Origin of the sequence: Zavarzinia compransoris, from assembly GCF_003173055.1 — a bacterium.
Classification (GTDB): Bacteria; Pseudomonadota; Alphaproteobacteria; order Zavarziniales; family Zavarziniaceae; genus Zavarzinia; species Zavarzinia compransoris.
Genome location: NZ_QGLF01000008.1, coordinates 1 through 112,282, shown reverse-complemented (window position 1 = coordinate 112,282; position 112,282 = coordinate 1). Strand labels below are relative to the sequence as shown.

Here is a 112,282-nt window from a genome sequence, read left to right as displayed (position 1 = left end):
GTTCACGTCGAACGTGCCGATCAGCGTGTTCAGGCGCTTGGAATAGCGCCCGACATCGCCCGCCGCCCGGTTATAGGCGACCACCGCCGGGATCGCCGCGACCAGGCCGAGGGCGGTGGCGAACAGCGCCTCGGCGATGCCGGGTGCCACCACGGCCAGGCTGGTGTTGTTGGTCGCGGCAATGCCCTGGAACGAGTTCATGATGCCCCAGACCGTGCCGAACAGCCCGACGAACGGCCCGACCGAACCGACGGTGGCAAGCACGGTCAGTCCGCGCTGCAGATGTTCCACCTCGGCGCCGGCGGCCAATTGGCCGATGCGGTGCACCCGTTCCTTCAGGCTGTCCTTGTTGGCATCGCCCTGGTCGAGGCCTTCCTTCCGGCTCTTGTCCCATTCGCCGACCATGGCGTCATAGACCGATCGGAACGGATCGGACGGAAAAACCGCCAGCCGGCGGCCCAGCCCGGCGATCGAGCCGTCGGCCTGGAAGGCGGCGAGAATGCCCCGCGCCCGCCCGTGCAGGCGATTGAGCTTCACCAGCTTGGCGAAGATCAGGCCCCAGCTCCAGACCGACGCCAGCACCAGAAGGATCATGATGGTCTTCACCACCGTATCCGCCTGATAGAACAATTCGAGGGCGGACAGCGCGTGGGCCGGCGCGGCAGCGCCCAGGGCCTCGACCGGGGTTTCGGGATTCATGCGGCAACTCCTGTAAGTTTCAACATCGCCTGGATGCTCAATTCAGCTTGTAGACGATGGCGCCGGTCAGCTTGTAGGACGCGGCGCCGAGTTCGGGCAGTTTCGGATAGGGCCCGGCGTTCTGCAGGGCCTCGGCCGCCGCCTTGTCCAGGGCCTCGATGCCGGAGGGCGTGATCTCGAAGGACAGCAGCCGGCCGTCCGGGGCCAGCGTCAGGGTGTAGCCGACCCGCCCCTCCTGCCCCTTCAACTGGGCGGCGCGGGGGTAGCGGTTCAGGGCATAGCGGCTGATGCGGCCGCGCACGTCCTTCACGTAATCGCTGGGGATCCCCGGGGGCTGGGGGGCCGGCGGGGCGATCACGGCCGCCGGGACCGGATTGGCCACGGCCGGGGCCGGCGACGGCACCGGCGCCGCCACGGCCGGTTTCGGCGGCGCGGGCTTCGGCGGGGCGGGCTTCACCACCTTGGGTTTCGGCGGCGGCGGGGGCGGCGGGGGCGGTGCGGCCACCACTTCTTCCGGCACCTCGGCGATAACGGGCGGGGGCGGCGGCTCGATCGGGGCGGCCTCGACCGGCGGCGGGGGCTCGACGGCTGCCGGCGGGGGCGGTTCCACCGCCTGGGGCGGCGGGATTTCGGCCACGTCCTGCACCGGCGGCAATTGGGGCTCGGGAGCGACCAGGACCATTTCGACCGGCGCCTCTTCCGGCACCGGCGGCGGCTCGACACTGGCATCGAGAATGACCGCGCCGAGGACGAGGTGCAGCGCGACCGAAGCCGCGATCCCCCAGGTTTCGGGCGCCGGCCGGCGACGCACCGCCACCGCCGTCGCCACATCGTCCCAAGCCACCGTCGTCATCTCTCGCCTTCCTTGCGGCACCGCCTGGGCGGGCCATTTACACAGTACAATTTAGGTGAAAAATTATTTTAACATCATTGTTAGAAATTTTCCGCAGTGGTCAATATGAGAAAATGTTAAATCTGGCCGCACTTACAGCGGTGCCCCCAGCGCGGCGAGAATTTCGGCCCTGTGGCGGCTGAAATCGCTGTCGATCCGATGCCTGGGGCGCGCCGCGTCGATCTCGACGATGCGGGCGATGCGGCCCGGCCGGGGCGACATGACCACCACCCGGTCGGCCAGGAACACCGCCTCTTCGACGTCATGGGTGACCAGGATCATGGTGATCCCTTCCTGTTCCCAGATGCGCTGCAACTCGGTTTGCAGGCGCGCCCGGGTCAGGGCGTCGACCGCGCCGAAAGGTTCGTCCAGCAGCAGGATCCCGGGCCGGGCGACGAGGCCGCGGGCGATCGCCGCGCGCTGCGCCATGCCGCCGGACAATTGATGCGGAAAGGCTTTCTCGAAGCCGGCAAGGCCGACGAGGGCGATATGTTCGGCCACCGCCCGGCGCTTTTCCGCCGGCGCGAGATCGGCATTTTCCAGGGCGAGGGCGATGTTCTGCTCGACCGTCGCCCAGGGGAACAGCCGGTGATCCTGGAACACGATGCCGCGCGCGAGGCTGGTGCCCGCGATCCGCACGCCATCGTGCAGCACATCGCCCTCATAGGCGGTGTCGAGGCCGCTGATCAGGCGCAGCAGGGTGGATTTGCCGCAGCCGCTGGCGCCGACCAGCACCAGGAATTCGCCGGGCACGACATCGATGCTGACCCGGTCGAGCGCGGTCAGCGCCGCCCCGCCCGGGCCGAAGCGCTTGGTAACGTCACGAATGGCAAGGGTCATGGCCCGGTCCTTTCAGCGGGCGGCGCGCGGGCGCCAGCGCAGCACCCGGGCTTCGAGCGCGCCGGCAAGGCGCAGGAACAGCAGGCCGACGCCGCCGATCACCAGCATGTCGAAAACCAGGATATCCATGCGGAACTGGTCGCGGGCGTTCAGCATCTGGCTGCCGAGGCCGGGTGCCGCCTCGAAGAAATAGTCGGCGCCGATGACCGCCAGCCAGGCATAGATCAGGCCGACCTGCACGCCGCCGACCAGCGCCGGCATCGCTCCCGGCAGCACCAGCCGGCGCAGGCGCTGCCACCGGGTCAGGCGGAAGGCCCGCGCCACCTCGACGAAGCGGGGATCGATCGCCCGCACCCCTTCGGCCGCGCTGATCATCAGGGGAAAGAACACCGCCAGGGCGACGAAGGCGACCTTGGCCGTCTCGCCGGTGCCGAGCCAGATCGACATCAGGGGAATCCAGGTGAAGATCGCCACCTGCTTGGTCGCGTTCAGCACCGGCCCGAACAAGCGCTCGAAGACGCGCGACGCGCCGAGGGCGAAACCGACCCCGGTCCCGGCCAGGGCGCCGAGCACGAAGCCGAGCGCGTGGCGGAACAGGCTGTGACCCAGCCCGATCCAGGTCTCGGCGGCAAAGGCCTGGCCGACGCCGCCGGCCAGCACCACGCCCGGCGCGGCCCAGACCTGGCCGTCCAGCCAGCCGAGGCGCGAACTCAGGTCCCAGAAGGCGACCAGCAGGACCGGCAGGGCCAGCCCCTCGACCAGGGCGACGCCGCGGGGCGGACGGGCGGCGGCCATCATGCCACCCGCCCGCCGAAACGGCGCTGCAAGCCGGCCTCGGCCGTCACCAGCACCCGGTCCATGACATAGCCGATGATGCCGATCACCGCCATCATGGCCAGCATCAGGTCAAGCTGGAACAATTGCCGTCCCCAGACCATCAGGTAGCCGATGCCCTCGGTCGAGGCCAGCATCTCGACCACGACCAGCGTAACCCAGGCGGTGGTCAGGCCGTTGCGCAGGCCGGTGAAGACCGGCAGCAGGGCCGCAGGCAGCACGATCCGGCGCAGCACCTGCCGGCGGCTCAGGCGATAGACCCGGCCGACCTCGAAATAGGCTTCGGGCACCTGCCGGAAACCGTTCATCGTGGCCAGCACCACCGGCGTGAACGCGGCCTTGGCGATGATGGTGATCTTCAACGCCTCGCCGATGCCGAGCAGCAGCATGAGCAGGGGTAGCCAGCCGACCACGGGAATGATCGCGATCAGGATCAAGGTCGGGCGGAACACCCTCTCCACCCGCGGCGAAAGCCCCATGACGGCGCCGAGCGCAAGGCCGATCGCCGCGCCGATGACGAACCCCAGGGCGACCCGGAACAGGGAGATCGAGAGATTGTCCGACAATTCGCCGCTGCCCGCGACCTCCAGCAGTGTCTGCCAGACCAGGGCCGGCGCCGGCAGCACCTGTTCGGCGACGAGGCCGTAGGCATGCGCCGCCTGCCACGCCCCGAGCAGGAGCAGCGGCACGGCAAGCCCCGCCGCCGCCCGCCCCAGCCCGCGCCAGCGGGCCCGCCGGGCCGGGGCGCCCGGCAGCGCGGGCAAGGTCACGTCGACGGCGGCCACGGTCCCCCGCCCTATTCCGCCGCGGCCGGCCGGCGGAGGAGGTCGCCGTTGACCCGGGTCACGCTGGGCCGCCCGTCCAGGCTGACCGGCGCCGAGCCGGCCAGCGTCGCCCGGCGGACGATGCGGTCCTGGCTGCCGTAATCGTCGATGGCGTAATGCTGGGTCTGGCGGTTGTCCCAGATGGCGATGTCGCCCACCGTCCAGCGCCAGCGCACCGTATTCTCCAGGCGCGTGACATAGGCTTGCAGGATCTGGAACAGGCTTTGCGAATGGGCGTCGGAAAAGCCCTTGAAACGCTTGACGAAATGGCCGAGCAGCAGGTTCCGCTCGCCGGTCTCGGGATGGACGTGGACCACCGGGTGTTCCGTCTCGTAGACGGTCGAGGCGAACACCGCCTGGAACGCGCGCCGGGCATCCTCGCCGAGGTCGGGGCGCGCGGCGGCGTAATCGTAGAGATTGGTGTGCACGGCCCACAGCCGGTCGGCCAGTTCCCGCAGTTCGGGCGGCAGGTCGAGATAGGCGGAGGCGGTATTGGCCCAGACCGTGTCGCCGCCCGCCGGCGGGATCACCACCGCGCGCAGGATCGACGCTTCCGGATAGGCATCGACGAAAGTAACGTCCGTGTGCCAGGAATTGGCGCGGGCGCCGTGTTTCGAATCGAGTTCCAGCAGGGTCGCCGTCCCCGCCACCGCGGGCACGGTCGGATGGGCGACGGGCGTGCCCAGGCGCTGGGCGAAGCGTTCCTGTTCCTGGTCGGTCAGGTGGCCCTGGCCGCGGAAGAAGATCACCTTGTGGCGGAGCAAGGCCTGGCGCACGGCCGCCAACGTGGCGGCCTCGATCTCGCCCGAGAGGGCGACGCCGCGAATTTCCGCGCCGATACGCCCGGCGACGGGATGAATGTCGAGAACGGGCAGGGTCTCTGTCACAGGGCTCATCGGTCGTCTCCTCATGCTCCAGCCCCCCTCAGCGGCGGGGCTGCCCTTCCTTGTCATAGGCGGTCCAGGTGTCCTGAAGGCCGAGCGCGGCAACGGCGCGGTCGAGCGGGCCGCGGTCGAGCCAGCCGGCGACATCGACCTCGCGCCGCACCAGCCGATAGGCCAGGGCATCGGTGGCCGCCGCCTCGAAGCGGCCGACGGCGAAATCGTCGAGCAGGGGACTGTTGAAGTCCCGCGCCGCGACGCCGTCGAATTCCTCGTTGTAATTGGCCAGGGGCAAGCCGCTGCCTGCCCACAGCCCGAAGACGGCCTGGCGGTTGGCCTCGTCCGAGGCCCAGGCGGCCTCAGCGACCACCGCCCGCACCACGCGGTCGACGAGCGCCGGGTATTTCGCCGCGAACTCGTCGGTCACCAGAAAGCCGCCGAGGACGGTCAGGGTCGGCGAGCGGCCCCGCGTCGTATAGACGATATTGGCCGAGCCGAGATCGCGGATCGCCAGCATGTAGAAGGCGCCGAAGGCGGCATCGACCTGTTTCGATGCGAGCGCCGCGAAGGCGGCCGAGGGATCGAGGTTGACCACCTTCAGGTCACGCTCGCTCAAGCCTTCGCTGGCCAGGATCCGGTTCGCCGCCAGATGGGTGTTGGTGCCCTTGAAATTGGCCACCGTCCGCCCCTTCAGGTCCGGGATCGAGGTCACGGGCGGCTTGCCCTCGCCCGCCCGGGCGGCCCCGGGCAGCGGCACCGCGACATAGGTATTGGTGCGCGCCATCTGGGTCAGCAGCAGCCGGGTCTTCAACCCGCCGGCCCGCCCCATCACGGCCGGCAGGTCGCCGATGACGGCGAAATCGAGCTGGCCGTTGGCCAGCCCCTCGTTCACCGCCGGCCCGGCCCCCTTCAGGAACTGCCATTCGACCTTGATCCCCTCGGCCGCCAGTTCCTTCTCGATGGCGCCGTGGAGATGGGCGACGGCGACGGTGCCGAGACCGTAGACCGGCTTGCCACTGAGGCCGGCGCCGGGAAAGCCGATCCGGATCACCTCCGGCTCGGCGGCTTCGGCGATGCCGCCGATCAGGACGACGGCAAAGGCGAAGAGACGGAGCAATCGCATCGCCGGCCTCAGAAATTCACGCGGAGCGTGGTGCCGACGGTGCGCGGATCGCCCACCTGCGGCGCGAAGATCAGGGCCGACTGACCGGGGATGGAACCGAGCAGGACCGGATACTTTTCGTCGAAGAGATTCCGCGACCAGATCGAAAGATCCCAGCTGCGGTCGCTGGCGCGAATGCCGGCCCGGAGATCGACGATGCTGCGCTCCGGCACCTTCAGATATTGGGAATTGACGCCGCTGTAATAGGAGCCGGTATAGGCCAGATTGCCGCCGACATAGCCGGTCAGCGCGGTGGCCGCCCATTCGCCCAGCTCGTGGGCATAGTCGGCACCGAAGAAGGCCTGCCAGCGGGGCGCACCGGACAGGGCCTTGCCGGTGAGATCCGTCGGGACGCCGGGGGTTTCGGGCCGGGGCGTGCCGCCAGTGAAATTCAGATAGGTCGCGTCGTTGTAGGAGCCCGAGGCGGTGAGGCGCAGGCCCGGCAGCGGCGCCGCCTGGATTTCCAGCTCGACGCCGCGCGCCCGGACATCACCGACATTGGAGATGAAATTCACCGTCGGCGGGCCGGCGCTGTAGCGCTGCTGCTGGACATCCTCGACCTCGGTCCAATAGCCGCCGATATTGACCTGGAGCCGGCGGTTGAGCCATTCGCTCTTCAGGCCGATTTCAAAGTCGTCCACCGTCTCGGGATCGACCACCGGGCCGACCCCGGCCGGGCGGGTGGAACTGCGGTTGAAGTTGATCCCGCTCGACTTGAAGCCGCGCGAGTAGAAGGCATAGACGAGCACATTCTCGTCGGCCTTGTAGCTGAGGTTCAGCGTGCCGGACAGGCCGCCGTCGCTGGTGCTGCTGGAGAAACTCTCCGGCGCCCCGAGAACGAGCGCGCGGACGCCGGCGACCGTCGGCTGCAGGAAGGCCGGGAAGGCGCCGAGGGGCGTGCCCTGGTCGATGGCGTGGCTGAAGTCCCCGGTCTTTTCCTCGTAGGTATAGCGCAGGCCCGCCGTGAGATCGATGCGTTCCGTAACATGCCAGGTGGCCTGTCCGAAGCCGGCATAGCTGTCCGTCTTCGCCGCCGAATGTTCGTAGATCGCGGTGCCGTTGAGCACCGCCGCCGGCAGGGCCGGGGCGCCGGTCAGCCAGGTCGTGGCGGCGGCGCCATGGGTCTGCGTATAGTCGCTGACCAGCGACTGATAGAAATAATAGAGGCCGACGACATATTCGACATTGTCGTCCTTCGGCGAGGCCAGGCGGATTTCCTGGCTGAACTGTTCCTGGTCGGAATCATAGCCGAGTTGGGTGAGGACCGGGATCGGCAGGTTGTCGCTGTCGTTGTTCGGGCGGAAATTCCAGTTGCGGAAGGCCGAGATCGAGGTAAGCGTGAACCCACCCGCGAGTTCGAGATTGGCCTCGGCGGAAATGCCGCGCTGCTGGATATCGAGATGCTGATAGGCGTCGATATTGGCGTCGCGGCTGTCCCGGTCGATGGCCAGACCGCCGGGGAACAAGGCGCCGATAGCGGCATTGAGCGAGGCGTTCGGCGCCCTGCCCCAGATGACGCCGGTGGAACCGTCGAGTTCCTGGCTGCCGTAATCGGCGATCACCCGCAGGCTGAAATTCTCGCTCGGCACCCAGAGGCCCTGCGCCCGCAGGGATACATTGTTGTAGTCGTTCAGCGTGTCGTCGTTGATGCCGTTCGGATTGACGTTGTCGAAAAAGCCGTCGCGGTCCGAGACCGAGGCCGACAGGCTGAGCGCCAGATCTTCGCTGACCGGCCCGGTCACCCGGGTACGGAACTGGCGATAGTCGTAATTGCCGAAGGAGGCTTCGGCGGAAAGGCTGGGGGTGAAGCTCGGCTTCGCCGTGGTGATCGACAGGGCGCCGGCGGCGGTATTCTTGCCGAACAGCGTCCCCTGCGGCCCGCGCAGCAATTCCACCCGCTCGAGTTCCAGGAAATCGAAGGTCCAGGACGAAGGCCGGGCGTAATAGACGCCGTCGACGAAGAAGCCGACCGCATTCTCGAGCCCGTCGTTGGCGATGCCCGAGCCGAGCCCGCGAATGGCAAAGCTCGTGTTGCGCGGGTTGAGCACCGAGAAGGAGATATTCGGCAATTGCTGGGTCAGGTCGCGGATATTGGTCACCCGCTCCTCCTCCAGCTTCTTGCCCGAGATCACGGTGAGCGGCAGAGGCACGTCCTGCGCCTGTTCCTCGCGCTTCCGCGCCGTCACCACCACGTCGTCGACGGTGGCGGCGAGGCCGGTCTCGTCCGCTGCCGCGGCGCCATCCTGCTGCTGCTGCGCGGCGGCGATGCCCGTCAGCGCTGTCGTCCCCAGCACGGCGACCAGCGCCGCCCGGATGGTAACCGCCCTATTCCCCTTCGGCTTGGACACGGCAAGGCCGTCCGCCGAAGCCCCTTGGCTCGCACGCATGAACTCAACTCCCGATATCGAAACCGCGCCGCGGCGGCAAATGCTTCAGTCCGGAGGGACGCCCCTCGCCCTCAACGGCAACAGGAATAGGCACCGCAAGGGGTGCGGGCCAGGCCCGGGGCCCGCGCCGCAGGCTTTGGATCAGGGCGCCGTGCGCCACCGCTATCGTTCATACGCCACCCACCGCGATCAGCTTTGTTGTAGAAATTCAAATCATCCCCGCAGCACTTGAGTCAATAAATTAATTTTAACGCATTATGAATGGTATTAAAGGTGCGACACTGCGGTGGATGGCTGCAATTCACCGATATTCAAGCCTCTCTCTCCGATGGCAATCAGCGGGGCCGGCGATCCCACGGGGTGGATCGCCTGGCACCGAACTCGGCACTGGCGCCGAATCATATTTAATGCAGTATAATTAATATATTCACATCTATTTCTTGATTTAATGGAGCCCCATGATGTCCAGCACGACCCCGCCGGCCCGCAAGCGGCCCAATTTCCTCGTCATCGTCGCCGATGACCTGGGCTTTTCCGATCTCGGCGCCTTCGGGGCCGAGATCGCGACGCCGAACCTCGACGCCCTGGCCGAGGCCGGGCTGCGGCTGACCGATTTCCATTCGGCCCCCGCCTGCTCCCCCACCCGTTCCATGCTGCTGACCGGGACCGATCACCATATCGCCGGCATTGGCACCATGGCGGAAGCCATGCTGCCCCAGCTTCAGGGCCTGCCGGGTTACGAGGGGCACCTGAACGACCGGGTGGTGACGGTGCAGGAACTGCTGCGCGATGCCGGTTACACCACCTTGCTGTCGGGCAAATGGCATCTGGGGCTGACCCTCGAAACCTCGCCCCATGCCCGCGGCTTCGACCGCTCCTTCGCCCTGCTGCCCGGGGCCGCCAATCATTACCGCTTCGATCCCGAGCGCGAGGTCAGCCTCGGCATCGGCCGGACGCTCTATACCGAGGACGACCGTTTCGTCGAAAAACTGCCGGACGATTTCTATTCGTCCGATTATTTCGCCACCCGGCTGATCGAATTCCTGGACGGGCGGGCGGACAAGGACCAGCCCTTCTTCGCCTATCTGGCCTTTTCCGCCCCGCATTGGCCGCTGCAGGCCCCGGACGAGGTGATCGCCAAATACAAGGGCCTCTATGACGACGGGCCGGAAGCCCTGCGCCAGCGCCGGCTGAAGCGGGTGAAGGACCTGGGCCTCGTGCCCGAGGATGCGGTGCCCCACCCGGTCGTCGCCGGCGACCGGGCGTGGGAAGACCTGACCCCGGAGGAACGCACCCGTTCCGCCCGCAAGATGGAAGTCTATGCCGCCATGGTCGACCGCTTGGACGAGAACGTGGGCCGGGTGGTCGAACACCTGCGCGCCGCCGGGGAACTGGAGGACACGGTGGTGATCTTCCTCTCGGACAATGGCGCGGAGGGGGCCCTGCTCGAAGCCATTCCGGTCTTCGGCACCGCCCTCGTCTCCCTGATCGAACAGAATTACGACAATAGTCTCGACAATATCGGCCGGGGCAATTCCTTCGTCTGGTACGGGCCGCGCTGGGCCCAGGCGGCGACGGCACCTTCTCGCCTCTACAAGACTTTCACCACCGAGGGCGGGATCCGGGTGGTTTCCTTCATCACCTGGTCGCGCCTCGCCCGCCAGCAGACCATCGGCCATGCCTTCGCCACCGCCATGGACATTACGCCGACCATCCTGGAACTGGCCGGCGTGCCCCACCCCGGCACGGCCTACAAGGGCCGTGCGGTCGAAGCGCCGCGCGGGAAATCCCTCGTCCCCTACCTCCAGGCGGTGGAGGACGAGGTGCACGGGCCCGACCATGCCGTCGGCTGGGAATTGTTCGGCCGGCGCGGCATCCGCCGGGGCGACTGGAAGGCGGTGCATCTGCCCGCGCCGGAAGGGCCGGGCCGCTGGCAGCTTTACGATCTCGCCACCGATCCGGGCGAAACCGCCGACCTCGCCGCCAGCCACCCGGCGAAACTGGCGGAACTGCTGGGCGATTGGGATGCCTATGCGGCGGAAACCGGCACCGTGGTGGTGCCCCTGACCGAGGCGCTGGAAGCGCTGGCCGCCGGCGGCCTGAAACTGGACGCCTGACGGCCCGGGGCGGGGGGACCTCCCCCGCCCCTTCGCCTTACCAGCTGTAGCGCACCGTGGCGCCATAGGTCCGCGGGTCCCCGGGCACCACGATGATGGCGCCCAGGTTCTGCGGCACGCCGGCCGCGCCGACGATGTAATTCTCGTCGAACAGATTCTTGGCCCAGACCGAGACCGACCATTTCCGGTCCGCCGAGCGGAGCCCGAGGCGAAGGTTGGTCAGGCCATAGGCCGGCACAATGGTGAGCGACGAGGACGGCGACGTATTGTAGGACGAGCGATAGGCATATTCGCCGCCGATGAAACCGACCACGTCCTGCCCCCGAACCTCGCCGAGTAGATGGGAATATTCGGCGCCGATATAGGCGCTCCACAGCGGGGCTGCCCCCGCCCGCTTGCCCGACAGGTCGACATGGCATTCCTCGCCGCTGGCGACGATCTGCTCGGGCGGGCAAGGGGCATTCGCATAGGACAGAATCTTGGCATCGTTATAGGACACCGACCCGGTCACCGCGAGGCCCGGCAGCGGAAAAACGATCCCCTCCACCTCGATGCCGCGCACGCGCAATTCGCCGACATTGGAGAGATAGGTGGTGAAGGTCTGGCTGTCGATCAACGTCGCTTGGTAGCCTTCGACATTGGTCCAGTAGAGCGCCGTATTCAGTTGCAGGTGGTTCTGGAACCAGGATGTCTTCAGGCCCAGCTCGTAACCGGTCGCAACCTCGGGATCGATATCGCGCGAGACGCCGGGCGAGACCGAGGAGAAATTGATCCCGCCCGATTTGTACCCGCGGGCGACCAGGGCATAGGCCAGGATATTCTCGCGGATCTTGTAGCCGAGGTTGACGAGGCCTGAGAGATTGCTTTCGTCGCGCGAGGCGCTGAAGGCTTCCGGCGTCGCCACCTGCTGCTTGATCTGATCGTCGATCGGCGCGCTGAGGGCGCCCGCGCCGAGCGTATCCAGCAGCCCGTTCACCACCCCGGCCAGGGCCTCGGGCAGGAGCGAGCCGGTAAGGCCGCCGGTGACCGTGCCGCCACCCTCGTACCAGGCGGTGAAATCGCCCTGTTTCTTTTCGATCGTATAGCGAAGGCCGGCGGTCAGCGCCCATTGATCCGTCAGGTTCCAGGTCGCCTGGCCAAAGGCGGCGTAGCTTTCGGTTTCCGGGGTCGCGTGCTGATAGGAATGCAGGCCGTTCAGCACAGTGTTGATCACCGGATAGATCAGGCCGTCGATCGCCTCGACCCCGGTCAGGTTCAGGAGGATCGCGCCCGCGTCCTCGCCCAGTTCCAGATCCTGGGTGCTGTCGATCTTCTGCTTGAAGTAGTAAAGGCCGGCGACGTAATCGAGGGTTTCCCCGCCGGGTGAGGCCAGGCGGATTTCCTGCGTGAACTGGCTCTGGTGCGAGAGCACGCCGACCTGGGGCAGCACCGACATGGCGGTGAAATCGCTGTCGTTATGGGGATCGAAATCCCATTCGCGATAGGCCGTGATCGAGGTCAGGGTGTGATCGCCGAAGACCTGCCAGTCCGCCGCCGCCGACAGGCCCCATTGCTTCATCTTGATGTATTGGGGATCGTTGATGTCGGTCTGCCGCGCCGAGGGATCGAAGGGCAGCGGGGTATAGCCGACGCGCTGCGCCCGCGTCGGATAATTGTTGGTATAGGGGCTGCCGTCCGGCTGGGTTTCGATCGCCTGGCCGATCAGCTGCACGCAGCAATCCTGGTCCTGGCGGCCGTAGTCGGCGATCACCCGCAGGGTGAAATCGTCGCTCGGCACCCATAGCGCCTGGCCGCGGACGCTGAGATTGTTGTAATCGTTCAGATCGCGGGCGGCCTTCGATTCCGGATTGACGTTGGTGACGAAGCCGTCCCGGTCGGAATAGGAGGTGGTGAGGCGCAGGGCCAGGGTCTCGCTCACCGGTCCGGAGACGGTCGACTGGAATTGCTTGTAGTTGTAGTTGCCGATCGAGAGTTCGGTGCTGGCTTCGGGCGTGAAGCTCGGCTTTTTCGTCTCGATCGAGAGGGCGCCGGCGGTGGTATTCTTGCCGTAGAGCGTGCCCTGCGGCCCGCGCAGCAATTCCACCCGCTCGATATCGTAGAGATCGAAGGTCGAGGCGCCGGGCCTTGCGTAATAGACCCCGTCGATGAAGACGCCGACCGCGCTTTCCAGCCCGTCGTTGGCGATCGACGAGCCGAGGCCGCGGATCGAGATGCTGGCATTCCGGGCATTGGGCACGAAGAACTGCACATTCGGCAATTGCTGCTGCAACTGGCGGATATTGGTGGTGCCCGTCTCCTCCAGCCGGGCGCCGGTGACGACGGTCAGCGCCGCCGGCACTTCCTGCGCCTTTTCCTCGCGCCGGCGGGCGGTGACCACCACATCCTCGACCGCGGCTTCGAGGCCGGTCTCGTCGGCCCCGGCATCAACGGCCAGCGCCGCACCGGCTTCAAGGGCCTGAGCGACGACGATCGGCACCTCGGCATCGGGCCCCGCGAAGGCAGTCAGGGCTGAAAAGGCGGTACCGCCCAGCAGGGCGGCCAGCGCCAGCGACCGGCGCGGAGAGACGAGGGACGGCAATATCGAAAACGGCATGGGCAAGATTCCGGCAGGCGGGCAAGGGCCCCTTGGATCGATCAGCGGCGGGGCGGGCAGTCCCGTCCGGGTCGACATCGGCCGGTCATGGCGGAGAAGCATATCGGCACGCGACACCTATTCACAAACATACAATGTTGTAATTATTATTGAACACCATAACCCGGAGTCTCAATTTTTAATGCAACCATTTTAGGTCTAAAATGGCGCCCGGTGTATTATAATATATTGATTATAAATGATATTTTTCCAATTTCCGGACACCACGACGGATAATTGACTCAATCGGATTCGTTCTTCAATTTTGAAGACATGATCATTATGTCCATAATCTTATTATACAGATTTTTATCTGTTCATAGGAGACGGCACCTCGTCCCGGCGGCGGAGGTCCCGCCGGGACCGCGTTCGCCCGCGCCCCGCCCCTTCCCGCTTTCGCCCCTCGACCAAGGAACATGACCATGAACGCCATCACCGGCGCGCTTGCCGCCGCGCCAGGACCCCAGGACGACCTCGATCCCGCGGGGCTGGTCGTCACCCGCCTCGGCCCGGTGCTGGGCGCCGAGATCGCCGGCATCGACCTGCGGCAGGCGCCGTCGCCCGAACAGGCGCGGGCGCTGCGCGCCCTTTGGGTCCGGCACAAGGTGCTCGTCTTCCGCGACCAGGACCTCAGCCACGCGCAGCATATCGCCTTCGCCCGCCTGTTCGGCGAGTTGGAGGGCCATCCGGTAACCCAGCATGTGCCGGGCCATCCGGAAGTGCTGATCATCTCCAGCGACGAGATCCGCAAATTCGTGCCGACGCCGGACGTTCTCAGCTTCTACAAGACGCTGAACAAATGGCACGCCGACGTCACCTTCCGGGAAAAGCCGTCGCTGGGCGCGGCGCTGCGCTCGCGCATCATCCCGGACCTCGGCGGCGACACGATCTTCGCCGATGCGGTCGCGGTCTATGACGCGCTGCCGGCGGACGTGAAGGCGCGCATCGAAGACCTGGAAGCGGAGCACGACATCCTGAAGAGCTTCGGCTTCCGGGTGTCGGACGAGAAGCGGGCCGCGCTGGCGCTGGAATATCCGCCGCGCCTGCACCCGGTGGTGCCCCGCCACCCGGAGACCGGCGAGAAACTGCTGTTCGTCAATTCCGCCTTTACCAACCGCATCGTCGGCCTGCCGGAACAGGAAGCGGAAGACCTGCTGCACTATCTGCTGGAACAATTCAAGGTGCCGGAACACCAGGTGCGCATCCGCTGGGGCGTGAACTCCATCGTGCTGTGGGACAATCGCGCCACCCAGCATTACGCGGTCGGCGACTATTGGCCCGAGGATCGCATCCTCGAACGGGTCACGCTCGCGGGCGACAGCGTGCCCGGGCGCTGACGCCATGGCCAGCCCGGTCGCCATCACGCCCCGCAACCTGCGCTTCGCCTTCCCGGCGGCGCAGGGCCGCCCCTGGTGCGGGGGCGATCCCATCCGCACCGCCTTCTTCGACGGCATGTCGCTGATGTTTCCGGACGGCGAGCGCATGTTCATCGAAAGCGTGCGCGACACGGCGGACGGGATCACCGATCCCGCCCTGCTGGCGGAGATCCGCAATTTCACCATCCAGGAGGGCCTGCACAGCCGCGAGCACAGCCGCTTCAACGAACAGGTGGCGGCCAGCGCCCCGGCGCTGGTCGCGCGGCTGCAAGCCGGCGTCGCGCGGCGGGTTGCCCTGGTCGGCAAATACCTGAAGCCCGAACAGCGGCTGGCCGCCACCGTCGCGGCCGAGCATTTCACCGCCGTGCTGGCGGATTACATCCTGCGCCGGCCCGGCCTGCTGGCGGATGCCGATCCCGAATTCACCGGGCTGTGGCTCTGGCATGCGATCGAGGAGACGGAGCACAAGGGGGTCGCCTTCGATGTCCTGGCCACGCGGCGCAAGGGGTTCGGCGGCTGGTGGCTGCGGGCCCGCACCATGCTGCTGCTCACCCTCAGCTTCAGCTTCTTCCTGTCGCTGCATGTCATCCTGCTGGCCCGGGTGCATGGCGGCGGGCGCCTGGGCTGGCGCCGGGCGGCACGGCTGATCGCCTTCTTCTGGGCGCCGGGCGGGGTCATCCCCGGCACCCTGGGGGCCTGGGCCGCCTTCTTCCGCCCCGGCTTCCACCCCTGGGACCACGACAATCGCGGCCTGATCGAGGATCGCCGCCGGGAATTGCAGCGCGCCTGATTTCCCGTTCCGCCGCCCCGGGGCCGCCGGCACTGCCGTGCGGCCCCTTTTTTTTCGTTCCGGCGGCACGGCAGGAATTCTTATTCCACCTTAATCCATTGTTTTATAAAAATTTTTCTCCATCGTTGCCCGTTAAATTATTTGACCACCATTTTATTCCCGGACAACCTGAGCCCGCCAGTACCAACGACCGGCTCGTCCGGCAGAGAGAGGACCCTGTCATGTCTGGAGCGCCATGCCTGCGCACGGGCGTCGACGATCGCCGCCGGGCGGCGGTGACCTGCCGCTGTCGCTGACCCGTACCGTTTTTCCACCCTTTCGCCCGCTTTCCCCCGTCATGAGGACGACATGAACATCCGACAGTCTCTTGTCCGGATCGTCAGCGCTGCGACGCTGATGATCACCACCGCCGTCGCCGCCCAGGCCGCCGACGGCCCCCTGGTCAGCACCGACTGGCTGACCCAGAACCTGAAGGACCCGAAGGTCCGCGTGCTCGAAGTCAGCGTCGTGCCCGGCGTCTACGAGAAGGGCCATATCCCCGGCGCCGTGAACATCGTCTGGCACACCGATCTCGTGGACAAGGTCCAGCGCGACATCGTCTCGAAGGACGGTTTCGAGGCGCTGACCGCCCGGGCCGGCATCAATGACGACACGACCATCGTGCTCTATGGCGACAACAACAATTGGTTCGCCGCCTGGGGTGCCTGGATCCTGTCCTATTACGGCGTCGACGACGTGAAGATCCTGGACGGCGGCCGCAAGAAGTGGGAGGCCGAGGGCCGCCCGCTGGACACCGCCACCCCGACCCCCGCCGCCGGCACCTTCAAGGTGAAGGACACCAACCCGGCACTGCGCGCCCGCCTGACCGACGTCCTCGCCGTGGTCGAGAAGCAGAAGGACGCCCAGATCCTGGACATCCGCTCGCCGGACGAATATTCGGGCAAGATCTTCGCCCCGCCGAACAGCCAGGAACTGGCGGTGCGCGCCGGCCATGTCCCGGGTGCGGTGAACGTGCCCTGGTCGAAGGCGGTGAACGAGGACGGCACCTTCAAGTCGAAGGATGAACTGAAGGCGCTCTATGCCTCGGTCGGCGTCGACGGCTCGAAGCCGGTCATCGTCTATTGCCGCATCGGCGAGCGTTCGGCCCATACCTGGTTCGCGCTCTCGAAGATTCTCGGCTATGAGGTGAAGCAATACGACGGTTCCTGGACCGAATACGGCAATGCCGTGGGCGTGCCGATCGTCAATGTCGCGGGCACGGTCTGGGGCGGCAAGTAACCCCAAGCCTTCCTTGACGAAACGGACGGGTGGCGTTGCCGGCGCCACCCGTTGCCTTTTCCGAGACACGAGATGACCCGCAGCCTGACGCCCGCCGCCCTGACCGCCGCCCTGCTTCTTCTCGCCGCCGTGGTGGCGGGCGCCGCCGTCCTGGGCGAGACGCCGGACCGGGGCAGCCCCTCGGCCTATGCCCTGCTGATCGGCGCCGGCCTCGGCTATGTCTTCCAGCGCAGCCGCTTCTGCTTCTACTGCAATATCCGCGATGCCTTCGAGGGGCGGGGCACCGGCCCGGTGCTCGGCATCGTCGCGGCGCTTGCCGTGGGCGGCACCGGTTACGCGGTACTGATGTCGACCTGGCTGCCCAATCCCCGCCTCGGCCTGCTGCCGCCCGAGGCCCATATCGGCCCGGTGTCGCCCGTGCTCGTCGCCGCCGGGCTTGCCTTCGGCTTCGGCATGGTGCTGTCGGGCAGCTGCATTTCCGGCCACCTGTACCGGCTGGCCGAAGGCTCCACCAGGGCGCCTTTCGCCCTGGCGGGCACGGTGATCGGCTTCGTGCTCGGCTTCCAGTCCTGGGACCTCGTCTATCTCGACCTGATCAGCGAGGCGCCGGTGCCCTGGCTGCCCGCCAGCCTCGGCTATGGCGGCAGTCTCGGCCTGCTGCTCGCGGTCTTGGCAGCGCTGGCCCTCGTGCTGCTGCCCGGGGTGAAGCGGGATAGCGCGGCGCCGGCCGCCGCCGCCTCGCCCTACCGGGCCCTGGCGGAGGCGGTGCTGGTGCGGCGCTGGCCGCCGGTTGCCGGCGGTGCCATCGTCGGGGTGCTGGCGGTCCTGTCCTATTTCAAGGTCCAGCCCCTGGGGGTGACGGCGGAGATCGGCTCCCTGGCCCGGACGGCGGCGGCCGATCTCGGCTGGCTGAACGGCCGGCTGATCGGGCTCGATACATTCGCCGGCTGCGCTACCCAGGTGATCCATGCGATTTCGGACAATGGCTTGCTGGTCGGCGGCCTTGTCCTCGGCGCTTTTGCCGGCGCGCTGCCCGCCGGCCAGTTCCAGCCCCGGCGCCAGCCCTGGCCGTCCTACGGCACGGCGCTGGCGGGGGGCGTGCTGCTCGGCTTCGGGGCCATGCTGGCGCTCGGCTGCACGGTGGGCGTGCTGCTGTCGGGGATCATGGCCTTCGCCCTCTCGGGCTGGGTCTTCGCGCTTGCCATGCTGGCGGCGATCCGGATCGGCCTGATTTTTACCCGAAAGTTTTAGCCCAAGGGGTGAGGCGCGCCTCCAGGCGCCGCATCGCCAATTCCATCAGAAGGGCGATGCCGGCGATCACCAGGATGCCGCCGATCACGACATCGGTGACCAGGAAATCGGCGCCGGACTTGATCATGAAGCCGAGCCCCCGGGTGGCGGCGACCAGTTCGGCCGCCACCAGCGTGGTCCAGCCGGCGCCGAGCCCGATGCGGATGCCGGTCAATATGCCCGGCAGGCTGGACGGCAGCACCACCAGCCCGATCACCTGGGCCCGGCTGGCGCCCAGCGCCAGGGCCGCCTCCACCCGGTCGGCGGCGACGCCGCGCACGCCGGCCGCGGCGGACAGGGCGATGGGCGGGATCATGGCAAGGGCGATCACCGTCACCTTGGAGACCTCGCCGATGCCGAGCCAGATCACGATCAGCGGCAGATAGGCCAGCGGCGGGATCGGCCGCAGCAATTCGATGATCGGATCGAGCACGCCCCGGCCGACGCGGCTGAGGCCGATGGCGAAACCGGCCGGCACCGCAACCGCGATCGAGGCCGCCAGCGCCGCCGCCACCCGCCCGAGACTGGCCAGGCCATGCTGCAACAGGGTGCCGTCGACATAGCCCTCGGTGGCGATGCCGTAGAGACGGCGGGCGACCGCAAGCGGCGACGGCAGGAACACCGGCGAGACCACCTTCAGCACCGCCGCCAGCCACCACAGGCCGACCAGGGCGGCCACGGTCGCCAGCGGCAGCCAGCGGAAATACTCCGCCTTCGATCCCGTGCTCATGCGGCAGTCCTTTCGGTGACGGCGGCCAGCAGGCGTTCCCGCGCCTCCTCGAAGGCGGGATCGCGGCGGATGGCGCGCGGGCTTTCGCCGCCGGCGATGCGCCGGGAAAAGCCAAGCTCGACCGTATCGACGATCCGCGCCGGGCGGGGCGACAGCACCACGGCCCGGGTCGCCATCAGCAGGGCTTCGTCCACACTATGGGTGATCATCAGGAAGCCGGCGCCGGCCTTGGCCCAGAGGTCGATCAGCAGGGTCTGCATCGCCTCGCGGGTCAGGGCGTCGAGGGCGCCGAGCGGTTCGTCCAGCAAGAGAAAGCGGGGGTCCGCCAGCAGGGCCCGGGCCAGCCCCACGCGCTGGCGCATGCCGCCGGACAGGGCCGTGACCGGGCGCCGCTCCGCCCCGGCAAGGCCGACCCGGGCCAGCATGGCCGCCGCCGCCGCATGGCGTTCGCGCCGGGACACCCCGCGCAGGCGCAGGGCAAGGGCGACATTGTCCCGCACGTCGGCCCAGGGGAACAGGGCGTCGTCCTGGAACACCATGGCGCGGTCGGCCCCCGGCCCGGTGACCGGCGCGCCGTCCACCGTCACCGCCCCCTCGTCCGGGCGGGCGAAGCCGGCGGCCAGCCGCAGCAGGGTGGACTTGCCGCAGCCGGACGGGCCGAGCACGACGACGAAATCGCCGCTGGCCACCGCCAGCGAAAGACGATCGACCACCGGCCCCGTTTCGGGAAAGCCGATGGCCACGCGATCCAACAGAAGTTCAGCCATGATCAGGGCGCGAAGGCCGGCATCCCCCCGGATGCCGGCCCCCGCCAGCCTCCTTATTTCGCCGCCTGGGCCTCGGTGACGAAACGGGAGGTGACATAGGCGCCGTAATCCGACAGCACGGCCGGGATCTTGCCCTGTTCCTTCAGGAAGGCCGAGGCATCGGCGATCGCCTTGGCGATGCCGCCGCCCAGGAGGTCGTTGCCCGCCTGTTCGGCCAGGGTCGGGAACACATAGCCGGTCAGAAGCCCAGGCACTTCTTCCGGCTTCGCGCCGGTCAGGCGGGCGATCTTCTCGGCTTCCGGCGAGGTGGCGGTCCATTTGGCGCCGTCCGCGCGGAAGGCGGCATAGGCATCGCCCGTGACCTTCACGAACTTGCGCACGATCTCCGGGTGCTTTTCGGCGAATTCGCTGCGCACGATCCAGGCATCGAAGGTCGGCGCGCCCCATTTGCCGACGTCCTCCGAAGTGACCAGCACCGCGCCGCTGCCCTTGATCTGGCCCAGCGCCGGATCCCAGACATAGGCGGCATCGATGTCGCCGCGGGCCCAGGCGGCGGCGATCTCCGGCGGCCGCAGGTTCAGGATCGACACCGTCTTCGGATCGATCTGCCAATGCTTGAGGGCGGCCAGCAGGCTGTAGTGGGTGGTGGAGACGAAGGGCACCGCCACCTTCTTGCCGGCGAGATCGGCCGGCTTCCCGATGCCGGCGCCGTTCCGCGTCACCAGCGCCTCGGACGAGCCGATGATGCCGACGACGAAGATCGTCTTGATCGGCAGTTCGCGGCTGGCCGCCGCCGCCAGCGGGCTGGAGCCGACATAGCCGATGTCGATGTCGCCGGAGGCGACGGCGGTGATCACCTCGGCCCCGGAATCGAACTTCCGCCAGTCGATCTTCCAGCCGGTGGCCTTTTCATAGGCACCGTCGGCCTGGGGCACTTTCGACGGTTCGACCGTGGTCTGATAGGCGATGGTGAAACTCTGCTCGTCCGCGCGGGCGGGGCCGCCGGCAAGCAAGGCGGTGCCGAGCAGCGCGGCGCCGATCATGGCGCCACGACGGGAAATCCTGGTCATGGTTCTGGTCCCCTTGTCCTGCGTCCCGGGGTCTTCTGCCCCGGCAGGATGACTGACGATCGATCGGCCGCGACGGCCGGGCGTGAAAAGCCGCTTAACGCCGGCGACGACAACAGCGGCCGGCCGGAAGGCGGGCGGCGGCGGCGGTCTGGTGAAGAGGAAGAGCCTGGGCCATGTCACGCATTCTCAAGGCGCCCCCTTGCTGGGGACGCCTTGATACTCTTGTCCCGGATCGTGAATGTCAATGATTCACATCTGTAATCTAATTTCAAATTTTTACAACACATTATTATTGTTTATTTGCCACGCTTGTCGAAGCGCCGGGCCAGGAAATCGCCCAGGCTTTGCACGCCCTGCACCAGCAGGATCAGGATGACCACGACGGTCGCCATCACGTCGGGCATGAAGCGCTGATAGCCGAAGCGGATGCCGAGGTCGCCCAGCCCCCCGCCCCCGACCGCCCCGACCATGGCCGAATAGCCGATCAGGCTGACCGCGGTCAGGGTCAGGGCCAGGGTGATCGCGGGCAGGGCTTCGGGCAGCAGCACCTTGCGCACGATCTGCAAGGGACTGGCGCCCATGGCGCGGGCGGCCTCGATCAAGCCCTGGTCGACGCCGCGGATCGCCGCCTCGATCACCCGGGCGATGAAGGGCGTGGCGGCCAGGGTCATGGGCACCACCGCGGCGCCCGTGCCGATCGACGTGCCGGCGACCAGCCGGGTGAAGGGAATGATCGCCACCACCAGGATGATGAAGGGCGTGGAGCGGGCGGCATTCACCACAAGGCCGATGATCCGGTTGGCCCAGGGCGCGGCGAACAATTCCCCGGCCCGGCTGGTCGCCAGAAAGACCCCGAGGGGCAGGCCCAGGGCCGTGCCGATCACCCCGGACAGGCCGACGATGAACAAAGTGTCCAGCGTCGCCTCGATCAGGAGGTCGACGATGGCGGGCGACAGGAACTCACCGAACATGGCCGAGCACCTCGACATGAAGCTGAAGGGCGGCGATTTCGGCCGCGACGGCGGCCAGGACGGCGGGATCCCCCGGCACGGTGGCCAGGATCACGCCGAAGGGCCGGCCCGCGATCTCATCGACCTGGGCCTGCACGATGTTGACATCGATGCCGAGGCGCCGGGCCAGCCGGGAAATCACCGGGTCCGTCGCATGGGCGCCGGTGAAGACGATGCGCAGCAGGGCCTCGCCGCCCGGCAGCGGCGCCGCCTGGAGCCGGCCGGCGAGCAGGGCCGGGATCGCCCCGGCGGTCAGCCTTGAGAGGAAACTCCGCGTCGTCCCATGGATCGGGCGGGCGAAAATGTCGAAGGTCGCCCCCTGTTCCACGATGCGGCCGCCGTCGATCACCGCGACCCGGTCGGCCACCGCCTTGATCACCGCCATCTCATGGGTGATCAGCAGCACGGTGACCTTCAGCGCCGCATTCACCCGGCGCAGCAGGTGCAGGATCTGTTCCGTCGTCTCCGGGTCGAGGGCGGAGGTCGCCTCGTCCGACAGCAGCACGCGCGGCTCGGTCGCCAGGGCCCGGGCGATGCCGACCCGCTGCTTCTGCCCGCCGGACAATTCGGCCGGGTAGCGGTCGCGCTTGTCGGCAAGGCCGACGAGATCGAGCAGCGGCTCCACCCGCCGGCGGATCTCCGCCTTGGCCACACCGGCAATCTCCAGCGGCAAGGCGACATTCTCGAAAGCCGTGCGGCGGGCCAGCAGGTTGAAATGCTGGAAGATCATGCCGATGGAGCGGCGCGCCCGCCGCAGGCCCGCCTCGGCCAGGGCGCTGATCTCGACGCCGTCGACCACCACCCGCCCGGCGCTGGGCCTTTCGAGCCCGTTGACCAGCCGGATCAGGGTCGATTTCCCCGCCCCGGAACGGCCGATGACGCCGAGGATCGCCCCTTCCGGCACCGCGAGGTCGATGCCGTCGAGGGCCGCCACCGCGCCCTGGCCGCCGCGCCCCGGATAGTGCTTGGCAACCTGTTCGAAGCGGATGACATCCGCCGTCATGATGCGCGGAGCGCCGGGCGGCGGTAGGAAAGGGCGAAAGCCGAACGCATGGCAGCCTCCAGAACGTCGGGTCGGATCGGGTCGCCAGTTGAAAATTATGCGGGCACATTATGCAATAAATAAATTAATACATTAACTATGTGATATTTATTTTTTGCATACGCATGTTCAATGTGAATCATTGACCGGGCCCGCGCCCTGGCCTTCAATAACCGCATCCAAGCCGACCCCGGAGACAGACTCTTGGCTGAAGTGACGATCACCGCCCCGCGCCGGCCCCGGGGCTTCCCGCCCCTCGGCTGCTGTTGTCGCCGCCCCTGATCTCACGCCTGCCTTGCCGGGGCCTGCCCGGCTGTTCAGTCCTCCGCCTCCGGGTGATGCCATGTCCGATACGCAGATGATCTATTTCGCCGGCAAGCCGGCTGGCCTTGCGGTTTCCATGCCGCGCGGCTGGCTGTTCTACGCCTCGACCGCGACCCTCGACCGGATCGACCGGCGCACCTTCGAGACCCTGCCGGACCTGCGCGCCGCCATCCGCCATGCCTGGCGGCCGGCGCGGCGCCTCGCCTGATCCCTTGCTTTTCCGTATCCGTTGCGGCGGCGCCTTGCCGCCCTGTTTGTGGAGTCTTGCCATGTTTCGACGTCAGTTCATCAGGATCGCCGGCCTTGCGGTCGCCGCCGGCCTTGCCCTGTCGGGCCCCGCCTTCGGCGCCGACAAGGTGAAGGTCGGCATCACCGGCGGCGAGGACGAGCAGATCTGGGAAAAGGTCCGCGAGCTGGCCAAGGCCGACGGCCTTGACATCGAGCTGGTGGTGTTCAGCGACTACCTGCTGCCGAACGAAGCCCTGAATGCGGGCGACCTCGATCTCAACGCCTTCCAGCACGTCCCCTATCTGGACAACCAGATCAAGGCCAAGGGCTATGACATCACCCCGATCGCGACCACGATCGTCACCCCGATCGGGCTTTATTCGGCCAAGGTGAAGGCGTTCAAGGACCTGCCGGACGGGGCGGCGATCGGCATTCCGAACGATCCCTCGAACGGCGGCCGCGGCCTCTTGCTGCTGCAGGCGGAAGGCGCGATCAAGCTGCGCGCGGGCACGGGCATCACGCCCTCGGTGGCCGACATCGTGGAGAACCCGCGGAAGCTCAGGATCAAGGAATTGGATGCCGCGCAGATCTCGCGCAGCCTGCCCGATCTCGATGCCGCGGTGATCAACACCAATTACGCCCTTCAGGCCGGGCTGAAGCCGCGCACCGACGCCATCGCCATCGAGGCGCGGGAGAACAATCCTTACGCCAATGTGATTGCGGCCCGCACCAAGGACAAGGACAAGCCGCTCTACGCCCGGGTGGTGAAGGTCTATCACCAGCAGGCGGTGCGCGATTTCATCGAGAAGACCTTCGACGGCAATATCCTGCCCGCGTGGTAAGCCCCTCCCGCCCCCGCCGTGCTTGACAGCGTGCGGCGGGGGTGTTCGTTTGGCGCGCAACCCTGTCGCGCAGCCGATGACCAGAGCATGTCGAGCACCGCCCTTCGCCCCCGCTATCGCCCGCCGGCCGCCGGCGACCTCAACCCCGAAGGCGGGGCCGCCAAGGCGGAACGGACAAGGCGGCGCCTGATCCTGGCGGCGGAGCGCCTGCTCGGCCAGCGCGGCATCGCCAATGTCAGCCAGCGCATGATCCAGCAGGCCGCCGGCCAGCGGAATGCCGCCGCCGTCACCTATTACTTCGGCTCGTTCGAGCAATTGGTGATCGAGGTGTTCCGCATGCGGATGACCGCGATCAATGCCCGCCGCATGGCCATGCTGGGCGACAGCAGCCCGTCGGTCATGGCCCTGGCCAGCGCCTTCATCGTGCCGCTGGCGGAAGAGTTGATGCCCCGGCCCGAGGGCAATCATTACCTGCGCTTCCTGCTGCAATATCGCACCGACCAGAATTTCCTGCGCCTGACCCTGCCGCCCTCGCTGATCGAGGGCATGCTGGTGGCGGCGCAGCGCTTCGTCGCCATGCGCCCTGACCTCTCCGCCGAGGATTGCGAGGATCGCTGCAACCTGTGCATCGACATGGTGGTCCATGCCCTGGCGGTGACCGAGATGAAGCTGGAAATCGAACGCCCGCCGACCGCCGACTGGCGCCGCCGGGTCGAAGCCCGCATCCGCAGCCTCGAAGACGCCGTCACCGCCATCCTCGAACGCTGACGCCGCGCCCCCTCCCCCCGCCGGACTCCCCCCGATCGGGGGGAGCTTGACCGCCCCGCCCCGACAAGAATGACCTCAACGAAACGAGGGAACGTCAGGTCGAGCATCTTCGAGGGCCGGAGTCGCCGCCTGCACAGGGCGGCGCCGCGGCGACGGGAGAAGCGTGCCTGAGCCAAGGCCGAGGGCCCGGCGTCCCCTCATCAGAGGCGGGAACGGGGCATGGGTCTTCTGATCAATATCGACAACGGCGGCACGCTGACCGACATCTGCGTCATCGACGGCGCCAAGGTGCACCACACCAAGACGATCACCACGCCCTACGACTTGTCGAAATGCTTCTTCGAAGGGTTGAAGAAGGCGTCGCTTGCCCTCTACGGCGAGGAACGGCTGGTCGATCTCCTGCTCGCCACCGATCACATCCGCTATTCGACGACCCAGGGCACCAATGCCATCGTCGAGAAGAAGGGGCCGCGCCTCGGCCTCATCCTGTCGGGCGCGGGCGATACCGCGGCCCTGACCCGCAGCGCCGCCACCGCCGACATGTTCGCGGTCCTGGTCGGCGACCGGGTGACGGCGATCGATACCGGCCTCTCGGGCGAGGCTTTCGACGGTGCCCTGGTCACCGCCGTGAACCGCCTGACCAATGCCGGCGCCAACCGCATCGTCATCAGCCTCGACGGCGCCGGCTACCGCGCGGACGAACAGCGGCTGAAGCGCGCGATCCTGCGGAAATTCCCGCGCCATCTGCTGGGCGTCGTGCCCGTGCTCTGCGCCTCCGATCTGGTCGACGACGTCGAGGCGGAACGGCGCTGCTGGTCGGCGCTGATCAATGCCTTCCTGCACCCGGCGATGGAAAACTTCCTCTACAACGCGGAAGCGATCCTGCGCGACTACAAGCACCAGAACCCGCTGCTGATCTTCCGCAACGACGGCGACAGTTCCCGCGTCGCCCGCACCATCGCGGTGAAGACCTATGGCTCCGGCCCCCAGGGCGGCATGGAGGGCGCCCGCGCGCTGGCCCGGCACTATGGCTTCAAGCGCCTGCTGACCATGGATATCGGCGGCACCACCACCGACATCGGCCTGGTCGAAGGCGGCGTGCCCCGCGCCCGGCGCCGGGGCGAGGTCGAGAATATCGAGATCTCCTTCCCCCTGGCGGAGATCGTCAGCGTCGGCGTCGGCGGTTCCTCCATCCTCGAAGTGAGGGACGGCGCCATCGCGGTGGGGCCGGAATCGGTCGGCGGCGCGCCGGGGCCGGCCTGCTTCGGCCTCGGCGGGACCCAGGCGACGATCACCGACGTCTTCCTGCTGACCGGGCTGATCGATCCGGCGACCTATTTCGGCGGCACCATGAAGCTGGACCGCGCCCGGGCCGAGGCGGCGGTGCAGGCCGCCATCGCCGCCCCCCTCGGCCTCGACCTTCCGGCGGCGCTGGCGGCGGCTGAGCACGCCTGGGTCGCCCGGATCGCCGACAGCCTGATCCAGTTCACCGCCATCGACGACGACACCGTGCTGGCGGCCTTCGGCGGCGCCGGCCCCTTCGTGGTTTCCGCCATCGCCGAAGCCGCCGGCATCCGCCGGGTGATCATCCCCGGCCTTGCCGCCGTCTTCTCCGCCTTCGGCATCGGCTTCTCCGATATCGCCCAGGGCTACAGCCGCGTGATCGGCAGCGCCGACCCGGCCGCCCTGGACGAGGCCGCGGCGGACCTGCGCCGGCAGGCCGCGCGCGACATGTTCGCCGAAGGCTTCGACATCGCCGACTGCCGGCTCGACTGGTCGCTGTCCCCCGACCCCGGCGACGGGCAAGGCCCCCACGCCTGGAACCCCGGACAGGGCCTGCCGGCCGCGCTTGCCGGCGCCGGCGCCATCGTCCTGGAACTGCGGGCGGTGCGCGCCATCAACCACGCGCGGCTGCTCAACGGGGCGGCCCCGCCGGCCAGCCCGGCCGGGGTCGCCGCCGCCCGCCGCCTGGCCCTGCCCGGCCTCGGCGCGGCCGAACTGCCCGTCCACAAGCTGGAGGACCAGATCCCGGGGGCCGAGGCGGCCGGCCCCTGCATTCTCGAAGAAGCCTTCTTCACGGCGCGCATCGGCCGGGGATGGCGGTTCAGCGTCAATGCCAATCGCGACACGCTGCTCGCCCGCGACAATTGAGGAGACAGACCGTGAAGGTGCTGGTTACGGAATATCTGCGCATCGATCTCGCCGGCGAGCGATGGGAATGCCGCCGCTGCGACCATGACATCGGCGACGCCCGCCGCAGCTACAAGGAGGGCCTGCTGGTCTACGACCGCGAGCCGGCCGATATCCACAAGCCCCTGCTCGATACCGGCAAATATGCCTTCACCTTCACCCCCGACCCGCGCTGGTGCCGCATCCTCGAATATTACTGCCCGAGCTGCGGCACGATGGTCGAGACCGAATACACCGTGCCGGGCCACCCGCCGGTGCATGACATCGAATTCGACCTCGACGCCCTGAAGGCGCAATGGGCGCAGCGCAGGCCGGTGACGGAACGGACCCCGGCAAAGGACCTGCCGCGTCCCGAAGGTCACCATCACCACCATCACCACCACCGTCACGGCCATCCCGAGGACTGACCCGATGAAACGCGTCTCTGTCGATATCGGCGGCACCTTCACCGATTGCTTCGTCATCTGGGGCGACCGCTACGTCCAGTCCAAGGCCCTGACCACCAAGCATAATCTGGCGCTCGGCTTCAACGAGGCGCTGGATTTCGCCTGCCGCGAGGTGGGCACCACGCGCGAGGACATGCTGGCGGAAGTGGATTCGGTCCGCTATGCCACCACCCTCGGCACCAATGCCCTGATCGAACGGCGCGGCCCCCGCATCGGCCTGCTCACCACCGCCGGCTTCAAGTCGACCGTACCGCTGTCGCGCGGGCGCGGTTATGGCGAAGGTCTGTCGATCACGGTGCAGCAGGACATCCCGAACGCCGAGCGCCCCCATCCCCTGGTGCCGATCGAGATGATCCGCACCGTCCGGGAACGGGTCGATTACAAGGGCGAGGTGCTGATCGCGCTGGACGAGGACGACCTGCGCCGCCAGATCCGCGACCTGATCGATGCCGGCGCCGAAGCCCTGGTGGTGGTACTGGCCAATTCGGTGAGCAACCCGGCGCATGAGCTGCGCGTCCAGGAAATCTTCGTCGAGGATTATCCGGAACACATGCTGGGCGCCGTGCCTCTGCTGCTGTCCCATCAGGTGGCGGGCCGCAAGGGCGAATACGTCCGCTCCATGTCGACGATCATGGACGCCTTCCTGCACAAGGCGATGTATTTCGGCCTCTCGTCGCTCGAACGCAACCTGCGCGCCTCGGGTTACGCCAAGCCCATGCTGGTGGTGCATAATTCGGGCGGCATGGCGCAGCTGAATTCGACCGACGCGCTCCAGACCGTGCATTCGGGGCCGGTCTCCGGCATCGCGGCGGCGGAACACCTGGCGAAGCGCGCCGGCCTCGGCAATGTCGTCGCCACCGACATGGGCGGAACGTCCTACGACATCGGCCTCGTCGTCGACGGCGGCGTGAAGTTCTATGATTTCCAGCCGACCATCGAACGCTGGCTGGTCTCCGTGCCCATGGTGCATCTGGCGACGCTCGGCTCGGGCGGGGGCTCGATCGCCCAGCACAACCGCATGTACGACACCGTCCAATGCGGGCCGAAAAGCGCCGGCTCCGACCCCGGCCCCGCCTGCTACGACCGCGGCGGCATGAACCCGACGGTGACCGACGCCGACCTCCTGCTCGGCTATCTCGATCCGGATAATTATGCCAACGGTTATATCAAGCTGAACCCGCGCCGGGCCCGCCAGGCGATCGAGGACGAGTTGTGCGATCCCCTCGATCTCGACCTGATCGCGGCGGCGAAGCTGATCAAGCGCACCGTCGATCTCGACATGGCCAACGGCGTCGCCACCGAACTGCGCACTTTCGGGTATGAGCCGAGCGAATTCACCCTGCTGACCTACGGCGGCAACGGGCCGCTGCATGCCTGCGGCATCGCCCGCGGGCTCGGCATCGGGCGCATCCTGGCGCCGCCCTTCGCCTCCGTCTTCTCGGCCTGCGGCGCCGGTAACCTGTCGCAGCTCCACATCCACGAAATGTCGACCTTCACCGTGCTGTTCGACGCCAACCGCAAGCAGCTCTTCACCGATTTCGACAAGCTCAACCGCATGGTCGAGGAACTGGAGCGCCGGGGCCGCGAAGACCTGCTGCGCCAGGGCATGCCGGCCGAGGCGATCCGCTATCGCACCGAACTCGACATGCGCTACGGCAACCAGCGGGTCCAGACCACGGTGGTGACCGATCTGCACCGCCTGGCATCGCTGGCCGACGTGGTGAAGCTGATCGACCAGTTCCACCGGTCCTACGGCGAGCGCTTCGGCGAGGGCAGCCAGGCAGCGGAGGCCGGGGTGCGCATCAACACCATCCGGGTCTGTTCCTATGTCGAACTCGACGCCGTCGATTTCCGGGACATCCACCCCGGCGCCCGGCGCGTGCCGGCGCCCGCCCCGGTGGCCACGCGCCCCTGCCATTTCGTCGATCACGACGCGGCGATCGAGACGGCGATCTATGACGCCGCCGCGCTCGAACACGGGGTCGTCATCGACGGTCCGGCGGTGATCACCACCAGTCACACCACCTATCTGGTCGAACCCGGCTGGCGCTACGAGGCCGCGGCCCAGGGCGCCGTCTGGTTCACCCGCATCGACGCCTGAGACCGAGGAGAACAGCCATGAACGTGATGCCCGGCCTTGCCACCCTCAGTGTCGGCGAACGCAAGCTGCTGCAGGATTTCGTCGACGAGCACCAGCTCTTCTACGGCCCCGACCCGGCGATCATGCGCAACCACAAGCTGGAACCGCGCACGGCCGCGGAGGACCGGGCGCTGGACACCCAGGGCGATCCCCATCTCCTGAACCAGGTGCGCGGCCGCGTCGTCTCGGCGCTGGCCGAGAGTTTCCGCATGGTCGAGCAGATGGGCGCCGCCCCCGGCGCCAAATGGGGCGACCTCGTCACCGCGATCTTCACGGCCAGCGGCGATCTTTCGGAAATCTCGCCCGCCGGCATCGTCACCTTCGCCGGGGTCTGCCAATATCCGATCAAGTTCGTCAACAAATACTGGACCCATGACCCTTCCGTCGGGGTGCGCCACGGCGATGGTTTCATCCACAATGATTCGCGTTACGGCGGCATCCACAACACCGACCAGAGCATGATGATGCCGGTCTTCCACGACGGCGAACTGGTGTGCTGGGTGTCCTCGACCATCCACGAGGGCGAGAACGGCGCGATCGAGCCGGGCGGCATGCCGGCCAAGGCGGAATCCCGCTTCGACGAGGGGCTGAAGATGAGCCCCTTCCGCATCGTCGAGGATTTCCAGGTCAAGCGCGACATCCTGACCTTCCTGCAGAATTCGGTGCGCGATCCGAAGCTGCAATACGAAGACCTGAAGGTGAAGCTGCATGCCTGCATGCGCCTGATGGACCGGGTGCGCGCCGTGATCGCCGAATTCGGCAAAGACGCGCTGATCGCCTATCTCCGCCGTAACCTCGAAGATACCGAGGCGGAAGTGCACCGCCGCATCGCCGAACTGCCGGACGGCGTGGTCCGCTTCAACACCTGGATCGATTCGACCCTGCGCGAACCCGCCCTGCTCAAGGTCGCCTGCGCCGCCCGGGTCAAGGGCGACCGCATGACCATCGATCTCCGCGGCTCGTCGCCCCAATTGTCCAACCGTTCGGTGAATGCGGTGCTGGGCTCGACCAAGGTCTGCTTCCTGACCGGCGTCCTACAGAACATCTGGCCGGACCTGCCGCATAACCTCGGGGTTCTCGCCGCCTTCGACTTCGAGACCGACCGCAATTCCCTGATCGACGCCAACAACGACGCCCCCTGCGCCATGAGCCTGCTGCCCATGTTCAGGACGATCACGGTGGCGACCGTCGCCTTTCCGAAATTCATCTACAGCCTGCCGGACGATGCCAAGGCGCGGGCGACCGTGGTCCTTGCCGGCCAGTACAACCAGCCCGCCACATTCGTCTACGGCGGCCTGACCCAGCACATGGAAGTGACGGGCAACTTCTGCGCCGACATCAACGGCAACGGCCAGGGCGCGCGCGAGAACCGGGACGGCGAACACAGCGTCTCGCCCCTGTTCGGCTTCATGTGCGATACCGGCGAATACGAACTGGCGGAAGAAGAACTGCCGATGGTGCGCCTGATCGCGCAGCATCTGGCCCGGGACCGCGTGGGCTGGGGCAAGTATCGCGGCGGGCTCGGCTACGAACAGATGGTGACCGCGCGCGGCACCTCCATGTGGGGCTTCATGACCGGGCAGTCGGGCTCGCGCTTCTGCTCGGCCCCCGGCCTGTTCGGCGGCTACAGTTGCCCGGCCTACCCGATCGCCAAGGTGAAGGACGTCAACGTCTTCGACTGGTTCAACGAGCACGGCAATGCCGCCCTGTTCCCCTATGACATCGTCCAGCTGATGAACGAGCGCCCGATCGGCCAGGCGCGCTATGTCACCGCCGATGCCGGCATGACCTTCGAGATGGTCGAGGAAGGCGAGATCTACATGATCTGCCAGGGTGCCGGCGGCGGTTACGGCGACATCCTGGAACGCGACCCGGAAGCGGTGATGCAGGACCTGCGCGAAGACCTGATCAGCCATGACAGCGCGCGGGAGATTTATCGCGTCGTCTATGATCCGCGCACCCTGATCGTGGACGCGACGGCGACCGCCGCCGCGCGCGACGAGGAACGCGCGGCGCGCAAGCGCCGGGGCAAGCCCTTCGCCGAATTCACCGCCGGCTGGGTGACCGATGGCCCGGCGCCGGACCTGCCCTATTACGGCTCCTGGGGCGATCCCGGCACGATCGTCGCCGGCTGGGACAAGAGCCGGCGGACCATGGAGGCCGGCGCGATCGAGCCGATCTTCATGCCAGATCCAAGGGAACTCCGCATCGCGGAACTGGAGGCGCGCCTCGCGGCGCAGGGCTGAGGCATGGGGCTGTTCCGCGATCTCCTGGCCCGCGAGGGGCGCCGCCCGCGCTGGCTGGACCATACGGATTACTGCGGCCGGCTGCTGGCGGCGGGCGCCATCCCCTGGGATGACGTCAGCCGTTTCATCGACTGGCACCGCAAGGCGCAAGGGCTGCTGCGGCCCGATGTGGCGGCCCTGCCCCTCGCCCCCCTGATCGCGGCGGCGGCCCGCCGGCCCGACCTGACCGAAGCCATGGCAGCCCGGCGCCGCCCGCTCTACCCGGTCAAGGCGCTGCTGGCGGACGAACCCCTGCGGGACCGGGTGCGCGGCCTGCTGGCGGCCCTGCGCGCCACCTATCCCACCCTGCCGCTGGCCCTGACGCTGCCGGCGCCCCGCGCCCTGGTCGCCTTCGCGGCCGGCCTTGCCGGACTGGCGATCGAGCCGCCGACGGCCGAGGATGCGGATGGCGCCGCCCTGTATCTGGCCGATTTCCTGCGCAGTTTCGGCGACAGCGGCATCGACGCCCTGCTGCTGGAAGAGATGCCAGGGGTGGCGATGACGGCGCCGCTGCTCGCCGCCTGCCGGCCGGTGATCAATATCGCCGGCCATTACCGCTGGGATGTCGGGCTGCGCCATGCCGGCACGGCACCGGTCGGGCCCGGCTTCGATTTCCTCATCGCCCCGGGCTCGGAGGCCGGGGTGCCGTCCGGCCTCGTCCTCCCCCCCGGCTATTGGGCCGGGCAGGACGAAGCCCCCGAGGGCGGCGCATTCATCTTCGCAGCGATCCCCGCGGATGCGGCGCCGGAGGCCGTGCTCGGCCGCCTGGCCGCGCTCGGGTAGCAACAGGTTCGGGAGCTGGATCATGGTCAAGGAAGGCGATCTTCTCTGGACGCCGTCGCCGGCATTCGCCGAGGCGTCCAACGTCACGCATTTCCTGCGCTGGCTGCGGGACCGCCGGGGTCTCGACTTCGCCGACTACGACGCCCTGTGGCGCTGGTCGGTGACCGAGATCGAGGCATTCTGGGCAGCGCTCTGGACCTATTTCGAGGTCCAGTCCGGGACCCCGTACCAGCGCGTCCTCAGCAGCCGGGACATGGCCCCCGGGGTGCGCTGGTTCGAGGGGTCGACGGTCAATTACGCCGAACACATGCTGCGCTTTTCCGGCAACGGCGAGGATCCCGCCTTCTTCCACCTGTCGGAGACCCGGCCGCTCGGCCGGACCAGCCGGCGCAGCCTCGGCGCTCAGGTGCGGATCGTGGCGACGCGCCTGCGCAGCCTGGGCGTGAAGCCCGGGGACCGGGTCGTCTCCTATATGCCGAACGTCCCGGAAACCGCCATCGCCATGCTGGCGACGGTGGCGATCGGCGCCGTCTGGTCCAGCGCCGCGCCGGAATTCGGCGTGAAGACGGTAATCGAGCGCTTCTCGCAGATCGAACCCAAGGTCTTCTTCGCCGCCGACGGTTATCGCTTCGCCGGCAAGGATTTCCCGCGCTTCGACGAGGTGCAGGCGATCGCCGCCGCCCTGCCCAGCCTGGACCATGTGATCTGGCTGCCCTATCTGAACGAGGGCGCGGAACTGCCGCCGGTCGCCGACGCCATCCTCTGGCGCGAGTTGATGGATCATTCCGAGGTGCCGCCCCATCTCTTCGTCTACGAGCGGGTGGCCCACGACCATCCCTTATGGATCGTCTTCTCGTCCGGCACCACCGGCCTGCCCAAGGCGATCGCCCACAGCCATGTCGGCGCCCTGATGGAACACCTCAAGCTCTGCCATTTCCACCTGAACCTGAAGCCCGGCAGCGTGATGTTCTTCTATACGACCACGGGCTGGGTGATGTGGAACATCGTCCTGGCCGGCCTTCTGGTCGGCGCCGCCGTGGTGCTCTACGACGGCAGCCCGGTGCATCCGGAACCGGACGTCCTGTGGCGGATGGCGGCCGAGACCGGCACCACCTGCTTCGGCGCCAGCCCCACCTACGTCCAGATCCTGGAGCGCAAGGGCCTGGAACCCGGCAAGACCCACGACCTGTCGCGCCTCGAAGCGATCCTGCTGGGCGGGTCGCCGGCGACGCCGGAAAGTTTCGCCTGGTTCTATCGGGCGGTGAAATCGGACCTGTGGCTGACCTCGCAGAGCGGGGGGACCGAGATCGCCTCCGGCTTCGTCGGCGCCTCCCCCACCCTGCCGGTCCATGCCGGCGAGATCCAGACCCGGATGCTCGGCATGGATGTGCATGCCTGGGACGACGCCGGCGGCGACGTAACCGATGCGGTGGGCGAGCTGGTCGTAACCTCCCCCTTCCCGTCGATGCCGGTCTATTTCTGGAACGACCGGAACGGCAGGCGCTATCACTCGTCCTATTTCGACGTCTTCCCCGGGGCCTGGCGCCACGGCGACTTCATCAAGATCAACCGGCGCGGCGGCTGCTATATCTACGGCCGCTCGGATTCGACGCTGAACCGCTATGGCGTGCGCATCGGCACCGCCGAGATCTATCGCGCGGTCGAACAGGTCGACGGCGTGCTCGACAGCCTGATCGTCTGCTGCGAACTGCCGGGCGGCAATTTCTACATGCCACTGTTCGTGAAGCTGCGGCCGGGAACCCAACTGGACGATGCGCTGCGCCAGCGGATCAACGCCAGGCTGCGCCAGGATTGCAGCCCGCGCCATGTGCCCGATGAAATTCACCAGGTTGCCGACGTGCCCTATACGCTGACGGCCAAGAAAATGGAGATCCCGGTGCGCAAGATCCTGATGGGCTGGGCCCCGGACAAGGCCGCCAGCCGCGACGCCATGGCCAATCCGCCGGCCCTCGACGCGTTCATCGCCCTGGCCGAAGACCGAAGACGCATCGCTGTCGCCTGAATGGGGACAAGTTTCCTCGAAAGGGAGAAAACGCAGGAGCATACTGGACGCAGCAGCGGGGAGGAATGCCGGAACAACCGGCAAGGGCGGCCCGGAAGGACCGCCGACGCTGCGGGCCAAATAACGATAACCGAAACAAATCGGATTGGTGCCGCCATGCTGGTCAGAACCAAATTTCTGCCGCCGAGCCTGTTGACCAACCTCGTGCGCCGGAAAAACCTCGAAGATTACTTCGAGAACCTGCCCGCCCATACGGTGACCCTGGTGCGGGCACCGGCCGGCTTCGGCAAGACGACGCTGATGGCCGACTGGCGCAAGCGCCTGCTGTTCGACGGCAGCCGGGTCGCCTGGCTCAGCCTCGACCAGCACGACAACGAACCCTCGCAACTGCTCACCTACCTGCTCGGGGCGCTGGACCAGGCGTTCGAGAACGACCGCCAGGGCTCGACCTCCTTCATCGCCGCCTCGGGCAATCTCGCGCCCAATCAAGTCGCGGGCTTCATCGTCAACGAGGTGCAGCAGATCAGCGACGACATCTTCATCTTCCTCGACGATGTTCACGAACTGAGCACGGCCCCCGCCCTCTCCATCCTCTACGACCTCATCCATTACGCGCCGCCCAACCTGCATTTCGTGCTGGCGGGCCGGCCGGCCATGTGGCTCGGCCTGTCGCGCCTGAAGGTGCAGGGCCGGGTCCAGGAGACCGGCATCGCCGAGATGCGCTTCGACATCGCCGAGGCGATCGAATTCTTCCGCCTGCGCGGCCACGATCTCCTGCGTCTCACCGATATCGATACCCTGAACCAGGCGACCGAGGGCTGGGTCGCCGGCCTCTGCCTTGCCAGCCAGTCGCTGGCGCGGAAGCGCAACGTCTCCGAATTCGTCGAGACCTTCTGCGGTGAAACCAAGGAGATCACGGACTATATCCGCGAGACCGTGTTCCGGCAGATCGGCGAAGAGGACCGCCATTGGCTGGTCCGCGCCTCCCTGCTCTCGCGCTTCTGTCCCGGCCTTTGCGACGAAGTGCTCGACTGCGCGGATTCAGGCACGCGCATCGCCCGCCTGATCGAGGAAGTGCCCTTCATCATCCCCCTCGAAGGGACCGAGGGCTGGGCGCGGCTGCACCCGCTGCTGCGCGAATTCCTGGCCGGGGAGGTGAAGCTCCTCCCGCGCGAGGAACTGGTCGGCCTGCACAAGCGCGCCGCCCTGTGGTTCTCCTCCCGCGGGGAGATTTCAGAGGCCATCCACCACGCCATCGAGGAGGGCAACGCCCCCTGGGCCATCGAACTGATCGCCCGGCAATCGCGCCATCTGGTCGAGACGGCGCAGATCCTTCTGCTTATGAGCTGGTACGAGCGCCTGCCGAAGCGGCTTTTCGTCGAACGGCTGGATCTTTCCGTCGATGTCGGCTGGGCGCTGACCCTGTCCATGCGCATGGACGAGGCGGGCGAGACCATCGCCGCCGTGGAAACCGCGCTGGCGGCGCGGCCGGACGAGGCGGTCCGCTATGAACTGCAAGCCCTGAAGGCAGCCTTCTTCACCCTGAACGACCGCACCTTCGAGGGCGCGCAGCTGGCCGAGCAATGGCTGGCCGGCGGGCCGCGCAACGACCAGTTCAAGATCGGCGCGCTGGCCAATGTGCTGACCTACAATTGCACCATCGCCGGCGATTTCGAAAGCGCCCTCGAGGCGCAGGTGATGGGCGAATCCTGGGCGACGGCGGAACGCAGCCGGTTCACCATGGTCTATGCCGGCTGCGTGATCGGCAGCGTGCACGAGCAGCGGGGCGATTTCGAGGCGGCCCGCACCGTCTACGAAGAAACGCTGCGCCTGGGCGAGGTCGCCGGCGGCCGCCGGTCCGTACCGGCCAGCCTGCCCGCCTCGTGCCTGTCGGGCCTGCTTTACGATCTCGACGATCCCGCCGGGGCGCAGCGCGTGCTGGCCGGGCGCTTCGACATCGCCTGCTCGCGCACGCCGCCCTCGATCGGCCTGCGCGGGCCGCTGGCCCTGGTCCGCATCCATGCCGCCGAGGGGGACATGAAGCGTGCCCTCGAACGCCTGGACCGGCAGGAGGCGATCGCCAACCGCCTGAATTTCACCCGCATCGTCGCCGCCTGCCTGGTGCAGCGCCTGCATTTCGCCCTTGCGGCCAACGACTGGCGCCAGGTCCGCCACCTGCTGAACCGGCTCGACGCCCTGCTCCGCCCCGAAGACCCGAGCCGCGGCCGCACCGCCGTCACCGTAACCAACGAGATCATCCACCTGGGCCAGGCCCGGGCCGATTGCCTGCTGGGCGAGGCGAAGCGGGCGCTGCCCTTCCTCGCCCGCTATGTCGCCGAGGCCGAGGCCATGGGGCGTTTCGGCGATCTCGTCGCCGGGCGGTTGCTGCTGGCGGCCTCGCTCTGGGCGACGGGGGAACGGGACGAGGCGGTGGCGGTGTTCCGCCTCGCCCTGGCGGCGTCGCTCCGGCGCGGCTATCTCCGGGTGTTCCGGGATCACCGGCTCTACCTGCTGCCGCTGATGAAGGCGCTGGCCAGCGGTTCGCTGGGCGAGGCCCTGCCGCAGGACAAGATGGGGTTCATCCTGGAACTGGTCGCGGGCGCCGGGCCCGGCGCGGCGCCCCAGAAATCGGAAGTGGTCAGTTTCGCCGATGCCAGCCGCACGGTCCGGCCGGCACCGGAACGGATCGTCGCCAGCCGCCCCGAGCCGGCGCCGGAACAGCCCCTGTACCAGCAATTGACCGGGCGCGAGCGGGAAGTCCTCGGTTGCATGGCGGAAGGGCTGACCAACAAGGAAATCGCCGTCGCCCTGGCCATCACGCCGGAAACGGTGAAATGGTACGTGAAGCAGATCTTCGTGAAGCTGGGCGCCAACACCCGGACGCAGGCGGTGCGCCAGGCGCGGCGGGCCCGGGTCCTGTAACCCCGCCCGCCCCCCGGCGCCGACCTCAGCCGGCGGCGAAACCGCCGTCCACCGAAAGCTCGGCCCCGGTCACCCAGCCCGAGGCGTCGCCGGCGAGAAAGAGCACCGCCTCGGCGATATCCTCCGGCCGGCCGAGGCCGAGGGGCTGGCGCGCGTCGAAGGCCTGGCTCACCACCCGTTCGTCCTCGGCAAGGCCGGCGGCGACGATATTGCGCAGTGCCGCCTTGCCCATGTCGGTCATGATCAGGCCGGGGTGGATCGAATTCACCCGGATGCCATAGCCGAGGGCGGCGAATTCGAGCGCCGTCGCCTTGGTCATCAGCCGGACCGCGCCCTTCGAGGCGCAATAGGCGGTCAGCCCCGGCACCCCGCGCAGGCCCGCGATCGAGGACAGGTTGACGATCGAGCCGCCCCGCCCGGCCCGGCCGCCCGGGCGCATGGCCACCGAAGCCTCGCGCAGGCCGAGGAAAACGCCGGTGGCATTCACCCGCATCACCCGCTCGAAAGTCTCGAGCGTCGTGTCGGCCGCGGCATGCACCGCTTCGATCCCGGCGTTGTTGACCAGGATGTCGAAGCCGCCGGTGGCGTCGATGGTCGCGTTCACCACGCGCCGCCAGTCGTCCTCGGCGGTAACGTCATGGGTCATGAAGCGGGCGGCACCGCCGATGGCGGCGGCGGTGGCTTCACCGGCCTCGGTCAGGACGTCGGTCAGGACGACGGCGGCCCCGGCCGCGGCGAGGCGGCGCGCCGTTTCGGCCCCGAGGCCGCGGGCGGCGCCGGTGACGAGGGCGGTCTTGCCGTCGAGAGGCAGGGTGGCGAGGGGCAGGGTGGCGGTCTGGGTCATCGGTCTCTCCCTGGGATTCGCCGTGTCGGTCCGGCGCCGACAGCATCCGCCGGAAATCCCGCGTCCTCCCTCCCCCAGGACGGGGGGCCCCGGCCTCTCAGGGCTCGGCGCCGATCCGCACCATCAGCTTGCCCTTGTTGCCGCCGTCATACATCGAGCGCAGCGCCGCCACCGCATTGTCCAGCCCGTCGGCGATATCGAGGCGGAATTTCAGGCGTCCTTCGCGCAGCCAGGGGATCAGCTCGGCCCAGGCCGCCGGATAGCGGTCCATATGGTCGAGGATGACGAAGCCCTCGATCCTGAGGCGCTTCATGATGACGTTGTGGAACATGCGCGGTCCCGAACCGCGCAGGTCGCCGTTATAGGTCGAGATCAGCCCGCAGCAGACGACGGTGCCGCCCAGCGCCATATTCGCCAGGCTGGCATCCAGGATGTCGCCGCCGACATTTTCATAGAGCAGGTCGATGCCCGCGGGCGCCAGCCGGCGCAGCGCCGCCGCCACGTCTTCGGCCTTGTAGTCGATGACGGCGTCGAGCCCCGCCTCCTCGCGCAGCCAGGCGCATTTCTCGACACCGCCGGCGATGCCGATCACCCGGCAGCCCTTCAGCCGGGCGATCTGGGCCGCGCAGGCGCCGGCAGCCCCGGCCGCCGCCGAGACGACGACCGTGGCGCCCGGCCTGGGCCGCCCGATGTCGAGCAGCCCGACCCAGGCGGTCGGCCCGGCGATGGCGAGAACCCCGAAAGCCAAGGCCAGGGGAATGCCGTCCGGCCGGTCGAGGATGGTCCAGCCGGCGCCGTCGGTCACCACATAGTCGGCCCAATGGCCCAGCCCCATGGCCAGTTGCCCCGGCCGGAAGCCGGGGTTGCGGCTTTCCGCCACTTCCGCCAGCACGAAGCCCAGCATGGGCGTGCCGAGGGCGACGGGGGGCATGTAGAGTTCCTCGATATCCTCCATCCACAGGCGGTTGGTGGCATCGAGGGACAGATAGACCGAGCGCATCAGCACCTGACCCTCCGCGAGCGGCGCCACCGCCGCGCTTTGGAGGCTGAGATCGTCGTTTTCGATCGCGGTCCGCGGCCGCTTGTCCAGGCGCCAGAAGCGGGAGACCGGGCGATCGCCGGCATTGAGGCTGCGAGCCGCTTCCATGATGCGTTCCCCTTTTTGGTTTTGGTTTCAGACGGCGGCGTAAAGCGTGACGACGCAGGCCCCGCCGAGGCCAAGATTGTGCTGCAGCGCCAGCTTCGCCCCCTCGACCTGGCGCGGGCCGGCGCTGCCGCGCAATTGCCAGACCAGTTCCGCGCATTGGGCAAGGCCGGTGGCGCCGAGCGGGTGCCCCTTGGACAGGAGGCCGCCCGACGGATTGGTCACGCAAGTGCCGCCGTATGTGTTCTGGCCGTCCAGGATGAAGCGCTCCGCCGTCCCTTCCGGGGTCAGGCCCAGGCCCTCGTAGGTGATCAATTCGTTGGCGGTGAAACAATCGTGCAGTTCGGCCACGGGAATGTCTTCCGGGCCGATGCCCGCGATCTCATAGACCTGGGCGGCGGCGGCCCGGGTCATGTCGTAGCCGACGACCTTGCGCATGTCGTGGTCGGCAAAGGTGGACGGGCGATCGGTGGTCATCGCCTGGGCCGCGATCCGCACCCGGGGCGACAGGCCGTGGCGGCGGGCGAAGTCGCCGGAACAGACGATGGCGGCCGCGCCGCCGCAGGTGGGCGGGCAGCATTGCAGCCGGGTCAGGGGCGCGAAGATCATCTTGGCCGCCATGACCTCTTCCAGGGTGATCGGGGCCCGGAACAGGGCATAGGGATTATGGGCGGCATGGCGCCGGGCCTTGACGGAGATGGCGGCGAAGGTCTCCGCCCGGGTCCCGAACAGGTGTTGATGGGCGCGGCCGGCACCGCCGAAATGCTGGGCGGCGAAAGGCGTGTCGCCGTCGAAGCCCTGGATGCCGCGCATTGCATCGTTGAAACGGGCCAGCGGTGACGGCCGGTCCTCGAACACGGTGCCGAGGGCGCCGGGCTCCATCTGCTCGAAACCGAGGGCGAGGACGCAGTCCGCGGCCCCCGTCTCCACCGCCTGCCGCGCCAGGAACAGCGCGGTCGAGCCGGTGGAGCAATTGTTGTTCACATTGACGATCGGAATGCCGCTGAGGCCGACGCCATAGACTGCCGCCTGCCCCGCGGTCGAATCGCCGTAGACATAGCCGACATAGGCCTGCTGGACGGCATCGTAGCCGATGCCGGCGTCATCGAGCGCCGCCCCGGCCGCCCGGGCGCCCATGACCGCATAGGGCTCGCTTTGCCCCGGCTTGGTGAAGGGGATCATGCCGACCCCGGCGACAAAGACTTCCCGTGCCATATTCCTGCCCGCCTCCGCTTTTCTTCATCATCGGTCCGCGGCCGGGCGCCGGCGCCCCCCCAATCGGGCGGGCCCCGCTCAGCCGTCGCGGCCGATGCGGGGTTTCAGGCTGCCTTCCAGCAGGCCGATCTCGGCCCCGAGGTGAGAACCGCGGTAGACGACGGAGGTTTCGTGGCGGGCATAGTCGCCGCTACGGAGCGCACTCAGCCAGTTGAACGAGCCGACGGCAAGCAGGGCCCCGTCCGCCCAGACCAGCTTGCTGTGCAATTGCCTGACGGCATGGAGCGGCACGCCGAGCTTGGCCAGCGCCGCCTGCGCCTCGGCGAACTTATCCTGCCCCGGCTTGTTGCGGTCGCGGATCAGCACCGGATCGGCGAAAATCTCGACCTCGACGCCGCGCGCCCGCGCCTGCGCGATGGCCGGGGTGGTACCGGCCCTGGCCATGGTGTCGACATTGACCCAGGGCGAGACGATGCAGAATTTCCGCCGCGCCGCCGCCAGTTCCTGCAACAGAAAGGCGTCGTGTTCCGCCGCATCGCGCAGCATCTCGACTGTGCGCTGGCCCTGCGACAGGTCGGGGCGCGGCGGGACCTGGAACGCCAGCCCGTTCGCCTCCTCGGCGAAGAGGAAGCGGGCGAGAACGGCACGCGGGCTGCCCGGCGGGGCCGCCGCCAGCGTATCCATGTCGCCGAAGACGAGAAATGCGTCCTTGGCGCGCGAAACCGCGACATTCAGCATGCTGGGGGACTGGTCGATGAAGCCGCCGTCGGCATGTTTCGAATAGACCGGCGAGAAGATCACCACCGGCCGCTCCGCCCCCTGGAGGGCGTGGACCGTGCCGATGGTCATGCCCTGGCGGCCGACATCGATGCCGGCCTCGGCGCAGGCCTTGGCGATTTCGCGGACCTGCCGGCCGAAGGGGGTGACGATGCCGACGATATCCTCCAGCCGCCGGCCGTAGCGCTGCTTCAGCCCCTCGCCCTCGGCCGCCAGCCAGGCCGCGATGGTGTGCGCCTCGAGGGCATTGAAGCGACTGCCCCCGGCGGCCGCGGCCATGCCGTCGACATGGAGATAGCCCATGGGCGGCAGCATCGTCCCCACCGCCGCGCCCCGCCTCGGCAGCAGCGTGCCCTTGTAGCAAAGGTCGTTGCAGAAGCCGATGATCTCGTCATAGCAGCGCCGGTGCTCGAACAGGTAGAGGCCGCGGTCGAGCCGGGGATAGGGCTGGAAGCGGCAGGCCGACTGCGCGAGGCGCATGGTGCTGCCGCTGCGCGAGGTCAGGCCCAAGGCTTCCACGCGTTCGAGCGCCGCCCTGTCCCCGGCATGGGACAGCAGCCCGGCCTCGGTCAGGTTGCCGATATCGACCGCCAGCGGCAGGGAAGAGATCGGCTCGATCTGCTGCGTATCGCCGATGACCAGGGCCCGCTTGGCCAGGGCGAAGGACGGCGCCGCCACTTCCGGCAGTACCTGCCCCGCCTCGTCCACGATCAGCAGGTCGATATGGTTGAAGAGATACTCCGTGCGGAAGCTGCCCGAACGATCATCGCGGCAGGTCATCTTGCCCGGCAGGGTCGCGAAGGTGGAGACGGCGCAGGGGGTCAGCATCATCCGCCGCCGCCACTGGGGTTCGACCATGGCGCGATCATTGGCGCCCCGCCCGGTCTGCTGCTGGCGTTGCAGCGCGGGCAGCGCCTCTTCCATCGCCAGCAGCCAGCGGCCCTCCCAATAATGGGTGGCGAGCAGGAACAGCCGGAATCGCAGCCGGCAATCCGCCAGGCGGTCGAGGGCGACGACGCCCGGGACATCGCCGCTTTCCCCCGCAAGGCGTTGCGCCAGCGCCCGCCACGCGGCGGACCGGGCGTCGCGCGCCGCCAGCGCGTTCATGGCCCGCTGGTGGCGCTCCGCCGCTTCCCTCTGTTTCTCCGCTCGATCCCGGAGCTGATTCTTCAGGCGGGCCTCCATGGCATCGGCGCGCGTCTCGGCGAGGACGGCCTCGTCCGCCCCGGCTTCGCGCAGGAAGAGCCGGGCGCGCAGCCCGCGCTTCCGCGCCACCGGCGGCAGGAAGGCGAAGAGGGATTGCAACAGGGGCTCGGACGCGAGCCAGCCCTCCCATTTGTGCAGCAGGGCGGCGGCGGCGGCGCCCTCGGCCTCGGCCTGGGTGCGGGCGGCCTGCCGTTCGGCGAGTGCGGCCTCGGGCGCCTCGCCCAGGTCCTGGCGGATCGCGGCCTCGATCTGCACCATGGCCCCGTGGGTGGCGTCCGCCTCGGCCAGCGTCCGCTGTTCCTCCCGCATCAGCCCGTGCAGGGCGTCGATCGCCGCCGGCACATCCAAGGGTTCAAGACCGGGAAAGGCGGCCCGGGCCGCGCGCAGATAGGCGGCGCGGGCGCGGGCCAGATAATCCGCCGTCTCCAGCTTGTCGAAGAAACGCTCGGTCTGGTATTTCGCCGCGGCCTCCCCCTCCCGGCTTTTCGAGGCCAGGAACAGGCCGAAGCTCTGGATCTCCGGCAGCCAGCGGCCGGCAAAGGGCCCCTCGCCCCGGCCGAAATCCTTGCCGAAGGCGTCGATGATATTGGTGACCGCCTGATTGTTGGTCGAGGCGGCGACGATCAGCGGCGGCTCGCCCCCTTCGAGGGCCGCGCGCACCCATTCCCCGGCGATGGCGGACAGCAGCATGGTGGTCTTGCCGGTGCCGGGCGGGCCGTTCACCGCCAGGATCTCGCCGTCGCCGGCCCGGGCCAGATGCGCCAGCACTTCGCGCTGGTGATCGGCCAGCGGGAAATCGCCGTTGGCATGGCCAAGCCGTTCGGCCAGGGGAAACGGCCCCGCGAGCGCCGGTTCGAGCGGGCGTGGGGTGCTGCGGGCGAAATTCGCCAGCAGCGGCGCCGCCGGCTGCTCCCGGATCAGGACGTCGCTGAGGGCGAGGATCTGCTTCACGGTCTGCGCATTGTCCGCAGCGGGGCGGATCAAGCCCCATCCCACGGCCTGATAGTCGTCGTCCGCTTCCGGCCAATTGCCGCCGGCCTCGGCCATCAATTGGCGCCAATAGGCTTGGTGGCGCGGCCACAGGTCGTCGCGCCCCTCGCCGGCCGGGAAGGGCCGGGCGGTCAGGAAACGGTCGAGATCGGCGACGCTGCCGATGGAAAAGGCCCCGCGCGGCAGCGGATCGAGAATATCGCGCGCGATCACGCTGCGCATCGGGATGATCAGGCCCGCGCGCGTCACCGCCGCCTCGGTGACGACCGGGGCGACCTCGAGCGGCAGCCCGTCGCCGCGCGACCGGGCATGGCTGACCCGGCGGCGGACATGAAGAGGGCGATAGGAGACGGCGACGCGCGACTGATTCTTCGGCACGCCGGCGAACAGCACCTCGATGGTGTCGCGGCTCAGACGGCCGCTTTCCGCCTCCGCGCGCGACAGCGCCTGGAATTCGCCCAGGGCCTTGGGCGTCAGGCACGCCTCCCCGGCGGCACTGTCCGCGACGGCCGCGCGCCAATAGCGCAGCACCGACAGATCAGCCTTGACCATGACAAACCTCTCACCCGACCACCGCCGGCCTGCCCCTTCCGGGGCCGGCCGGGTGCAACCATAACCACTCTCTCGTAGCAGAGTATCCTGGTTTTACAACCGGGCGCGGCAAACCGCCCCGCGGCGGGGTCAAAGCGGGGCGGCGCGTTCCGGCAGGATGAGGCGGCACAGGGCATCCAGCCCTTCCGTCAGCGCCGCGGGGCCGGGCTGGAGGATGACCGGCGCCTTGATCTCGTGCAGCCGGCCGTCGCGGACCGCGGGAATGCGCTCGAAGCCGGGCCGGGCCGCCAGTTTCTCCGGCCGGAACTTCTTGCCGCACCAGGAGGCGACGATGATCTCGGGCGCGGCCGCGACCACCTGTTCCGCGGTGACGATCCGGTCGCGGGCGGCGCCTTGGCCGGCCAGATGGGGGAAGACGTCGACACCGCCCGCGGCCTCGATCAATTCCGAGATCCAGGCGATGCCGCTGATCATCGGCTCGTCCCATTCCTCGAAATAGACCCGGGGACGATGGTCGAGCCGGGCCGCCGCCGCCCTCGCCGCATCGATGCGGCGGGCGAAGCCGTCGGCCAGGGCCAGGGCCCGCGGCCCTGCCCCGACCATGGCGCCGAGCAGGCGGATCATGTCCAGAATCCCGGCGATGCTGCGCTGGTTGAAGGCGTGAACGGCGATGCCGGCGCGCACCAGATCGGCCACGATCGCCGCCTGGAGATCGGAGAAGGTGAGCACCAGATCCGGCTTCAGGGCCAGGATCTTCGGCATGTCGGCAGAAGTGAAGGCCGAGACCCGGGGCTTGTCGCGCCGGGCCGCCGGCGGGCGGACGCAATAGCCGGAGATGCCGACGATGCGGTCCTCCGCGCCGAGGAGATAGAGGGTTTCCACCGTCTCCTCGGTCAGGCAGACAATCCTTTCCGGCGGAAAGGCCATCAGGCGAAGGCCGGCACTGGCCGGGCGACGAGGCCGAGCGAGATCGCCGCCTGATGGACGACGGCAAGGATCGCCAGCGCCAGCACGTTCATCTGCAGGACATAGCCGACGATGGCGGCGCTGAACGCCCCCTCGCCGTTGCCGATGGCCAGGGCCGAGGCATAGAGCGCAAGCTGCCAGACGACGAATGCGGCAACGAAGCCGGCAAGCCCGCGCACCAGCGCATGGCGGCGCGCCAGCAGGCCCGCCGCCGCGACGGCACCGGCCAGCGACAGCAGCGCGCTGATGCCGATGGCGCCGCCCCAGGCATAGGTCGAGGCGTCATGGGGATAGGACAGCAGGCCGAAGCCGATGGCCTGATTGACCGCCCAGGCCAGGACGACCGCCAACACCGCATCGCGGCGCGACAGATTGAGCGCGGCAATGGCGGCAAGGGCCGCGAAGGGCGTCGCGCAGGCCAGCACCAGCGAGAAGGCCGCACCGGCCAGGGTGATGAAGCCGAGCCACAGCAGGCTGCGGCTGCGGGCGGACAGGCCGGCCAGGGCGCCACCGGACGGAAGGGACGAAACACTCATGAGATCACCTCTTTCCCCACGCATGGGCGATATAGCGGGCGGGGAAAGCGGGCGACGGCGCACGGCCGGGATGAGGCCGGCGGCGACGCCACCGCCGGGACACCCCGCCCGACGACTGGTCTTCACGGCAGGTCTCCTGGCTTGCGGATCGCCGCCCTGGCCGGCCTTCCCGGACCCGGGCGGATCCAGTGGCATGTTCGGTTCGGGCTAGCCGCTTACAGTTGCGGGGGCAGCGCCGGATTTGCACCGGCTTCCCTCTTCGCCCGCCGAGCGGGCACCGGGAAGGCGATCATCTGGCGGCCAAAGCGCCGCCGCTGTCAAGATCGCCGCGCCATGCCGCCGGGGTGGCCCGCTTCAGGGGCAGGCACCGGCAAAGCCGGCGAAGGCGCGGTCGAATTCGTCCGGCTGCTCCAGGAAAGCCGCGTGGCCGGCATCGAAAAGCTGGACCCGGCGGTTCGGCGCCTTGAGCGCCGCAGCCTTCGACCACGACCAGCGCAGCGTCCGGTCCTTGCGGCCCCAGGCATAGAATACCGGCATGGCCAGCGCCGGCACGAGGTGCCGCAGGTCCGCCTGCGGCCTTGCGAAACTTTCCCAGGCCTGGGCCAGGATGCCGGCGACGGCCGGGCCGCCGGCGACGATCTCGTCGCGGCGCCAATCGGCGGCCGGCGCGGGCAGAATCGTCCGGTAATAACGGGCGAACCAGTCGGGAAAGCGGCGGTCGCCGGCGGCGGCACGCGCAAAGCGGCGAGCCATGTGGCGGCAATAGAGACGGGCGACGAGATTGACCGGCGCCAGCCCCCCGGAATCGCACAGCACCAGGCCCCGGACGCGGTCGGGGTGAGCGGCGGCATAGCTGATCGCGGCCGCCCCGCCGATGGAATTGCCGATGACGATGACGCGCGACAGCCCCAAGGCAGCCACCGCCCCGGCGAGAATCCCGGCATAGCGGGCGGCGCTGGCCGGCGCCGCTTCCGCCGGGCTGTCGCCATGGCCCGGCCAGTCCAGGGCCAGAACGGTGAAACGGTCACCCATCCGTTCGGCGAAACGGTCGTAGTCTCGCGCCCCCTGGCCGGTGGCGTGAAGGCAGAGGATCGCCGGTCCCGCCCCTTGCGTCCTGACGGCGATGGTCGCGCCCGCGGCTTGGATATGGTCGAGTGGCATCGGATTCTTCTCCTCGGCGCCGGCCCGTGCCCGCCTTATCATGTGATATATATATCACTTAATGGAGCCCACCGACAAGTGACCAACGCCCTTGAGCCCCCGAAGAGCCCGGCCAAGCCCCGGCGGCCCGAAGAGACCCGCGCAGCCCTGCTCGACGCGGCCGCGCGGGAATTCGAAGAGACCGGCTTCGAGCAGACGAACACGAACCGGATCGCCCGGCGCGCAGGCTATGCGCCGCAGACCTTCTATCGGCATTTTCCCGACAAGCTCGCCATCTTCCTCGCGGTCTACGAACGCTGGGTCGGGGCGGAAGCGGCGGCCTTCGCCGCGACCGACCGGGCGATCGATGCGGCCGACGTCCTGATCCGGCATCACCGCGGCTCGCTGATGTTCCGGCGCACCCTGCGCGCCCTCACCCTGACCGATCCGCGCGTCCGCGCGGCCCGGGCCGCGAGCCGGCTGGCCCAGGTCGAACGCCTGCGGCAGCGGTTTCCGCAGCTGGCGCAGACCGGCGGGACGGAACTCGCGTTCAGCCTGCTGACGATCGAGCGGCTGGCCGATGCCCATGTCGAGGGCGAGTTGAGGGACATGGGGCTCGCCGAAGCCGACAGCCGCCAGGAACTGGCCCGCCGGCTGGCGCAGGCCTTCGCCATCCCGCACTGACCCCGCCGCCCCGGGGTGACCGGGGCGGGGCCGCGCTATCGCTTGGGTCGGAAAGCGGCCGCCCCCGCGGGGAGGGCGGCGCAGGCAGGCGTCACGCCAGCGCGGGCACCGGCGATTCGAAGCCGGGCGTGCCGATATTGACCGGCAGGCCGAGGAGATAATTGCGCATGCGGTCGCGGCAGAGATCGGTCGGCGCGATCAGGGTGCGGCGGCGGTCCGAGGGATCGGGCCGCTTTTGCAGCCACCCGGTCGAGACCAGTTCGTCGATCTTGCGCATGGCGGTGGTCGAGGGCAGCGTCGTCGCATGGCAGGCGCTGGTGACCGAAACCACCCGGTGCAACAGGGATTGCTCGATCAGATAGAGCAGGATTTCCCAATTGGCGTCGCCGTCGACGCAGGACGGCAGCAGCTTGTCCCGGAACCGGCGCGCGGCCTGCAGCGCCTTGATCCGGTGCAGCATTTCGCTTTCTTCGGGGGCCTGGCTCGGCAGCGTGCGGGGCGGGTTGATCACCAGCCGGTGCACCGGCTGCGGCGCCGGCACCTGGGGCATGGCGGCAGGCGCCAGCCGCGGCATCGCGGTCACCGGCGTGGGCGACACCGCTTCGCGCGAGAGGCGGACCGCCGCATTCTCGATCGTCGAGGTCAGTTCCTTGGCCTTGGCCAGGGTTTCGGCCAGTTGCGCGGAAAGATCGCGGTCGTTGGTCTTCACTTCGCGGCGCTGATCCAGCGCCTCGGCCGCGCGATAGATCGCGGCGACCAGCTGGTCGAGATCGACCGGCTTCACCAGGAAGTCCAGCACGCCGAGCTTCAGGGCGTTGATCGCCCGGTCGAGATCGGCGAAGGCGGAGAACAGGATGGTTTCGAAGACCCGCGGAGCGCCACCGAAATGGCGCAGTTCACGCACCAGATCGAGCCCGCTTAGCCCCGGCATCTGCATGTCGGTGACCACCAGAAAGGGTTCCGCCTCCACCAGCATGCGTTCCAACGCTTCCGCCGGCACCGAGAAAGCATGGACCACGAAACCCTTGAGCTTCAGGAAATCGCCCACTTCCTCGACGATCGAGGCATCGTCGTCGATCACATAGACAGGGGTTGCGATTGTGTGCGAACGATTCAGTCCCGGCGTCATCGGTGAACCCACCTCCCCCATTTGGGCGGACATGAAACCTTTATGCCCGTTCGGCCGCAGAATGGAAGCGAATTCATCCGAAGGGCGCCGACGCCGGCGCTCATCGCCTCGTCGTGGGGCAGACTATGCCCAAGCATTGTAAACAAATGGCAAACGGCCCCAAATCCGACTGATTCGCTACGCCGCTGTGTCGCTACATTGTAATTTTCGACGGCGCCGAAACAGGAGATATTTACGCCCCATTCACCATCCGCCCTTATGCTGGCGCCTGCATGAGGGACAGGGGACTGGACTGTGAAGATTCGCGCAGTGACGTTCGAAGCACGAATGACGGTCGACAAAGCGGCTTTCGGCACGCGCGCCCGCCGTTGGGAGGCCTGAGGATGGCGGATGTAGCCGATGCCCGGGCATATCCCCCGGACCTGCTCAGCCTTGCCGCCGATTTCACCTGGCGCAGCGGCCCCGATCTCCGGGTCGAGGAGGCGTCGCCCCTCGACGTCGCCTGCGATCCCTCCGTCATCCAGCTGCTGCGCGGCGCCCGGCTCGACCGGCTGGCGCAGCGAACCCTCTATCCGGCGCAGGGCGAAGCGCTCGGGGCCTTGCTCGGCCGGATCGCGCCCCTGCGCGATATCGCCCTCAGCTTCGTGCAGCGCGACGGCTCGGTGGTCAATTTCACCCTGACCGGCAGCCCGGTCGACGACGGCGGCTATGTCGGCGTCGGCAAGGTATGGAGCGGCCGGCCCTTCGACGAACAGCACCGCGGCGAACTGGTCGAACTGCTGGAACGGGCGGAAGCCAATCGCAACCGGGAAATGCGCCTGCGCGAGGAGGCGGACGTCCTGCTCGCCTCGCTGCGCACTCTGATCCGGCCGGCCCCCCTCGCCGACAAATGCTCGGACCTGTTCAACCTGTTCTCCCGCCTGCTGCGCTTCGAGCAGGCGCTGGTCGTGCGCCGCCGCACCCGCGACGAGCTTCTGTCCGTCGTCGCCACCGACCCGGCGCTGACCGGCCTGAAATGGCCGGCGGGCGACGTCATCAATGCCGCCCTGATGGGCGAGGCCCTGGTGGTCCAGGATCTGTCCGCCCTCAAGGAATGGAGGGATCTGCCGGAGGCGATCCGCGGCCGCTTCCGCAATGCGCTGGTCGCGCCGCTCACCATCGGCAACGAGGCGGCCATGCTGGTCGCCCTGCACGGCCAGCCCGGCTTCTTCGAACCCTACCAGCTCGCCCTGATGCAGCGCCTCAGCCTGATCGCGACCCAGGCCTTCGAGGTCGACGAGCAGAAGAACGTCCTCATCAATACGGCCAAGCTCGCCACCCTCGGCGAATTGATGACCGTGATCGCCCATGAGATCAGCCAGCCGCTGTCGGTCATCGCCATGGCGGTGAAGAATGCGAAACTGGCGATCGAGGCGATGAACGAGCGCGAGAACACGGTCGGCAGCGCCGAACAGACCATCGTCGTCGCCAAGTTGGACCGCATCCACGACCAGGCGCTGCGCGCCGGCGAGATCGTCAGCGCGATCCGCACCCTCGCCCATCCCGACCGCCGCACCCTCGGCCTGCGCCCGGTCGCGGTGACCGAGATCATGGACAATATCCGCAACCTGACCGAAGGCTCGCTGCGCAACCGGGGCATCCAGCTGATCTGCAACGCCCCGCCCTATTGCCGGGCGCTGAAGGCCAACCCGGTCTCGCTGCAGCAGGTTTTCCTCAACCTCGTGGTGAACGCCCGCGATGCCATCGCGGAATATTCGAAGCGCCGGGGCGAGGCGACCAGGGGCGAGATCCGCATCGACGTCTATGACGACGGCGTTTCCGACCGGCTGGTGGTCGAAGTGCAGGACAGCGGCGGCGGCATCCCGCCCGACGTGATGAATCGTATCTTCGACGCCTTCTTTACGCTAAAGGAAGTCGGTCACGGCAGCGGCCTCGGGCTCGCCATCTGCCGGACATTGATGACCGATATGGGCGGCAGCATCAGCGCCTACAACAGGGATAAGGGCGCCGTGTTCCGGCTGGAAATTCCAACCTACGTCGAGGATCCGGCAGGCTGAAAACATGACGGCGGGAAGGGACAAACCGCAACGCCGCTCGCCGACTCTGCTCGTGGTCGACGACGACGATGATCTGCGCACGGAACTGGCCGAATTGTTCGGCCGGGTGGGCTATGACGTCCTTCAGGCTTCGAACGGCATCGAAGCCGTCGAGATCGCCCGCGAGAAACGCCCCGATGTCGTCCTGATGGATGTCGGCATGCCGCAGCTCGGCGGTGTGCGGGCCGCGGAAATCATGACCCTGCTGCGTCACACCGAGCAGGTCGTGCTGATGAGCGGCAATCCCGAAATGGTGGCCGAGGCCGCCTCGCACCGGGGCCTCGCGCCCATCGTGCTGCACAAGCCCCTCAGCTTCGACGTCTGCCGCCGGGTGATCGACAGCCTGGCGAAACCCGGCACCTGATTATCGCCCCCGGCGGGGAGCGGGACGGCAGGCGTCCCGCCCGGCCAGCCGCGCTCAGTTCCCCCGCGCTCAGTTCCCCGACGAGGACGAGGAGGTGCCGCCGGCGCTGAGCTTCACCGCCGAAGCGCCGGCGCCGCCCTTGCCGACCGAGCCGAGATAATTCTCATAGACCTTGCCCGCCTCGGCGCCGCTGGTGACCGTGCGGCCGCCGGGGGCCGCATGCTGGGCCTGAAGCACGGACCGGGTCCGGGCGAAGGGCGGCAGGGCGGGCAGGGTCGGGCTCGCCCCGGTGCCGAGTTCGGTCGGCCCGCTCTGGGCCTGCGACGGCAGGGGGGCCAGCGCCACCGGGAGGATCCCCCCGGCAAGAGCGAGGGCCAGGGCCAGGGGCCGGGCGACGGCGATCTTCTTCATGATGGTTTCCAGCTCCGGACGAAGGAAAGGATATTGGGACGTTCCGCCGCGGCGACCGGGGCCAGGATCTGGTCCAGTTCGGCTTCGCGGCCGGTCTTGAGGGCGGCGATGGCGAAATTGGTTCTGATCTGCTGGTTCTGCGGGCTGAGCTGCGCGGCACGGGCAAGGACGCTGTAGGCCTTGGCGTAATCCTCGGTGTTCAGCAGGGCGAAACCGTAATTGTTCAGGACCCGGGGATCGGTCGGGGCCGCCTCGGCCGCGCGGGCGAACTGGGGGGCGGCGCCCTTCCAGTCGCCGACCTTGGCCCGCACCTGGCCGAGACCGAAGGCCGCGACCGGCTGCACGCGCCGGCGGTCCAGTTCGATATAGACCTTGTCAGCGGCATCGATCTGCTCGGTGCGCAGCAAGGCCTCGCCCTTCAGGGTCAGGGCTTCGACATCGCCGGGACGGCGCTTCAGGTAGTCGTCGAGGAAGGCCAGCGCGGCCTGCGACTGGTCGCGCTCGATCATGCCCCGGATCAGGGCGATATAGAGCACGTCCTCCTCGGCCGAGGGGCGCGGCGTCTGCTCGCCGGAAACGGTCCGCGCCGGCGCGGTGCCGGCCGACTTGCAGCCGGCGAGCCCGAGCGCCGCGGCCAGGGCGGCAAGCGCCAGGGCGCGCGGCACGGCCCGCGGGGAAAACCCTGCCGACATCAGCTGCCCACCCGCGCGAAGCCGTCGATGAGCCGCGAGACCGCGGGACCGGCGATGACGATCAGGAGCGGCGGCATCATGAACAGCATCATGATCACGGTCATCTGGGTCATGCGCTTGCCGATGGTCGTGCGGGCATTGTTCATGCGCCGCTCGATCAGCGTGTCGGAGAAGACTTTCAGGGCCTGGGTCAGTTCCGTGCCGTGGGCCAGCGACTGGATCAGCAGGGCGGCGAATTCGCGGCCGTCCTCGACCGCCAGCCGGGCGCCCCAGCGCTGCAGCGACGCTTCGTAGCCCTTGCCCTGGTCGATGTCGTTCACCAGCCGTTCGAGCGTGCCCTTGATCGTTTCGAGACCGTCCGCCTCTTCCTGGGTCAGGTGGCGGAAGGCCTGCTCGATCGAGGCGCCGGAGCGCACCAGGAGCAGCAGCATATCGATCAGGAACGGCAGTTCCCGCTCGATCCGCTTGCGCCGGGCCGACGCCATGCTGCCGAGATAGTAGCGCGGCACCAGGTAGCCGATGGCGAAGCCGGCGATGCCGACGAACATCGCCGTGTTCAACTGCCAGAACACGATGCCGAGACCGAAGCCGAGCACGCCCAGCACGACGGCGGACACCAGCCGCAGCCCGGCCAGCCAATAGGGCGCGCCGGCGTCATAACGGCCGATCGAGCGCATGATCTGCTCGAATTCGGCGATGGTCGACGCGCTCTTGGTGGTGGCGCGGCCGACGGTTTCGAGAAAGCCGCCGGTCTCCTGCTCGTCGTCGATCAGGGCGTCGTGGCGGCCGACGTCGATCAGGCGGCCGCGCAGGCGGCGGCCGTCGGTGATGCGGCGGGTTTCATCCACCACCACCGTGCTGCCGATGAAGAACAGCACGAGGCCGGTGATGACGACGACGGAAAATGCGATCAGGCTGGTCATGCCGCGTCTCCCGCCTCAATATTCGATACGCATGAGGCGGCGCATCACGACGATGCCCAGGACCTCGAGGCCGATGGCCACGGCCAGCATCACCTGCCCCTGCTCGGCGAAGAAATCGAGATAGGTGGGGTTCATCACCATGATGGCCAGGGCCACCAGCGGCGGGATCGCCACCATCACGATCGCCGTGCTGCGCAATTCCGACGACAGCGACCTGAACTCGTTCCGCACCCGCGAGCGGTCGCGGAGCACCCGCGCCAGATGCTCGAGAATATAGCCGAGGTTGCCGCCATAGCGCAGGTTGGTGCGCACGATCATGGCCAGCATGGCCAGCTCGGCGATCGCCAGGCGCTGGGCCTGGACGCGCAGGGCATCCGGCAGCGGCACGCCGATCTTGAGCCGGAGCGCCACCGGATCGAGATAGCAGCGGGTCGCCTCGCCGGAATAGATCAGGGCCTTGTCGAAGGCCTGGGCCTGGCTGTTGCCGGTCGAGATCAGCTGGCGCAGGCGTTCGAGGAAGCTCGGCAATTCCTCGAGGAAGCCGTTCACCTGCTTGTCCGCCGCCGAATTCAGGCGCTGATAGGCGATGCCGAGGAAGCCGAGGCCGGCGGCAAGCCCGCCCAGCAGGCCGAGGAACCAGACCGCGACCGCGACGACGACGAAAAGCGCCGTCAGGAAGCCGATGAAGCGCTGCGGCGTGACTTTCCAGTCGGCCTGGAGCAGGCGCCGGGTGATGCCGGACGACGACATCATCAGGCGCGCCATCAGGCGCTCGGTCTCGGGCGTATCGTCGTCGAAGCCGGTGCCGGCGCCGATACTGCGGCCGAGATGGACCAGGCGGGCGCGGTACTGCTGATCGAGCCGCCAGTCCCGGACATAGCTGTCGATCAGATAGCCCGCGGCGACCGCCGCCAAGAGGGCAAGGCCGAATTGGATCATTGCGCGTCCCCCCGCCTTCTGCTCAGGGCCTGCCTTCGAAACGGCCGGCGCCGCCGCCGACCGGCTGCACGCCGCCCACCGTCGCCAGCCGTTCCTGGAAGGCGGAATGGCGGGTCACCATCACGAATGTCCCCTGGCCCGGCTGGCCCGGATTCTCGCGGTAGCGGAAGCGCTCGTTCTGTACGATGGTCTCGCCTTCCATGCCCACCACCTCGGCGATCGAGATCACCTTGCGGGCGCCGGACGACAGGCGCTGGACCTGCACGACGACCTGCACGGCCGAGGTGATCTGCCTGCGGACCGTCGCCACATTGGCCTGCATGCCGCCGAAGCCGAGCAGCAGTTCGAGGCGGCTCATGGCGTCCTGGGGCGAATTGGCGTGTACCGTCGCCATCGAGCCGTCGTGGCCCGTGGTCATGGCCTGGACCATTTCGACCGCCTCGCCCGAGCGGATTTCGCCGAGGATGATGCGGTCGGGACGCATGCGCAGCGCATTCTTCACCAGGTCGCGCGCAGTAATCTCGGGCGTGCCGTCGGCCGAGGGCGGCCGGGTTTCCAGGCGCACCACGTGGGACTGGCGCAGTTGCAGTTCCGCCGCGTCCTCGATGGTCACGATGCGTTCCGTCGCCGAGATGAAGCCCGACAGGATGTTCAGCATGGTGGTCTTGCCCGAACCGGTACCGCCCGAGATCAGGACGTTCAGGCGGCTGCGCACGGCGGCGGCCAGATAGTCGACCATTTCCTGGCTGATGGTGCCGGTGCGCACGAGATCGTGGATCTTGAGCGGGATGCGCTTGAACTTGCGGATCGAGACCGTGGCGCCGTCGAGCGCGATCGGCGGGATCACGATGTTCACGCGGCTGCCGTCTTTCAGGCGGGCGTCGACGAAGGGCGAGGCCTCGTCCACGCGCCGGCCGATCGGGCTGACGATGCGCTGGATGATGTTCATCAGGTGGGCATCGTCGCGGAAGCGCGTGGTCACGCGCTCGAGCACGCCCGAGCGTTCGACATAGATCCGGCTCGGCCCGTTGACGATGATGTCGTCGACCGTGGTATCGGCCAGCAGGGGTTCGAGCGGGCCGAGGCCGACGATCTCGAAGAAGACGTCGTCGAGCAGGCGTTCCCGCTCGGCGGCATTGAGGGCGACGCCGGCACCGGCGACCACGACCGAGATCGCCCGGCTGATCTCGCCCCGCACCACTTCGCCGTTCGCCTTGTCGGGCGTGAAGCCGCGCTTTTCGAGATAGTCGTGGACGATGGTCAGCGCCCGGAATTTCAGTTCCTGGTAGAGCGGCGACGTATAGATGTCGCCCTCGCCCCGGCTGCCGGGGATATTGGTCGGGAAGGCCGCGATGCCCAGGCCCGAGCCGCTTCCAGGACTACCAGCTTCACGCATACGTCACCCCTTGGTTCAACGCGAACCGGCCCGGCCGATGCCGAGGCGGGACAGGATGCCGCCGCCGGCATTGCCGCCGCCGGCGATACGCGCCGCGTTCTGTGCGACGGGCGAGGCCGCGACGGGCGCCGCCATCGGCCCGGCCGGCGGCAGGGCGACCGCGGCATCGACCACCGCCCGGACCGCCTTGCTGAAGGGGCTCGAACCGTCGGCGGCCAGCGCCGTGCCCAGGTTCCGCTGGCCGTCGACGAAGAGACGGTCCTCGGGCACCAGGAACGGCCGGCCCTTGGCCCGGATCGCGGTCGCGATCTCTTCCGGCGAGGGGCGGAGCTTGGCGACATGGCGCGACACGACCAGGGTATATTCCGGGTCCTTGTTGATCGCCCGGCGCATGCGGTCGAGAATGACCGAGGCGCCGTGGATCGAGGTCACGGACTGGTCGACCACCATGATCGAGGCATTGGCATCGAGGAAGATGCGGTCCGCGACGCGCGGATTGAGCGCGCGGTTCACGTCGACCACGATCGCGGTGAAATAGGACCGCAGCACGTCGACCAATTGGGCGAGATCGCCCTGCCCCGCCACCTGGGCGTTCTCGTCGTCGACCGCGAGCGGCAGGACGAACAGGCGCGGCGCCTTGGTCTGGGCGAAGGCGCCCTCGATCAGGGTCGAGTCGAGACGCCCGAGGTCACCGAGCGCGTCGGTCATGAAATAGGACGCCTTGATGCCGAGGAGATCGATCGACTCGCTCGGCGGGAAGCCGAAATCGAGCAGCAGCACGCGCTCGCTGGCCCCGGCGCGGCGCGCCAGCTCGGCCGCCATGGAGACGGCGATCGAGGTGGCGCCCACCCCGGCCTTCGGCCCCATGACCGCGACGATCCGCGCCGAATTGCTGCCCCGCTTCGCCGGCCGCGACTGCAGCAGCCAGTCCATCTGGGCGATCAGGTCGTCGGCGGCGAAATCCTTGTCGATCACGTCGTTGGCGCCGGCGCGCATGGCCGGGATCAGCGAGGTCGCACTGATGTTGTAGCTGGCGACGACCAGCGGCAGGGCCGGCTGCTCCGCCTTCAGGCTGACGATCAGTTCGGTGATGTTGCGCCCGTCCCAGGCGACGTCGTCGAGATCGACGACGATCGCCTCGACCCCCGTCGACTCGATCAGCCCGCGCAGGGTTTCGAGCTGGGGCAGGCCGCGCACGATGCTGCACCGGGAGAACAGCGCCGAGGTGACGCGTTCGGCGAAGTCTTCGTCGCTGGAGACGACCAGGATACTGCGACGTTCCGTGCTCATGGCATCAACCCGTATTGCGGCAGGACATCGCGCAGGCGGTTACGGCCGAGCAGCATGTCCGAATAGGAGGGATCGTAGTTCTGCAGGTCGGTGCCCGGCAGCGGCGGCAGGGCCCGGCTGTCCATGGGCGAGACCAGGCGCGGCGTCGCCACGATGATCAGCTCCTGGCGCTCGCGCGTGGTCTGCTGGCGCTTGAAGAAGGCGCCGATGATCGGCAGGTCGCCGAGGACCGGCAGGGCATCGTCCGAGTCCGCCGAGGAGGAGGACATCAGCCCGGCGAGGACGAAGCTCTGGCCGTTGCCGAGTTCGAGGGTGGAACTCGCCCCGCGCCGGATCAGGCCCGGCACCTGGGTGCCCTGGATGGTCACGGCCTTGCCGTAGTCGAGGTCGGACACCTCGGGCGCGAGGTTCAGCAGGATCCGGCTCGGGCTCAGCACGGTGGCCGAGACCTTGAGGCGGATGCCGAATTCCTTGTACTCGATCGTCACCGTGCCCGAATTGTCCTGCGGCACCGGGATCGGAATCTCGCCGCCGGCGATGAATTCCGCGGTCTCGCCCGAGCGCACCAGCAAGGTCGGCTCGGCCAGGATCTGGGCGAGCTTGGCGCCCGAGAGAATGCCGAGGACGACCGAAAGGTCGGAGCCCGGCAGGCGCATCAGGACATTCAGCGCGTCCGAGATCGGCGAGACGCCGGAGAGCGCGCCGGTCAGCCCGGCCCCCGGCGAAGACACCGCATATTCGAAGCTGGTGCCCGGCCCGGAGCGGAAGTCGAAGCCGAGGCGCTTCAGCGTGGTGGTCGAGAGCGCGGCGAACTTGATCTCGACGCTGACCATCTGCTGCTGCAGGACCTTGATCTGGTCGCTGACGCCGTCGGGGAAATAGCGCGAGGCGAGGCGCAGCACCCGGGCATGGGCGTCGTTCGAGGGCACGGTGCCCTTCAGCGCGATCTTGCCGCCCGCGGCATCGACCCGGACCGCCGACAGTTCCGGATCCTCGCGCAGGTCGCGTTCGAGATCGCCGGTGCCGAGCGGCACGATCACGGGATAGACATAGGCCCGCTCGCCGCCCACTTCCCACACGATCAGGTTGGTGCGGCCGGGCTTCAGGCCCAGCAGCAGGATGTCGGTCGGACCGACGACGCGGCCGGTCACCGTCGCCGGATCGCCGATCGCCACCCGCTCGATCGGGGTCTGGAGCGACAGCGGCGTCTGCACGCCGGCCTGGATCACCAGGCTCGGGCGGTTGACATATTCCGCCGCCTGCGCCTCGGAAAGCGTCACGCCGGTGACGACCGGGACCATGAAGGCCACGGAGACGGCGGCAAGGGTGGCGAAAGCCCGACGGCGAAGCTGTTGCATGAAACCGCTCCGCTTGTCGGCAAACGGGGTCATCGGCACACGAAGCATCTTATCCTCACTCATGGCACTGCCTGCTTGCCGGTGTTGGTCCCCAGGATGACTTCGACCTGCCGCGGCGCGACCACGGCCGGCGTCGGCAGGGCGCTGCCGCTGTCGGCGGCCGGCTCGGGACGCGGGGCCCCGGTCAGATCCTCGAGGCGGACCGGCTTCACCTGCTGCTCGGCGGTATCGGTCGGGTTGCGCAGGGCCAGGTAGAAGGCGCCCGACTGCTTGGCGACGGCAAGCACCAGGGCCTGTTCCGAGGTCACGGCGACGGTGATGTTCTGCATCCGGATCGCCCGGTCGCCCGCCTCCTCGGTCAGCGCCTCGCCGACCGAAAGGACGCGCAGCGCCTGCAGGACAACGCGGGATTCCCGCCGCTCGGGATTGCCGCCCTCTTCCGCCGGCCCGAGAGCCGTATTGGCGAGGACGAGCTGAATGTCGACCAGATCGTCGGCGCGCAGGAAGTTGCCGACCGCGACCTCGTCGTTCACGCGGAGCGCGACCGCCCGCATGCCTTCGGGCACCAGCACCGAAAGGCCCGGCTTGGTACCGTCGCCCGGCGCGAGGATCGAATTCTGCAGCACGATCTGGCCGGCCGGCAGGGCCGACAGCGCCACCGCGCCGATCGCCGAGCGCAGGTCCGAGAAGGAGCCGGCCGGCGCCGGTGCCTGCACGCGCAGGACCGAGAGCTTCGCCTGCTCGATCTTCTCGCCGCGCCCGATGTCGCGCAGCGCGACGACGATGGGCACCAGATCCTCGCGCGGCTGGGCCGTCGCGACCTGGCCCGGCACGGCAGCCGGCGGCGGACGCCGCAAGGTCATTGCACCATAGGCGATGAGACCGATGGCCACCGCCACCAGCACCACCCCCAAGATCAAACGAAACTTAGATCGCCCCATCGGACCGCGCCCCTGACTCCGAAAGTCCATGACTTGGCCCGGACCGGAACCCCGCGCCCCCGAAGAGAAGCGAGCGGTCCCGACTCAAGCCACCAATGTCACGCCAATTTGGCGCCATTTGGTAAAGGTTTCGTTTGCGAAACGGCGTGCCCGGGAAATTTGCCGCCCTGCCGCCTGCCGCCCCCCGCCTTCGACCGCGGCAACTATAATCGAAACGGCCCGATACAGAACCAATTATAACCCAATAACGGCCAAGATTTCTCCCCATCGGCGCCACCGGAACCGCCCACGGGGCAAAGAAAAACCCGCGATCCCAAAGGGATGCGGGTTCTCGTCGAAGGTGAAGCGAGGGGTTCCCGGCGGGCCGCCCCTCAAGGGCCCCTCAGGGAAAGGGGATCGACAGGCCGCCGCCGGCACTGGCGCCGCGGCCGGTCCCGCCGTTGGCGCCCCCGGTCAGGCGGCTGCCGCAGGCCGCAACCTGAAGCGCCAGCCCCATGACGACGGCAAGGGCGAGACCCTTCATCAAACGCGCACGCATGTCATTTCATCCTGCGAGATCGGAACAGCTGCCCGATACTCTAATTAAAGGGGCGCGCCAAGGCAAACCGGGCGCGCCCCAGCGTCGTCGATCAGCCGCCGATGCCGCCGATGGCACCGACAAGGCCGCTGAGCAGGTCGCCGACCACTGGGATGGAGGGCAGGACGTTCTGCAGCACGACCGGGGCGGCGCCGAGGTTGACGCTCGACAGATTGTTCGACAGCAGGCCGTTGACCGTGTCGAGCACCGGATCGAGGGCGCCGTTCTGGGCCCCGACCAGACCGTCGACGAGGCCGGTCAGCGAACCGAGCGGCGCATTCGGCGCGGTCAGGTTGTTCAGCTGGCCGGTCAGGGCCGACAGGGCGCCGGTCTGCGGATCGACGAGGCCGCCGACCAGGTCCGACACGACTTCCAGCGGGGTGCCGTGCAGCAGGTTGTCGACCGTGCCCTGCACGGTATCGATCAGGCCGCCGTCGGTGCTGCCCGAGGACGCCCCCGGGAGAGCCCCGGCGAGGCCGCCGGTCAGGCCGGCGAGCAGGTCGTGGACGCCGTCGAGCACCGGATCGAGCGCACCGACATTGGCGCCGGCAAGGCCGTTCACCAGGTCGGTGACCGGGCCGAGGGGACCGGCGTCGCTGGAGGTCAGGTCGTTCAGCGCGCCGGTGAGGCCGGCCAGGGCCCCGGTGTTCGGATCGACCAGGCCGTCGACCAGATCGCCGACGCCTTCGAGCGCCGTGCCGTCGAGCAGATTGCCGACCACGCCCTGGACGACGTCGATCAGGCCGTCGTTTGCCGTGGCGCCCGACCCGGTCAGGCCGCCGGTCAGGCCGCCGGTGAGACCGCCGGTCAGTTGGGCGAGGATCGAGTTCAGGCCCGAGATCACCGGCTCCAGCGCCTGGTTCTGGGTGTTCACCAGGCCGTTGACGAGATCGGTGACCGCGCCGAGAGCGCCGCCGCCCGACGAGGTCAGGTCTTCGAGCGCGCCGGTCAGGGCGCTGAGAGCGCCGCTGTTCGGATCGAGAAGCCCGGTGATCAGGTCGTTCAGCGGGGAGAGGATGGTGTTCTCGGTCAGGTTGCCGACCAGATCCTGCACGCCGCAGATCAGGCCGTCGCCGCAATTGGCGTTCGGATTCGGCGGCGGGGGCGGCGGCGGCGGGGGCGGCGTGACATCGCCGAAGTCGTCGCCGCCGTTCTTGGCCGCGCCGACGAGGCTGATCTGGCGCAGGCCGAAACCGGCACCGCCGTTGGTCAGGAAGTTCGGCCGGCCGAGGTTGCGGTGCATGTCGATCAGGCTGGGCGTCGCCGCCTGCTTGGTGCGGTCCGTGCTCAGCAGGCTGGTGCCGCTGTTGAAGTAGAAGCGGACGCCGCCATAGCCCATGGTGCCGTATTCGTCGAAGGCGCCGGTCGCGAACAGCGCCAACCCCGGGACGTCGGTCAGCAGGGCTTCGATCTGGATGTCGCCGCCGATCTTGGTCTCTTCCGAATAGCTGACGCCGCCGCCGAGCCGCAGGTTCGGGTTGGCATAGATCGAGACGCCGAGACGGCCGTAGACGCTGTCCATCACGTCGCCGGTCTGGTAACCGACCAGGCCCTCGAGGGTGATGTTGTCGAGGTAGTATTCGGCGATGCCGGCGACCGAATACTGCTTGATGCCTTCGACGTAATAGCCGCCGGCGGCGACGCCGATCAGGCCCTGCTGCGGGTCGCGGTAGAAGAGCTGGGCGGCGCCGCCGGCAAAGCCGGCCTCGTCCGCCGTGAAGCCGGCGACGCCGTCGACCTGCAGGCCGAGCTTGTCGCCGAGCGGGATGGTGATCGAGGGCGCACCGCCGTAGGTGCCGCCGTTCTCGTCCGCCCCGCCGAAGATTTCCAGGTTGAAGCTGGTCTCGGCGACCGCACGCGTGCCGTAACCGAACTGATCACCCGAGACCGGGTAGGCATCCTGGGCGGCGACGAAGCCGGTGGCCGACAGCGCCGCTGCCGCCGTGGTGGCCATAAGTACCGCCTTAATGGAAGAATATCCCGTCATTTTACTTGAGCCCCTTCTTAAGCCCGCGCCGCCCGATTCACGTGGAATCCGACTCAATCGCTCGGAAACATTGAATTTTTCTCGGCGAGCCCGGCTGACTGTCCTCTGCCTGCCGGGTTCCGTCAGACCCGTATTACACGCGAATACCCACCAATCCGAAGTCGTATCGCACCTATTTTGGATGGAACTCCGCCATAAGACCCAATTTGAAGATAAAGCCCCATGGATCCGAAATCGGGGGGAAATTGGCGCCTTTGCTCCTTGACCCCACTCGCCCGTTCTTCAAAGTTGCAGTGGAAATGCACGCGAAAGTGACGTCGCGGGCGATGATCGGGCGGGACAGCAGGGTTTTTCCGACGGCCGTCAGAAGGTCGCGGGAATTCGGTCGAACGGGGACTGGTGCCGGGGCAAAGCCCGGCCGGTCACCCGGTGCGGCGCCTTGCCGCGGCTTGGGCCGCCGGAACGGAAAGCATGGCGACGATGGTACAGGCATTGACGAGCGGCACGCATCAGGGACCCCAGGTATTGCTGGTCGACAGCAATATCGAGCGCAGCCGGCATCTGCGCGAACACCTGGCATCCTGGGGCTTTGCCGTCACCGTGGCCCATGACGGCTACTCGGGCCTGCGCCACATCATGAGTATTTGGCCCGAATTGATTGTGGTCGACTCCGAACTGAAGGGGTGGTCGTCGTCGGTGGTGATCGACGGCGCGGTCCGCCTCGGCTCGCGGGCGCCGGTCATCATGCTCACCGAACAGGGGCAGAGTTCCGCCTCGCGCTCGTCGCGCCGCCGGGTCATCGGCATCATCGAAAATCCCAATTCGGTCAGCGAATTGCGCGCCGTGATGATGAATGCCCTGACCAAGGTCTCGAGCGAGGGCAGCGGCCTCGGCGACAATTTCGACATCGCCTGACCTCTCCGTCATTTTTTTCACACCGCAGCGCAATGAAATTGTCTTTGCGCACCGGCCGAAGCGGCTTAGCCTCGTGATGCAGGGGTTATTCGGGCGGGGTCTGGACGCGGATGGGTGATGCGACTCTCGTCGTGGACGATGTCCACAAGCGCTTCGGCAATCTCGAAGTCCTGAAGGGCATCTCGCTTTCCGCCAGCAAGGGCGACGTCATCTCGCTCATCGGCGCCTCGGGCTCGGGCAAGAGCACTTTTCTCCGCTGCATCAACCTGCTCGAAACCCCGGATTCCGGCGACATCAGGGTCGAGGGCGAATTGATCCGCATGAAGCGGGACCGCCAGGGCCGCAGCATCCCCGCCGACGCCCGCCAGGTCGACCGCATCCGCGCCAAGCTCGGCATGGTGTTCCAGGGCTTCAACCTCTGGTCCCATATGACCGTGCTGCAGAATGTGATCGAAGCGCCGGTCCATGTCCTGAAGAAGCCGAAGGCGGAGGCGATCGCCGAGGCGGAGGCCCTGCTGGCCAAGGTCGGCCTCGCGGAGCGGCGGAACTATTACCCGGCCCATCTTTCCGGCGGCCAGCAGCAGCGGGTCGCGATCGCCCGGGCGCTGGCGATGAACCCCGCCGTCATGCTGTTCGACGAGCCGACCTCCGCCCTCGACCCCGAACTGGTCGGCGAAGTCCTGAAGGTGATGCGCGACCTGGCCGAGGAAGGCCGCACCATGCTGGTGGTAACCCACGAGATGGCCTTCGCCCGCGACGTCTCCTCGACCGTCATGTTCCTGCACCAGGGCAAGGTGGAGGAGGCGGGGCCGCCCGCCCAGGTCTTCCGCAGCCCGGCCTCCGAACGCTGCCGCCAGTTCCTGGCCAAGCATCTCTGAGCCCGGCGCGATGGATCCCGCCGCTCCCGAAGCCGTTCCCGCCCTGCCCGATCCGGGCCTCTTCGGCGATCTCGCCGGCTGGCTGCTGACCCTGCTCGGCGGGCTCGGCTATCTCGTCGCCCTCGCGGTCAAGGGCGTGTTCTGGCTGCTCGGCATGCTGTGGTGGCCGGTCGGGCAGGTGCTGGGCCTTGTCGTCGACGGCCTCGGCTGGGTGCTGGGCGGGATCGGCAGCGCCATCTACGACTGGATCGCCGCCGACCATCCCGGCCTCGCGGGCGAGATCGATCTGCTTTCCTTCGGCAAGGGCGGCTGGGGCGACGATCTCTGGGCCGGGTTGCAGCTTACCCTGCAACTGGCCGCGATCTCCCTCGTCTTCGGTCTCGTCATCGGCTTTCTCGGCGCCGGGGCCAAGCTGGCGCCGTCGAAATGGCTGAACCGCATCGGCAATCTCTATACCGTGCTGATCCGCGGCCTGCCCGAGCTTCTCACCCTGATGCTGATCTATTACGGCATCCAGTTCGGCCTCCAGGGCCTGATCGAACTCGTCGCCTTGCAGGACCTGTGCGCGGCGACCGCGCTGCCGGCGAAAATGGCGCTGTTCGGCCTCGAGGACGGGACGCGGGCGTTCTGCGGCGCGACCACCGTCAATGTCTCGGGCTTTGCCGCCGGCACCGTGGCCCTCAGCCTCGTCTTCGGCGCCTTCGCGACGGAAGTGCTGCGCGGCGCGATCCTGGCCGTGCCCAAGGGCCAGCTGGAGGCGGCGCGGGCCATCGGCATGTCCCGCGCCCTGCTGATCCGCCGCGTGCTGATCCCCCAGGTCTGGCGCTTCGCCCTGCCGGGGCTCGGCAACCTGTGGCTCAACCTGGTCAAGGATACGTCCCTGGTCTCGGTCATCGCCCTGGACGAATTGATGCGCAAGGCCGGCATCGCCGTCGGCGTCACCAAGCAACCCTTCCTGTTCTATGGCGCCGCCTGCGCGCTCTATCTCGCGGTCACCGGCGTTTCCATGATCGTCTTCGCCCGGGCGGAACGCTGGGCATCGCGCGGCGTGCGCCGGCCGGTCTGAGGGAGACGCCCGTGGAACCCCTCGCCCCCGCCCCCGCTCTCGCCCCCGAAGCTGCCGTGCCGCCCGACGGCGGCGGGGTCTTCAGCACCATCGGCGACCTGCTTCTCGCCCTGCTCGGCGCGCTCTGGTCCGCCTTCGCCTGGGTGGTCGAGGGGCTGGTCTATCTCGGCGGCGGCTTCAAGCAGGGCCTGCGCGCGGTCTGGCTGTTCCTCGGCGACCTGCTGTCGCCGGCGCTGGACCCGATCGGCGCGCTGCTGTCCGAACATACGCCGGTGCTGGCCAAATATGGGCCGAAGCTGCTGGACGGCCTGTGGACCACGACCGAACTGGTGACCCTGTCGCTGCTGATCGGCGGGCTGCTGGCGATCCCGGTCGCCTTCGCCCTGGTCGCCCGCATCGCGCCGCTGCGCTGGCTGGCCACCGCCTATATCTTCTTCTTCCGGGGCACGCCGCTGCTGGCCCAGATCTTCCTGATCTATTACGGCTCCGGCCAGTTCCGCGGCTTTTTCGAGCAGGCGGGGCTGTGGGGCGTGTTTTCCGAAGCCTATTGGTGCGCGCTGATCGCCTTCAGCCTGAACACCGCCGCCTATACCGGCGAGATTCTGCGCGGCGGGATCCTGGGGGTTCCGCCGGGCGAGATCGAGGCGGCGAAGGCGCTGGGCATGAATCGGTGGCTGATCCTGCGCCGGGTGGTGCTGCCCGGGGCCTATCGCATCGCCCTGCCCGCCTATGGCAATGAAATCGTCCTGATGATCAAGGCGAGCGCGGTCGCCATGGTCGTCACCATCCTGGACCTGATGGGCCAGACCAAGCGGGCCTATGCCCAATCCTTCTCGCTCGACGTCTATCTCTATGCCGCGGCGATCTACCTGTTCCTGAACTGGGCCTTGAGCCGGGCGTGGAAGGCGCTGGAAGACTGGATGAACCCCCAGCGCCGCCCGCCCGCCCATGCGGCGGAAAAGAAATAGGCCCGGGGGCCTACTCTTTCCAGAAGCGTTCCTGCACCAGGACCTCGGCCCATTGGGACTTCAGGGTCTTGCGCTTGCGCTCCAGCGACGCGCCGTAGAAGCCGCTCAAGGCCCCCTCGGCATAGGCGCGGCCGGAGTCCGACCGCCCCAGGGTGACGATCAGGCGGTGCGCCACATCCATGTCGTTCAATTCGCCGAGGAAATCCTGCAGGCCGGCCAGCCCGTCGAGGAATTTCCGCACCTCGCGGGCATCGAACAGCCCGCCGAAGAATTCGAGCGCATAGCGCAGCCGCTTGATCTCGATGCGGAGCGCATGCAGCGCCTCCGCCTCCAACTGCATGATATGGCGGCCGCGCTTCAGCACGCGCTTGAAATGCTGGCTCAAGGTTTTCGCGGCGAAATCGGCGACAGGCGCATGCAGGGCCGCCTCGTCGCCGTCCTGCACCCATTCGCGCGCGGCGACGAAACGGCCGAGCGAGAGGGCGAGACGGCAATGGCGGGAATCCTCGATCGCGCGCCGGGCCAGGGCATAGCCCTGGGCCCGCTCGCTTTCCGCCTGCATCAGCACGCGGTCGAAGCGGGCGTCGGGGCCCAGCGCCTCGAACACCGGCCCGGCGACATCGCCGATGAAGACATCCCAGTCGCGTGCCGGCCCCAGGGCCGAAGCCAGCCATTTCACCTCGTCCGAGAGGTCCTTGGCCGGCTGCGCCCCGACGATCGGCCGGAACAGCTTGAAGCCGGAGCGCAGGCGCCGCAGCGCCACCCGCATCTGGTGCACGCCCTCGACGTCGCGGCCGTCGAGCACGGCTTCGACATTGGCCAGCCACTGGCTGGTGCAGTCCTGCACGATGCGGCCGAAGGCTTCGCCCGCCGAAAGCTCGGGCGAGACATCCAGCCGGCCGGCCTTGGCCGGGGCGGCATGGCGCCCGGCGGCCAGGCGGGCGCCGCGCTCCGCCTTGGAAACGACGACGACCTGGGCCGGCACCTGTTCGGCGACCGCAAGCGCCAGGGCGAAGAGATCGGCGGGATCGCCCGCCTTCAGCTCGAACTCCAGTTCCGAAATCGGAATCTCGCCCTTGCCGGGGGCCCGGATCACGCCCTCGTCGACCGCCACCTCGACCTCGCCGCCGGTGCCGAGCGGCAGGCGGCGCAGGGTGCGGCGGAAATCGGTCTCGAACACCGCCTCGATCCGGTCGGGGCCGAGGGTGCGGGTATCCAGCACCGTATCGACCGTGCCAACCGGGAAGACCGAGAAATCGGGCACCAGGCCGCGGCTTTCCACTTCCCACTCGCGGCGGGTGGCAAGGCCGGCCAGGCTCTTGACCGGGACCTTCACGCAATGCAGCCGGCGGCGCCCGTCCTCGCGCACCCGAAGGGTGATCTTGGCGGCGGCCAGGCTGCGCTCCGGCGTGTCGAAATAGGTCGATTTCAGGGTCCGGTTCTGCACCGAGCCCAGATTGCCGCGGGCGAGCACCGGCAGGCGGCGCAAGCGCGGCAGATCCTCGGCCGCGACCGCCAGCTTCAGTTCGATTTCCGCGCTCATCAGACGAGATCCTTCGGAATGACGAACAGGTCGAGACGGCCGCTGCGGCGCTTCAGCGCCGCCCAGGTCCCGGCATCGGCCCGGATCACGGCAAGGCCGGCGGTCGGAAACTTCACCGCCATCTTTTCCTCGAGCGCACTGCCCCGCGGCTCGATCAAGGTCGCGGCCAGATCCTCGAGCCCGGGATTGTGCCCGATCAGGAGGACGCTGGCGGCATCATCGCCCAGGCAGCGCAGCCGTTCCAGCAGCTTCGCGGCCGAGGCGAGATAAAGCTCGTCCTCGATCAGGGCCGGGGTATCGTCGCCGATCACGGCCTGCACCCGGGCCAGGGTTTCCCGCGTGCGGAGCGCGCTCGAACACAGGATGATCTCGGGCAGCAGCCCTTCGTGCCGCAGGAAGGCGGCGACGAGACCGGCCGCCCGCTCGCCCCGCTGGTTGAGCGGACGGTCGCGGTCCTCCATCGACGGGTCGTCCCAGCTCGATTTGGCGTGACGCAGCAGAATAATGGTCTTCAATTGGGCCTCGGGAATCATGCCGCACACTGGCGGCAACTCGCCCCAGATTAGCGGCTGCGGCGCCGCATAAAGAACGTATAATATTTGTTCATTTATTTCCGCTTGAACTTCCCCGTGTAAATTGCTTCTCCTGTTGCCTGCGGCGCGCCGCCTCGGCGCACCCTATGCGCAATTGGAGGCATTGAGATGACTCTCAGGCTTGGCGACATCGTTCCGGATTTCACGCAGGACTCGACCGAAGGCCCGATCCAGTTCCACGACTGGCTGGGATCGAGCTGGGGCATCCTGTTCTCCCACCCCAAGGACTTCACCCCGGTCTGCACCACCGAACTGGGCTATACGGCGAAGCTGAAGCCCGAGTTCGACAAGCGGAACGTCAAGGTCCTGGCGCTGTCGGTGGATTCGGCCGAAAGCCACAAGAACTGGGTCGGCGACATCGCCGAAACCCAAGGAACGGCGATCAATTACCCGATCCTGGCCGATACCGACCGCAAGGTCTCGGATCTCTACGACATGATCCACCCGAATGCGAACGACACGCTGACGGTGCGTTCGGTCTTCATCATCGATCCGAACAAGAAGCTGCGCCTGTCGCTGACCTATCCGGCCTCGACCGGGCGGAATTTCGACGAAATCCTGCGCGTCATCGACTCGCTGCAACTGACCGACGGCTATTCGGTGGCGACGCCGGTGAACTGGAAAGACGGCGACGATGTCATCATCGTCCCCTCACTCCAGGACCCGGCCGTGATCGCCCAGAAGTTCCCCAAGGGCTATAAGGCGCTGAAGCCCTACCTGCGCGTCACGCCGCAGCCGAACCGCTGACATTGCCCCGGCCCGGGCCCCGCCTCGGCGGGCCCGGGCCCCAGGCAGCAATGCCGCCGCCCCCTGCCGACATCGCTTCCGCGCAGTCCTCCCGCCCGCCGATCGGGGGAGGAATGGCCGCGCTTATCGCCAAAACGACCAGATGTTGGTTATTTTGACGTTTGACCTATCTTTCGCGCGATGCGAAAAAAACGTAACGAAATCGATAAATAAACATGGGGAGCACCATCCCGGGCACCAAGCACCGCACTGCGCACGAAAGCCAAGAATAATGGAGAAAATCCTTAAAATACTTCAGGAAAGGCCGAAAATACTCATCGTCTACGACGATGCGGCGAACCTCCCGGCATTAAAAGACTATATTACATCTTGGGGATTCGAGACGGATTCGGCCCCCAACGGCTACTCGGCCATGCGGCGTATCCTGGAAGGCCGCCCCGACGTCATCATCATCGACGGCGACCTGCGCGGTTGGGAGTCGCTGCGGGTGGTCGAGGCGGCGGCGCGGCTGGGCTCGCGGGCGCCGGTGGTCATGCTCAGCGAACCGGAGCCGGTCGATATCCCGCCGGTGGTGCGCCGGCGGGTGGTCGGCATCGTCGACCGCAGCGACCCGGTTTCAAGCCTGAAGCAATTGATCGTCACCGCCCTGGAGCGGCGCTACCCCCGGATCGGCCCGGCCTCGTAGGGCTCAGGCGCGGCGATAGCGGGCCTGGACCGCGCGCTCGATGGCGACCGTGGTCAGGCGGTCGACCTTGAGGCCGGCGCGGACGAGTTGCAGCAGGCGGGCCTCGGTCAGGTCCAGCTTGCTGTCGACCGCCGCCAGTTCGCAGGCGAGGGCATAGGCAGTGTCGTGCAGTTCGGCCGGCAGGCCGAGGCCGATCATGCGCATCACTTCCTCGAGCCCCTTCGGCGCATGCAGCATGGCACCGCAGGCGCGGGCGGAATCGGGCAGCCGGTTGACGTCGTAGCCGCGAAACACCGGCAGGGTCTTCACGATCTCGCCGATGGCGTGAAGCTCGCCGTCCGTCATGTCGCCGTCCGAGGCGGCGACACAGACCATCACCCAGATCAGGGCGTCATGGTGGCTGATGCGTTCGGTCATGCCCGTTTTGTCCTATTTCTGTCGGCCGGCAGGAATAGAGGATCGCCGCCGGCTCGGCAAGGCGGTCATTCGGCCAGGAAAGCGCGGACGGTGGTAACCGCCTCGGCCAGGCCGACCCGGCCGACCGTCACCCCCGGTGGAAAGGCGGGCAGCAGGCGGGTCGGCGTCATGGCGTCGAGCAGGACGAAGACGCCCCGGTCGCCCGCCTGGCGGATCAGCCGGCCGAAGGCCTGGCGCAGGCGGAAGCGCACCAGCATGTCGTCATAGGCGGCACCGCCGAAGGCTTCGCGCCGGGCGCGGTGCAACAGGCTGGGGCGCGGCCAGGGCACCCGGTCGAAGACGATGAGGCGAAGCGCCCGCCCCGGCACGTCGACCCCGTCCCGGACCGCATCGGTGCCGAGGAGGCAGGCATTCTCCTCCGCCCGGAACAGGTCGACCAGGGTGCCGACATCCATCGGATCGACATGCTGGGCATAGAGCCGGATCCCCGCCGCATCCAGCGGCCGCTCGATCCGGGCATGGACCCGGCGCAGCCGCTCGACCGCGGTGAACAGGCCGAGCCCGCCGCCCCGCGCCGCCAGGAACAGGCTGCGGTAGGCGGCCGCGACCTCGTCCGCCTCGTCGCGGCGGACATCGTTGACGATCAGGACCCGCGACTGTTCGGCATAATCGAAGGGCGAGGCGAAACTGGCCCGTTTCGCCGGCAGGATCAGGTGGCCGGCGCCGGTCCGCGCCTCCGCCGCCTGCCAGTCGTCGGCCAGCTGGGGGTTGCTGTCGCGCAGGGTCGCCGAGGTCACGAGGACGCCGTGGGCCCGTTCCAGCAGGGCGCCGGTCAGGGGCACCGTCGGGTCCAGCCAATGGCGATGGAGGCCGACATCGACCTCCCGCCCGCGGTCGCGCTCGATCGCCAGCCAGTCGACGAAGGGGGCCGGCACGGGTTCCGGCCCATCGGCGACCGTCTCCAGGGTGCGCAGCATGGCGCGCCAGGCGGTCACCGGCTGCGACAGGCGCCGGTCCAGGCTGCGGATCCCGGCTTCCAGGCGCTGCCGGGTGGGCGTGTCCAGGTCTTCCGCGTCCTTGTCCAGCCGTTCGGCCAGGCGGGCCTTCAGGGCCGCCGCCGGCTCCGCCAGGCTGCGCAGCACGCCGTCGACCGTCCGGGCGGCCTCCAGCAGGTCCGGGGCCGGCTCGATCGCCGGGGCTTCCAGGGCGAAGCCGCCGCGCTGGTCGATCGCCCGGGCGGTGACGAAGCGGCGGGCCTCGGCCAGGAAGGCTTCGACCGGGCCGGCGGCGCTGCCCCCGGCGATCCGCGCCGTCCAGCCCTCGCCCGGCAGGCTGGCGGCGGCGCGGCGCACCGCCTGGAGGGCGGTCTCGGCGGCCTCGTCGCCGGCGATCAGGTCGCCGATCCGCCGCTCCAGCCCGCGGCCGCGGCCGGCGCGGCGATGGCCGGCCTCGGCCCCGCGCAGCCAGCGGCGCAGTTCCGCCGTCTCCGCCCCGGTCAGCCGGGCGGAAAAGGCGCTGTCGGCGGCATCGAAGACCTGATGCCCCTCGTCGAAGACATAGCGCGACGGCAGGTCGCGCGCCTCGCCCGCCAGGGCCGCCTGGATCATCACCAGGGCATGGTTGGCGACGACGATTTCCGCCGTCTTGGCCCGCGCCCGGGCGCGTTCGATGAAACACTTGCGGAAATGCGGGCAGGCGGAATGGATGCATTCGCCGCGCCGGTCGGTCAGCGCGCCCAGGCGGGCGCCGGCCAGCAGTTCGATCGCCCAGGTCGGGAAATCGCCGCCCACCATGTCGCCGTCGCGGCTGTGGCGGGCCCAGCGGACGACGAGGCCGATGGCAATGGCGCTCGCCCCCGGGGCCACCCCGCCCGGCCCCGCGACCTCTTCGAGGTTGAGCAGGCAGAGGTAATTCTCCCGGCCCTTGCGGATCACCGCCCGCCGGGCCTTTTCCGCCGGATCGGGGTAGAGGCGGGACAATTCCCGGTCCAATTGCCGTTGCAGGTTCTTGGTATAGGTCGAAAGCCAGACCGCCGCCTTGTTCTTCCGCGCCCAGACCGCCGCCGGCGCGATATAGCCGAGAGTCTTGCCGATGCCCGTGCCCGCCTCGGCCAGCACGACGCGGGGCATGCCCGCCATGTCGCGGAGGCCGAACGCCTCGGCCACGGTGGCGGCATAGTCGCCCTGGGCCGGGCGTTCCTCGGCGTCCGGGCCCTTGATCGCGGCCAGGGCCGCCCGCGCCTCCTCGGCCGAGACCGGCAGGCCGAGGGGCGGCGGCGGCGGCGCCGGCTCCTCCCATTCCGGCAGGCGGTTCCAGACGTCGAGGCCCGAGCCCCGGCCCTCGCCCCCATCCGCCCGGCCCAGCGCCGCCAGCACCAGGGGCGCCCAGGCCCAGCCGCCCCGCCCCATGGTGAAGGCGATGCGCGCCGCCTCCGCGCCGTCGCGGGCCTGGCGCAATTCGCGCAGCAGGGCCATCGCCACCTCGGGCAGGACCATGGCCTCGTCCGCGAGGTCGCGCGGCTCGTCCAGGCCGAACAGCCGGGCGAGGCCGGCGGCACTGGGCAGGCAGAATTGCGCCGGCCGGACGAAGGCGAAAAGTTCGAGGACGTCGAAGGCCCTGAGCGCCGTCACCCCCAGGCGCCGCGCCGTCAGCGGCGCATGGGCGACCAGCAATTGCCCGGAATCGGCGACCAGGGCGGCATCGCGCAGGGACAGGTCCTCGATCTCGCCGGTCGGGCGCACCACCACCGCCTTGCCGACGCCGACGGCAAGGGCCGGCAGGTCGAGCTGCGGCAGGGCGACGGCAAGGGAGGACGATTCGGCCATCCGGCGATGATAGAGCGCCCCCGCCCCCCCGCCAGGGATTATGAACCCCGGCGCCTCCGCGCTTGCGAAGCGCATGGTTCCCAATACTGTAGGCAGCCATGGGAAAAACCATCTCCACAGCGGATGCCGACGGCATTCCGCACGGCGAGCGCGGGCGGCCTGTCGCGCGCATCGTCCCCGCAGACGGGAGCGACAGCACCGCATCGGCGGCGCGGGCAGCATTGCTGTCGCGTCTCGAGCATCAGCCTGTCGCCAACGTCGGCCCCTGGACGCGCGCGGGGCTTTATGACGACGAGCGGTGAGGATCGCCCGATGGCCCCGTCGCGCGCCGCACCCGCCCGGGCGGGTGGCGCCCATGCGTCGCCATTGAATTGACGAAAGCCCTGCGCACGCTTAGGAACGGACGCGCAGCGAAGGCGCTGCACGCCAAAGGAGTTGTCGAGAGATGTCGAGCGAGATCCGCGAGCTTGCCCTGAAAGCCCGTGCCTGGCCCTTCGAGGAGGCACGGAAACTGCTGGCGCGGATCGAGAAAAAACCGGAAGTGCTCGACAAGGGCTATATCCTGTTCGAGACCGGCTACGGCCCCTCGGGCCTGCCGCATATCGGCACTTTCGGCGAGGTTTCGCGCACCACCATGGTGCGCTATGCCTTCCACATCCTGACCGACGGCAAGATCCCCTCGAAGCTGCTGTGCTTCTCGGACGACATGGACGGCATGCGCAAGGTGCCGGAAAACGTGCCCGAGCAGGCCCTGCTGCGCGCCAACCTGGGCAAGCCGCTGACCAAGGTGCCGGACCCGTTCCACAAGTTCGACAGCTTCGGCCATCACAACAATGCCATGCTGCGCTCGTTCCTGGACCGCTTCGGCTTCGAATACGAATTCGCCTCGGCCACCGACTATTATGCCGAGGGCAGGCTCGACGCCATGCTGCTGCGCATGCTCGATGTCTATGACGAGGTCATGGCCATCATGCTGCCGACCCTGCGCGACGAGCGGCGCCAGACCTATGCCCCGTTCCTGCCCGTGCACCCGAAGACCGGCGCCGTCATGCAGGTGCCGATCGAGGGGCGCGACACCGCCAAGGGCCTGATCCGCTGGACCGACCCCGCGACCGGCGAGAGCTTCGAGACGCCGGTGACCGGCGGCGGCTGCAAGGCGCAGTGGAAGCCGGACTGGGCGCTGCGCTGGGCCGCCCTCGGCGTCGATTACGAAATGTCGGGGAAAGACCATATCGACAATGTGAAGACGTCCAGCAAGATCTGCCGGGCCCTGGGCGGCCTGCCGCCGGACGGCTTCAACTACGAACTGTTCCTGGACGACAAGGGCCAGAAGATCTCGAAGTCGAAGGGCAACGGCCTGACGATCGAGGAATGGCTGACCTATGCCAGCCCGGAAAGCCTGTCGCTGTTCATGTACAGCCAGCCGAAGACGGCCAAGCGGCTCTATTTCGACGTCATCCCGCGCCAGGTCGACGACTATCTCGACCATCTGGCCGCCTATCCCGGCCAGGAGCCGGCGAAGCAACTGGAAAACCCGGTCTATCACATCCATTCCGGGCAGCCGCCGGTGGTGAAGCTGCCGATCACCTTCGGCCTGCTGCTGAACCTTGCCGGCGTCGTCGGCTCGGAAGACAAGGCCGTGCTCTGGGGCTTCATCGGCCGCTACGCGCCGGGCGCCACGCCGGAGAACCAGCCGGTGCTGGACGATCTGGTCGGCCATGCCATCGCCTATTACCGCGACTATGAAAAGCCGACCCGCCAGTTCCGCCTGCCGACCGAGGTCGAGCGCGCGGCCCTGGAGGAACTGGCCGCCTGGCTGGAGACAAACCCAGCCGACCAGAGCGCGGAAGCCCTGCAGACCGAAGTCTTCGAAATCGGCAAGCGCCACCCCTTCCCCAGCCTGCGGGACTGGTTCAAGGCCAATTACGAAGTGCTGTTCGGCCAGCCCCAGGGCCCGCGCATGGGCTCGTTCATCGCCCTGTTCGGCGTCGCCAACACGGCGAAGCTGATCCGCCAGGGCCTGGCCGGCGACCTGGCCACGGCATGACCGGAAAAACCGTCTACAAGATCATGGACACGGCGGCCTGGGACGAATTCCAGGCCTCCGGGGTCTTTGCCGGGGCGCCGGTCGACCTGGCCGACGGCTTCATCCATTTTTCCGACGCGCATCAGGTCCAGGGCACGCTGGACCGGCATTTCGCCGGTCGCGGCGATCTGGTCCTGGTCGCCGTCGCCGCCGACCGCCTGGGGCCGGCGCTGGTCTACGAAGTCTCCCGCGGGGGCGACCTCTTCCCCCATCTCTACGCCAGCCTGCCCCGTTCGGCGGTGGTCGGCGCCGCGGCTCTCGCCATCGGGGCGGCGGGACGCCAGGATTCCGCCACCGCCATCGCCCGCCTGTCGCCCGCGGACTGATCCAGCAGCACGGCGGAAATCCGCCGCGCGGCCCGGACCAGGAGATCGCCGACGCGGGCGCTGTCGCGCTCGCCGGCCGGGACCGCGATGGCCGCGACCACCCGGTCGCCAGCGCCGAAGACCGGCACCGCCACCCGCAGGGCGCCGACCGGCCCCGCCCCGGCATGGACGGCAAAGCCGACGCGCCGCTGCACCCGCAGCGCCTGCCGGAAGGCCGGCCAGCCGTCGCCCAGCCCCGCCGCCGCGATCGCCGGCGCCGCCACGTCGTGCAGGCGGCGCAGGCTGCGGACATGGTCATGGGCAAGCAGGACCCGGGCGGCCGCGCTGTCGAAAGGCTCGACGGTGAGGCCGCGCAGCAGGTCCGGGGGCACGTCGGCCGCGGGCCCCGCCTCGACATGGGTGACGACGATCCGGTCGCGGTAGGGCTCGACCACGGCGACCAGCCCGAGCGTGCGGGCCAGATCGGTCAGATGGGGCCGCGCCGCGGTCAGCAGCGGGTCATAGAGCCGGATCAGCCGGTCGAGCCCGATCACCGCCGGGCCGAGGACATAGGCCCCGTCCGGCCCGGGCGAGACCAGCCCGGCATTGGCCAGGCTCTTGAAATAGCGATAGATGGTCGACCGGGAATACCCCGTGCGCGCCATCGCCTGTTCGACCGTCCAGCGCGGCTTTTCCGCGGCGAAAAGGTCCAGAATTCTCAGCATGCGATCGAGACTGCTCATCCCAGCGCTCCAAAAGGCTCGGACGAGGCTCGATCCCGGGCCTCATCCCTCCTCTGATACGCGGTGGCGCAGCAATCCGATCTGTCCGATCTCGACCTCGACCACATCTTCCGCCTTCAGCCAGGGCGGCGGGGTCTGGCCGGCGGCGACGCCGGAGGGCGTGCCGGTCGCGATCACGTCGCCCGGGTGCAGGGCGGTGAAGGACGAGAGATAGGCGATGATCGCCGGAATGCGGAAGATCATGTCCGCCGTGCTGCCGTGCTGGCGGACCGTGCCGTTCACCATTGTCTCGATCGAGAGCGCATGGGGGTCGCGGATCTCGTCCGCCGTCACCAGCCAGGGGCCGAAGCCGCCGGTGGCGGGAAAATTCTTGCCCGGGGTGAACTGGCCGGTATGGCGCTGGAAATCGCGCACCGAGGCATCCTGGAAGATCGAATAGCCGGCGACATGGGCCATGGCGTCGGCTTCGCGGACATGGCGCGCCGGCCGGCCGATGACCACGGCCAATTCGCCCTCATAATCGAAATCGGCCGAATTCCGCGGCAGGATCAGGTCGTCGCCGGGGCCGGCCAGCGTATCGGCGAAGCGGGTGAAGACGGTCGGATAGGGCGGGGGTTTCCGTCCCATCTCCGCCGCGTGATCGGCATAATTGACGCCGATGCACAGGATCTTGCCCGGCGCCGGCACCGGCGGCAGCAGTTTCACCGCGGCAAGTGCCAGATCGGGCGCGGCGCGGCCGGTTTCCAGCGCCGCCTTGCCAAGGCTGGTCGCGATGCAATCCTTGATCGTCGGGGCTTCGGCGCCGAGGCGGGCCGACAGGTCGACGATCCCCCCATCCTTCACGGCGCCGTAGCCGAGGCGCTGGCCATCGAGAAAAGAGACGAGCTTCATGGCATTCTCCGCTGAACCGCCGGGCAAGGAAGGTAAGCCCATTCCATTGCCGCTCGTCCACCATCAAGGCTACGCCCCGGACCTGCCCGCCGGGCATCGCTTCCCCATGGCGAAATTCGCCCTGCTCTTCGCCCGCCTGCAGGCGGAGGGGCTGGCCGCGCCGGCCAATACCCATGTCCCCGCCCCGATCCCGCGCGACGCCCTGCTGCGCGTCCATGACGCCGCCTATGTCGATGCCGTGCTCGCCCGTGCCGTACCGCCGGCGATCGAGCGGCGAATCGGCCTGCCGGTGGACGACGGGGTGGCGCGGCGCGCCCTGCTGGCGGGGGGCGGCACGCTGCTGGCCGCCCGGCTCGCGCTGCGCCACGGGCTGGCCTGCAATACCGCCGGCGGCAGCCACCACGCCCGGGCGGACAGCGGCGCCGGCTTCTGCATCTTCAACGACGTGGCGGTGGCCGTCCGCGCCCTGCAGGCCGAGGGCCTGATCCGCCGGGCCCTGATCGTCGATCTCGACGTCCATCAAGGCGACGGCACGGCCGCGATCTTCCGGGGCGATTCGTCGGTCTTCACCCTGTCGGTTCACTGCGGCGCCAATTTCCCGGTGCGGAAGGAGGCGGGCGACCTCGACATCGACCTGCCGGCGGGGACGGGCGACGCGGACTATCTGGCCGCCCTGGCGCCGGCCCTGGCGCGGGCGCTGGCCGCCGGCCCCTATGATCTCGCCTTCTACAATGCCGGCGTCGACGTCCATGCCGACGACCGGCTGGGCCTTCTGGCCCTGAGCGACGAGGGCATCGCCGCCCGCGACCGCCATGTGCTGGCCGCCTTGCGGGAATCGGGGCTGCCGGTGGCCGGCGTCATCGGCGGCGGCTATATGGACGACGTCGCCGCGCTGGCCGGGCGCCATGCCATCCTGCACCGGACGGCGGCGGCCCTGATCAGCCGGCGATCGGCGGCTGGAAGCTGAGGCCCATGTCCCAGGGGAAATAGATCCAGGTGTCCTGGCTGACCTCGGTCACATAGGTATCGACCAGGGGCCGGCCCATGGGCTTGGCATAGACCGTGGCGAAATGGGCCTTGGGCAGCATGTCGCGGACGATTCGCGCCGTCTTGCCGGTATCGACCAGATCGTCGAGCAGCAGGATCTCGCTGCCGCCGTCCGCCGCCAGGTCGGCCAGTTCCGGGCCGACGCCCTTCATCACCTGGGCCGCGCCCTGTTCCTTGTAGTCGTGGTAGGAGGCGATGCAGATCGTGTCGATCAGGCGGATGTTCAGTTCCCGCGCGATGATCAGGGCCGGTACCAGGCCGCCGCGGGTGATGCAGACGATCGCCTTGTATTTCCGCGTCCCCGCGGTCAGGCGCCAGGTCAGGGCGCGGGTATCGCGGTGGAACTGTTCCCAGGAAACGGGGAAAGCCTTTTGACTGTTGGGTTCCGACATGTCGTGCTGATCCCGCTTCGATCGTCCCTGGAGGCACCCGGGCGCCGCAGCGCCGGAAAGCAAGAAAGGCGACCCTTTCGGGTCGCCTTTTCCTTTTGCTTCAGACGGTTGGTGGAGCCAAGGGGAGTCGAACCCCTGACCTCTTGAATGCCATTCAAGCGCTCTCCCAACTGAGCTATGGCCCCAAACCGTCTAACCCGCTGATTCTGCTACCGTTTTTGAATTGCCTCGCGGCCGGTCGACGATGGCGTCGTCTGCGGTGGCGCGGAACTTAGTGACAGGCCGCGCCCCGGTCAAGCAGATTTTTTTCAGCGATCCTTCTCGTCGTCAAGGTCGAGGTCGGCATCGACCACGTCCTCGAGATCCTCGTCGTCGAGATCCTCGTCGGCGTCGAGCAGGGTGTCGTCGTCCTCGCTGTCGTCCTCGACGTCGTCGACGTCGATGTCGTCGTCACCGTCCTCGTCGCCGTCGGTCGCGTCGGCGATGATGTCTTCCTCGTCGCCGTCGAGTTCCTCGATGCCGGCGTCGTCCTCTTCGTCCTCATCCTCGTCCGCGGCCCGGCCGGGGGTATCCTCGTCGCTGTCGTCGTCGACTTCCTCGTCGTCGCGATCGACCACCGCCGCCGCCGCGGCGACCGCCTTCGACTTGGCCGCCTTCGCGTCCGGGCGGACCCGGCGGATCTTCAGCGCCGCGTCAGGCTCGAAGACCGCTTCGCACTTCGGGCACACGATCGGATCGCGGCCCAGATCATAGAAGCGGGCGCCACAGGAAAGGCACTGCCGCTTCACGCCCCATTCCGGTTTGGCCAAGGTTGTTCTCCATGCGAAAAATCAGGGGGTCGCTTTGCCACGAAGTGCACGGTCTGTCAAAGCGATTGGCGACGTGGTAAGTGCACCACTCGTCGATTCGGACATCGAGGCCCTGACGTGCCTGCGCAAAGTGCAAAATCCAGCCCCGCCCTCGCCGGCGCCGTTACGGTCCCGGGGGACAAGTCGATCTCTCATCGCGCCCTGATTCTGGGCGCCCTTGCCGTCGGCCGGACCGAGGTGACGGGCCTGCTCGAAGGCGACGACGTGCTGCGCACCGCCGAATGCATGCGCCGCCTGGGCGCCAAGGTGGTCCGCCTCGGCCCCGGCCGCTGGCAGGTCGACGGCGTCGGCGTCGGCGGCCTGGTCGAGCCGGCGGACGTCCTCGACATGGGCAATTCGGGCACCGGCGCCCGCCTGCTCATGGGCGTCGTCGCCGGCCACCCGATCACCGCGGTCTTCACCGGCGACGCCTCGCTGAACCGCCGGCCCATGGCCCGGGTCACCGAGCCGCTGGCACGCATGGGGGCGGCCTTCGTCGGCCGCGCCGGCAACAAGCTGCCGCTGGCCGTGGTCGGCGCCCGCAATCCCCTGCCGATCGAATACCGCCTGCCGGTCGCCTCGGCCCAGGTGAAATCGGCCATCCTGCTTGCCGGCCTGTGCGCCCCGGGCGAGACCACGGTGATCGAGCCCGAGCCGACGCGCGACCATTCGGAACGCCTGCTCGGCCATTTCGGTGCCGAGATCCGCATCGTCGATGCCGCGGACGGCAGCCGCCGGGTGACCCTGCGCGGCCAGCCGGAACTGACCGCCGCCCCCGTGGTCGTGCCGGGCGACCCCTCCTCCGCCGCCTTCCCGCTGGTCGCGGCCCTGATCGTGCCCGGCTCGGATGTGATCATCGAGAATGTGGGGCTGAACCCGCTGCGCATCGGCCTGTTCGACACGCTGATCGAGATGGGCGCCAGCATCGAATACCTGAACCGGCGCGTTGCCGGGGGCGAGCCGGTCGCCGACTTGCGGGTGCGCCATTCGGCGCTGAAGGGCGTCACCGTGCCGGCCGAACGGGCGCCCTCGATGATCGACGAATATCCGGTGCTGGCCGTCGCCGCCGGTTTCGCCACCGGCACGACCCGGATGAACGGCCTTGCCGAACTCCGCGTCAAGGAAAGCGACCGCCTGGCCGCCGTCGCCGCCGGCCTGGCCGCCAACGGCATCGCCCATGAGGCCGGCCCGGATTTCCTGATCGTGGCCGGCAAGGGCAAGGTCCCGGGCGGCGGCACCGTCGCCACCCATATGGACCATCGCATCGCCATGTCGTTCCTGGTCATGGGCCTGGCCGCGGAACGGCCGGTGACGGTCGACGACATTCACATGATCGACACGTCCTTCCCCGGCTTCGGCACCCTGATGGCGTCGCTCGGCGCGACACTCGAATGAGCGGGCGGCTCGAATGAGCGGGCGGCCCTTCGTCGTCGCCATCGACGGGCCGGCGGCGGCCGGCAAGGGCACCCTCGCGCGCCGGCTGGCCGCCGCCTTCGGCTTCGCCTATCTCGATACGGGCGCGCTCTACCGGGCCGTCGCCCTCGGCCTGCTGCGCGCCGGCAATGCCAGCCCGAGCGAGAGCGACGCGACCAAGGCGGCGCTGCGCCTCGACCATCAATGGCTGGCCAGCCCCGATCTCCGCCAGGAGGCGACGGGCAATCTCGCCTCGGTCGTCGCCGCCATGCCGGCGGTGCGCGCGGCCCTCGACGCCTTCCAGCGCCGCTTCGCCGCCCAGCCGCCGGACGGCGCCCCCGGCGCCGTGATCGACGGCCGCGACATCGGCACCGTGATCTGCCCCGGGGCGCCGGTGAAACTGTTCCTGACCGCCTCGGTCGCCGCCCGCGCCGACCGCCGCCGCCTGGAACTGGAAGCCCGGGGCGAGAGCGCCGACCTCGCCCGCATCGCCGCCGAGATCGAGGCGCGCGACGCTCGCGACGCCGGCCGCGCCGCCGCCCCCCTGAAGGCGGCCGAAGACGCGCACTTGCTGGACACCTCCGATTTGGGTATTGAAGACGTCTTCATGAAGGCGAAGGCCATCATCGAGACGGCGCGGCAGGCGCGGGGCTGAACGGCCCGGCGCCTTTCGCGTGTTTTTTGCTGTCCGTGCCCCCGCCTGGGAGAAGGGGGAAGACCGCCGGAGACAACCGGCAGGCCCGCAAGAGATGTTAGGAGACGACTGATTATGACCGAGTTCAAAGAGAATTTCGCCGAACTGCTTGAAGAAGTGTTCGGCACTGCCAATTCCCTCGAAGGCAGCGTGATCGAAGGCCGCGTGGTCTCGATCGAAAACGACTTCGCGGTGATTGATGTCGGCCTGAAGGCCGAGGGCCGCGTGGCCCTGAAGGAATTCGCGCCCCCCGGCCAGAAGGCCGAGCTGAAGCCCGGCGACATCGTCGAGGTTTACCTGGAGCGCATGGAAAACGCGATGGGCGAAGCGGTGATCAGCCGCGAGAAGGCCCGCCGCGAAGAAGCCTGGACCATCCTCGAGCGTGCGTTCGAGAAGGGCCAACGCGTCGAAGGCGTGATCTTCGGCCGCGTGAAGGGTGGCTTTACCGTCGACCTGTCGGGCGCGGTGGCCTTCCTGCCCGGTTCGCAGGTCGACGTCCGCCCGGTCCGCGACATCACGCCCCTGATGGGCGTGCCGCAGCCGTTCCAGATCCTGAAGATGGACCGTCGCCGCGGCAATATCGTCGTCTCGCGCCGTGCCGTCCTCGAAGAAACCCGCGCCGAAGCCCGGTCGGAACTGGTCGCCAACCTCAAGGAAGGCCAGATCCTCGAAGGCGTGGTCAAGAACATCACCGACTACGGTGCGTTCGTCGACCTCGGCGGCGTCGACGGCCTGCTGCATGTCACCGACATTGCGTGGCGCCGCGTCAACCACCCGTCCGAGGCCCTCACCATCGGCCAGACCGTGAAGGTCCAGGTCATCCGCGTGAACCCGGAAACCCAGCGCATTTCGCTCGGCATGAAGCAGCTGCTGGCCGATCCGTGGGACGGCGTCTCGGTCAAGTATCCGGTGGGCGTGAAGTTCCTCGGCCGCGTGACCAACATCACCGACTACGGCGCCTTCGTCGAACTGGAGCCGGGCGTCGAAGGCCTGGTCCATGTCTCCGAAATGAGCTGGACCAAGAAGAACGTCCATCCGGGCAAGATCGTTTCCACCTCGCAGGAAGTGGAAGTCATGGTCCTCGAGGTCGACGCCAACAAGCGCCGCATCTCGCTCGGCCTGAAGCAGTGCCTGGAGAACCCGTGGTCGGCCTTCGCGGGCCAGCACCCGCAGGGCACGGAAATCGAGGGCGAGGTCAAGAACATCACCGAATTCGGTCTGTTCATCGGTCTCGATGGCGGCGTGGACGGCATGGTCCACCTCTCCGACCTCGACTGGAACCGTCCTGGCGAACAGGCGATCCAGGACTACAAGAAGGGCGACATCGTCCGGGCGCAGGTTCTCGACGTCGACGTCGAGAAGGAACGCATCTCCCTCGGCATCAAGCAGCTCGGCCGTGACCCGCTGGCCAACAACAACGAAGTCCGCAAGGGCTCCGTCGTGACCGGCACGGTGGTCGAGGTGAACGAGGGCGGCGTCGAGGTGGAAGTCGGCGACGACGGTCTCCGCGGCTTCATCCGCCGCGCCGACCTCGCCCGCGACCGCCAGGACCAGCGCCCCGAGCGCTTCGCCGTGGGCGACAAGATCGACGCCAAGATCACCAACGTCGATCGCGCCACCCGCAAGCTCCAGCTCTCGATCAAAGCCCGCGAGATCGAGGAAGAGAAGGAAGCCGTCGCCCAGTACGGCTCGTCCGACTCGGGCGCGTCGCTCGGCGACATCCTGGGCGCGGCCATGTCCCGCGCCCGCGCCAAGGCCGAAGGCGGCGACGAGGAATAATCCTCGCCACCTCACCGCCGGGGTTCAGGATCGGGGCGCGCCAGCAATGGCGCGCCCCGGTTTCGTTTTGGGGGGTACTGGCGACCGGTCGCCGGCCGCGTCAACCCTGCCAGGGATCGACCAGCACCACGCCGGTGCCCTCAAAATCGCGAATATTCCGTGTCACGACACGCAGGCCATGGATCAATGCGGTTGCTGCGATCAGCGCCTCGACCTCATTGCGCCGGTCGGGAACAGGTCGCCCCCCCTCTGAAGCGATACTGCGATTTTCGATGAGACAGGGCTTTACCATCCTTTGGCACAGAACGGCGTGGCGGGCCGAAGCCGATGAAACGGAGAACTACGTCTACGCCATTTCCCTCCATAGCCCTCCTTAATGCTGCCATGGCCATTGACACGGTCTCGCTCGGTTAGACCGTCGAGATTTCCGCTGGCGCTTGGCGTGGCTTTGGCGTAATTATTATCTCAATGATTCTTGAACTATTGAGATAATGATAGACGAGAAGCAAGCTCTCAATGCCTTCGCCGCGCTGTCGCAGGAAACAAGGCTCCGCATCGTCCGGTTGCTGGTGACTGCTGGGCCGGAAGGCATGTCGGCCGGAGCCATCGGTGAAGCGATGGATGGCGCGTCATCGTCGCGCATGTCTTTTCATCTGAGCCATCTGGAACAGGCGGGGCTTGTCGAGTCCCGCCGTGAGGGGCGGTCGATCATCTACAGCGCCGCGCTGACTACGCTTTCCGGCCTTATCGAGTTCCTCATGCACGATTGCTGCCAGGGCCATCCGGAGGTCTGCAATCCGGCGATGGCCGCGCTGTCCTCCTGCTGCGAACCCACGAAAGGAACCTCCCATGTCTGACGGGCAAAATGATCGCGTCTTCAACGTCCTTTTCCTCTGCACCGGCAATTCGGCGCGCTCGATCCTTGCTGAAAGCATTCTGAATAAGGATGGTCAGGGTCGCTTTCGCGCCTTCTCTGCCGGGTCCCAGCCCAAGGGCGAGGTCAGTCCTTTTGCGCTGAAGGTGCTGGAGAGCTTTGACTACCCCTCTGACGGCTTCCGCTCGAAGGGTTGGGAAGAGTTTGCTGGCCCCGACGCGCCTGTCATGGATTTCGTGTTCACCGTCTGCGACAACGCCGCCGGCGAAACATGCCCGGTCTGGCCCGGCCAGCCCATGACCGCCCATTGGGGGATCGAAGACCCGGCGGCCGTGTATGGGTCTGATATTCAGAGGGAAGCCGCCTTCGTTGCTGCCTTCCGCTACATGAAGAACCGCATCTCGGCCTTCACGTCCCTGCCTGTCGCCAGTCTCGACAATGCGTCGCTGCGCACAAAGCTAACCGAGATCGGCCAATCCGATGGCGCATCCTCTCCAAGAAACAGCGCGGCGTGAGGCAGGCCATGGACGTGATCATCTATCACAACCCGGATTGCGGCACCTCGCGCAACACACTGGCGATGATCCGCAATGCGAGCGTTGAGCCGCATGTCATCGAATATCTGAAGACACCGCCGTCTCGGGACATGCTGACCCAGCTTATCGCTCGCATGGGCATTGCGCCGCGTGAACTGCTGCGTGAGCAAGGCACGCCCTATGCGGAACTGGGCCTTGGCGACCCGGCGCTGAGCGACGAGCAGTTGCTCGATGCCATGATGGCGCATCCCATCCTCATCAACCGGCCCATCGTCGTTAGCCCGAAGGGTGTCAGGCTCTGCCGACCGTCCGAGGACGTGCTCGACCTGTTGCCGCCGCCGCGCGGTGAATTCGCCAAGGAAGACGGCGAGCGCGTGATCGACGAACACGGCCGGCGCGTCGCAACGGCCTGAGGGAAACCCATGTCCGGTTTTGAACGCTATCTCACCCTCTGGGTCGCATTGTGTATTGTCGTCGGCATCGCGCTCGGCCACTTTCTTCCGGGCGTGTTCCAGATGATCGGCTCTGCCGAGATCGCCAGCGTCAACCTGCCGGTGGCAGTGCTGATCTGGCTGATGGTCATCCCCATGCTGCTCAAGATTGATTTCGCCGCATTGGGCGAAGTTGGCCGACACTGGCGTGGCATTGGCGTGACGCTGTTCATAAACTGGGCGGTGAAGCCTTTTTCGATGGCGTTGCTCGGCTGGTTGTTCATCGGCTGGCTGTTCCGGCCGTATCTGCCGGCCGATCAGATCGACAGCTATATTGCCGGCCTCATCATCCTCGCCGCCGCGCCATGCACGGCCATGGTGTTCGTCTGGTCGAACCTGACCAGAGGCGAGCCGCATTTCACGCTGAGCCAGGTCGCCCTCAACGACGCCATCATGGTCGTCGCCTTCGCGCCGATTGTCGGGCTGCTGCTGGGTCTTTCGGCGATCACGGTGCCATGGGGCACGCTGGTTCTATCCGTCGTGCTCTACATCGTCATTCCCGTCCTCATCGCGCAGATCGTCCGGCGCAGGATGCTGGCGAATGGCGGGCAGGCAGCACTCGACCACCTGCTTGCAAAACTCGGCCCGGCTTCCCTTGTAGCGCTGCTGGCGACGCTTGTTCTGCTGTTCGGCTTTCAGGGCGAACAGATCATCGCGCAGCCGGCGATCATCGGCCTGCTTGCCGTGCCGATCCTGATTCAGGTCTATTTCAATTCCGGCCTTGCCTATCTGCTCAACCGGCTGGCGGGCGAACAGCATTGCGTTGCCGCCCCCTCGGCGCTGATCGGCGCGTCGAACTTCTTCGAACTGGCAGTCGCTGCCGCCATCAGCCTGTTCGGCTTTCACTCGGGCGCGGCGCTTGCCACGGTCGTCGGCGTGCTGATCGAAGTCCCGGTGATGCTCTCGGTCGTCTGGATCGTGAACCGCTCGAAAGGCTGGTATGAGCGCGGCGACAAAGTATCCGAACTCGCGGAAGAGCAGCGTTGATGCCGGACGATCTTCCCAATCTCGATGCCGGTTACGTTGATATTCCCGGCATTGGCCGGCTGCGCGCTGCGACACCCTCGGCCCATCCACCGCGCATCCTGCTGCTTTACGGCTCGCTCCGCGAACGATCCTACAGCCGTTTCCTCACATTCGAAGCCGAACGACTGCTGAAACATTTCGGGGCAGAAACACGCATCTTCGATCCGTCCGGCCTGCCGCTGCCCGATGGGGCTGACGTCAATCATCCGAAGGTCCTGGAACTGCGCGAACTCTCGCTGTGGTCAGAGGGACAGGTCTGGACCAGTCCCGAGCGACATGGCGCGATGAGTGCAGTGATGAAGGCGCAAATCGACTGGATTCCGCTGTCGGTCGGTGCGATCCGCCCAACACAGGGCCGAACCCTTGCGGTGATGCAGGTGTCGGGCGGCTCACAGAGCTTCAATGCGGTCAATCAGATGCGCCTGCTCGGCCGTTGGATGCGTATGGTGACGATCCCCAACCAGTCCTCCGTCGCCAAAGCGTATCAAGAGTTCGATGAGGCCGGCCGGATGCGGGCGTCCTCCTACTATGACCGGGTGGTCGACGTGATGGAGGAACTGGTCAAGTTCACGCTGCTGACGCGCGACGTATCGCCTTACCTGACGGATCGCTATTCTGAGCGAAAAGGAAGCCCCGAAGCTGTGGCGCGGCAGGTGAACCTAGCCACCGCGACATGAGCAGCATTGTAACGACGCAGCCAGTAGTGTCGTGCTGTAGCGGGCTATCGGCTATGATCGGCGGCTATAGCGCGTTATAGAGGGCAATCGGCGGTTATGGCGGGACATGCGGCATTCGAACACCTACACCGAAGCCATCTCTCTATGACGCAGCCCACCAAATACTGGCCCCCGACCACCATCGAAGTAACCTGCATGGGCGCAACGCAGCCCCCCCCCCTCACTTCATCAGCGAGCGCCAGGCGAACCAGATCAGGAAGATGGCGATTACGGTGACGATGTAGCCGGGGCCGGTGTCGATGAAGGTCAAGGCGCTGTGGAGCAGGTCGGCGGGGCTGGCGGCGGCGAGGAGGGAGAGGCTCGGCATGGCGGCTTCCGTGTGGTGCGGGGCCGGGGCTGGACAAGGGGGCCGCCGGCGTTAAATTCAGAATGGCGGCAATATACACCGAAATGATTATTTGTCATGGCCGCGGCGCAGCACCGGCGACGTCATTGCCCCCAACTTGCCGTAGGGACAGTGCGGGCTGGGGCAATCGGCGGGTGTCCTGCGTGAAAAGCCATTGCCGCGGACGGAAAGCCGGCTAACCTTCCCCGCCCGCCCACACCTGCGAGAGGCCCGATCCCCATGAACGGAAGCGACGACCTGTTGCAGGACCGGCGCCTGCTGCGCCGCCGCCTCACCCGCTGGCGGCTGCTGGCGGCGGTTTTCGCCGTTGCGCTGGGCACCGTGATGCTGCCGGGCCTGCTGGGCGGCAGCCTGCGCCCCCATGTTGCGCGGGTCGCGGTCGAGGGGCTGATCATTGCCGACGACGAGCGCCTCGCCCTGCTTGAGCGGCTGGGCGAAGATCCCCTGGTCGAGGCGGTGATTCTGGCCATCGACAGCCCGGGCGGCACCACGGTGGGCGGCGAGGCGCTTTACGACAGCCTGCGCCGGCTGGCGGCGAAAAAGCCGGTGGTGGCCTCGATCGGCACCCTCGGCACCTCCGCCGCCTATCTGATCGCCACGGCCGCCGACCGGATCTATGCCTATGACACGTCGATCACCGGTTCGATCGGCGTGCTGATCCAGTCGCCCGAATTCTCGAAACTGATGGCCGAGATCGGCATTTCGGTGAACGAGGTCAAGTCGGCGCCGCTCAAAGCCTCGCCCTCGCCGTTCGAGGAAATGGCACCCGATGCCCGGGCCGCGCTTCAGGCCGTGATCGACGACAGTTTCCACTGGTTCCGCGACATCGTCGGCGAACGGCGCGCGCTGGCGCCGGAAGCCCTGGCGAAAGTGACCGACGGGCGCATTTTCACCGGGCGCCAGGCCCTGGAGCTCAAACTCGTCGACGCGCTCGGCGCCGAGACCGAGATCATGGCCTGGCTCGCCGCCGAAAAGGGCATCGATCCTGACCTGCCGATCGTGAAGGTGGCCCCCGAAAACGGCGGCTTCGACGCCGTCCTGAGCGGAAAAGCCTTTGTTCCTAAATGGCTTACCCTTGACGGGCTGACCTCGGTTTGGCACCCTCGGCTCGATTGACGGCTGAAGGCGGGGGGATGCGCGGGCCATGATCAAGTCTGAACTGATCCTGCGCCTGGCCGCTGCCAACCCCCATCTCTATCAGCGCGACGTGGAACGCATCGTTTCCACCATCTTCCAGGAAGTGGCGGATGCGCTGGCGCGCGGCGACCGGGTGGAGATTCGCGGCTTCGGCGCCTTTTCGGTCAAGAGCCGGCCGGCCCGCACCGGCCGCAACCCCCGCACCGGCGAAGCGGTCGACGTGGCGGAGAAATTCGTCCCCTTCTTCAAGACGGGCAAGGAATTGCGCGAACGCCTGAACATCGACGGCGACGGCGACCCCGAAAGCGATTCGGCGCCCGCCGACCGCCCCGCCGACCGCAAAGCCGTGAAGGGCTGAGGCCCGGAAAGGGCAAGCGCCATGAAACTGCGCACATTGCTGATCTCGCTGCCGATCGCGGTCGTCCTCATTGCCCTGGCGCTGGCCAATCGGGCGCCGGTCACCCTGTCGCTGGATCCCTTCGCCGGGGCGACGCCGGCCTATGCGGTGACCATGCCGCTGTTCCTGGCCCTGTTCCTGGCCCTGATCGCCGGCATCCTGATCGGCGGCAGCGTCGCCTGGTTCTCCGGGTTCCGGAAGCGCCGGGTGCTGCGGCGCCGGGTGAAGGTGATGAAACGCGATCTCGATGCCGCCGCAACGGCCCCGGCCCCGCCGCCGGCCCCGGTCAGCCAGCACGGCAGCGGCAACCTGCCCGCCGTGCGATGAGCGGGCCGCGTCACGTCGAGGCGGGCGCTGCGCTCGCCGCCCTCACCTATCCGGGCCTGATCGATGCGCTACGCGATGCCTTTGCCGCCGGCACCGTGACCGCCCCCTTGCGCGGCCATTACCCGATGGCGGACGGGGCCGGGAACACCAATATCTTCCTGGTCATGCCCGCCTATGACGCCGGCGCCTATGCCGGGGTGAAGCTGGTGACCGTCGCCCCCGGCAACAATGCCCGGGGCCTCGATTCCGTCATCGGCCTCTATGTCCTGTTCGATGCGGTGACCGGCGCGCCCCTGCTGACCGTCGACGGCAGCGCGATCACGGTCCGGCGCACCCCCGCCGCCTCGGCGCTGGCCGCCCGCTATCTGGCCCGGCCGGAGGCGGAGACCCTGCTCGTCGTCGGCGCCGGCAAGCTGGCGCCCCATGTCATCGATGCCTATCGCGCCGTGCTGCCCCGCTTGCGCCGGGTGCTGGTCTGGAACCGCACCGCCGACAAGGCCGCCGCCGTCGCCGCCCGCAGCGGTGCCGAAGTGGCGCCCGACCTTGCCGCCGCCGTCGCCGCGGCCGATGTCGTCAGCGCCATCACCATGAGCAAGGCCCCCCTGATCCGGGGCGACTGGCTGAGGCCCGGCACCCATCTCGACCTGATCGGCGGCTTCACCCCCGAAATGCGCGAGGCGGACGACAGCGCCGTCACCCGCGCCAGCCTGTTCGTCGACACGCGGGAAGGCGCCCTGCACGAGGCGGGCGACCTGGCCGATCCGCTGAAGCGCGGCGTGATCGCCGCCGGCGACATCAGCGCCGATCTGGCCGATCTCGTGACCGGGCGCCACCCCGGCCGCCGTTCGGCGGAGGAGATCACCCTGTTCAAATCGGTCGGCACCGCCCTTGAAGACCTTGCCGCCGCCGCCTTCCTGCACCGGTCGGGCCCGGCATGAGGCTTGTTATCGTCGGGGCCGGGATCTACGGCCTGTCCGTCGCCCGGGCCGCGCTGAAGGCGGGCCATGACGTCACCGTGATCGAACAGGGCCGGGTGCCGGACCCCTTGGCAAGCTCGGTCGACCGGCACAGGCTGATCCGCCACCCTTACGGCGACTTCGAGGGTTATGCCCGCCTGATCCCGGCCGCCTTCGCCGCCTGGGAGGGCTTGTGGCAGGACCTCGGCCGGCGCCATTACATCGAGACCGGCACCCTGGTCCATCACTTCCGCCCCGGCGACTGGGCGGACCAGTCGGCCGCGGTCCTGGACCGGCTGGGCGTCGCCTATGACCGGCTGTCGCCCGCCGATCTCGACCGCCGCTTTCCCATGCTGAGCGCCGAGGGCGCGATCGACGCCCTGTGGCTGCCCAGCGGCGGCGCCCTGCTGGCCGACCGGATCGTGCGCGATCTCGGGGAATTCGTCCGCGCCCGGGGCACGCTGCTCGAAGGGATCGCGGTCGCCGACCTCGACCCGGCGCGGGCGACCGCGATCCTGGCGGACGGGCGGCGCATCGCCGGCGACCGGCTGGTGGTCGCCGCCGGCGCCTGGACGCCGCGCCTGCTGCCCCATCTGGCCGGGCGGCTGCGCCCGGTGCGCCAGGTGGTGACCTATGCCGCCGTGCCCGGCCAATGGCGCGAGGCCTGGGCCCGGGGCCCCATGCTGCTGGAGGTCGACGGCGAGGGCGGCTTCTATGCCGTGCCGCCGGTCGACGGCTATGGCCTGAAGCTGGGCGATCACCGGCTGGCCGGCGGGCCGGACGATCCGGAAGACCGCCGCCGCGCCGAACCGGCCGAGGCCCGCGCCATCCTCGACGGCGCCCGCCGCCGGCTGCGGGATTTCGACGACTATCGCCTCATCGAGGCGAAGACCTGCCTCTATACCGTCACCGCCGACGAGCGCTTCCTGATCGAGGCGGTCGAGGGCGCCCTGGTGCTGTCCTGCTGCTCCGGCCATGGCTTCAAGTTCGGGGCCCTGGTCGGCGAGCGGGTGGCGGCCCATCTCGAGGGGGCCCATATCGAGGGGGACGAGGATGTCGCGGTCCTGCACGCCTGGGCCGCCGGAAGCGTGCTATAGTCGGGCGATCATGTCGGGTTTCGTCAAGATTTGCGGGCTGTCCACGGCGGAGACGGTCGATGCCAGCGTCGCCCGGGGCGCCAGCCATGTCGGCTTCGTGTTCTATCCGCGCTCGCCCCGGAACATCGCGCCGGCGGCGGCCGGAAACCTGATCGCGCGCCTGCCGGATCATGTCGTCCCGGTCGCCCTGACCGTCGATGCCGACGACGCGACGATCGCCGCCATCCTGGCCGAGGCGCCGGTGAAAATGCTCCAGGCCCACGGCAGCGAAAGCCCGGAACGGGTGGCGGATCTGCGCCGGCGTTTCGGCCTGCCGGTGATGAAGGCGATCGGCATTGCCGATCCGGCCGACGTCGCCCGCGCCCATGATTACGAAGCTGTTGCCGACCTGTTGCTCCTGGACGCCAAAGCGCCTAAGAAAGGCCTTCCCGGCGGCAACGGGCTTGCGTTCGACTGGGGCCTGATCGCCAATGAAGGCTGGTCGCGCCCCTGGTTCCTGGCAGGTGGGCTGACGCCCGACACTGTCGCCGAGGCCATCCGCATTGCCGGGGCCCGGGCGGTCGATGTGTCGAGCGGCGTCGAAAGCGCGCCGGGGGTGAAGGATATCGGCCTGATCGCCGCCTTTCTGGCGGCGGCACGGTCACAGTTCGAGGAATGACGATGGCCCAGGCGGCTGCTGCGACGCCCAATTCTTACCGCGAAGGCCCGGACGAGCACGGCCATTTCGGCATCCACGGCGGGCGTTTCGTCGCCGAGACCCTGATGCCGCTGATCCTCGACCTCGAAAAGGCCTATAACACGGCCAAGGACGACCCGGCCTTCCAGGCGGAGCTGAACTATTACCTCGAACATTACGTCGGCCGGCCCAGCCCGCTCTATTTCGCGGAACGCCTGACCAGCCATTTCGGCGGCGCCAAGATCTATCTGAAGCGCGAAGAGCTGAACCACACCGGCGCCCATAAGATCAACAATTGCATGGGCCAGATCCTGCTGGCCCTGCGCATGGGCAAGAAGCGCATCATCGCCGAGACCGGCGCCGGCCAGCACGGCGTCGCGACCGCGACCGTGGCCGCGCGCTTCGGCCTGCCCTGTACCATCTACATGGGCAAGACCGACATCGAGCGGCAAAGCCCGAACGTCTTCCGCATGCGCCTGCTGGGCGCCGAGGTGGTGCCCGTCACCTCCGGCTCGCAGACCCTGAAGGATGCGATGAACGAGGCGCTCCGCGACTGGGTGACCCAGGTCGAGGATACGTTCTACATCATCGGCACGGTCGCCGGCCCCCATCCCTATCCGGCCATGGTGCGCGACTTCCAGTCGATCATCGGCGTCGAGGCCAGGGCCCAGATCCTGAAGGCCGAGGGCCGCCTGCCGGACACGCTGGTCGCCTGCGTCGGCGGCGGTTCCAACGCCATCGGCCTGTTCCACCCCTTCCTGGACGAGCCTTCGGTCGCCATCGATGCGGTCGAGGCGGCGGGCCACGGGCTGGAATCCGGCAAGCACGCCGCCTCGCTGGCCAAGGGCCGGCCGGGGGTGCTGCACGGCAACCGCACCTATCTGCTGCAGGACGACGACGGCCAGATCATCGAAGCCCATTCGATTTCCGCCGGCCTCGACTATCCGGGCATCGGGCCGGAACATTCCTGGCTGCACGACATTGGCCGGGTGAACTTCGTCTCGGCCACGGACCAGGAGGCGCTGGACGCCTTCCAGCTCTGCACCAAGCTCGAAGGCATCATTCCCGCCCTCGAATCGTCCCATGCGCTGGCTCATGTCGGCCGGATCGCGGGCAAGCTGCCCAAGGACCATATCATCCTGGTCAATCTCTCCGGCCGGGGCGACAAGGATATCTTCACCGTCGCCAACGCCCTGGGAGCGAAGCTGTGACCGTCGCCCGCATCGATGCCCGCTTCGCCGCCCTGAAGGCCGAGGGGCGCCCCGCCCTCGTCGTCTTCGTGACCGCCGGCGATCCGGACCCGGAGACATCGTTCGAGGTGATCAGGGGCCTGCCCGCCGCCGGCGCCGACGTGATCGAGATCGGCATGCCCTTCACCGACCCGATGGCGGACGGGCCGGCGATCCAGGCCGCGGGCCTCCGCGCGCTATCCGCCGGCCAGACCCTGGCGAAGACCCTCGACCTCGTCCGCCGCCTGCGCGAGACCGACAGCGCGACCCCGATCGTGCTGATGGGCTATTACAACCCGATCTATGCCTATGGCGTGGCCCGCTTCCTGACGGATGCCAAGGCTGCCGGGATCGACGGTCTGATCGTCGTCGACCTGCCGACCGAGGAAGACCCGGAACTGTGCCTGCCGGCGCTGGACCAGGATATCGCCTTCATCCGCCTGGCGACCCCGACCACCGACGAGGTCCGCCTGCCGACCGTGCTGCGCAATACCGCCGGCTTCGTCTATTACGTCTCGATCAACGGCATCACCGGCTCGGCGACGCCGGATACCGGCGCGGTCGCGGCGGCGGTCACCCGGCTGAAGGCCCATACCGACCTGCCGGTCGTGGTCGGCTTCGGCATCAAGACGCCGGAACAGGCGGCCGCCATCGGCGCCACTGCGGACGGCGCCGTGGTCGGCAGTGCCGTCGTCTCCCTGATCGGCGCGGCCGCGGCGGAGGGGCTGACGGGCGAAGCCCTGGCCGCCCGCGTCCATGCCTTTGTCTCGACCCTGGCGGCGGGCCTGCGCGGCGCCAAGCGCAGCGCCGCCTGACCCCGGCTGGAGTTCCCCCATGGCGAATTGGCTGAATGATGTGGTGCGGCCCAAGATCCGGGCCGCCTTCCGCCGCGAGATCCCGGAAAACCTGTGGACCAAGTGCCCGGGCTGCGCCCAGATGCTGTTCCACCGCGAGTTGGCCGAGAACCATCAGGTCTGCCAGCATTGCGGCCACCACCTGCGCCTTGGCCTCAGCGAGCGGGTGGAACTGCTGCTCGACCCCGGCTTCACCCTGGTGCCGGTGCCCGAGGTTCCGGCCGATCCCCTGAAGTTCAAGGACGAGAAGACCTATGTCGCGCGCATGAAGGATGCCCGCGCCAAGACCGGCCAATTGGATGCCATGGCCGTCGCCTATGGCACGATCGAGGGCCTGGGCGCCGTGCTCGCGGTGCAGAATTTCGCCTTCATGGGCGGCTCCATGGGCCTTGCCGTGGGCGAGGCCCTGGTGACGGCGGCCGAGCGCGCGGTCGACCACGGCGTGCCCCTGATCGTCGTCACGGCGGCCGGCGGTGCGCGCATGCAGGAAGGCATCCTGTCCCTGATGCAGATGCCGCGCTCGACCGTCGCGGTCGAGATGGTGCGCGATGCCGGCCTGCCCTATATCGTCGTCCTGACCGATCCGACCACCGGGGGCGTCACCGCCTCCTTCGCCATGCTGGGCGACATCCAGATCGCCGAGCCGGGCGCCCTGATCGGCTTCGCCGGCCAGCGCGTGATCGAACAGACCATCCGCGAGAAACTGCCCGAAGGCTTCCAGCGCGCCGAATACCTGCTGGACCACGGCATCATCGACATGGTGGTGCCGCGGAAGGAGCTGAAATCGCGCCTGGCCAAGGTGATCTCGCTGCTGACCAACCGCCGCCCGGTCCCGGCGGCCAGGGTGCCCGCCCGTATTTGAGCCCCCGCATCTGAGCCCATCATGACCACCAGCGACCTGGTGCTGGAGCGCCTGACCCGGCTCCACCCGAAGAAGATCGACCTGTCGCTCGGCCGGATGGAGCGGCTGCTGGCGCGGCTCGGCCATCCGGAACGGCAGCTGCCGCCGGTGGTCCATGTCGCCGGCACCAACGGCAAGGGCTCGACCGTCGCCTATCTCCGCGCCATGGCGGAGGCGGCGGGGCTGAAGGTCCATGCCTATACCTCGCCCCATCTGGTCCGCTTCAACGAGCGCATCCGCCTTGCCGGCAGCCTGATCGCCGAGGAGGCGCTGACCGCCCTTCTGGAAGAATGCGAGCGCGCCAACGGCGAGGCGCCGATCACCTTCTTCGAAGTGACGACCGCGGCCGCCCTGCTCGCCTTCGCGCGGACGCCGGCCGACCTCCTGCTGCTCGAAGTCGGCCTGGGCGGGCGGCTGGACGCGACCAATGTGGTGACCCGGCCCAGGGTCGCGGTGATCACGCCGGTCGACCTCGACCACAAGGAATTCCTGGGCTCGACCGTCGCCGCCATCGCGGGCGAGAAGGCGGGCATCATGAAGCCGGACGTGCCCACCGTCCTCGGCCCCCAGAGCCGGGAAGCCCTGGAAGTCTTCTGCGAGCGGGCGGATCTGCTGGATGCCCCCCTGCTGGTCGCCGGCGCCGATTTCACCGCCCGGCGCAGCGGCGACGGCTTCACCTTCACCGGGGCCGGCCGCACCGGCTGGGCCCTGCCCCGCCCCGCCCTGCCCGGCAACCACCAGATCGAGAATGCCGCGACCGCGGTTGCCGCCGCCCTGCTTCTCGACCTGCCGGAGGCGGCGATCACGGCCGGGCTGACCGCGGCCGAATGGCCCGCGCGCCTGCAACGCCTGACCCGGGGGCCGCTGGTCCGGGCCCTGCCCGCCGGCGGCGAGCTTTGGCTCGACGGCGGGCACAACCCCCATGCGGCGCGGGCGCTGGCGGCGGCACTCGAGGAACTGGCCGCGGACGGGCGGCCCCTGGCCCTGGTGTCGGGCCTGATCTCGACCAAGGATGCGGCAGGCTATTTCGGCGCCTTCGCCGGGCTGCAGCCCCCGGTGGTCGCCGTCACCATCCCGGACGAAGCCGCCGCGCGCCCGGCCGCCGACATCGCCGCCGCCGCGGCCGCGGCCGGCCTTGCCGCCGAAACCGCGCCCGACCTTGCAGCCGCCGTCACCCTGGCCGCAGCACTGGCCGGCGAGCGGGCACGGGTGCTGATCTGCGGCTCCCTCTACCTCGCGGGGAAAGTCTTGGCCGAGAACGGCTGAAGGGGTAAATTTCTCTTCGGTTGCCGCCAAGGAGAAGTGCAGGCCATGCCCGTCTCCCGCATGAAATCGGATCTTTACGAGCGGGATTTCTACGCCTGGGCCCATGAACAGGCGGCGCTGCTGCGCGCCGGCCGTCTTTCCGACGCCGATATCGAAAACATCGCCGAGGAAATCGAAAGCATGGGCAAGGGCGAAAAGCGCGAATTGCTGAGCCGCCTCACCGTATTACTCGCCCATCTGCTGAAATGGCGGCACCAGCCGGAACGGCGCTCGACCTCATGGCGCCTGACCATCAGAATCCAGCGGCGCGACATCGCCGATCACCTGGGCGACAACCCGAGCCTGAAGGCCCTGCTGCCGGCAGCGATCGCCCGGGTCTACGACAGTGCCCGCCTGTCGGCGGCGGCGGAGACCGACCTGCCGCTGCCGGCCTTCCCCGAAACCTGCCCCTGGTCCCTCGACCACATCCTGTCGGAAGATTTCTGGCCCGAGGCCTGAGAGCCCTCAGCCGCCGATCAGCTTGCGCAGGCCGTCGGCGAAAGCCTTCGGTTCGAGGTCGTGGGCGAAGATCCACTTCAGGCGGCCGTCGGGACCCATCAGATAGACCAGGGTCGAATGGTCCATGGTGTAATCCTCGCCCTCGCCCCGGCGCAGCGCCACCCCCCGGTAGGTCTTCAGCACGGCGTCGATCTGGCTGCGGTCGCCGGTCAGGCCGGTGATGCGCGGATCGAAGGACGAAGTGTAGTTCTTCAGTTCCGCCGCACCGTCCCGTTCCGGATCGACGGTGATGAACAGGGGCTGGATCCGGTCGGCGGCCGGGCCCAGGTCCTTCAGCACTTCGGTCATCTGGGCCAGGGTGGTCGGGCAGACGTCCGGGCAATAGGTGAAGCCGAAGAAGACCAGCAGGTATTTGCCTGGCCAGCTTTTCTCCGTCACCGGCTTGCCGTCCTCGTCGATCAGGCCGAAGGGCCCGCCGACGACGCCGGCCAGTTCATGGTCCGGCGGCAGGCCGATGCCGCCCGCCGTCTCCCGCAGGGGATCGCGCCGGTCGAGACGGCCCAGTTCGAACCAGGTCAGGGCGGCGATCGCCACCAGGGCGAGGGCGATGAGGATGGGCTTCCGGTGTTTCATGGCCGCCAAGTGACCCCGTTCGGGTTCGGAGGTCAAGACCGGCCCGCCGGCCATTTGTCGCATCGGGGAAAATCGCCGGCGGAAACGGCCGCGCCGACCTCATCCCGGCTCGCCTGCATATGCGGTCTTCGGTCAGGGCATGACTGTCGGGCTTCGATCAGGGCCGGGTTCGTGCTTTAGTGCAAGCGACATGCACGACGCACGCCCGGATGTGCAGCATGGGGTCGGGCCCCGCCGCCGAACGGCGGTCGCATCCCCCGGCCTGCCGGGCGTTGCCGCGCACTACGTGAAGAATGGCGTTTCCCCTGCCGGGTGCGCCGCATCAACTGGGAAATCGAGCCAAGTGACCGCAGCTAAAGGACATCGCGCCGGCAGCGTCTCGGACCTGCCGGTCGACGCCGACGGCGACCTCCGGACCCCGAACTTCAACGGGCCCCTGACGGACTCCGAACTCGCCGCCCTGATCAACCTGCTGATCGAGTCCATCCGCGCCGGCGCCAAGGTCGCCGCGGTCTTCGCCTGCCGCGCCGCGTGCCAGGACCGCCGCGGCATGTATCTGGACATCCAGTCCGACGCCTCGAAGGCGATCCAGCATTTCTCGCGCATCCTGAAGGCCCGCGGGGTCGAGCCCTCGGACGCCACCAGCGGCTTCTTCGACCGCGCCATCGACCTGCCGGAAAAGGCCGACCGCGTCGCCTTCTTCGCCCGCGGCCAGGACTGGCTGCTGGCCACGCTCCAGGAAGCCCTGCCCCACCTTCAGGATCCCGAACTGATCGCCGTCTTCCGCGAATGCGCCGAAACGGCCAAGCGCAACCGGGAACGCGCGCTCACCTACAAGCCCGCCGTCTGAGACCGGTCCCCTCCCCATGCTGATGACCCTGCTGGTCGCCGTCGGCTTTGCCCTGCTGGCGGCGTTCCTGGCGCGGGCCATGCTGCCCGCCCCCTGGAACCGCTATGTCTTCCTGCTGCTGGGCGTGCCCGCCCTGGGCCTGACCGCGGTCGGCTTCGGCCTGACGATCTATGCCTATGCCACCTGCGACGAGACGGTGGCGGTCGCCCATCCGAATGCGGACGGCACCCCCTTCATGACCATCAGCAGCCTCGACTGCGGCGATCCCGCCAACCGCAGTTTCGACGTCACCATCACCCAGGCCCTGAACGGCAAGCGGGTGGATACCACGATCCTGCGCAGCCACGGCCTGCCCGCGCCGGCCGATGTCGCCGAGATCGAAGCGGGCGAGGCCGGCGGCCGGCGCTTTCGCGTGACCATGACCGACGGCACCAGCCATGAGACCGGCCTGCTCGGACCCAAGGCCGAGCCCGACACGGTGTGGTCGATCCTGAACGGCGAGGTCCAGGCCTTTTCCCGCTGAACGATGCAGGCGGGCATGGACGGCCCGCCGCCTTCCCATTACGTTGACGTAAACGTAAAGACCCGCACCGTTCCGGGGAGGAGAGAAGAAGAATGAAAGTGTCCGAAGCGCTGGACAGCCGTTTGTCCGTCCGCGCCTTTCTGCCGGCGCCCGTCCCCGTGGCGACGATCAGGGCTATTCTCGAAGGCGCGAAGCGAAGCCCCTCGGGCGGGAATCTCCAGCCCTGGCATGTCCATGTCGTCACCGGGGCGGCGCTCGACGAGGTGAAGGCGATCATCAAGGCCCGGCTGGCCGATTCGACCGCCGGCGAGGGCACCGAATACCAGATCTATCCCCCGAACCTGACCGAGCCCTATCGCACCCGCCGCTTCCGGGTGGGCGAGCAGCTTTACGAGGCGATCGGCATCGCCCGCGACAACAAATTCGGCCGCCTGATGCAGTTCGCCCGCAATTTCGAATTCTTCGGCGCCCCGGCCGCCCTGTTCTTCTCGATCGACCGCCAGATGCAGCCGGGCCAATGGGCCGACCTCGGCATGTTCATGCAATCGGTCATGCTGCTGGCGCGCGAGCATGGTCTCGACACCTGCGCCCAGGAAGCCTGGGCAATCTGGCACAAGACGCTTGGCACCCATCTGAAGCTGCCCGACACTCTGATGCTGTTCGCCGGGATCTCGCTCGGCTATCGCGACGACGGCAACCCGATCAATCATTTCCGCAGCGAACGCGCGCCCCTGGAAGACTTCACCACCTTCCTGGGCGACTGACCGAAGGGAGAGAGCAGGATGAGCGTGACCGAACTGGTGATCGAAGGGCGCGAGCGCGAGCTGGCGCCCGGCCTCGTCATCAAGCGCATCCTGCCCCATGCGGTGCGGCGCCATGTCGGCCCCTTCGTCTTCCTCGACCATATGGGGCCGGTGGATGCGGGGCCGCGCGGCATCGCCGACGTCCGGCCCCACCCCCATATCGGGCTGGCCACCGTCACCTGGCTGTTCTCGGGCGTGATCATGCATCGGGACAGCCTGGGCTCGGTCCAGCCGATCCGCCCCGGCGAATTGAACTGGATGAACGCCGGCAAGGCCATCACCCATTCCGAACGCATGCCGGAGGACGGCGGCCTCGTCCATCTGCACGGCATGCAGGCCTGGGTCGCCCTGCCGAAGCATCTCGAAGAGAGCGAGCCCTTCTTCAGCCATGTCGGCCAGGGCGTGCTGCCGGTCGTCCACGAGCCCGGCGCGCGGCTGACCGTGATCGCCGGCACCGCCTTCGGCGCCACCTCGCCGCTGGAAACGCCCTCGCCCCTGTTCTACGTCGAGGCGAAGCTCGACCCCGGCACCGTGATCGAGGTGCCGGAGACTTATGCCGAACGGGCGGCCTATGTCGCCGAGGGCTGCGTCACCATCGACGGCGCCGAATACGGGGTCGGCCAGCTGCCGGTCTTCGTGCCCGGCGCCCGGGTGGCGCTGCGGGCGGAAACCGGCGCCACCGTCATGATCCTGGGCGGCGAGCCCCTGGACGGCGAACGCCACATCAACTGGAACTTCGTCTCCTCCGACCGCGACCGGATCGCCCGGGCGCGGGACGACTGGCAGGCCGGCCGCTTCCCCCAGGTCCCGGGCGAGACCGAATTCATTCCCCTGCCGCCGGCGTGAGGGCACCCGGCTCCATCTCGTCCGCCGGCAAGTGCTTCGGCGCCAGCAGCAGATACATCGCCGGCGTCACCAGCCGCGACAGGAAGGTCGAGGTGACGAGGCCGCCGATGATCGAGATCGCCAGCGGCGAATAGAGCCCCGAACCCTCGACCGCCAGCGGCATCAGGCCGCCGACCGCGGTCATGGAGGTCAGCAGCACGGGCAGGAAGCGGATCTCGCCCGCCTGCTCGATCGCCTCCTTGAGGCCGAGGCCCTGGCGCCGCAACTGGGTGGTGAAATCGACCAGCAGGATCGAATTCTTGATCTCGATGCCGATCAGGGCGATGAAGCCGACGACGGCGGTGAAGCTGAGCGTATAGCCGGTGAGGTAAAGCGCCAGGATGCCGCCGATGATCCCGAGCGGGATGACCCCGGCGACCACCGCGGTCGACGAGAAGCTGCGGAACTCGAGAATCAGCACGGCGACGATGCCGAAGACCGCGATCAGCACCGCATTGGACAGGCCGGCGAAACTCTTCTGCCGGGCCTCGGCCTCGCCGCCCATTTCCAGGCGGTAGCCGGGCGGCAGTTGCAGGTCGCTGCGCAGGGTGGCCATGATTTCCGCCGTCACCCGCTCGGTGTTGAAGCCGGTCATGGTGAAGGCGGTGATGGTGACCGAGCGTTCGCGGTCGAAACGGTCGATACGCGCCGGGCCCGCCTCGAAATGCGGGTTGGTGACGCTGGCCAGCGGGGTGGCGCCGGCCGCGGTCGGGACATAGATGGCGCCGAGCGCGTCCAGTTCGTGCCGCGCGCCAAGGGGGGCGCGCACCACGACCGGGAAATCGTCGCCGTCGGCCTCGCGGAAGCTCGCCACCTGCTCGCCGCCGAGGGCGAGGCGCACCACCCGGTCGATGGCGCCGGCGGGCACGCCCAGCACCCCCGCCTTCTCGGTATCGACGCCGAGGTTGAGGTCGGTGCGGTCGAGGCGCAAGGGGTTGACCACGTCGCGGGTGCCGGGCGTGCCCTCGATGATCCGGGTCATCTGGGCGGCCAGGAGCTTCAGTTCGTCCAGGCTGGGGCCGGTGATGCGCATGGCGACGGGCGCCTCGATCGGCGGGCCGTTCTGGAAGATGCGCACCACCATCTGGGTGCCGGGATAGCGGTCCAGCCGGGCGCGCAGCTCGTCGATCACGGCGGGGCCGGTGCGGGCGTCCCAATGGTCGAGTTCGACGAAGACGGCGCCGTGGGTCGGGTCGTCCTCGCGCGGGATGACGTTGTAGAAGATGCGCGGATTGCCGTGGCCGGCATTGGACATCACCCAGCGCACCCCCGGGGTCGCCGCCGCCTCGCGTTCGACGAAGCGGACGGCGGCATCGGTTTCCGCCAGCGGCGCGCCGTCCGGCAGGTCGACGTCGATGACGAACTGGCGCGAATCCGCCGGCGGGAACAGGGAGAAGCCGATCCGCGGGATCAGCATGATCGAGCCGGCGAACAGCGCCGCCGCGATCAGGCAGGTGACCAGCGGCCGCCCGAGGGCGACATGCAGCAGCGGCCGGTAGACGAGATGGATGCCCTTCATGATCCCGCGCAGGAGGACGTTGCCCTCCGGATCCTCGTGCCGCGACAGGATCCGGCTGGCCAGGAAGGGAATGATGGTGAGCGAGACGAACAGCGACGCCGCCACCGTATAGAGCACCGAGACCGGCAGGGAGCGGATGAATTTCCCCGCCCCTTCCGGCAGGAACAGCAGGGGCACGAAGGCCAGCATCAGGGTGGCGGTGCAGCCGACGACGGCGACCGCGATCTGGTTGGTGCCGGAAACCGCCGCCCGGGTGCGGTCCATGCCCGCGCGCAGGTGGCGCGCGATATTCTCGGTCACCACGATCGAATCGTCGACCAGCAGGCCGAGCGCCAGGACGAAGCCCGCGATCGACAATTGGTTCAGCGAGAAACCCGACAGATGCAGGGCGAAGACGCCGATCGCCAGCGACAGCGGGATCGACAGCATGACCACGATCGAGGCCCGGAAGCCGAGCGGCAGCAGGGTGATGAGGACGAGGCCGAGGGCGATGGCGAAATCGCGGAACAGGTTGGACAGGCGGTGCGTCACCGAGACCGACTGGTCGAAGCCGCGCTCCAGCTTGACGTTGGCGGGCAGGTCGGCCTCGAACTGGTCGAGCAGGACATAGATCGCGTCCCGCATCTGGAAGATGTTCTGGCCGTCCTTCTGGTTCGCCGTGACGAAGACCGCCGGCTTGCCGTTGTAGCGGGTGACGTGGTTGGGCTCGTCCGCCGACCACGACACTTTGGCGACGTCGCCGACCTTGACCACCGTGCCGTCATGGCTGGCGACCACCGTGTTGGCGACATCTTCGAGCGACTTGAAATCGCCCGTCGCCTTGACGTTGAAGCGCCGGGCGCCGGCATGGACGGCGCCGATCGGCACGCTGGCGCCTTCCGCCTTCAGGGCATCGGCGACGGCGGAGGCGGGCAGGCCGAGGGCGGCGAGACGGCCGAGGTCCAGGGCGACGCGGACCTCGGTCCGGGGCTCGCCCCACAATTCGGTCTCGCGCACGCCGTCGACCCGGTCCAGCATGTCCTTGAGGACGCGGCCGCGCTCCTCGAGTTCCCGCAAGGACGCGGTGTCCGAGACCAGCGCCACCTGCACGAAATTGGTCATGCTGGTCTCGATCTTCTTGATGTCGAGACGGACGAGGCCATCGGGCAGCGTGCCGCGGATCGCGTTGATCTCGCGCACCACCTGGTCGAATTTCCGTTCGGTGTCCGAGCCCCATTCGAAATGGACGATGATGTTGGCGGCGCCGTCGCGGGACTTGGATTCGATCTTGTCGATATCGTCGAGGGCCGAAACCGCGTCCTCGATCGGGTCGGTGACCAGTTTTTCCATGTCGAGCGGATCGGCGCCCGGCATGACCGCGACCACCGAGACGATGGGGGTCGGGAAATTCGGGTCCTCCGCCCGCGGGATCGACATGAGGGACGACACCCCCATGGCCGCCAGCATGGCGAAAAGCACCAGGGTGAACTGCCACTGCCGGACAGAGAATGCGCCGATAGCCCCCATGACCCCGCCCTCGTTCAGCGCGTGCCGCCGCGCAGCGCGACCTGATCGGTGACCAGCACCCTGTCGCCCTCGCGCAGGTAGCCGGCACCGGCGGACACCACCTGCTCGCCCGGCTCCAGGCCGCTGCGGATGGTGACATTCTCGCCCGCGAGCGGGCCGAAGACGACCCGGCGCCGCGAGACCGTGGACGTCTTGCGGTCGACGACGAAGACGCTGCCCTCGGCGCCGAAGCCTTCGAGCACGGCCGAGGCGGGGATCATCACCACTTTCGATTCCGCCGCCCCTTGCGGCCGGATCGCGACATCGGCGACCAGCCCCGAGGGCACCTGGAGACTGGTGTCATCAAGGGCCAGTTCGACCACGAAGGCGCCGGTGCGCGGATCGCCCTTCGGCGCGATGCGCGTGACATGGGCGCGGGCCGGGGCCTCGATCCCGGGCAGGCGGACGGAAGCGCCGTCGCCGAGGCGGAGCTTCACCACGTCGCGGTCGGCGATGCCGACCTTCACCACCCGGCCGGACTCGATATCGCCGAGGGCGAGCACGCCGAGGCCGGCCGGCACGATCTGGCCGCTTTCGACATCGCGCGACAGGATCACGCCGCCGGCCGGCGCCTTGATCACGGCCAGGCCGCGGTTGAAGGCCACGGTGTCGCGCCCGGCGATCGCCATCTGCAGGGCGGTGCGGGCATCGTCGAGCCTGGCCTGGGAAGCGAAGCCGCTGCCGACCAGGGGGGACAGCCGGGCGACGTCGCGCCGGGCCTTTTCCACATTCGCGTCGGCCTCGCGCCATTGGGCGTCGATCTCGCCGGTGTCGAGGGTCGCCAGGGTCTGGCCGGCGGCGACCTGATCGCCGACATCGACCGCGAAAGCCTGGACCACGCCGCCGATCTTGAACGACAGCACCACCTCGCGCTTGTAGGCGACGAGGCCGGAACCCCGGATGTCGGCGGCATCGGCCGCCCGTTCCACCGTCGCCGCCGCCACCGGCCGGGCCGGCTGTTCGACCGGCGCGGTTTCGGCACGGGCGGCGAGCGGCGGGAAAGCCGCAAGGCCGGCAACGGCGGCCAGCGTCAGCGCCAACAGGTTCAGCCCAGGCAGGGTCAAGCCCTTGGAGGTGGTGAAGGGGCGCATGATCGCCTCCGGTTAACGGTGGTAACTTTACGCTGTTAAATTACTCCACGGCGCGGTAAGGTCAAGTCATGACTCGTATGACCGAAGGGGACGAGGGTGCCGGCCGCCGGCGCCTGAGCGCGGACGAAAGGCGCAGCCAGATCCTGGCCGCGGCGCGGCAATTGTTCATCCAGGAAGGGGTGGACAATACCTCGATGCGGCGGATCGCCCAGCTTGCCGGGGTGACGCCGACGCTGATCTACCATCACTTCGCCGACAAGGCGGCCTTGATGCTGTCGGTCTGCCAGGAATTCTTCTTCGGCTTGATGCAGGCGAGCGAGGAGGCCCGCCGCCCCCGGCCGGAGGATGCGGATCCCCTCGCCCCGCTCGGCCGGCTGATGGCGGCCTATGTCCGCTTCGGGCTGGAGAATCCGGATGTCTACCGGCTGGTGTTCATGACCCGGATCGCCACCTTGAAACGGGACGGCATCATCGCCGGCCACCGCCCCCGCCCGGACCACCAGCCCCACCCCGAGGACAAGGGCTTCGGCATCCAGTCGTTCGGCATCCTGGAGGGCGAGATCCGCCGCCTGACCGAGGCGGGCGCGCTGCGCCCCAACGATCCGGCCGCGCTGGCCGAAATGGTCTGGGCCACCGGCCACGGGCTGGTCTCGCTGCTGATCACCCACGGCGATTTCAAATGGACGCCGTTCGACGACTTGCAGCGCCTCGCCATCGACAGCCTGCTGCGCGGGATCCGGCGTTAGCCTCCCCCTCACCCCGGCCCTCTCCCCCAAGGGGGCGAGGGAGTCGATGCCGCCTCTCCCTCGCCCCTCCGGGGAGAGGGCCGGGGTGAGGGGGAATTCTCGATGGAAGGATTAAGCCCTGGGCCCCTCGCCGCGGGCGAGGCGGGCCTCGATCTCGTCCAGCACCGGCATCAGGCCGGCGACCGAATCGATGACGAAATCGACCTCGAGGGCGCGGTGCTTCGCCTCCGCCTCGGCGCGCAGGCGGGCCTGCCCGGCCTCGGGCAGCGCCGCCCATTCATCGCGCGAGAGGCCGACCATATTGCCGGATACGGACAGGCCGACCGTCCAGGTGCCCGCCGCCTTGCCTTCCAGGATGCCGGGTTCGGTATCGTCGACCTTGACCACCGCCCGCGGCGGATGGACGCCGAGATCGGCGAAGGTCCGATACATCATCAGGGGCCCGGGCCGCCCGTCCGCCAGATCGCCGGCGCAGACCAGGTTGTCGGGGACATAGCCGGCAGCGGCGGCGACCGGCACCAGCCGCTCCATGATGCTGCGGACATAGCCGGTGGTGGAACCGACCTTCAGCCCGCGCCGGCGGCAATCGGCGACCGTATCGACCGCGCCGGGAATGAGGTCGGCGTAATCGGTGACCACCGCCTCGTTCAGCGGCACGAAGACGGCGTAGACCCGGTCGATATCCGCTTCGCCCGGGGCGTGCCCATGGGCTTCCGCCCAGCGCGCGGCAATGCCCGGATCGGCCATCAGGGCGGCGATATGGGCGCGCTTGGGCAGGCCCATGGGTTTCCTGGCCTCGGCGATGGCGATCTCGACGCCGAGGCGGCGATAGGCTTCGACGAAGGCGCCCATGGGGGCGCGGGAACCGAAATCGACGATGGTCCCCGCCCAGTCGAACACGACGGCCTTGAGATGGACGAAGGGGGCGGCGGACATGGGCGGGACTCCGAAAAGCGGGAACGCAGCCTAGCCTATACCTGTTGCACCCGCATGGCAGCCGCCACGCCGCCGCCCGCCCCGCTCAGAAGACTTTCAGCAGGCGGATCTGCGCCGTGAAGTCCTGGCGGAACCCGCCGTCGCCGGCGATATCCGCCCCGACCATGCCCTGGATCTGGAAGCTGGGCGTGGCGAAGGTGCTGGCGAAGAGGCGCAATTGCTGGCTGTCGGACTTCAGGCCGGTATAGACGCCGCCCGCCCGCTGCTGGCCCTCGAAACGGCCGGAATAGCCGAAGGAGACCGACGTTTCCGGGCTGACCAGATAGCGCAGATAGCCTTGCGCCTGCCAGGCGGGATCGACGGTCCGCTTCACGCCCAATTCCTCGTGGTCGAAGGTGAAAGCGACGTCGGCGGCGAGATCGAGCACGAAGCCGCCGCCCAGCCCCTGGATCACCCCGACCTGCGGGGTCACCGTATAGGTGCCGCTGCCGAGGCTGACCTTGGCCGGATCATAGTTTCCGGTGGGCAGGGTGAAATAAGTGACGAAGCCGAGCGTGGTGCCCCGGTCACCGACATTGTCCGCCTTGAGGAAGGCGGAAACGCCCAGGATGAGGTCGCCCAGGCCATTGGCCGTCTTCTGCTCGACACCGCCGATGCGCACGTCGCCGAAGCCGCCATAGGGCAGGATCGCCTGAACGTTCATCAGCATGTCGCCGACCTTCAGGTAGTGCACATAGCGGGCAAGGCCGACATAGGCATCGAGCCCGGAGTCCGGCACCTTGCCCACGCCGTCGACATCGAGGCTGTCGTGGCTCGAATACTGGAAATAGGCCAGGGCCAGATTGGTGCCCTCGGGCAGGGCGGCATAGTCGCCGGGGGAAATGTCGACGGCCCTCGCCGTCGCCGGCAGGGCGGCCGCCAGCGCGGCGGCCAGGGCAGCCTTGGCCCATGCCCGCGAAGAAAGCGGCTGCCGTTCGGCCGGACGCCGGCCCGGCCTGATGATGTTCTGCTGCATGACGTGCGGTCCTCCCCAGGGGTCGCGGTTGGGGCCGCGCTCCCCGCTCTTCGGGGGGATGCGCGGCCGGCCCGCACAGACTAGGGAGGGGAAACGCCGGGGGCTGTCCGCGATCGGCAGGCGCTGTCGCCGATCGGCGGGTTTCGTTCGGGATCAGTAAACCTCGAACAGGCCGGCCGCCCCCATGCCGCCGCCGACGCACATGGTGACGACGACATAGCGGGCGCCGCGCTTCCGCCCCTCGATCAGGGCATGGCCGGCCAGCCGCGCCCCCGACATGCCGTAGGGATGGCCGACGGCGATGGCGCCGCCGTTCACGTTGAAGATATCGTTCGAAATGCCCAGGCGGTCGCGGCAATAGAGCGCCTGGACGGCGAAGGCTTCGTTCAATTCCCAAAGGCCGATGTCGTCGACCTTGAGGCCGTGGCGTTCGAGCAGCTTGGGCACGGCGAAGACCGGGCCGATGCCCATTTCCTCCGGCCCGCAGCCGGCGACCGCCATGCCGCGATAGGCGCCGAGGGGCGCGAGGCCCAGTTTCTCCGCCGTCTTCGCCTCGACCAGGAGGGACGCCGAGGCGCCGTCCGACAGCTGGGAGGCATTGCCGGCGGTGATGAAGTCGCCGGTCGCGACCAGGCTGCCGTCCTTATAGACCGGCTTCAGCGACGCGAGGCCGTCGAGGGTGGTATCGGCGCGCGGGCCCTCGTCGAAATCGAGGGTGACGTCCTTATAGGAAGTCTGCTTCGTTTCCCTGTCCACCACCGCCATGCGGGTGGGAAGCGGGACCAATTCCTCGGCGAAGGCGCCGGCGGCGCGGCCGGCGGCCACGCGCTGCTGGCTTTGCAGGGAATATTCGTCCTGGGCCGCGCGGGAAATGCCGTAGCGGCGCGCCACCACCTCGGCCGTCTCGATCATCGGCATATACATGTGGGGGCTGCGCGCCAGCACCGCTTCGGAGCGGGCGCGGAAGCCGTTCTTGTGCTGGTTCTGCACCAGGCTGATCGATTCGACGCCGCCGGCGACCACCGCCGCCATGCCGTCATCCATGATCTGCTTGGCGCCGGTCGCCAGCGCCATCAGGCCCGAGGCGCACATGCGGTCGATCGACATGCCGGCGACCGCCTCGGGCAGGCCGGCGGCGGCGGCGGTCAGGCGACCGATGTTGTAGCCCTGGGTGCCCTGCTGGCCGGCGCAGCCGATGATGCAATCCTCGATCAGGGCGGGGTCGATGCCGGCCCGGCGCACTGCCGCCGCCACGACATGGCCCGACAGCGCCGGCGCCTCGGTATCGTTGAACGCGCCCCGGAACGCCTTGCCGATCGGGGTGCGGGCGGTCGAAACGATGACGGCCTCACGCATGTCTCTCTCCCTCTTTGCTGTTTTCGCGGTCCCCCTCACCCCGGCCCTCTCCCTCAAGGGGCGAGGGACAGGCTTCAGGGATAGAAGCGGCTGACCGTATCGGCCACGCAGGCCGGCTTGTCGCTGCCGTCGATCTCGACGGTGACGCGGATGGTGACCTGGATGCCGCCGTCCGGGGTTTCCTGGACCTTGGCCAGTTCGCCCTTGCCGCGGATCCGGCTGCCCACCGTCACCGGGTTCAGGAAGCGGATCTTGTCGCAGCCGATGTTGACGCCCATCTTGAACTGGCCGACGTCGACGATCTGGGGCAGGAAGCCCGAGATCAGCGACAGGGTCAGGTAGCCATGGGCGATGGTGGCGCCGAAGGGACCGGTCTTCGCCTTTTCGGCATCGACATGGATCCACTGGTGGTCGTTGGTCGCATCGGCGAAAAGGTCGATGCGACCCTGTTCGACGAGCAGCCAGTCGCTGGTGCCGAGGGCCGTGCCCTCGCGACCGATGAAGTCGCGGGGGCCGGCAAGTTTCGTGGTTTCAGCCATTTATATTCCCAAAGCCGGCAGTGGCAGTTCGCCCCGGGCGATGATGTTCTCGGTCCGGGTGCGCAGCATGGTATTCTGCGCCTCGGCCTCGGGGAACATCCAGAAGCGGTCCGCCTTCACGCTGTCGAGGACGAAATCGGCCACCTCTTCCGGCTCGGTCAATTGCAGCTTCAGGCCGGTGGCGGAGACGAGGTCGCGCATCGTCTTGTAGGCGGCGGCGCCGGTATCGTTGCCGTCCGAGAATTCGCTCGGGCGATTGCGGTTGCTGTCCATGATCCGGGTGTTCACCACATGGGGGCCGGGGAACAGCACGGCGGCGCGGAGCTTCGTCTTCGCGATCTGCAACTGCCAGTGCAGGGTCTCGGAGATCGAGGTCACCGCCGCCTTGGTCGCCGCATAGATCGGCGTATTGGGCAGCGAGAACAGGCCGCCGTTGAAGGAAGAGGTATTGCAGATCAAGCCCTCCTCTCCGCCTTCGATCATGCGCGGCACGAAGGCGCGGATCCCGTGGACGACGCCGATCACATTGACGGCGAAGCCCCAGTTCCAGTCCTTCATCGGCATGTCCCACAGCTTGCGCTGCGCTTCGCCGAGGCCGACGCCGGCATTGTTGAAGAGGAAATGCACCTGGCCGAAGGCGGCATAGGCGGCATCGGCCAGCGCATCGACCGAGTCTTCCTTGGTTACGTCGGTCTTCACGCCGATCGCCTCGGTGCCGCCGGCCTTGAGGTCGGCGACGGCGGCGTCCAAGGCGGCCTGGTCGATATCGGCGATGACGAGTTTCAGCCCCTCGCGCGCCAGGCTGCGCACGAGGGCGAGGCCGACGCCCGAGGCGCCGCCGGTGACGACGGCGGTCTTGCCGGCAAGATCACGCATTGGCCACCTTCTTCTCGGACGCCAGCGGAATGTCGATGCCCTGCACGCCCGGCTCGTCGAAGCGCTGGTGCCAGAAGGCGTCGAGCCATTCGCTCGGCACTTCGCGCAGGATCTTGCCCGAGGTGACCGAGCCGCCCTCGCAGTAATAGGCTTCCAACACCCGCTTCACCGGCACGTCGGCGATCGGGTCGAACGGGCTTTCGTTCAGGGTGATCCTGGCGTCCGGGATCTTCTTCATGTCGGTGTATTTGCGTTCCCAGTCGAGCTGGGTCAGGAACACCGGGCCGTCGAAGCCGCCGCGGCGGGTGATCGCGGGCATGCCCTTGTAGCAGAAGAAATGCTCGGTGAATTCGGCCGGGCCTTTGGATTCGCCGAAAGTACCTTCCATCTCGATGAACTTGATGCCGTTCCGCTTCACCGCGACCTTGATCTTGTCGCCGCTCACGTCGAAATCGACCGATGCGATCTTCTTCGGCTCGCCGAAAACCTCGCGGCCGGTGATGCAGACGAAATCGCCCTCCATCGGCATGGACAGGACATACCAGCCCTTCACGCCCTCGGCATCGCAGGCGACGCCGACGGTGGCGGCGCCGATCTCGATCTTGTGGGTGTCCGAGACATGCATGATCACATGGGCGAACTGCACGAAGATCTTCGGCTCGGTCAGCACCAGCGGCCGCGGCAGCACGGCGGCGGCAATCTCCGGCTCGGTCTCATAGATGGCGCGGAAGGTCCGCACCGAGGTCCGCATCGAGGCGGAACCGATCCCGCCGGTGGAGCCCGTCTGAGACAGGTCCTTCACGTAACGCACCTTCGCCATGTCGTTTCCCCTCGTTTTTCGGCAAAGCCTGAGTCTTCCGGGGCGACGGCATCGCCCCGGCCTGGTTTGTTCGCGATCTATTCAGTTACTCTGCGGCCGCGCGCTGTTCGGCGGGCACGTAGAATTGCTCGAAATACTCCCGGAACTGCATGATCGGGCCGTCGCCGTCGCACAGGATCGGGTTCTTGCGGTGGATCTTGTGGTTCCAGATCGGAATATCGCCCTCGACGCCGGTCTGGCCGATGACCAGCGCGATTGCCATGCGGGCGATATTATATTCCATGCTGTCCTTGTCGAACTTGCGGTGAGTGAAGGCGAAGCGCAATTCGCACTTGTCCTTGGTCACCGGGGTCGCCAGGACCATCAGCAGCGTGTCGGTGATGCCGGTGATGCGGGTATATTTCTGGCCGGCACCGTTCTGCACCGTCTCGACCCGGGTCGGGAAGGTCTTCATCTCGCCGTCGGGCATGGGCAGGGTGCGCTGGCCCTCGGCGATCGAGCGGCGCAGATGGCGGTCGTAGGTGGTTTGCCCCTCCGGCACATCGTCCATGCCGTGGACATAGCGGAAATGGGCGATGTCGACGCCGTTCTCCGCGATCTCCTGCGGGTTGGACAGGATGGTCCAGTGATACCGGTCCAGTTCCTCCCACTTTTCTTCCGCGATCTGGCCGATTTCCTCGTGCTCGATCAGGTCGAAGAAGGGCTCGGCCTTTTCCGGGTGATACCAGGCCCAGACCACATTGTTCTTCTCGACGATGGGAAAGGCCTTCATGCAGGGCCGCCGGCTCAGGATCGGCGGCATCTTCTTGGCGTAAGGGACGTCGGTCGCCCAGCCTTCGGTATTATAGGCCCAGGCGTGGAACGGGCAGCGGATGCCGTCCTGATCCACCTTGCCGCCATGGCCGAGATGGGCGCCGAGATGGGCGCAATAGGCTTCCAGCAGCCCGGCCTTGCCGGACAGGGTGCGGAACAGCACCAGTTCCTCGCCGAAATAATGCACCGTCTTGACGTCGCCGGCCTGCAATTCGTCAGAGTAGGCGACGAAGAACCAGCCGTAGGGAATGTCCATCGGGAAACGTTCGACCGTGATCATGGACATTACTCCGCGGCCTGTGCGGTGGCGAGCCAGCGCTTCTGCGGGCCGATCTTCGCGGCGATCGCGTTCAGGGCCGGCAGGTCGAGGTCGTAGACATCCGCCGCCGACTTCCAGAAGATCTGTTCCAGGTCTTCCTCGGGCAGGCCGCCCAGCGACAGCAGCATCTTTTCCGCCGTCTTCGGCCAGCAACCCTCGGGGTGCGGATAGTCCGAGCCCCAGATCACCCGCTTCATCCCCAGTTCCTTGCAGGCCACCGCCGTGTCCCGGTCCGCCAGCGCCGAGGCGACAACCCACATGTTGCGGGCAAAATATTCCGACGGCTTCATCGTCAGCTTCGCCCGGAAATCCCCCAGCTTGCCCGACGTGTGCTTCACGCTCGCCCGGATGTCCATCATCGTGTTCATCCAGTTGAACCAGAATTCCGACCCCTCGGTATAGACCACCTTCAGCCGGGGGAAGCGTTCCAGCACCTCGCCGAAGATGAATTGCCACATCGACCGTGTCATCCAGAACGGGAATTCCATCAGGAAGCAGCCGATCGCCCCGGGCACCGGCGCCATCGGCGGGGACGCACCCGAATGGAAGTGGATCGCCATGTTCTGGTCTTCGCAGATCCGCCACACCGGATCGTATTTCGGGTGGTTGTAGGGATCGAAGCCGTCGGTCATGCAGGGGAAGACCACGCCCTGGAGGCCGTTCTTCTTCGCCCAGGCGATTTCCTTCACCGCCACCTCGATGTCGAAGACCACCGGGATCACCGCGAGGCCGATCCGGCGCAAGGGGTTCTCCTTGCAGAAATCGACCATCCAGCGGTTATGCGCCCGGGCCCCGGCCCACAGCAGTTCCGGATCCGCGCCCTGGCAGCGCAAGCCGATATCGGCGCCGAAGGGCGGCGCGTTCCGTTCGGTGATGCCGTCCGGGAACAGGACTTCGGCGACGATGCCGTCGCCGTCCAGCACCTTGTCGCGCAGCGTGCCGTCCCAGACGCCGAAAATGTCGTTGCCGCAGGCGGCACGCCATTTGTCGTTGAAGTCCTTGACCAGCAGCTTTTCTTCCATCATCTCGCGGAAGGCGATTTCCTTCGGCAGCCGCTCGTCGAATTCCGCGTGATACTTGCTGTCGAGATAGTCGCGATAT

At 68.1% G+C, this 112,282-nt stretch carries 105 protein-coding genes, 1 tRNA gene and 1 riboswitch (1 of these 107 cut by a window edge); of the genes, 52 read left to right on the top strand and 54 right to left on the bottom strand.

All coding sequences use genetic code 11. From position 1 onward, the window contains the following. From DKG75_RS21925 to DKG75_RS21890, 8 genes are all read right to left on the bottom strand, one after another. Nucleotides 1-699: the 5' portion of a MotA/TolQ/ExbB proton channel family protein gene (locus DKG75_RS21925; RefSeq protein ID WP_109923331.1), read on the bottom strand. The gene continues 96 nt to the left of window position 1, outside the view; 699 of the gene's 795 nt are visible here — the first part of the coding sequence; its start codon is at nt 697-699; the stop codon falls past the left edge of the window. 37 nt (nt 700-736) lie between these two features. After that, nucleotides 737-1,552 carry an energy transducer TonB gene (locus DKG75_RS21920; RefSeq protein ID WP_109923330.1) on the bottom strand — a complete coding sequence of 272 codons (816 nt, stop codon included), beginning with the start codon at nt 1,550-1,552 and terminating at the stop codon, nt 737-739. Between the two features lie 132 nt (nt 1,553-1,684). Beyond that, nucleotides 1,685-2,431, bottom strand: coding sequence for an ABC transporter ATP-binding protein (locus DKG75_RS21915; RefSeq protein ID WP_109923329.1), 747 nt, complete (start codon nt 2,429-2,431; stop codon nt 1,685-1,687). Nucleotides 2,432-2,443: 12 nt separating this feature from the next. After that, nucleotides 2,444-3,229, bottom strand: a complete 786-nt coding sequence (locus DKG75_RS21910) for an ABC transporter permease (protein ID WP_208111903.1) — start codon at nt 3,227-3,229, stop codon at nt 2,444-2,446. Next, nucleotides 3,226-4,050 (bottom strand): ABC transporter permease, encoded by an 825-nt coding sequence (locus DKG75_RS21905; protein ID WP_109923327.1) that lies wholly within the window; start codon nt 4,048-4,050, stop codon nt 3,226-3,228. Before DKG75_RS21905 ends, DKG75_RS21910 begins: the two co-directional genes overlap by 4 nt. Before the next feature lie 11 nt (nt 4,051-4,061). Beyond that, nucleotides 4,062-4,985 carry a TauD/TfdA dioxygenase family protein gene (locus DKG75_RS21900; RefSeq protein WP_109923326.1) on the bottom strand — a complete coding sequence of 308 codons (924 nt, stop codon included), beginning with the start codon at nt 4,983-4,985 and terminating at the stop codon, nt 4,062-4,064. A gap of 28 nt (nt 4,986-5,013) precedes the next feature. Beyond that, nucleotides 5,014-6,093, bottom strand: a complete 1,080-nt coding sequence (locus DKG75_RS21895; protein WP_109923325.1) for an ABC transporter substrate-binding protein — start codon at nt 6,091-6,093, stop codon at nt 5,014-5,016. A gap of 8 nt (nt 6,094-6,101) precedes the next feature. After that, nucleotides 6,102-8,519, bottom strand: a complete 2,418-nt coding sequence (locus DKG75_RS21890) for a TonB-dependent receptor (RefSeq protein WP_109923324.1) — start codon at nt 8,517-8,519, stop codon at nt 6,102-6,104. 461 nt (nt 8,520-8,980) lie between these two features. Here DKG75_RS21890 and DKG75_RS21885 point away from each other — a divergent pair, with 461 nt between their 5' ends. Then, nucleotides 8,981-10,636, top strand: coding sequence for an arylsulfatase (locus tag DKG75_RS21885; protein ID WP_109923397.1), 1,656 nt, complete (start codon nt 8,981-8,983; stop codon nt 10,634-10,636). A 37-nt stretch (nt 10,637-10,673) separates the two neighbouring features. Here the strand turns inward: DKG75_RS21885 and DKG75_RS21880 are convergent, their stop codons facing one another. Beyond that, on the bottom strand, nt 10,674-13,229 hold the full coding sequence (locus DKG75_RS21880) for a TonB-dependent receptor (RefSeq protein WP_166646304.1): 2,556 nt from the start codon (nt 13,227-13,229) through the stop codon (nt 10,674-10,676). Nucleotides 13,230-13,690: 461 nt separating this feature from the next. Here DKG75_RS21880 and DKG75_RS21875 point away from each other — a divergent pair, with 461 nt between their 5' ends. The 4 genes from DKG75_RS21875 (at nt 13,691) to DKG75_RS21860 (ending at nt 17,963) form a co-directional block, all read left to right on the top strand. Next, nucleotides 13,691-14,605, top strand: coding sequence for a TauD/TfdA dioxygenase family protein (locus tag DKG75_RS21875; RefSeq protein ID WP_109923396.1), 915 nt, complete (start codon nt 13,691-13,693; stop codon nt 14,603-14,605). Between the two features lie 4 nt (nt 14,606-14,609). After that, nucleotides 14,610-15,434, top strand: coding sequence for a metal-dependent hydrolase (locus tag DKG75_RS21870; protein WP_109923322.1), 825 nt, complete (start codon nt 14,610-14,612; stop codon nt 15,432-15,434). Between the two features lie 348 nt (nt 15,435-15,782). Beyond that, complete coding sequence (locus tag DKG75_RS21865; RefSeq protein WP_109923321.1) at nt 15,783-16,712, top strand: sulfurtransferase; 930 nt, start codon at nt 15,783-15,785, stop codon at nt 16,710-16,712. Nucleotides 16,713-16,784: 72 nt separating this feature from the next. Next, the gene (locus DKG75_RS21860; protein ID WP_109923320.1) at nt 16,785-17,963 is read left to right on the top strand and encodes a YeeE/YedE family protein; all 1,179 of its coding nucleotides are present in this window, start codon (nt 16,785-16,787) and stop codon (nt 17,961-17,963) included. On the opposite strand, the gene DKG75_RS21855 is transcribed toward DKG75_RS21860, so the two are convergent. The 5 genes from DKG75_RS21855 to DKG75_RS21835 all read right to left on the bottom strand — a co-directional run bounded on the left by DKG75_RS21855 (nt 17,947) and on the right by DKG75_RS21835 (nt 22,582). Beyond that, nucleotides 17,947-18,732 carry an ABC transporter permease subunit gene (locus DKG75_RS21855; RefSeq protein ID WP_109923319.1) on the bottom strand — a complete coding sequence of 262 codons (786 nt, stop codon included), beginning with the start codon at nt 18,730-18,732 and terminating at the stop codon, nt 17,947-17,949. The two genes, DKG75_RS21860 and DKG75_RS21855, sit on opposite strands and share 17 nt — an antisense overlap. Continuing rightward, nucleotides 18,729-19,499 carry a taurine ABC transporter ATP-binding protein gene (locus tag DKG75_RS21850; RefSeq protein ID WP_109923318.1) on the bottom strand — a complete coding sequence of 257 codons (771 nt, stop codon included), beginning with the start codon at nt 19,497-19,499 and terminating at the stop codon, nt 18,729-18,731. The genes DKG75_RS21855 and DKG75_RS21850 overlap by 4 nt, the downstream gene beginning before the upstream one ends. Nucleotides 19,500-19,552: 53 nt before the next feature. After that, nucleotides 19,553-20,569, bottom strand: coding sequence for a taurine ABC transporter substrate-binding protein (tauA, locus tag DKG75_RS21845; protein WP_109923317.1), 1,017 nt, complete (start codon nt 20,567-20,569; stop codon nt 19,553-19,555). Between the two features lie 296 nt (nt 20,570-20,865). Next, nucleotides 20,866-21,540 (bottom strand): methionine ABC transporter permease, encoded by a 675-nt coding sequence (locus DKG75_RS21840; protein WP_243746414.1) that lies wholly within the window; start codon nt 21,538-21,540, stop codon nt 20,866-20,868. Further along, a complete protein-coding gene (locus tag DKG75_RS21835) occupies nt 21,530-22,582 on the bottom strand; it encodes a methionine ABC transporter ATP-binding protein (protein ID WP_109923316.1) in 1,053 nt (350 codons plus the stop codon). Before DKG75_RS21835 ends, DKG75_RS21840 begins: the two co-directional genes overlap by 11 nt. 382 nt (nt 22,583-22,964) lie before the next feature. On the opposite strand from DKG75_RS21835, the gene DKG75_RS21830 reads away from it, so the two are divergent. The 10 genes from DKG75_RS21830 to DKG75_RS21785 all read left to right on the top strand — a co-directional run bounded on the left by DKG75_RS21830 (nt 22,965) and on the right by DKG75_RS21785 (nt 37,572). Beyond that, nucleotides 22,965-23,153 carry a hypothetical protein gene (locus DKG75_RS21830; RefSeq protein ID WP_109923315.1) on the top strand — a complete coding sequence of 63 codons (189 nt, stop codon included), beginning with the start codon at nt 22,965-22,967 and terminating at the stop codon, nt 23,151-23,153. A 61-nt stretch (nt 23,154-23,214) separates the two neighbouring features. Beyond that, nucleotides 23,215-24,015: a MetQ/NlpA family ABC transporter substrate-binding protein gene (locus DKG75_RS21825; RefSeq protein WP_109923314.1), complete on the top strand. Its 801-nt coding sequence runs from the start codon at nt 23,215-23,217 to the stop codon at nt 24,013-24,015. 87 nt (nt 24,016-24,102) lie between these two features. Beyond that, nucleotides 24,103-24,783 carry a TetR/AcrR family transcriptional regulator gene (locus DKG75_RS21820; RefSeq protein WP_109923313.1) on the top strand — a complete coding sequence of 227 codons (681 nt, stop codon included), beginning with the start codon at nt 24,103-24,105 and terminating at the stop codon, nt 24,781-24,783. Between the two features lie 219 nt (nt 24,784-25,002). Next, nucleotides 25,003-26,934: a hydantoinase/oxoprolinase family protein gene (locus tag DKG75_RS21815; protein ID WP_109923312.1), complete on the top strand. Its 1,932-nt coding sequence runs from the start codon at nt 25,003-25,005 to the stop codon at nt 26,932-26,934. 11 nt (nt 26,935-26,945) lie between these two features. Next, nucleotides 26,946-27,380, top strand: coding sequence for an acetone carboxylase subunit gamma (locus DKG75_RS21810; protein ID WP_208111900.1), 435 nt, complete (start codon nt 26,946-26,948; stop codon nt 27,378-27,380). 4 nt (nt 27,381-27,384) lie between these two features. Next, nucleotides 27,385-29,520, top strand: coding sequence for a hydantoinase/oxoprolinase family protein (locus DKG75_RS21805; RefSeq protein WP_109923310.1), 2,136 nt, complete (start codon nt 27,385-27,387; stop codon nt 29,518-29,520). Between the two features lie 17 nt (nt 29,521-29,537). Next, the gene (locus DKG75_RS21800; RefSeq protein WP_109923309.1) at nt 29,538-31,805 is read left to right on the top strand and encodes a hydantoinase B/oxoprolinase family protein; all 2,268 of its coding nucleotides are present in this window, start codon (nt 29,538-29,540) and stop codon (nt 31,803-31,805) included. Between the two features lie 3 nt (nt 31,806-31,808). Further along, on the top strand, nt 31,809-32,627 hold the full coding sequence (locus DKG75_RS21795; protein ID WP_109923308.1) for a hypothetical protein: 819 nt from the start codon (nt 31,809-31,811) through the stop codon (nt 32,625-32,627). 22 nt (nt 32,628-32,649) lie between these two features. Next, nucleotides 32,650-34,650: an acetoacetate--CoA ligase gene (locus DKG75_RS21790; protein WP_109923307.1), complete on the top strand. Its 2,001-nt coding sequence runs from the start codon at nt 32,650-32,652 to the stop codon at nt 34,648-34,650. A gap of 156 nt (nt 34,651-34,806) precedes the next feature. Continuing rightward, nucleotides 34,807-37,572: a winged helix-turn-helix domain-containing protein gene (locus tag DKG75_RS21785; RefSeq protein WP_166646303.1), complete on the top strand. Its 2,766-nt coding sequence runs from the start codon at nt 34,807-34,809 to the stop codon at nt 37,570-37,572. Nucleotides 37,573-37,597: 25 nt separating this feature from the next. On the opposite strand, the gene DKG75_RS21780 is transcribed toward DKG75_RS21785, so the two are convergent. From DKG75_RS21780 to DKG75_RS21750, 7 genes are all read right to left on the bottom strand, one after another. Next, nucleotides 37,598-38,416: a glucose 1-dehydrogenase gene (locus DKG75_RS21780; protein ID WP_109923305.1), complete on the bottom strand. Its 819-nt coding sequence runs from the start codon at nt 38,414-38,416 to the stop codon at nt 37,598-37,600. A 97-nt stretch (nt 38,417-38,513) separates the two neighbouring features. Further along, complete coding sequence (locus DKG75_RS21775; protein WP_109923304.1) at nt 38,514-39,563, bottom strand: NADP-dependent oxidoreductase; 1,050 nt, start codon at nt 39,561-39,563, stop codon at nt 38,514-38,516. Between the two features lie 27 nt (nt 39,564-39,590). After that, entirely contained in the window at nt 39,591-40,775 is a 1,185-nt protein-coding gene (locus DKG75_RS21770; protein ID WP_109923303.1) for a lipid-transfer protein, read from the bottom strand. A 78-nt stretch (nt 40,776-40,853) separates the two neighbouring features. Beyond that, entirely contained in the window at nt 40,854-44,300 is a 3,447-nt protein-coding gene (locus tag DKG75_RS21765) for an AAA domain-containing protein (protein WP_109923302.1), read from the bottom strand. A 129-nt stretch (nt 44,301-44,429) separates the two neighbouring features. Then, nucleotides 44,430-45,227 carry a cobalamin-binding protein gene (locus tag DKG75_RS21760; RefSeq protein ID WP_208111898.1) on the bottom strand — a complete coding sequence of 266 codons (798 nt, stop codon included), beginning with the start codon at nt 45,225-45,227 and terminating at the stop codon, nt 44,430-44,432. Continuing rightward, the gene (locus tag DKG75_RS21755) at nt 45,227-45,802 is read right to left on the bottom strand and encodes a hypothetical protein (protein ID WP_109923300.1); all 576 of its coding nucleotides are present in this window, start codon (nt 45,800-45,802) and stop codon (nt 45,227-45,229) included. Before DKG75_RS21755 ends, DKG75_RS21760 begins: the two co-directional genes overlap by 1 nt. A 109-nt stretch (nt 45,803-45,911) precedes the next feature. Then, a riboswitch (cobalamin riboswitch) is annotated at nt 45,912-46,099 on the bottom strand. A gap of 57 nt (nt 46,100-46,156) precedes the next feature. Next, nucleotides 46,157-46,963, bottom strand: a complete 807-nt coding sequence (locus tag DKG75_RS21750) for an alpha/beta fold hydrolase (protein ID WP_166646302.1) — start codon at nt 46,961-46,963, stop codon at nt 46,157-46,159. A gap of 78 nt (nt 46,964-47,041) precedes the next feature. On the opposite strand from DKG75_RS21750, the gene DKG75_RS21745 reads away from it, so the two are divergent. Further along, nucleotides 47,042-47,626 (top strand): TetR/AcrR family transcriptional regulator, encoded by a 585-nt coding sequence (locus tag DKG75_RS21745; protein WP_166646301.1) that lies wholly within the window; start codon nt 47,042-47,044, stop codon nt 47,624-47,626. A gap of 91 nt (nt 47,627-47,717) precedes the next feature. On the opposite strand, the gene DKG75_RS21740 is transcribed toward DKG75_RS21745, so the two are convergent. Continuing rightward, a complete protein-coding gene (locus DKG75_RS21740; RefSeq protein WP_166646300.1) occupies nt 47,718-48,755 on the bottom strand; it encodes a response regulator in 1,038 nt (345 codons plus the stop codon). A gap of 383 nt (nt 48,756-49,138) precedes the next feature. Between DKG75_RS21740 and DKG75_RS21735 the strand changes: the two genes are divergently transcribed. Then, nucleotides 49,139-50,812: a sensor histidine kinase gene (locus tag DKG75_RS21735; protein WP_166646299.1), complete on the top strand. Its 1,674-nt coding sequence runs from the start codon at nt 49,139-49,141 to the stop codon at nt 50,810-50,812. Nucleotides 50,813-50,816: 4 nt separating this feature from the next. Then, entirely contained in the window at nt 50,817-51,215 is a 399-nt protein-coding gene (locus DKG75_RS21730) for a response regulator (RefSeq protein ID WP_109923296.1), read from the top strand. A 69-nt stretch (nt 51,216-51,284) separates the two neighbouring features. On the opposite strand, the gene DKG75_RS21725 is transcribed toward DKG75_RS21730, so the two are convergent. From DKG75_RS21725 to DKG75_RS21685, 10 genes are all read right to left on the bottom strand, one after another. Next, nucleotides 51,285-51,626 carry a hypothetical protein gene (locus tag DKG75_RS21725; protein ID WP_109923295.1) on the bottom strand — a complete coding sequence of 114 codons (342 nt, stop codon included), beginning with the start codon at nt 51,624-51,626 and terminating at the stop codon, nt 51,285-51,287. Next, complete coding sequence (locus DKG75_RS21720; protein ID WP_109923294.1) at nt 51,623-52,318, bottom strand: tetratricopeptide repeat protein; 696 nt, start codon at nt 52,316-52,318, stop codon at nt 51,623-51,625. Before DKG75_RS21720 ends, DKG75_RS21725 begins: the two co-directional genes overlap by 4 nt. Then, complete coding sequence (locus DKG75_RS21715; protein ID WP_109923293.1) at nt 52,318-53,241, bottom strand: type II secretion system F family protein; 924 nt, start codon at nt 53,239-53,241, stop codon at nt 52,318-52,320. The genes DKG75_RS21720 and DKG75_RS21715 overlap by 1 nt, the downstream gene beginning before the upstream one ends. Nucleotides 53,242-53,256: 15 nt before the next feature. Further along, nucleotides 53,257-54,180: a type II secretion system F family protein gene (locus DKG75_RS21710; RefSeq protein WP_109923292.1), complete on the bottom strand. Its 924-nt coding sequence runs from the start codon at nt 54,178-54,180 to the stop codon at nt 53,257-53,259. 22 nt (nt 54,181-54,202) lie between these two features. Further along, entirely contained in the window at nt 54,203-55,576 is a 1,374-nt protein-coding gene (locus tag DKG75_RS21705) for a TadA family conjugal transfer-associated ATPase (RefSeq protein WP_109923291.1), read from the bottom strand. A gap of 15 nt (nt 55,577-55,591) precedes the next feature. After that, nucleotides 55,592-56,866 carry a CpaE/TadZ family protein gene (locus DKG75_RS21700; RefSeq protein WP_109923290.1) on the bottom strand — a complete coding sequence of 425 codons (1,275 nt, stop codon included), beginning with the start codon at nt 56,864-56,866 and terminating at the stop codon, nt 55,592-55,594. Then, complete coding sequence (locus DKG75_RS21695; protein ID WP_166646298.1) at nt 56,863-58,224, bottom strand: type II and III secretion system protein family protein; 1,362 nt, start codon at nt 58,222-58,224, stop codon at nt 56,863-56,865. Before DKG75_RS21695 ends, DKG75_RS21700 begins: the two co-directional genes overlap by 4 nt. Nucleotides 58,225-58,283: 59 nt before the next feature. After that, on the bottom strand, nt 58,284-59,144 hold the full coding sequence (gene cpaB, locus DKG75_RS21690; protein ID WP_166646297.1) for a Flp pilus assembly protein CpaB: 861 nt from the start codon (nt 59,142-59,144) through the stop codon (nt 58,284-58,286). Nucleotides 59,145-59,547: 403 nt separating this feature from the next. Beyond that, on the bottom strand, nt 59,548-59,703 hold the full coding sequence (locus DKG75_RS23115) for a hypothetical protein (RefSeq protein WP_166646296.1): 156 nt from the start codon (nt 59,701-59,703) through the stop codon (nt 59,548-59,550). A gap of 91 nt (nt 59,704-59,794) precedes the next feature. Continuing rightward, the gene (locus tag DKG75_RS21685) at nt 59,795-61,696 is read right to left on the bottom strand and encodes an autotransporter outer membrane beta-barrel domain-containing protein (protein ID WP_109923287.1); all 1,902 of its coding nucleotides are present in this window, start codon (nt 61,694-61,696) and stop codon (nt 59,795-59,797) included. A 504-nt stretch (nt 61,697-62,200) separates the two neighbouring features. On the opposite strand from DKG75_RS21685, the gene DKG75_RS21680 reads away from it, so the two are divergent. The 4 genes from DKG75_RS21680 to DKG75_RS21665 all read left to right on the top strand — a co-directional run bounded on the left by DKG75_RS21680 (nt 62,201) and on the right by DKG75_RS21665 (nt 65,556). Next, nucleotides 62,201-62,644 carry a response regulator gene (locus DKG75_RS21680; protein WP_109923286.1) on the top strand — a complete coding sequence of 148 codons (444 nt, stop codon included), beginning with the start codon at nt 62,201-62,203 and terminating at the stop codon, nt 62,642-62,644. Between the two features lie 110 nt (nt 62,645-62,754). Beyond that, complete coding sequence (locus DKG75_RS21675; protein WP_109923285.1) at nt 62,755-63,522, top strand: ABC transporter ATP-binding protein; 768 nt, start codon at nt 62,755-62,757, stop codon at nt 63,520-63,522. A 10-nt stretch (nt 63,523-63,532) separates the two neighbouring features. Next, a complete protein-coding gene (locus DKG75_RS21670) occupies nt 63,533-64,588 on the top strand; it encodes an ABC transporter permease (protein WP_243746413.1) in 1,056 nt (351 codons plus the stop codon). 11 nt (nt 64,589-64,599) lie between these two features. After that, the gene (locus DKG75_RS21665; protein WP_243746412.1) at nt 64,600-65,556 is read left to right on the top strand and encodes an ABC transporter permease; all 957 of its coding nucleotides are present in this window, start codon (nt 64,600-64,602) and stop codon (nt 65,554-65,556) included. Between the two features lie 10 nt (nt 65,557-65,566). On the opposite strand, the gene DKG75_RS21660 is transcribed toward DKG75_RS21665, so the two are convergent. Continuing rightward, nucleotides 65,567-67,099, bottom strand: coding sequence for a CYTH and CHAD domain-containing protein (locus DKG75_RS21660; RefSeq protein ID WP_109923284.1), 1,533 nt, complete (start codon nt 67,097-67,099; stop codon nt 65,567-65,569). Beyond that, a complete protein-coding gene (locus DKG75_RS21655; RefSeq protein ID WP_166646295.1) occupies nt 67,099-67,614 on the bottom strand; it encodes a SixA phosphatase family protein in 516 nt (171 codons plus the stop codon). The genes DKG75_RS21660 and DKG75_RS21655 overlap by 1 nt, the downstream gene beginning before the upstream one ends. Before the next feature lie 186 nt (nt 67,615-67,800). Between DKG75_RS21655 and DKG75_RS21650 the strand changes: the two genes are divergently transcribed. Then, nucleotides 67,801-68,439: a peroxiredoxin gene (locus DKG75_RS21650; protein WP_109923282.1), complete on the top strand. Its 639-nt coding sequence runs from the start codon at nt 67,801-67,803 to the stop codon at nt 68,437-68,439. Nucleotides 68,440-68,581: 142 nt separating this feature from the next. Further along, entirely contained in the window at nt 68,582-69,124 is a 543-nt protein-coding gene (locus DKG75_RS21645) for a response regulator transcription factor (protein ID WP_109923281.1), read from the top strand. Nucleotides 69,125-69,127: 3 nt separating this feature from the next. Here DKG75_RS21645 and DKG75_RS21640 read toward each other — a convergent pair whose 3' ends face one another. Continuing rightward, nucleotides 69,128-69,541, bottom strand: a complete 414-nt coding sequence (locus tag DKG75_RS21640) for a tellurite resistance TerB family protein (protein ID WP_109923280.1) — start codon at nt 69,539-69,541, stop codon at nt 69,128-69,130. A 65-nt stretch (nt 69,542-69,606) separates the two neighbouring features. Next, nucleotides 69,607-72,366, bottom strand: coding sequence for an ATP-dependent DNA helicase (locus DKG75_RS21635; protein WP_109923279.1), 2,760 nt, complete (start codon nt 72,364-72,366; stop codon nt 69,607-69,609). 98 nt (nt 72,367-72,464) lie between these two features. Between DKG75_RS21635 and DKG75_RS21630 the strand changes: the two genes are divergently transcribed. The 3 genes from DKG75_RS21630 to DKG75_RS21620 all read left to right on the top strand — a co-directional run bounded on the left by DKG75_RS21630 (nt 72,465) and on the right by DKG75_RS21620 (nt 74,778). Continuing rightward, entirely contained in the window at nt 72,465-72,668 is a 204-nt protein-coding gene (locus DKG75_RS21630) for a type II toxin-antitoxin system prevent-host-death family antitoxin (RefSeq protein ID WP_109923278.1), read from the top strand. Between the two features lie 143 nt (nt 72,669-72,811). Next, nucleotides 72,812-74,413, top strand: coding sequence for a lysine--tRNA ligase (locus DKG75_RS21625; protein WP_109923277.1), 1,602 nt, complete (start codon nt 72,812-72,814; stop codon nt 74,411-74,413). Next, nucleotides 74,410-74,778, top strand: a complete 369-nt coding sequence (locus tag DKG75_RS21620) for a DUF952 domain-containing protein (RefSeq protein ID WP_109923276.1) — start codon at nt 74,410-74,412, stop codon at nt 74,776-74,778. The genes DKG75_RS21625 and DKG75_RS21620 overlap by 4 nt, the downstream gene beginning before the upstream one ends. On the opposite strand, the gene DKG75_RS21615 is transcribed toward DKG75_RS21620, so the two are convergent. Both DKG75_RS21615 and DKG75_RS21610 read right to left on the bottom strand, forming a co-directional pair. Next, nucleotides 74,667-75,500, bottom strand: a complete 834-nt coding sequence (locus tag DKG75_RS21615) for an IclR family transcriptional regulator (protein ID WP_109923275.1) — start codon at nt 75,498-75,500, stop codon at nt 74,667-74,669. The two genes, DKG75_RS21620 and DKG75_RS21615, sit on opposite strands and share 112 nt — an antisense overlap. Nucleotides 75,501-75,542: 42 nt before the next feature. Then, nucleotides 75,543-76,391 carry a fumarylacetoacetate hydrolase family protein gene (locus tag DKG75_RS21610; RefSeq protein WP_109923274.1) on the bottom strand — a complete coding sequence of 283 codons (849 nt, stop codon included), beginning with the start codon at nt 76,389-76,391 and terminating at the stop codon, nt 75,543-75,545. On the opposite strand from DKG75_RS21610, the gene DKG75_RS21605 reads away from it, so the two are divergent. Beyond that, the gene (locus DKG75_RS21605; RefSeq protein WP_109923273.1) at nt 76,390-77,358 is read left to right on the top strand and encodes a histone deacetylase family protein; all 969 of its coding nucleotides are present in this window, start codon (nt 76,390-76,392) and stop codon (nt 77,356-77,358) included. The two genes, DKG75_RS21610 and DKG75_RS21605, sit on opposite strands and share 2 nt — an antisense overlap. On the opposite strand, the gene gpt is transcribed toward DKG75_RS21605, so the two are convergent. From gpt to DKG75_RS21590, 3 genes are all read right to left on the bottom strand, one after another. Continuing rightward, nucleotides 77,330-77,830 (bottom strand): xanthine phosphoribosyltransferase, encoded by a 501-nt coding sequence (gene gpt, locus DKG75_RS21600; protein WP_109923272.1) that lies wholly within the window; start codon nt 77,828-77,830, stop codon nt 77,330-77,332. The genes DKG75_RS21605 and gpt overlap by 29 nt on opposite strands. A gap of 109 nt (nt 77,831-77,939) precedes the next feature. Further along, nucleotides 77,940-78,015 (bottom strand) — tRNA-Ala (locus DKG75_RS21595). Between the two features lie 123 nt (nt 78,016-78,138). Beyond that, nucleotides 78,139-78,639, bottom strand: coding sequence for a TIGR02300 family protein (locus DKG75_RS21590; RefSeq protein ID WP_109923271.1), 501 nt, complete (start codon nt 78,637-78,639; stop codon nt 78,139-78,141). 117 nt (nt 78,640-78,756) lie between these two features. Between DKG75_RS21590 and aroA the strand changes: the two genes are divergently transcribed. The 3 genes from aroA (at nt 78,757) to rpsA (ending at nt 82,564) form a co-directional block, all read left to right on the top strand. Continuing rightward, nucleotides 78,757-80,073 (top strand): 3-phosphoshikimate 1-carboxyvinyltransferase, encoded by a 1,317-nt coding sequence (aroA, locus tag DKG75_RS21585; protein WP_109923270.1) that lies wholly within the window; start codon nt 78,757-78,759, stop codon nt 80,071-80,073. Between the two features lie 13 nt (nt 80,074-80,086). After that, a complete protein-coding gene (cmk, locus tag DKG75_RS21580; RefSeq protein WP_109923269.1) occupies nt 80,087-80,746 on the top strand; it encodes a (d)CMP kinase in 660 nt (219 codons plus the stop codon). Nucleotides 80,747-80,860: 114 nt separating this feature from the next. Then, the gene (gene rpsA / locus DKG75_RS21575; protein ID WP_109923268.1) at nt 80,861-82,564 is read left to right on the top strand and encodes a 30S ribosomal protein S1; all 1,704 of its coding nucleotides are present in this window, start codon (nt 80,861-80,863) and stop codon (nt 82,562-82,564) included. 100 nt (nt 82,565-82,664) lie between these two features. Here rpsA and DKG75_RS21570 read toward each other — a convergent pair whose 3' ends face one another. Beyond that, the gene (locus DKG75_RS21570) at nt 82,665-82,856 is read right to left on the bottom strand and encodes a PIN domain-containing protein (RefSeq protein ID WP_211315715.1); all 192 of its coding nucleotides are present in this window, start codon (nt 82,854-82,856) and stop codon (nt 82,665-82,667) included. Between the two features lie 199 nt (nt 82,857-83,055). On the opposite strand from DKG75_RS21570, the gene DKG75_RS21565 reads away from it, so the two are divergent. From DKG75_RS21565 to arsH, 5 genes are read left to right on the top strand one after another with little or no spacing between them, the layout of a single operon-like run. Then, nucleotides 83,056-83,421 (top strand): ArsR/SmtB family transcription factor, encoded by a 366-nt coding sequence (locus DKG75_RS21565; RefSeq protein ID WP_341809829.1) that lies wholly within the window; start codon nt 83,056-83,058, stop codon nt 83,419-83,421. Continuing rightward, a complete protein-coding gene (locus DKG75_RS21560) occupies nt 83,414-83,953 on the top strand; it encodes an arsenate reductase ArsC (RefSeq protein WP_109923267.1) in 540 nt (179 codons plus the stop codon). Before DKG75_RS21565 ends, DKG75_RS21560 begins: the two co-directional genes overlap by 8 nt. Before the next feature lie 8 nt (nt 83,954-83,961). Continuing rightward, nucleotides 83,962-84,387 carry an arsenate reductase (glutaredoxin) gene (gene arsC, locus DKG75_RS21555; RefSeq protein ID WP_109923266.1) on the top strand — a complete coding sequence of 142 codons (426 nt, stop codon included), beginning with the start codon at nt 83,962-83,964 and terminating at the stop codon, nt 84,385-84,387. Nucleotides 84,388-84,396: 9 nt separating this feature from the next. Then, the gene (arsB, locus tag DKG75_RS21550; protein WP_109923265.1) at nt 84,397-85,452 is read left to right on the top strand and encodes an ACR3 family arsenite efflux transporter; all 1,056 of its coding nucleotides are present in this window, start codon (nt 84,397-84,399) and stop codon (nt 85,450-85,452) included. Further along, entirely contained in the window at nt 85,452-86,168 is a 717-nt protein-coding gene (gene arsH / locus DKG75_RS21545) for an arsenical resistance protein ArsH (protein ID WP_109923264.1), read from the top strand. Before arsB ends, arsH begins: the two co-directional genes overlap by 1 nt. A 220-nt stretch (nt 86,169-86,388) precedes the next feature. Here the strand turns inward: arsH and DKG75_RS23110 are convergent, their stop codons facing one another. Next, nucleotides 86,389-86,535, bottom strand: a complete 147-nt coding sequence (locus DKG75_RS23110) for a hypothetical protein (RefSeq protein ID WP_166646293.1) — start codon at nt 86,533-86,535, stop codon at nt 86,389-86,391. A gap of 258 nt (nt 86,536-86,793) precedes the next feature. Here DKG75_RS23110 and sppA point away from each other — a divergent pair, with 258 nt between their 5' ends. From sppA to DKG75_RS21490, 11 genes are read left to right on the top strand one after another with little or no spacing between them, the layout of a single operon-like run. Next, entirely contained in the window at nt 86,794-87,690 is an 897-nt protein-coding gene (gene sppA / locus DKG75_RS21540; protein ID WP_109923263.1) for a signal peptide peptidase SppA, read from the top strand. 28 nt (nt 87,691-87,718) lie between these two features. Next, complete coding sequence (gene ihfB / locus DKG75_RS21535) at nt 87,719-88,069, top strand: integration host factor subunit beta (RefSeq protein ID WP_109923262.1); 351 nt, start codon at nt 87,719-87,721, stop codon at nt 88,067-88,069. A gap of 21 nt (nt 88,070-88,090) precedes the next feature. Further along, nucleotides 88,091-88,435 carry a lipopolysaccharide assembly protein LapA domain-containing protein gene (locus tag DKG75_RS21530; RefSeq protein ID WP_109923261.1) on the top strand — a complete coding sequence of 115 codons (345 nt, stop codon included), beginning with the start codon at nt 88,091-88,093 and terminating at the stop codon, nt 88,433-88,435. Continuing rightward, a complete protein-coding gene (lhpI, locus tag DKG75_RS21525) occupies nt 88,432-89,373 on the top strand; it encodes a bifunctional Delta(1)-pyrroline-2-carboxylate/Delta(1)-piperideine-2-carboxylate reductase (protein ID WP_109923260.1) in 942 nt (313 codons plus the stop codon). The genes DKG75_RS21530 and lhpI overlap by 4 nt, the downstream gene beginning before the upstream one ends. Then, nucleotides 89,370-90,488: an NAD(P)/FAD-dependent oxidoreductase gene (locus tag DKG75_RS21520; protein ID WP_109923259.1), complete on the top strand. Its 1,119-nt coding sequence runs from the start codon at nt 89,370-89,372 to the stop codon at nt 90,486-90,488. Before lhpI ends, DKG75_RS21520 begins: the two co-directional genes overlap by 4 nt. A 10-nt stretch (nt 90,489-90,498) precedes the next feature. Then, on the top strand, nt 90,499-91,146 hold the full coding sequence (locus DKG75_RS21515) for a phosphoribosylanthranilate isomerase (RefSeq protein WP_109923258.1): 648 nt from the start codon (nt 90,499-90,501) through the stop codon (nt 91,144-91,146). 2 nt (nt 91,147-91,148) lie between these two features. Continuing rightward, a complete protein-coding gene (trpB, locus tag DKG75_RS21510; protein WP_109923257.1) occupies nt 91,149-92,375 on the top strand; it encodes a tryptophan synthase subunit beta in 1,227 nt (408 codons plus the stop codon). Next, entirely contained in the window at nt 92,372-93,208 is an 837-nt protein-coding gene (gene trpA, locus DKG75_RS21505; protein ID WP_109923256.1) for a tryptophan synthase subunit alpha, read from the top strand. The genes trpB and trpA overlap by 4 nt, the downstream gene beginning before the upstream one ends. Before the next feature lie 19 nt (nt 93,209-93,227). After that, complete coding sequence (gene accD, locus DKG75_RS21500; protein WP_166646292.1) at nt 93,228-94,109, top strand: acetyl-CoA carboxylase, carboxyltransferase subunit beta; 882 nt, start codon at nt 93,228-93,230, stop codon at nt 94,107-94,109. Between the two features lie 21 nt (nt 94,110-94,130). Then, nucleotides 94,131-95,414, top strand: coding sequence for a bifunctional folylpolyglutamate synthase/dihydrofolate synthase (locus DKG75_RS21495; RefSeq protein ID WP_109923254.1), 1,284 nt, complete (start codon nt 94,131-94,133; stop codon nt 95,412-95,414). Between the two features lie 45 nt (nt 95,415-95,459). Continuing rightward, the gene (locus DKG75_RS21490; protein WP_109923253.1) at nt 95,460-95,912 is read left to right on the top strand and encodes a DUF29 domain-containing protein; all 453 of its coding nucleotides are present in this window, start codon (nt 95,460-95,462) and stop codon (nt 95,910-95,912) included. Nucleotides 95,913-95,918: 6 nt separating this feature from the next. Here the strand turns inward: DKG75_RS21490 and DKG75_RS21485 are convergent, their stop codons facing one another. Then, nucleotides 95,919-96,545, bottom strand: coding sequence for an SCO family protein (locus DKG75_RS21485; protein ID WP_166646291.1), 627 nt, complete (start codon nt 96,543-96,545; stop codon nt 95,919-95,921). Between the two features lie 343 nt (nt 96,546-96,888). Between DKG75_RS21485 and DKG75_RS21480 the strand changes: the two genes are divergently transcribed. The 4 genes from DKG75_RS21480 to DKG75_RS21465 all read left to right on the top strand — a co-directional run bounded on the left by DKG75_RS21480 (nt 96,889) and on the right by DKG75_RS21465 (nt 99,567). After that, nucleotides 96,889-97,395 (top strand): DUF6306 domain-containing protein, encoded by a 507-nt coding sequence (locus DKG75_RS21480; RefSeq protein WP_109923251.1) that lies wholly within the window; start codon nt 96,889-96,891, stop codon nt 97,393-97,395. Between the two features lie 16 nt (nt 97,396-97,411). Continuing rightward, a complete protein-coding gene (locus DKG75_RS21475) occupies nt 97,412-97,918 on the top strand; it encodes a hypothetical protein (protein ID WP_109923250.1) in 507 nt (168 codons plus the stop codon). Nucleotides 97,919-98,010: 92 nt separating this feature from the next. Next, complete coding sequence (locus DKG75_RS21470) at nt 98,011-98,682, top strand: nitroreductase (protein ID WP_109923249.1); 672 nt, start codon at nt 98,011-98,013, stop codon at nt 98,680-98,682. 18 nt (nt 98,683-98,700) lie between these two features. After that, complete coding sequence (locus tag DKG75_RS21465; RefSeq protein WP_109923248.1) at nt 98,701-99,567, top strand: pirin family protein; 867 nt, start codon at nt 98,701-98,703, stop codon at nt 99,565-99,567. On the opposite strand, the gene DKG75_RS21460 is transcribed toward DKG75_RS21465, so the two are convergent. Further along, a complete protein-coding gene (locus DKG75_RS21460; RefSeq protein WP_109923247.1) occupies nt 99,545-102,631 on the bottom strand; it encodes an efflux RND transporter permease subunit in 3,087 nt (1,028 codons plus the stop codon). The genes DKG75_RS21465 and DKG75_RS21460 overlap by 23 nt on opposite strands. Before the next feature lie 14 nt (nt 102,632-102,645). Further along, a complete protein-coding gene (locus tag DKG75_RS21455; protein WP_109923246.1) occupies nt 102,646-103,761 on the bottom strand; it encodes an efflux RND transporter periplasmic adaptor subunit in 1,116 nt (371 codons plus the stop codon). A 68-nt stretch (nt 103,762-103,829) separates the two neighbouring features. Here DKG75_RS21455 and DKG75_RS21450 point away from each other — a divergent pair, with 68 nt between their 5' ends. Continuing rightward, nucleotides 103,830-104,507, top strand: coding sequence for a TetR/AcrR family transcriptional regulator (locus tag DKG75_RS21450; RefSeq protein WP_109923245.1), 678 nt, complete (start codon nt 103,830-103,832; stop codon nt 104,505-104,507). A gap of 111 nt (nt 104,508-104,618) precedes the next feature. Here the strand turns inward: DKG75_RS21450 and phnX are convergent, their stop codons facing one another. The 8 genes from phnX to DKG75_RS21410 all read right to left on the bottom strand — a co-directional run. Then, nucleotides 104,619-105,443, bottom strand: a complete 825-nt coding sequence (phnX, locus tag DKG75_RS21445) for a phosphonoacetaldehyde hydrolase (protein ID WP_109923244.1) — start codon at nt 105,441-105,443, stop codon at nt 104,619-104,621. A gap of 85 nt (nt 105,444-105,528) precedes the next feature. Further along, nucleotides 105,529-106,458, bottom strand: a complete 930-nt coding sequence (locus DKG75_RS21440; RefSeq protein WP_109923243.1) for a transporter — start codon at nt 106,456-106,458, stop codon at nt 105,529-105,531. A 153-nt stretch (nt 106,459-106,611) separates the two neighbouring features. After that, entirely contained in the window at nt 106,612-107,814 is a 1,203-nt protein-coding gene (locus DKG75_RS21435) for an acetyl-CoA C-acyltransferase (protein WP_109923242.1), read from the bottom strand. A gap of 74 nt (nt 107,815-107,888) precedes the next feature. Next, entirely contained in the window at nt 107,889-108,353 is a 465-nt protein-coding gene (locus tag DKG75_RS21430) for a MaoC family dehydratase (protein ID WP_109923241.1), read from the bottom strand. After that, the gene (locus DKG75_RS21425; RefSeq protein ID WP_109923240.1) at nt 108,354-109,229 is read right to left on the bottom strand and encodes an SDR family NAD(P)-dependent oxidoreductase; all 876 of its coding nucleotides are present in this window, start codon (nt 109,227-109,229) and stop codon (nt 108,354-108,356) included. It abuts the gene before it with no gap. Continuing rightward, a complete protein-coding gene (locus DKG75_RS21420) occupies nt 109,222-110,049 on the bottom strand; it encodes an acetoacetate decarboxylase family protein (RefSeq protein ID WP_109923239.1) in 828 nt (275 codons plus the stop codon). Before DKG75_RS21420 ends, DKG75_RS21425 begins: the two co-directional genes overlap by 8 nt. A gap of 85 nt (nt 110,050-110,134) precedes the next feature. Beyond that, nucleotides 110,135-111,142 carry an aromatic ring-hydroxylating oxygenase subunit alpha gene (locus DKG75_RS21415; RefSeq protein ID WP_109923390.1) on the bottom strand — a complete coding sequence of 336 codons (1,008 nt, stop codon included), beginning with the start codon at nt 111,140-111,142 and terminating at the stop codon, nt 110,135-110,137. Nucleotides 111,143-111,147: 5 nt separating this feature from the next. Continuing rightward, the coding region (locus DKG75_RS21410) for an amidohydrolase family protein (RefSeq protein ID WP_109923238.1) at nt 111,148-112,282 on the bottom strand (1,135 nt) is incomplete at its 5' end.

What these genes read in the sequence shown, in the direction of transcription:
- DKG75_RS21765 (WP_109923302.1), bottom strand. Translation starts at nt 44,300, where the DNA reads ATGGTCAAGGCTGATCTGTCGGTGCTGCGCTATTGGCGCGCGGCCGTC.
- rpsA (WP_109923268.1), top strand. Translation starts at nt 80,861, where the DNA reads ATGACCGAGTTCAAAGAGAATTTCGCCGAACTGCTTGAAGAAGTGTTC.
- DKG75_RS21780 (WP_109923305.1), bottom strand. Translation starts at nt 38,416, where the DNA reads ATGACCCAGACCGCCACCCTGCCCCTCGCCACCCTGCCTCTCGACGGC.
- DKG75_RS21520 (WP_109923259.1), top strand. Translation starts at nt 89,370, where the DNA reads ATGAGGCTTGTTATCGTCGGGGCCGGGATCTACGGCCTGTCCGTCGCC.
- sppA (WP_109923263.1), top strand. Translation starts at nt 86,794, where the DNA reads ATGAACGGAAGCGACGACCTGTTGCAGGACCGGCGCCTGCTGCGCCGC.
- DKG75_RS21470 (WP_109923249.1), top strand. Translation starts at nt 98,011, where the DNA reads ATGAAAGTGTCCGAAGCGCTGGACAGCCGTTTGTCCGTCCGCGCCTTT.
- DKG75_RS21735 (WP_166646299.1), top strand. Translation starts at nt 49,139, where the DNA reads ATGGCGGATGTAGCCGATGCCCGGGCATATCCCCCGGACCTGCTCAGC.
- DKG75_RS21435 (WP_109923242.1), bottom strand. Translation starts at nt 107,814, where the DNA reads ATGCGTGAGGCCGTCATCGTTTCGACCGCCCGCACCCCGATCGGCAAG.
- DKG75_RS21605 (WP_109923273.1), top strand. Translation starts at nt 76,390, where the DNA reads ATGGCATTCTCCGCTGAACCGCCGGGCAAGGAAGGTAAGCCCATTCCA.
- DKG75_RS21565 (WP_341809829.1), top strand. Translation starts at nt 83,056, where the DNA reads ATGATAGACGAGAAGCAAGCTCTCAATGCCTTCGCCGCGCTGTCGCAG.
- DKG75_RS21710 (WP_109923292.1), bottom strand. Translation starts at nt 54,180, where the DNA reads ATGATCCAATTCGGCCTTGCCCTCTTGGCGGCGGTCGCCGCGGGCTAT.
- DKG75_RS21440 (WP_109923243.1), bottom strand. Translation starts at nt 106,458, where the DNA reads ATGCAGCAGAACATCATCAGGCCGGGCCGGCGTCCGGCCGAACGGCAG.
- DKG75_RS21680 (WP_109923286.1), top strand. Translation starts at nt 62,201, where the DNA reads ATGGCGACGATGGTACAGGCATTGACGAGCGGCACGCATCAGGGACCC.
- DKG75_RS21625 (WP_109923277.1), top strand. Translation starts at nt 72,812, where the DNA reads ATGTCGAGCGAGATCCGCGAGCTTGCCCTGAAAGCCCGTGCCTGGCCC.
- DKG75_RS21485 (WP_166646291.1), bottom strand. Translation starts at nt 96,545, where the DNA reads ATGAAACACCGGAAGCCCATCCTCATCGCCCTCGCCCTGGTGGCGATC.
- DKG75_RS21415 (WP_109923390.1), bottom strand. Translation starts at nt 111,142, where the DNA reads ATGATCACGGTCGAACGTTTCCCGATGGACATTCCCTACGGCTGGTTC.
- DKG75_RS21420 (WP_109923239.1), bottom strand. Translation starts at nt 110,049, where the DNA reads ATGGCGAAGGTGCGTTACGTGAAGGACCTGTCTCAGACGGGCTCCACC.
- DKG75_RS21875 (WP_109923396.1), top strand. Translation starts at nt 13,691, where the DNA reads ATGAACGCCATCACCGGCGCGCTTGCCGCCGCGCCAGGACCCCAGGAC.
- DKG75_RS21805 (WP_109923310.1), top strand. Translation starts at nt 27,385, where the DNA reads ATGAAACGCGTCTCTGTCGATATCGGCGGCACCTTCACCGATTGCTTC.
- DKG75_RS21830 (WP_109923315.1), top strand. Translation starts at nt 22,965, where the DNA reads ATGTCCGATACGCAGATGATCTATTTCGCCGGCAAGCCGGCTGGCCTT.
- DKG75_RS21705 (WP_109923291.1), bottom strand. Translation starts at nt 55,576, where the DNA reads ATGCGTGAAGCTGGTAGTCCTGGAAGCGGCTCGGGCCTGGGCATCGCG.
- DKG75_RS21770 (WP_109923303.1), bottom strand. Translation starts at nt 40,775, where the DNA reads ATGGCACGGGAAGTCTTTGTCGCCGGGGTCGGCATGATCCCCTTCACC.
- DKG75_RS21610 (WP_109923274.1), bottom strand. Translation starts at nt 76,391, where the DNA reads ATGAAGCTCGTCTCTTTTCTCGATGGCCAGCGCCTCGGCTACGGCGCC.
- DKG75_RS21880 (WP_166646304.1), bottom strand. Translation starts at nt 13,229, where the DNA reads ATGCCGTTTTCGATATTGCCGTCCCTCGTCTCTCCGCGCCGGTCGCTG.
- DKG75_RS21630 (WP_109923278.1), top strand. Translation starts at nt 72,465, where the DNA reads ATGGGAAAAACCATCTCCACAGCGGATGCCGACGGCATTCCGCACGGC.
- DKG75_RS21450 (WP_109923245.1), top strand. Translation starts at nt 103,830, where the DNA reads ATGACTCGTATGACCGAAGGGGACGAGGGTGCCGGCCGCCGGCGCCTG.
- DKG75_RS21885 (WP_109923397.1), top strand. Translation starts at nt 8,981, where the DNA reads ATGTCCAGCACGACCCCGCCGGCCCGCAAGCGGCCCAATTTCCTCGTC.
- DKG75_RS21465 (WP_109923248.1), top strand. Translation starts at nt 98,701, where the DNA reads ATGAGCGTGACCGAACTGGTGATCGAAGGGCGCGAGCGCGAGCTGGCG.
- DKG75_RS21515 (WP_109923258.1), top strand. Translation starts at nt 90,499, where the DNA reads ATGTCGGGTTTCGTCAAGATTTGCGGGCTGTCCACGGCGGAGACGGTC.
- DKG75_RS21775 (WP_109923304.1), bottom strand. Translation starts at nt 39,563, where the DNA reads ATGGAAGCGGCTCGCAGCCTCAATGCCGGCGATCGCCCGGTCTCCCGC.
- DKG75_RS21760 (WP_208111898.1), bottom strand. Translation starts at nt 45,227, where the DNA reads ATGGCCTTTCCGCCGGAAAGGATTGTCTGCCTGACCGAGGAGACGGTG.
- DKG75_RS21855 (WP_109923319.1), bottom strand. Translation starts at nt 18,732, where the DNA reads ATGAGCACGGGATCGAAGGCGGAGTATTTCCGCTGGCTGCCGCTGGCG.
- DKG75_RS21850 (WP_109923318.1), bottom strand. Translation starts at nt 19,499, where the DNA reads ATGGCTGAACTTCTGTTGGATCGCGTGGCCATCGGCTTTCCCGAAACG.
- DKG75_RS21650 (WP_109923282.1), top strand. Translation starts at nt 67,801, where the DNA reads ATGACTCTCAGGCTTGGCGACATCGTTCCGGATTTCACGCAGGACTCG.
- DKG75_RS21660 (WP_109923284.1), bottom strand. Translation starts at nt 67,099, where the DNA reads ATGAGCGCGGAAATCGAACTGAAGCTGGCGGTCGCGGCCGAGGATCTG.
- DKG75_RS21815 (WP_109923312.1), top strand. Translation starts at nt 25,003, where the DNA reads ATGGGTCTTCTGATCAATATCGACAACGGCGGCACGCTGACCGACATC.
- cmk (WP_109923269.1), top strand. Translation starts at nt 80,087, where the DNA reads ATGAGCGGGCGGCCCTTCGTCGTCGCCATCGACGGGCCGGCGGCGGCC.
- DKG75_RS21670 (WP_243746413.1), top strand. Translation starts at nt 63,533, where the DNA reads ATGGATCCCGCCGCTCCCGAAGCCGTTCCCGCCCTGCCCGATCCGGGC.
- DKG75_RS21825 (WP_109923314.1), top strand. Translation starts at nt 23,215, where the DNA reads ATGTTTCGACGTCAGTTCATCAGGATCGCCGGCCTTGCGGTCGCCGCC.
- DKG75_RS21495 (WP_109923254.1), top strand. Translation starts at nt 94,131, where the DNA reads ATGACCACCAGCGACCTGGTGCTGGAGCGCCTGACCCGGCTCCACCCG.
- DKG75_RS21475 (WP_109923250.1), top strand. Translation starts at nt 97,412, where the DNA reads ATGCTGATGACCCTGCTGGTCGCCGTCGGCTTTGCCCTGCTGGCGGCG.
- DKG75_RS21910 (WP_208111903.1), bottom strand. Translation starts at nt 3,229, where the DNA reads ATGATGGCCGCCGCCCGTCCGCCCCGCGGCGTCGCCCTGGTCGAGGGG.
- accD (WP_166646292.1), top strand. Translation starts at nt 93,228, where the DNA reads ATGGCGAATTGGCTGAATGATGTGGTGCGGCCCAAGATCCGGGCCGCC.
- DKG75_RS21560 (WP_109923267.1), top strand. Translation starts at nt 83,414, where the DNA reads ATGTCTGACGGGCAAAATGATCGCGTCTTCAACGTCCTTTTCCTCTGC.
- DKG75_RS21640 (WP_109923280.1), bottom strand. Translation starts at nt 69,541, where the DNA reads ATGACCGAACGCATCAGCCACCATGACGCCCTGATCTGGGTGATGGTC.
- DKG75_RS21890 (WP_109923324.1), bottom strand. Translation starts at nt 8,519, where the DNA reads ATGCGTGCGAGCCAAGGGGCTTCGGCGGACGGCCTTGCCGTGTCCAAG.
- arsB (WP_109923265.1), top strand. Translation starts at nt 84,397, where the DNA reads ATGTCCGGTTTTGAACGCTATCTCACCCTCTGGGTCGCATTGTGTATT.
- DKG75_RS21700 (WP_109923290.1), bottom strand. Translation starts at nt 56,866, where the DNA reads ATGAGCACGGAACGTCGCAGTATCCTGGTCGTCTCCAGCGACGAAGAC.
- gpt (WP_109923272.1), bottom strand. Translation starts at nt 77,830, where the DNA reads ATGTCGGAACCCAACAGTCAAAAGGCTTTCCCCGTTTCCTGGGAACAG.
- DKG75_RS21715 (WP_109923293.1), bottom strand. Translation starts at nt 53,241, where the DNA reads ATGACCAGCCTGATCGCATTTTCCGTCGTCGTCATCACCGGCCTCGTG.
- lhpI (WP_109923260.1), top strand. Translation starts at nt 88,432, where the DNA reads ATGAGCGGGCCGCGTCACGTCGAGGCGGGCGCTGCGCTCGCCGCCCTC.
- DKG75_RS21920 (WP_109923330.1), bottom strand. Translation starts at nt 1,552, where the DNA reads ATGACGACGGTGGCTTGGGACGATGTGGCGACGGCGGTGGCGGTGCGT.
- DKG75_RS21865 (WP_109923321.1), top strand. Translation starts at nt 15,783, where the DNA reads ATGAACATCCGACAGTCTCTTGTCCGGATCGTCAGCGCTGCGACGCTG.
- DKG75_RS21755 (WP_109923300.1), bottom strand. Translation starts at nt 45,802, where the DNA reads ATGAGTGTTTCGTCCCTTCCGTCCGGTGGCGCCCTGGCCGGCCTGTCC.
- DKG75_RS21730 (WP_109923296.1), top strand. Translation starts at nt 50,817, where the DNA reads ATGACGGCGGGAAGGGACAAACCGCAACGCCGCTCGCCGACTCTGCTC.
- tauA (WP_109923317.1), bottom strand. Translation starts at nt 20,569, where the DNA reads ATGACCAGGATTTCCCGTCGTGGCGCCATGATCGGCGCCGCGCTGCTC.
- DKG75_RS21685 (WP_109923287.1), bottom strand. Translation starts at nt 61,696, where the DNA reads ATGGCCACCACGGCGGCAGCGGCGCTGTCGGCCACCGGCTTCGTCGCC.
- DKG75_RS21460 (WP_109923247.1), bottom strand. Translation starts at nt 102,631, where the DNA reads ATGGGGGCTATCGGCGCATTCTCTGTCCGGCAGTGGCAGTTCACCCTG.
- DKG75_RS23110 (WP_166646293.1), bottom strand. Translation starts at nt 86,535, where the DNA reads ATGCCGAGCCTCTCCCTCCTCGCCGCCGCCAGCCCCGCCGACCTGCTC.
- DKG75_RS21915 (WP_109923329.1), bottom strand. Translation starts at nt 2,431, where the DNA reads ATGACCCTTGCCATTCGTGACGTTACCAAGCGCTTCGGCCCGGGCGGG.
- DKG75_RS21900 (WP_109923326.1), bottom strand. Translation starts at nt 4,985, where the DNA reads ATGAGCCCTGTGACAGAGACCCTGCCCGTTCTCGACATTCATCCCGTC.
- DKG75_RS21645 (WP_109923281.1), top strand. Translation starts at nt 68,582, where the DNA reads ATGTTGGTTATTTTGACGTTTGACCTATCTTTCGCGCGATGCGAAAAA.
- trpB (WP_109923257.1), top strand. Translation starts at nt 91,149, where the DNA reads ATGGCCCAGGCGGCTGCTGCGACGCCCAATTCTTACCGCGAAGGCCCG.
- DKG75_RS23115 (WP_166646296.1), bottom strand. Translation starts at nt 59,703, where the DNA reads ATGCGTGCGCGTTTGATGAAGGGTCTCGCCCTTGCCGTCGTCATGGGG.
- DKG75_RS21795 (WP_109923308.1), top strand. Translation starts at nt 31,809, where the DNA reads ATGGGGCTGTTCCGCGATCTCCTGGCCCGCGAGGGGCGCCGCCCGCGC.
- DKG75_RS21675 (WP_109923285.1), top strand. Translation starts at nt 62,755, where the DNA reads ATGGGTGATGCGACTCTCGTCGTGGACGATGTCCACAAGCGCTTCGGC.
- arsH (WP_109923264.1), top strand. Translation starts at nt 85,452, where the DNA reads ATGCCGGACGATCTTCCCAATCTCGATGCCGGTTACGTTGATATTCCC.
- DKG75_RS21695 (WP_166646298.1), bottom strand. Translation starts at nt 58,224, where the DNA reads ATGCAACAGCTTCGCCGTCGGGCTTTCGCCACCCTTGCCGCCGTCTCC.
- DKG75_RS21790 (WP_109923307.1), top strand. Translation starts at nt 32,650, where the DNA reads ATGGTCAAGGAAGGCGATCTTCTCTGGACGCCGTCGCCGGCATTCGCC.
- DKG75_RS21635 (WP_109923279.1), bottom strand. Translation starts at nt 72,366, where the DNA reads ATGGCCGAATCGTCCTCCCTTGCCGTCGCCCTGCCGCAGCTCGACCTG.
- arsC (WP_109923266.1), top strand. Translation starts at nt 83,962, where the DNA reads ATGGACGTGATCATCTATCACAACCCGGATTGCGGCACCTCGCGCAAC.
- DKG75_RS21740 (WP_166646300.1), bottom strand. Translation starts at nt 48,755, where the DNA reads ATGACGCCGGGACTGAATCGTTCGCACACAATCGCAACCCCTGTCTAT.
- DKG75_RS21750 (WP_166646302.1), bottom strand. Translation starts at nt 46,963, where the DNA reads ATGCCACTCGACCATATCCAAGCCGCGGGCGCGACCATCGCCGTCAGG.
- DKG75_RS21835 (WP_109923316.1), bottom strand. Translation starts at nt 22,582, where the DNA reads ATGACGGCGGATGTCATCCGCTTCGAACAGGTTGCCAAGCACTATCCG.
- phnX (WP_109923244.1), bottom strand. Translation starts at nt 105,443, where the DNA reads ATGTCCGCCGCCCCCTTCGTCCATCTCAAGGCCGTCGTGTTCGACTGG.
- DKG75_RS21725 (WP_109923295.1), bottom strand. Translation starts at nt 51,626, where the DNA reads ATGAAGAAGATCGCCGTCGCCCGGCCCCTGGCCCTGGCCCTCGCTCTT.
- DKG75_RS21615 (WP_109923275.1), bottom strand. Translation starts at nt 75,500, where the DNA reads ATGAGCAGTCTCGATCGCATGCTGAGAATTCTGGACCTTTTCGCCGCG.
- DKG75_RS21860 (WP_109923320.1), top strand. Translation starts at nt 16,785, where the DNA reads ATGACCCGCAGCCTGACGCCCGCCGCCCTGACCGCCGCCCTGCTTCTT.
- DKG75_RS21895 (WP_109923325.1), bottom strand. Translation starts at nt 6,093, where the DNA reads ATGCGATTGCTCCGTCTCTTCGCCTTTGCCGTCGTCCTGATCGGCGGC.
- DKG75_RS21430 (WP_109923241.1), bottom strand. Translation starts at nt 108,353, where the DNA reads ATGGCTGAAACCACGAAACTTGCCGGCCCCCGCGACTTCATCGGTCGC.
- DKG75_RS21620 (WP_109923276.1), top strand. Translation starts at nt 74,410, where the DNA reads ATGACCGGAAAAACCGTCTACAAGATCATGGACACGGCGGCCTGGGAC.
- DKG75_RS21785 (WP_166646303.1), top strand. Translation starts at nt 34,807, where the DNA reads ATGCTGGTCAGAACCAAATTTCTGCCGCCGAGCCTGTTGACCAACCTC.
- DKG75_RS21840 (WP_243746414.1), bottom strand. Translation starts at nt 21,540, where the DNA reads ATGTTCGGTGAGTTCCTGTCGCCCGCCATCGTCGACCTCCTGATCGAG.
- ihfB (WP_109923262.1), top strand. Translation starts at nt 87,719, where the DNA reads ATGATCAAGTCTGAACTGATCCTGCGCCTGGCCGCTGCCAACCCCCAT.
- DKG75_RS21870 (WP_109923322.1), top strand. Translation starts at nt 14,610, where the DNA reads ATGGCCAGCCCGGTCGCCATCACGCCCCGCAACCTGCGCTTCGCCTTC.
- DKG75_RS21800 (WP_109923309.1), top strand. Translation starts at nt 29,538, where the DNA reads ATGAACGTGATGCCCGGCCTTGCCACCCTCAGTGTCGGCGAACGCAAG.
- DKG75_RS21720 (WP_109923294.1), bottom strand. Translation starts at nt 52,318, where the DNA reads ATGTCGGCAGGGTTTTCCCCGCGGGCCGTGCCGCGCGCCCTGGCGCTT.
- DKG75_RS21490 (WP_109923253.1), top strand. Translation starts at nt 95,460, where the DNA reads ATGCCCGTCTCCCGCATGAAATCGGATCTTTACGAGCGGGATTTCTAC.
- DKG75_RS21820 (WP_109923313.1), top strand. Translation starts at nt 24,103, where the DNA reads ATGTCGAGCACCGCCCTTCGCCCCCGCTATCGCCCGCCGGCCGCCGGC.
- DKG75_RS21455 (WP_109923246.1), bottom strand. Translation starts at nt 103,761, where the DNA reads ATGCGCCCCTTCACCACCTCCAAGGGCTTGACCCTGCCTGGGCTGAAC.
- DKG75_RS21570 (WP_211315715.1), bottom strand. Translation starts at nt 82,856, where the DNA reads ATGGTAAAGCCCTGTCTCATCGAAAATCGCAGTATCGCTTCAGAGGGG.
- DKG75_RS21530 (WP_109923261.1), top strand. Translation starts at nt 88,091, where the DNA reads ATGAAACTGCGCACATTGCTGATCTCGCTGCCGATCGCGGTCGTCCTC.
- DKG75_RS21425 (WP_109923240.1), bottom strand. Translation starts at nt 109,229, where the DNA reads ATGCGTGATCTTGCCGGCAAGACCGCCGTCGTCACCGGCGGCGCCTCG.